A 109,908-nucleotide genomic window follows, 5' to 3' on the forward strand; every position below is an offset into this window, starting at 1 on the left:
GAGCTGTGCGGGCACCTGAATTTCGATCGCGACGTGTTCGAGACTGCGACCTGCATTCCCTGCCGCATGCCCTACATCACCAGCATGTTCATGCCGCGCAACGTGACCGACCGGCCGCTGCCGGTGCCCAGGAATTCGGTCAACCTTGCCTTCGTCAGCCAGTTCGTCGAGATCCCCGACGACGTCGTGTTCACCGTCGAATATTCGGTGCGCGCGGCGCAGATGGCGGTCTATCAGCTCATGAAGATCGAGCGCCCGGTGCCGCCGGTGACCCGCCATGACAAGTCGCTCGCGGTGATCTTCGCGACCCTGGAGAAGGCGTTCGCTTGAGGCTTTCGCCGGGATGACGTCGCCGGCGCACGCGACGGCGCCTATCGCGGCGCTGCCAGCGGCAGGCTGACGTGAAAAACGACGCCCCCTGACGGGACGTTTTCGGCCCAGATGCGGCCGCCATGCGCCTGGACGATGGTATGCGCGATCGAGAGGCCTATGCCCATGCCTTGCGCCTTGGTCGTGAAGAACGGCTTGAAGATCTCGGCGACTTTCTCCGCGAGGATGCCGTCGCCCTTGTCGGCGATGGAGACAAGGGCGAGGTTGCCCTCGGTGAGACTGGTTCGTCCGACGACGCGGCGCCGCTCGTCCGGAAGATGGGCCACAGCCTCCATGCCGTTCACGACGAGATTGAGGATGGCCTGCTGGAGCTGAATCTTGTCGCCTTTCACGCGAATGTCTGCGGACGACGGCTGCATGACGAGTTCAACATCGTGGGTCAGGGCCTGCACGGAGAGGAATCGAAACACCTCGCCGACGGTGGCATTGAGGTCGAGCTCGCGCCGTTCGGCCGGGTCTCGCTTCAGAAACGAGCGCAGCCGGCCGATGACTTCGGCGGCCCGCTGATCGTCACGGCGGATGTGGTCCAGGATGTCCCTGATCTCGCCGAGGTCGGGCGCCGGACTCTGTAATATCTGCTGGGCCGTCTCGGCATTGATCAGAATGGCGGCGAGCGGCTGGTTCAGCTCGTGTGCGAGCGAGACGGACATCTCTCCCGCGGTCGCGCGGCGGTTCATGTGGGCGAGCTCCGACATGCGCTGGCGCGCCTCGACCTCGGCCACGAAGCGCAGACGGCGCTCGCGCAGCAGAATGGTGATCATCAGCGCCTGCACCAGCACCACGCCTGCAATGATCGCGGAGTGCCAGTAATACTGCTCCCAGAAGGTCGGTTGGCGGAAACGCACCTCGCTGCCGGGGGGCAGATTGGCTTCGTCCACATTCCAGCGCTTCAGCTGCCGCCAGTCGAAGATCGGCCTCACGTTGTTTCCGCTGAACGGTGCGATGCTCGAGGGCGCTTCGCCGTCGAGGATCCGCATCGCCACTTCGCCGGCTTCCCGCCCGATGATTTCGGGCAGCAGCAGGAAGCCGCCCACGCCCGACCGTCCGAGGAACGTATCGGACGTTATGATGATCGGGCGGTTCGCACTCTCGGCAACGCGTGCGAGCGCCGAGGCCGGGGCGTAATAGGTGCCTTCGCCGTCGGAATACATCGCCGAGGTCAGGATCGCGGAGCGGTCGGGCAGGGAAGCGACGCGACTGCGGACCTCACGCAGCACCGCGCCGGACAGATCGATGACTTCGAGATCGGGCATTGCGGCCGCGAAGTCCTGCTTCCAATGTCCGTACACCAGCGGATTCTTCCAGGCCTCGCCCACCAGGACGACACGGGTCAGGTCGGGAACGATTGCGCGCGCTGCGGTCAGGAGGTGTGTCGGCCTCACTCTGGCGAAGACGGCCGTCGTATCGGGCAGGAACAGCGCGCGCGTCTCAGGCAGGTCGGGAACGAAGCCGTATACCACGGGCGCGGCGGGCCAGATGTCCTGCTTCCGCTTCTGAAGGAATTTCGCCGATGCGACGCCGATCGAAACGATGACGTCGATCGGCCGCTGCGCATATTTGGTCTTGAGGTGACCGACCAGGCTCAATTCATAGTCCGGTCCCGGGAAGCGGGCGAGATCGAGGCTTTCGCCGTAGATCACCGTGTTGCTCTTCCCGTTCTGCTTCGCGGCGGTGCGGATTCCGGCAAAGATCTCCGAATAAAAGGGCGAGCGAAAATCGGCTTCTTCCAGAACCAGGACCGAACGCTGCTGGGGGCCGTCGGCTGCGACGCATTCACGCGGGAGGCCAGCGAACAAGCAGGCGATCAGGATGCGCGCGAGCCCGCGGATCACACGCATTGCCGGACTCTCGGCCTCGCCTCTGGATGCAATCGGGTCTCCTCAATGAGGATGCACGCGAGAGCATAACCGCCTGACCTGGAGTTTCAACGGAAGGATGCGTGCTCACCCCGGTGACAAGCAGGGCGACACAAGGGGCCGCTACTTGAACGGATCCTGGATCGACGGCGACGATTGCCTGATGCGGCGCACGCTTACCGGCGTGCCGTCGGAGACGAACAGGAGCTCGTACTTCCGGCCCTCGCTGTCGGTTGCGGAGCAGGTGACATCGGTCACCTTCCGGGCGGCGAAATTGCCGGTCTGGCGGCAGATTCCGGTGGAGGTCTGCTCCGCCGGCACCGGCAGGCCGTCGACCTTGGGCCGGTCCTTGGAGTTGAGCAGCATGCGGTCGATCGGCAGCTCGTAGGAGTTGTCGTCGGCCCGCTTGCCGTTCTCGCCGGAGAACGACACGACGTGGTTCGCATCAGTGGGGTCGTCGACAGCGACGGCGAAATTGACCCGGCCCGTGTCGCCATGGGCGTAGGCCACCGTCTTGCAGGCAAGGGTACGCCCCGCGACCTTGAGCGTCTTGCAGTGGCCGGACATCAGCGCCAGCAGATCGATGAAGGCGGTCTGCTGCGCCGGCTGATTGTTGACGGGAATCGGCCTGGAAGACTCAGCAAAACAAGGGCTTGCGAGGACAACGAAGGCTGCTGCGAGGGCCGGTCGGCAGAGGCGCATCGTGAGGCTCATAGGCCAGGGGACCGCGGAAAGGTTCCGCTCAACAACCATCGAACCGCAAATTGGTTGCGATCCCGTTTGTGCCGCCAAGCCCGTCTGGAATACCACCGCGCCACCCATCGGCGATTCGCCCAAAATCGCCCAACCATCCCGGCAGGCACTTGCCGTCAGGCCAGTGTTTTTTTCGTGGCAGGACCGGAGGGTCACGCCGCCTGCTTCATCGTCCTTGCAAAGGCCGGGTAAGTCTCGGCGAGCTCGTCGAAAATCCGGCCGCGCAGCAATGCCAGGGTTGCGGAATCGGGCCGCGCGGTTTCCCGCACGACCTCCGGTTCTTCATAGGTGAAGCCGGTATTTTCCCTGATGTCGGCCGGCGTGAAGGGCGGATGCACCGAGCGCAGGGCGAAGCCGCCTGCCTCGCGGTCGAAGTCGAACAGCGCCATGTTGGTCAGGAGCGCGTATGGCCCGCCGCGGCGAGGGACCTCCGGTGTGGTCGCCCGGGCGCTGACGAAGTTGACCTTCGGCACGAACACGCGCGGGGTGTGCTCCTCGCGAAACAGGATCACGCGCGGAATGAGATGGTAGAGATAGGCCGAGCCGAACGAACCGGGCCAGCGCACATCGGTCTTCGGGTAATCGCCGGTGCCGACGAGGTTGATGTTGCCCGCGCCGTCGATCTGGCCGCCGCCGAGAAAGAACGCATCGACCCTTCCTTGCGCGGCGCAGTCGAACAGCTCGATGCCGCCATTGGTGAAGAAATTGTGCCGCTGCGATCCCAGGATCGAGATGCGCACCGGCGGTTTGCCACAGAGTTCGTTGCGTGCGCGCAGCAGCATCGCACCGGCCGCGGGGATCGGCGACGACGCGCCGACCGCGACGTGACGGATGCCGTCGAGCAGGTCGGCAATGGTGGCGATCAGGATTTCGCGCCGTTCGCGTTCCAATGACATCAGGCCACCTGCTTGCGATGGGACAGGAAGGTCGAGAGATAGGCTCGGAAGCCGTCCTCGCTGCGCGCCATCGCCGCATAGCGCGCGATCTCGGCCTCGTCGGCAGGATATTCGTTCCACAGCGCCAGCGGCCAGGCGCCGCGCTCGGCAACCGCGATGGCGTCGACATAGAGCGAGGGCAGCACGCCAGCGGCGGAATCCTCCGTCTCGAACAGATCGCGGTCGACGATGCGTTCGACGGTGACCAGCGTGCGCTTGGCGGCATAGGCCATGGTGGCGAGCTCGCGGAAGCGGCCGATCCTGATATTGCCGGCACGGTCGGCCTCCGGCGCATGGAACAGCGCAACGTCGGGCTTGATCGCCGGCACCACCACGACCTTGCGCGCCTCGCCGACCGGGCTGTCGATCACCTTCCAGTCCGGCCGCACCTCGAGCAGATCGCTGCCGATGATGCCGGCGATCGGCATGAAGGGCACGCCGTGTTGCGCCGCCATCAGGCCGGCGTGAATCGCGGGGCAGGTGGCATCGCGCAGCGTTACGCTACCCGCCCGCACCGCGGCGCCGAAACGCGGCGCGCCGCCGGCCTCGCCGAGCGAGATGGCGCTGGTCTCGAGCGTCTTGACCGCACCGGCACCGATCAGGAGATCGGCCTGCATGCCGCTGATGGGGACGCAGACCAGATGAAGATTGTCGATGCCGGCTGCGATGATGGCGGCGGTCGCGGCCATCGCGACGCCGGAGCGATCCACGGGGACGGCCAGCGATTGCCCCGATGCAACGCGTGAGGCCAGCGCCTCCAGTGCAACGATCTCGGTCATGGGCGTCCTCCGCTTTGTTTTTCTTATCCTGCCTCAAGCCATCGCCGCCTGCCAGCGCGTATCGCGCAGGGAGGGGCGGCGATGCAGGCGGGCGTCGAGCATGCTGCGTGCGCGCGCCAGCTCGCCGCCGCGCATGAGAGCGACAATAAAGGTGTCCTCGATCAATTCGCGCTGGGCGTGGCTGCCGCCGATGCGGACGACGTCGGCGAGCGCGGGCGCGAGCGTCCGCACGCAGGCCGCATAGTCCTCGTCCGCAAAGGCCGCCAGTGCGCGGCAGATCGCCGGCACCACGGGGCCGGCCGGCAGCTTGCCCTCGGCGACCCGCTGCTCGATCACGGCAAGGCGCGCGGCGAGCGCGTCGCGGTTTTGCGTTGCGGCCGCGAACAGCGCCATGTGGACGTCGGCGAACGGCAGGCTCGATTTCGGAAACAGCTTTTGCGCGGCGGCGTCGGCGTCGAGCCAGAGTTCCTGCGGCACGGCGTGGCCGTAAGCGGACAGGCGCCAGAGCAGCGAGGCGCCGTCGGTGACGACGTTGAGCGGCGGCGCCTGCGTCGCCGAGGGCTGGAGCACATCGGCGTAGATCGCAAGCGCGCGTGCGGCATCGCCATGCTCGAGTGCGCCGAGCGCCTGGTGCCAGCGGATGTGGCCGTGCAGGATTCCGGCGCGGTCGTAAGTGGGAATCCACTCGTCGACGAGCCGGTCGGCCGCCTCGATCGAGCCGTCCTCGAACATCGCATGCAGCACGGCGTGCGCGGCATGGGCATTCTGCCGGCGCAGGGCGAAGCCGCGCTCGGTGATGCCGCGGCCACGGGCAACGTCGCCGTTCTCGGTCATCGCCCAGCCGGACATGGTGAGGAACCACCAGTCTTCGCCATAATGCCGCGCGACGCGCTCGCACAGCTCATGCCGCGCGCGGTCGTGATCGGCCATGCCGGAGAAAGCGAACAGGCCGAACGCGCCGAGCGGCAGCGACAACACCACGGCATCGCGCGGCCATGCCTCGACGTGTTTCAGCGTCGCCGCAATCGCCTCGGGCAGCCGGCCCTCGATCGCCAGCGCCAGGGCCTCGACATGCGAACGCTCGCGCTCCGTGCCGCGCTTTGCAGCGAGCTCACGCGCGCGTGCCGCCTTCTGCCGCGCGAGGTCGCCCTGCTGGTAGAAGGCATGCACGCGGGCGCGGGCGATAAGGGGAAGCGCAAAGTCCGGATCGGCGGCGATGGCGCGCTCCAGCGTCTCCGCCGTGCCGGTCCAGCCCGCCAGCATGAGGTCGACGCCTTCCCGATAGGCGGATGCCGCGGCATCGGATGCGGTGGAAAGCGGCAGGCCGTAGCGGTCTTCATGCGCCATCGTCGCCTCCCGCTGTTATGCCGTCCGCGCGCGGCGGCCTTCGATCGGATAGGCCGGATCGTTGTAGCCCGGTGTCGAGGGATGGCCCGGCGTCACCAGGCGGTCGATCAGGGCCTCGTCCTCGCTGGTGAAACGATAGTCGAGCGCACGGATATAGCCGTCCCACTGCTCCTCGGTGCGCGGGCCCGCCACAATCGAGGAGACGAAAGCGGAGTTCAGCACCCAGGCGACCGCGAACTGGCCGGCGGTGATGCCTTTCGTCTCGGCGTGGCTCTTGATCTCCTGCGCGAGCTGGAGCGACTCCGGCCGCCATTCCGTCTGCATCATGCGGGTGTCGTTGCGTCCCGCACGCGTCTCCTTGTCCGGGGCTGCATCCGGCTTGTACTTGCCGGTGAGCACGCCGCGCGCCAAGGGGCTATAGGGCACGATGCCGAGGCCGTAGTAGGCGCAGGCCGGAAAGTGCTCGACCTCCGGCATGCGGTTCATCGCGTTGTAATAGGGCTGGCTCACCGCGGGCCGGTCGATGCCGAGCCGGTCGCAGATGTTGCAGATTTCGGCGACGCGCCAGGCGCGATAGTTCGAGACGCCGAAATAGCGCACCTTGCCCGCGCGGATCAGATCGCCCATCGCGCGCACCGTCTCCTCCAGCGGCGTCGCATGGTCCTCCTTGTGCAGATAGTAGATGTCGATGTGGTCGGTGCCGAGCCGCTTGAGGCTTTCGTCCGCGGCCTGCAGCACCCAGCGCCGCGACAGCCCACCGCGATTGGGATCATTGCCCATGGGGTTGGCGAGCTTGGTCGCCAGCACCCAGGCATGGCGGTTGTTGCCGATCGCGCGGCCCACGACCTCCTCGGATGCGCCCTTCGAATAGGCATCCGCGGTGTCGATGAAATTGATCCCGGCCTCATGCGCCTTCGCGATGATCCGCGTTGATGCGGCTTCATCGGTCGGTCCGCCGAACATCATGGTGCCCAGACAGATCGGCGAGACTTTCAGGCCAGTGCGGCCGAGCTGGCGGTATTGCATGGGCGGATCCTTGCTGCTTCTTGTCGGAGCAGCATAGCCATCCCGCTCCGTCATTGCGAGCGCAGCGAAGCAATCCAGAGATGCGTCCGCGGAACGCGTCTGGATTGCCTCGCTGCGCTCGCAAAGACGAGGTTGGGGGAGCACGGTTGTTTCCCCATCGTCGTCCTGGACAAGCGAGCGCTTGGCAACGCGTAGCGTTGTCCAATTGCGAGCGCCGATCCAGGACCCATTACCCCAGGAATTGGTTTTGCGAAGATTCGCGGTTACCGGTTCGCGCTACAATTTCTCTCAGGGGTAATGGGTCCTGGCTTTCGCCAGGACGACGGCGGAACGCGCCGCTACGTCGGCCCCTTCAAGATCTTGAACACGCCGTTGGCCATCACCACACAGCGGTTGTCCACGCTGACTTCGGTGCTCATGAAAATCAGACTGCGCGTCGCGCGCACCACGCGCGGGCGGGAGATCAGGATGTCGCCGATCTGGCCGGCCTCGACGAAATGGGTGTCGAGCTGCACTGTCGCCATGAACTCCTTGCCGGAGACGTAGCGGGCGGTCATGCCGCAGGTGCGGTCGGCGAACGTCATCATCACGCCGCCCTGGACCATGCCGCGGCGGTTGTGATGCTTGTCCTCGGTGGCGAGTGCGAATTCGTAGCGACCGTCGACCTTGCGCTGCCACAAGGGGCCGATCAAGTGCAAGAAGCCCGTAGTATCGAGGATGGTCCAGCCCTCCGATTTGAGCCTTGCGGCGGCCTTGTTGGTCATCTCGTCGTCCATTCCTCTGCGGGCCTTGCGATCTCATTTCATCGGGGGCGGACGTGGTGTAGTCAAGCATGATGAGACCGTTCGACGATGCCACACGGCGGAATATCGCGGCCGCCTGCGCGGCCTTCACGCGGCTGCCGGAAGACGGCGCAGCGCCTTCGCTGAAGCGCGCCGCGGTGGCGGTCGCGCTGACCGCGGCGGGCGAGGGGGACGACACCGCGTTCCTGCTCACGCTGCGCGCATCGCACCTGCGCGCTCATCGCGGCCAATGGGCCTTGCCGGGCGGACGCTGCGATGCCGGCGAGACGCCGGTCGAGGCGGCGCTGCGCGAGCTCGACGAGGAGCTCGGCCTTCGCCTCACCAGCGCGGAGGTGCTCGGCACGCTCGACGATTATCCGACCCGCTCCGGCTATCTGATCACGCCGGTGGTGGTCTGGGCCACGGCCGCCGCCGCCATCCGTCCGAACCCGGACGAGGTCGCCTCCGTTCATCGCATCGCGCTCGCGACGATCGAGCGCGACGACGCCTTTGATTTCACCGCGATCCCCGAAAGCAGCCGCCGAGTGATACGCTTTCACCACCAGATGAGCCTGATCCACGCGCCGACGGCGGCGTTGATCTACCAGTTCCGCGAGGTGCTGGCGGGGCGGCAGACCCGCGTGACCGAGCTGGAACAGCCGGTGTTCGCCTGGAAGTGACGATGGTAAACGGCGCGTTAACGTGACGGTTACCGGATGCCTGTTAAGAGAGCGGCATGCATCATTCGATTCGAAAGAGCCTTGCGCTGGTTCCATTCGCGCTCGTCCTGCTCGCGCCCGCCGCGCGTGGCGGCGCGTCCGACGCGCTGCCGCCCGCCGTCCGCGATGCCAAGGCCCAGCTCCTGTCGCAGTTTTTTGCCCAAGGCGGGGCGTCGCCCGTCGTGCTCGAATATCGCCGCAAGCTCGGGGAATATCAGGCCGCGCGCGCGGCCTTCGACGAGGAAGCCGGTGCCTATTGGGGCCAGATCTCCGAGAAGCGAAAGACCCGCAATGCCAAGCGGCGCGGCGGGCAGCAGATCACGCTCGACGATTACGTGCTGGAGCATCCGCCGCTGTATAACGGGCCGAAGCGGCCGGTGAATCCGGAGCCGGAGGAAACGCCGGAGCGCCCGACCAAAAAGCCGATCCCCGTCGTCGCCGATCTGCTGCGTGCGGCGCAGGAGCTCTACCAGTTCACGCCGCAGCGCCCGTCCAGCGAGGTCGAGTTCAAGCGCGCCTATGCGCGCTACGCGCTCGCCTCCGGGCTGACGCGCGAGCAGGCCGTGCGGGTCTATTCGTTCGAGACCGGCGGCACCGGCAGTTACGACGTGCAGGCGGGCATCGAGCATGGCGGCAAGCGCGCGATCTCGACCGCGATGGGCTACAACCAGCTCCTGACCACCAACAGCGTCGAACTGCTGGCCGAGCAGGGCCATGAATTCATTCGCGCGCTCTCCGACAAGGTGGCGCGGACCTCGGGCCCGGCGCGGCAGTCGCTCGAGCACAAGCTCACCGTGCTGAAGAAAATGGTGGCGCATGCGAAGTCGGTGCCGGACACCTGGTCGGAGCACGAGAAGATCGGCAACACCGCGCAGGGCTGGGCGATGCATGCCATGGTGCTCGACGTCGATATCGGACCGATGCTGCAGACCCACAAGCTGCTGACGTCGGTGCTGTTCGCGCGCGCAAAGGGCTACGCGCGTCCGCTCACGGCGGCCGAGCTCGAGATGATGAACCTCACCGGCGACGGCACCGGCCTCGACATGGTGACGATGCCGCAGGCGATGCGCGAGCAGGTGCCGACCTCGAACTTCTTCCAGCGCGGCGGCTACGAGCGCAACCCGGTCGCGATCCGCCACAACACGGTGGCGAAGCTGCTCGCGGTGACGGATACGCGGATGGACAGCAACAGCAACAATGCCGGCGCGCGGGAGCTGGCGGGGGCGTTTTAGGACGCTGCCGTAGGGTGGGCAAAGCGAAGCGTGCCCACCGCTTTCGACCAGAGTGTGCTGACAGGTGGTGGGCACGGCGCTAACGCGCCTTTGCCCACCCTACGGTGCCGTGCCTACTGATCCGGCCCGAACTTGAACTTGCCGTCGCCTTCCAGATACGGGCCGCTGCGCATGTAGAGCTGGCCGTTGTGGCCGATGAAGAACAGCGTGCCCTTCGGCACCTTCTTGGCGCCCTTCAGCAGCTCGCCGGCATTGCTGGTGCCCATCTTGTAGGAATAAGTCTTGCCGTCCCTGTCATAGGCGTAGCCCATGTCGGGCTTGAGCTCCCAGGGCGTCGCCTCGGTCTGCGCCAATGCGGGTGCTGTGAATGCGCCGAGCGCGGCTGCGATTGCAAATGTCTTCGTTGAAAATACCATGATCCTATCCTCCCCATCGTCGGGGTGCCCGGCTTGAACAAATCACGAACGGCATTTTCGGGTCAATTCGCGAAAGCGCCGCGGCGCATCACGTCTTGTCCAGCAGTTTGTGATTTTCCCTTCGTCCCCTCGCGACTATGTTCCGCTTTCCGTCTAGAACGCAATTCGACAAAAATATTGGTGGGGATGATTCGAATGAACCATGTCATTAAAGCCTGCTCGGCTGCCGCGCTGTTGCTTACGGCGCTGGCTCCGGCCGCCCGGGCCGATGATTACCAGCTCAGCCACAACCAGCGGATCTCGTGCAGCCGCGGCCTTGCCCCGGGCAAGCTGAACACGGCGACCTGCAAGTCCTACACCTATCTCTTCAACACCAGGACCTCGGAATATTTCCGTTGCCAGGTATCGCTGGCCCTGACCCGGGACAACAAGGAAGTCATCAACGTCCAGACCGACGGCGGCTGCACCAAGAAGCCGCGCATCTTCGAGACCGACGGACATTACGACTTCGACGCCACCGAGACCGAGCCGCCGAACACCAATTCGTTCTTCGGCCCCGGCGGCTACTCGGTCTGGGCTGCTGACGTCACCGCGCAGAAGGTGCGCGGCTGCATCATCATCTCCTCCGGCCTCGGCTCCGACATCTCCAAGTGCCTGGACATGACGTTCCAGTGAGCAGATTGCGCGCTCGAACACGATGCGTTCGGGCGCGCCGCGATCCGGCTGCGCCACGTCGCCGCACCCGCCGGGTTCCTCAAAAGTCGAGCCGGAACGGCTGTTTACCGCAGTCCTGTTTTGCCTATTGGATGGGTTGACCCGCTCCCCTCATCCGGCCAATTTCCCCGCCGGTTTGGGGAGTACAGAAATCATGAAACGGACGATTTTCGGCGTGGCCGCGGCTCTTGCTCTGGCGGCGTCGGCGCCTTGCGCGCATGCGCAATCCTTCATCAACGTGCTGACCGGAGGCACCTCCGGCGTCTACTACCCGCTCGGGGTCGCGATCGGGAAGATCTACGGCGACAAGATCCCGAACGTGAAGACGCAGGTGCAGGCCACCAAGGCGTCGGTCGAGAACCTGATCCTGCTCCAGCAGGGCCGCGGCGAGCTCGCGTTCACGCTGGGCGACTCGCTCAAGGCGGCCTGGGACGGCGACGAGGAAGCCGGCTTCAAGACCAAGCTCGACAAGCTCAGGACCATCGGCGCGATCTATCCGAACTACATCCAGATCGTCGCGACCACCGAGAGCGGCATCAAGACGCTGGCCGACCTCAAGGCCAAGAGCCTGTCGGTCGGCGCGCCGAAGTCAGGCACCGAGCTGAACTCCCGCGCGATCCTCAGCGCGGCCGGCATGAGCTACAAGGACCTCGGCAAGGTGGAGTATCTGCCGTTCGCCGAATCCGTCGACCTCATGAAGAATCGCCAGTTGGGTGCGACGCTGCAATCGGCCGGGCTCGGTGTGGCCTCGCTGAAGGATCTCTCCACCTCGAGCCCGATCACCGTGGTGTCGGTGCCGAAGGAGACCGTCGACAAGATCGGCCCGCCCTTCATCGCGGCGACCATTCCCGCCAACACCTATACGGGCCAGGACAAGGACGTGCCGACCGCGGCCGTGGTCAACTATCTCGTGACCAGCTCGGCGGTGTCGGACGATCTCGCCTACCAGATGACCAAGCTGGTCTACGAGTCGCTGCCGGAATTGCAGAATGCCCACGCGGCCGGCAAGGAGATCAAGCTCGAGACGGCCGCCACCGGCAGCCCGGTTCCGTTGCACCCCGGCGCGATCCGCTATTACAAGGAAAAGGGGCTGATCAAGTAATTCTCCGCTGTCATTCCGGGGCGGCTCGCAAGAGCCGAACCCGGAATCTCGAGATTCCGGGTTCGATGCGTCGCATCGCCCCGGAATGACGGAGTGAGCGTGGATGCCCGGGTCATCTGCGCGAAGACGCTTCGCGCTTCTGCCCGGGTATGACGTATTCAGGGCGCAGCGCGAATGCTGTAAGAACGCACCTAATCAGGGCGCGGGGAAACATCGATGTTGCAGGCAGAGGGCTCTGAGGCGCCCATCAAGGTCGAATTCGACAATTTCGAGCATGGCTTCCCCGAAGGGTTTGGCCCGGGCTGGTGGGGCCGGCTCGCCTACTGGATCGGCATCGCCTTTACGACCTTCCAGCTCTATGTCGCCGCCTTCAACTATCTGCCGAGCCAGGTGGTGCGCGGCGTCCATGTCGGCTTTCTCGTTCTCCTCACCTTCGGCCTGATCGCGAACTTCACTGCAAGGAGCGATGTCGGCCGCGCGCTCGGCTGGGTGATCGGCGGCGCCGGCTTCTTCTGCGGCCTCTACCAGTGGATTTTCTACGCCGATTTGATCGCGCGCGACGGCGATCCGACCAGGCTCGATCTCGCCGTCGGCACGCTGCTTGCGGTGCTGATCTTCGAGGGCACGCGGCGCCTGATGGGCGCGGCGCTGCCGCTGATGTGCGGCGCGTGCCTGCTCTACTGGTTCTTCGGCCAGTATCTGCCATCGCCGCTCAACCATCGCGGCTATGATTTCGACCAGATCGTCACGCATCTGTCGTTCGGCACCGAAGGCTTTTACGGCGTGCCGATCTACGTGTCGGCGACCTACATCTTCCTGTTCATCCTGTTCGGCTCGTTCCTCGAGCGCGCCGGCATGATCCAGCTCTTCACCGACGTCTCGCTCGGCCTGTTCGGCCGCACCCGCGGCGGACCTGCCAAGGTCGCGGTGTTCGCCTCGGGCATGATGGGCACGATCTCGGGCTCGGGCGTCGCCAACGTCGTCACCGTCGGCCAGTTCACAATTCCCTTGATGATCAAGTTCGGCTATCGCCGCGCCTTTGCAGCCGGTGTCGAGGCCACGGCGTCGATGGGCGGGCAGATCATGCCGCCGGTGATGGGCGCGGTCGCCTTCATCATGGCGGAGACGCTCGGCGTCCAGTATTCCGAGATCGTGAAGGCAGCGGCGATCCCCGCGATCCTCTATTTCGCATCCGCGTTCTGGATGGTGCATCTGGAAGCCGGCAAGCACGGTCTCGTCGGCATGAAGCGCTCGGAGATCCCGAGCGCCTGGAAGGCGCTGGTGACGCGCTGGTACCTCGTGCTGCCGCTCGCCGCGCTGGTCTACATGCTGTTCGAAGGCTTTACGCCGCTCTATGCCGGCAGCATGGGCCTCGCGCTCACGGTGACGCTGATCCTGGGCGCCAGCATCACGGCCGGTGCGTCCTCGATGGTGATCCGCACCATCTTCTGGGTCGGGCTCGCGCTCGTCGTCGCCGCATTGTCGCGCGACGGCCTTCAGATCGTGCCGGTCGCGAGCGTCGTGGCCGGGCTGATCGTGATCACCGCTTTCATCCGCGGCGGGTTCAAGGCCCTGCGCGAGTGCCGCGACGCGCTGGCCGAGAGCGCCAAGTCCGCCATCACCGTCGGCATGGCGTGCGCCATCGTCGGCGTCATCATCGGCATGATGTCGCAGACCGGTGTCGGCACCATCTTCGGCGGCTGGGTGATCGGTCTCGGCGAGAAGAGCCTGTTCCTGGCGCTGATCATGACCATGCTGCTGTCGATCCTGCTCGGCACCGGCATTCCGACCATCCCGACCTACATCATCACCGCCGCGCTCGCGGCGCCCGCGCTGGCGAAACTCGGCGTGCCCCTGATCGCGAGCCACATGTTCGCGTTCTACTACGGCATCATGGCCGACCTCTCGCCGCCGGTCGCGCTCGCCGCGCTCGCGGCCGCGCCGATCGCGAAGGAAAATCCGGACAAGATCGGCTGGGAGGCGATGCGCATCGCGCTCGCCGGCTATGTCATCCCCTTCGTCTTCGTCTATTCGCCGGCGCTGATGCTCCAAGCCGGCGATCCCATGGCGGCCAAGCTCGGCTTCTACGGCGCGGTCGCGCTGGCGACCTTCAAGGCGCTGGTGGCGATCGGCCTGTTCGGCATGGTGGCGATCGGCTTCCTGTTCACGCGGCTGACGCTCGTCGAACGCCTGGTCGCGCTCGGTGCCGCGTTCTGCCTGCTCGGCGACTTCCCGTTCAGCGACACCGCGGGCTTCGTGCTGTCCGCCGCGCTCGTGCTGTGGCAGTGGCGGCAGCGCCCACCGGCAGTGGTCGAGGCGGTGTGAGCCTCTGCTTCGCCACAGCATCGGGCGTGAAGGCGCTGGCGCTGTCCGCCTTCACGCTGGTGTGGACGCATTCGATCGAAAAGGTCGACTGGCAGGAGGACTGGCGCGTCACGCCGGCGGGGCTCGAACTGGTGCAGGCGCGGGTCAAGGGCACCGGCGCCGGCATGGAGCCGCCGCCCGAAGCGCGGCTCGTCGATGGCTGGTTTCAATGGCAGCCGCAGCGTGCGCCGATGCAGGAGGTCGTGCTCGGCAATTCCGGCGCCGCCGGGGAATGGCGGCTCTGCCATGACGGCGCGTGCCGGACATTGTCGGAGATTGTCGGGCATCCCATAGGTGCTAACGTCACGACGATGAAGGTCTGCAACGATCCGTAGCCCGGATTGCACTTCGCTCCATCCGGGCTACAAGAACAACAACAAAGGAGACACGCGATGGATCGGCTCAAGGGCAAGGTTGCGATGGTGGTGGGCGCGGGCTCGATCGGGCCGGGCTGGGGCAACGGCAAGGCGACCGCGGTGACCTTCGCGCGCGAGGGTGCGCAGGTGTTCTGCGTCGACCGCAACGGCACTGCTGCCGAGGAGACCGCGAAGATCATCAATGACGAAGGCGGCAAGGCGACCGCGTTTACCGCCGACGTCTCGCGGTCAGCCGAGATCGAGGCGATGGTCGCGGCGTGCCTGAAGGCCTATGGCCGCATCGACGTGCTCGACAACAATGTCGGCATCGCCGAGATGGGCAGCGTGGTCGAGGTAACCGAGGAGAGTTGGGACCGCGTCTTCAGCGTCAACCTCAAGAGCGCCTATTTCGCCATGAAGCACGTCATCCCCGTGATGGTGAAGCAGGGCGGCGGCTCAATCATCAACATCTCTTCGATCGCCTCGATCCGCCACATGGGCATCTCCTACGTCACCTATGGCACCTCGAAGGCGGCGATGAACCAGATGACGCGCACCACCGCGATCGAGTTCGCGCGGCATCATGTGCGCGTGAATGCGATCCTGCCCGGCCTGATGAAGACCCCGATGGTCGAGCATTCCGCCGGCCTTGCCGCCAGCTACGCCAAGGGCGACGTCGAGGCGATGTGGCGCGCGCGCGATGCCCAGGTGCCGATGGGTCACATGGGCGATGCCTTTGACGTCGCGAATGCCGCGCTGTTCCTGGCGTCGGACGAGTCGAAATATGTGACGGGGATCGAGCTCGTGGTCGACGGCGGGATCACGTGCAAGGCGGGGGCGTAAGCGCTGCCTCACACTCCGCCGTCGTCCTGGACAAGCGAGCGCTGATCCAGGACCCATTACCACAGGGACAGGTTTGGCGAAGGCTGGTAGCTCCAGCCTTCTTCAACAATCGGCATTCGGGGTAATGGGTCCTGGCTTGCGCCAGGACGACATCGGAGAACTACTGCGCCAGCGCCAGAATCCCGCCGGCGAACGCATGCCATGCCGCGCTTTCGCTGATCGGCCAGTTCAGCACCTTCACCGCCAGCATCGCGAGCGTGCCGGTGATGTAGACCGGATGCACGCGGCGCTCGGTGCGCCAGTCGCGCACCATGGCGACGACGAGCAACATCGAGGCGACCACGGCCGGCGCGATGGTCACCGGCACCGGCGGCGGACCGGGCGGTCCGGGAGGGGCGAGGAAGGTCAGAAACCAGCGCGCGATCGCGGCGTCGAGGATCGAGACCGCGGCGAGCAGCATCAGGCGCTTGTGGATCTCGGGCCTGCGGGTGTTCGCGATGCCGAGCACAAACACCACCGCGAAGAACGCGATGCCGCTCATCGGCACGATCGAGAAGGCGATGCCGGCTTCTTTCTGCCCGAGCGCGGCGGAGTGCTGCATCACGTGCACGGAGGCGAGGAAGCCGAAGATCGTCATCGCGGTCGCGAGCGAAACGCCGACGATGCCGATCGCGCGGTGATTGACCACGCGGCCTGAAGCCGCCAGCCAGGTCTGGATCACAAAATAGAGAGACCAGGTGAAGAACAGGAGGCCGTGAAAGTGAATCACGGGGCTTGCGGAGAACGTCCGGTGGGCGAGCGGCACCCAATAGGTCGGCGCGAAGCCGAGAAAAGCGGTCGCCGCGCAGGCCAGGGCCATGTGGAGGTAAAAATATCGTGCAGGCGACGCATCACGCGCGCGAACACGACGGTCGTCGATCAGGGTCGTCATCTGGAGTGTGTCTGAAGAGACGGCGTTTGGTTCAATGCCCCGCTGTCGTCCCGGATCGGCGCTCCGCTCCAGTCAACGCTGCGCGTTGTCTGGAGCTTCGCTCGTCCGGGACGACAGCGGAGTGTGCTGCTCTTGAGGCTTATCCCCCCGCGCTCAATTCTGCGCGATCGAGCTCCTCCTCGAGGCGGTGAAAGGCGTCGTCGCCGATCACCTCGGTGGCGCGCAGGTCGAAGATCGATTTGCGCGCAGCCTCGATGGCGCGGCGGCGCAGCGGATCGGCCGGTAATTCGCCACTGGCAATGCCGCCGTTCGGATCGTCGTCCGCCTGCATCAGGATGGCGCGATATTCGAGCCGCAGGATTTCCGCCTCCTCCGACGGGTCGCTCTCGATCGCATCGAGCGCCGCGCGATAGGCGACCGCGCGTCCGCGCGCGACCTCGATGCCGACGGGATCGTCGTCCTTGAGCCCGAAGGCCAGGATCAGCGGCCGCAGCGTCAGGCCCTGGATGACGAGCGATCCCAGCACGACGGCAAAGGCGATGAAGACGATGAAGTCGCGATAGGGAAAGTTCTCCGGCAGGGCGAAGGCGGTCGCGAGCGTGACGAGGCCGCGCATGCCGCACCAGGAGATGATGAGGCCGCCCTTCGGCGAGGCCACCTGTTTCGGATCCTTGGGATGATAAAGTCCGTGGGCAATCAGCGCGCGCAATGTCGTGCGGTAGAACGTCACCCAGAGCAGCCGCACCAGGACCACCGTGAGCAGGATCCAGGCTGCCGCCACGCAATATTCCCAGCGCACGTCCGCGTCCAATCGCGTCCAGATCGGCCGCATCTGCATGCCGATCAGCATGAAGGCGAGCACGTTGAGCACGAACACCATCGTCTCCCACACCGCATAGGACGGCACCCGCAGCCGCGCCGGCATGTGCGCCCCCGCCGTGCGCGCCATGGTGATGGCGTAGACGACGATGGTGAGGATGCCGGAGAGGCCGAGATGCTCGGCGGCGATCCACACCATGAAGGTGGTGGCGAATTGCAGGATGATCGCGCTCGGCGCTTCCTTCACGCGTTGGAGGAACAGCGGTATGATGCGCCCCGCCAGCAGACCGGCGAGGACGCTGCCGACCAGCGCCAGCGCGATCGTCGGCGCGACCTCGCTCCATTTCAGATGCTGCATGACGACCGCGCCGACGGCGATCCGATAGATCAGCAGCGAGGTCGCGTCGTTGAGCAGGCTCTCACCCTCCAGCACCTTCACCATGCGATGGGGCAGCTTGACCTGGCTCAGGATCGCGACCGCCGCCGCGGCATCCGGCGGCGCCACGATGGCGCCGAGCGCGATCGCGGCGGCCCAGGGCATGTCAGGCATCAGCCGGTGCGCGACGTAGGCAACTCCTACCGTGGTCAGGCCGACCGCGGCCACGACGAGGGTCGAGACCGGAACCCAGTTGTTGCGCAGGTCCCGCAGCGAGGTGTCGAAGGCCGCATCGAGCAGGACCGGTGCGACAAAAAGCGCCAGTGCCAGGTCCGGCTCCAGCGTCCAGGTCGGACTATTCGGAACGAAAGCGATCAGGGCGCCGCCGATGGCGAGAAAGGTCGGGTAGGGGACCTTGATCCGCCGCGCCAGCGCCGATAAGGCAACGGCGCCGAGCAGCAGCGCGATGATCCATTCGAATGTCGACACGATAATCCCCGAAACCGATTTGAGCGGCGCCACAAGCTAGCACCAATCCGGCCGTATGATGGATAGTACGGCCTCAAGGCAAGACCTCCTGACTGCGGCAAGCATGCGTTTTCAAAATCTCATTCAATGGTCCGGTGCCGTACTGCTCTGCGCGCTCCCGCTCGGCGTGGCCCTGGCCGCGACCGGTGGCGAGCCGGCCGCCGTCACGCAGGTCGACATCGCGCCGTGCCTTGCGGCTGCCGCTGGCGACGACATGGACAAGGCCAATTCCGCCTGCGCTGACGTGATCGACAATGAGAAGACGGCGAAGGGGGACCTGATCAAGGCGCTCGTCGCGCGCGGCGCGCTTTACGCGCGGCACGATCAGGTCGACCGCGCGATCGCCGACGACAGCCGTGCTCTCTTGCTCGATCCCACCCTCGCGGATGTCTTCAACGCGCGGGGCGAGCTCTGGTTGAAGAAAGGCGACAAGCCCAAGGCGGTGCAGGATTTCGGCGCCGCGTTGAAGCTCGATCCGAACCACGAGAAGGCCAAGGCCAATCACAAGGCTATGGCGCGCGAGCTCGAGCGGATCGGCGCGCAGATGGCGGTCGCGGGCAAGCCCAGCTTCAATTGCGCCCGCGCGGCCCGCGCCGTGGAGAAGGCGATCTGCGGAAATCGCGAGCTCGCCGATCTCGACCGCGAGATCTACGGATCGCATTTGCGCGTCATCCGCGAAGCCCAGAGCCCGGCGGAGGCGCGCAAGATCCAGCGCGAACAGGACGATTTCATCGCGCGCAGGAATAGCGGGTTTGGCCGACCGGGGTATGATCTGAAGAAGGCGATGCAGGACAGGCTGCAACAGATCAACGGGGTGGACGGGTATTGAGTTCTTCGCCTCTCCCCGCGTGCGGGGAGAGGCCGGAATTTGCGGAGCAAATTCCGGGTGAGGGGGACTTTCCGCGAGTCTCACTGCTGCCGTCCCCGCTGAGGCTCCCCCTCTCCCCGCAAGCGGGGCGAGGGAGTGCAGGTGCCGGTGCGTCGCTTGCTGGGCGCGCTTGAACCCATCGCCAATCCACCGCGACAATGGTGAAAACCTGACGTCACGGAGCCTTCCTCATGTGCGGCACGCGCTCTTCCGCGCAAACATCCAAAACCTCGCTGTGCGCCCTCCTGCTCAGCGCCGCCATGAGCCTTGTCCTCGCCGCGCCTGCCTCGGCCGCCGCCGATTGTATCGCCGGCAGCAAGGCTGCTCCCGCCGAGCTGATCACGTCGTGCAGCGCCATCATCGACCAGGCGGCCAATTCGAGCTCCGATCGCGCTGCGGCGCTGCTGGTCCGTGCTGACGCCAATGCGCGCACCTCGGGTGGTCTCACCCAGGCCCTGCGGGACATCGATCGCGCGATCGCACTCGACGGCAAGAACGCAAAAGCCTGGCGCCTGCGCGGCGATCTCCTGCGCGAGGCCGGCGGCGATCTCAACCGCGCCGCGGCGGACCTCAGCAAGGCGATCGAGCTCGATCCGCAGGATGCGGAGTCCTACGAGCTGCGCGGCGTCGTCTACACCAGTCAGCGCCGGCTCGACCGCGCGCTGGCCGATTACGACCAGGCGATCAAGCTGAAGCCGGATGACGCGCAGGCCTGGTCCGACCGCGGCGTGACCTATTATCTCGGCGGCGACAACGAAAAGGCGATCCGCGATCTCAGCGAGGCGCTGCGGCTCGATCCGAGCCGGCCGCGCACCTACACCAATCGCGGCGCGGCTTACAAGAAGCTCGGCCAGCTCGACAAGTCCGTCGCCGACGACGGCGAGGCGATCAGGCTCGATCCGAAGGTGCCGGAATATTACGACAATCGCGGCCTGTCGCTAGCCGCGATGGGCGAATACGACAAGGCGATCGCCGATTACGACCAGGCGCTGCGGCTGGCGCCGAAGCCGAACTTCTTCACCAACCGCGGCGATTCCTATCAGCTCAAGGGCGAGCTCGGAGCGGCGTTGAACGACTACGAAGCCGCGCTGAAGCTCGACCCGAATTTCGCGCAGACCTACAACAACCGCGCCGTGCTCTACAAGAAGATGGGCGAGCGCAGGAAGGCGCTGGCCGATTACGAGACCGCGCTGAAGCTCGATCCCGGCAATGACAACGCGGCCAACGGCCGCCGCACCATGATCGCGGAGATCGCGAAATTCGGCGATGAGCCGCGGCGTCCGCTCGCGGCGAATTCCGGCAACGGCCCGTCCTTCGAGTGCGCGACCGCGAAGCGCGAGGTCGAGAAGGTGATCTGCGCCGATCCGGAGCTGGGCGTGCTCGACCGCCAGATCGCCGAGACCTACGAGCGCGTGCTGAAATCCGCGAACAAGCGCTCGGCCGGCGACCTGCGCCGTACCCAGCGCGATTTCCTTAGCCTCCGCAACTCAAGCTTTGGCCGGCCCGGCTATGATCTGAGGAAGGTCATGCAGGAGCGGTTGCAGCGGCTGAACGCGATGGAGGGGTAGGCGGGATTCTTCGCCTCTCCCCGCGTGCGGGGAGAGGCCGGAATTTGCGACAGCAAATTCCGGGTGAGGGGGACTCTCCGCGAGTCCAGCTCTCACCGTCCCCGGGGAGACTCCCCCTCACCCCGACCCTCTCCCCGCAAGCGGGGAGAGGGGGAAGGACATCATCCTTTTCAGCTTGAACCGCGGCCCGATCCCGGGAAAATACCTCTCAAACAAGGCCGGCGATTGATCCTGGTCATGGCGGGACGGCTGTCCTGTCGTCAGGTCAAGGCTAGGCAAATAAGGGAAACGGGAGCGCGGGACATGAACATCCAGGGCAAGAGCAGCTATCACGAGGTCCATGCACGCTCGCTGGCTGATCCCCAGGGCTTCTGGGCCGAGGCGGCCAGGGAAATCGACTGGATCGAGCCGCCCAAGACGATCTTCGACGCGTCGCAAGGAACCTACGGCCGCTGGTTCACCGGCGGCGTGGTCAACACCTGCTATAACGCGCTCGACCGCCATGTCGAACGCGGCCGCGCCGACCAGGTCGCGCTGATCCATGATTCGCCGCTGACGAACTCGATCACCAAGCTCACCTATGCCGAGCTGCTGAACGAGGTGCAGGCGCTCGGCGCCGTCATGCAGGATTTCGGCGTCGCCAAGGGCGATCGCGTCATCCTTTACATGCCGATGGTGCCGGAGGCGGTGGTCGCGATGCTCGCCTGCGCGCGCATCGGCGCGGTGCATTCGGTCGTGTTCGGCGGCTTTGCCGCGAAGGAGCTTGCCACCCGCATCGACGATGCACAGCCGAAGCTGATCCTGTCGGCGAGCTGCGGCATCGAGCCCGGCCGCATCGTGCAGTACAAGCCGCTGCTCGACGAGGCGATCAGGCTTGCCGGCAGCAAGCCGAAGGCCTGCATCGTGCTGCAACGTCCGCAGCTCACCTGTGACCTGGCGCCGGGCCGCGATTACGATTGGGCGAGCCTGCGCCGCAAGGCGATGAACGACGGCAAGAAGGCGCCTTGCGTGCCGGTCGCCGCCACCGATCCGCTCTACATCCTCTACACCTCGGGCACCACGGGCATTCCCAAGGGCGTGGTGCGCGACAATGGCGGCCATCTGGTCGCGGTGAAATGGTCGATGTTCAACCTCTATGGCGTCAAGCCGGGCGAGGTCTGGTGGTGCGGCTCCGACATCGGCTGGGTGGTTGGCCACAGCTACATCGTCTACGGCCCGCTGCTGCACGGCGCGACGTCGATCATGTATGAGGGCAAGCCGGTCGGCACGCCCGATGCCGGCGCATTCTGGCGCGTCATCTCCGAGCACAAGGCGGTGGCGCTGTTCACCGCGCCGACCGCGTTCCGCGCGATTCGGAAAGAGGATCCGGAAGGAAAGTTCATCCGGCAATACGACCTGTCGACATTCCGCACGCTGTTCCTCGCCGGCGAGCGCGCCGATCCGCCCACGGTGGAATGGGCGGAGCAGCAGCTGAAGGTGCCTGTGATCGACCATTGGTGGCAGACCGAGACCGGCTGGTGCATCGCCGGTAATCCGGTCGGCCTCGGCATGCTGCCGGTGAAGCACGGCTCGCCGACGGTGCCGATGCCGGGCTACCAGGTCGACGTGGTCGATGAAGCGGCCAAGCCTGTCGGTCCCAACACCATGGGCTCGATCGTCATCAAGCTGCCGATGCCGCCGGGCTGCCTGCCGACGCTGTGGAAGCAGGACGAGCGCTTCAAGGAGGCTTACCTCAGCGAATTCCCCGGCTATTACAAAACCTCGGACGCCGGCTACAAGGATGAGGACGGTTATGTCTGGGTGATGGGCCGTACCGACGACATCATCAACGTCGCCGGGCATCGCCTGTCCACCGGCGGCATGGAGGAAATCCTGGCCTCGCATCCCGACGTCGCCGAATGCGCCGTGCTCGGCGTCAAGGACGCGATCAAGGGCGAGGTGCCCTGCGGCTTCCTGGTGCTCAAGGCCGGCGTGAAGCGCGCACCCGCCGAGATCGAGAAGGAAATCATTGCGCTGGTGCGCGACAAGCTCGGCCCCGTCGCCGCCTTCAAGCTCGCCATCACCGTCGGCCGCCTGCCCAAGACGCGCTCCGGCAAGATTTTGCGCGGCACCATCAAGAAGATTGCCGACGGCGAGTCCTGGACCATGCCCGCGACGATCGAGGACCCCAAGGTGCTGGACGAGATCGGGGCGGCACTGAAGGGGCGGGTGTGAGGTTTCGAACCGTCGTTCCGGTTCGATGCGAAGCATCGAACTATGGTGCGCGATTGCGCACCTGGGAATCTCGAGATTCCGGGTTCGGTCCTGCGGACCGCCCCGGAATGACGGTGTTGCCGACTTACAATCTCCTCATTCCGGGCTAAACAGGGCCCGCCAACAGGGGACCTCGTATGCCACTCGCCACCGCGCCGCGCCTGCTTGCAGCCTTAGCTCTCGCCATTGCGCTCTCCGCCTGCTCGGCGCGCTACCAGACGCCCGTGGCTGTGGGCGGCGACGATGACGACGCGGTGTGCCAAAGCCGCGGTTATACGGCGGGCTCGCCGGAATATGTGGCCTGCCGCAAGGACCGTGACGTCCAGCGCAGCGCCGCCACCGCCCGCGCCGACCGCCGCCAGCGCGATCTCGGCGAGTACATGCTGAACCATCCCGAGCGGCCGTGATATCGGGCGCGGTATAATCCTGCCTGGCCACTTGCTCGCATTCGCGGTCCTCGTGACACATCTGCAACGCCGCGGCACAAATCGTGCCGCGTTTCGCCGGATTTGATCGGCGTCAAATCCTTCACCATCCCCTTTCTGCTCTGACGCTGGTGTCGCGCAACGATGCGCGAGAGACGGCTGAAGGGGATTGAAATGCAGAGAACGACAAGACACTTGGCGCGGATCGCGATGGTCGGTGCGATGCTCGCGGGGACTTTTGCCTCGGCGCAGGCCGCGGACCTGCCGGTCTACAAGAAGGCGCCGCCGCCCGTGGAGGCGTTCAATCCCTGGATGGTGCGCCTGCGCGTGCTCGGTGTGTTGCCCGATGCCGGCGGCTCGACCGTCAACGTCGCGGGCGTGCCGTCGCTGTCGTCGCCGAATTCCGGCCTCTCGATCAGCGACCAGGTCGTGCCCGAGCTCGACATCAGCTATTTCTTCACCAGGAACATCGCGGCCGAGCTGATCCTCGGTGTGACCAGGCATTCGATCAGCGGCACCGGCTCGCTCGCGAATTTGCCGATCGGCAAGACCACGCTGCTGCCGCCGACGCTGACGCTGCAATATCACTTCGACAATTTCGGCGCGTTCAAGCCGTATATCGGTGCGGGCGTGAACTACACCGTGTTCTTCAACAATTCCGCCGCCAATGCGCCGGCCGCCATCGTCGGCCCGCCCGCGATCGTCGCCACCACCACGAGCCTGCACGTCAGCAATGCGTGGGGCGGCGCCGTGCAGTTCGGCTTCGACTACATGCTCGACCGGCATTGGGGTCTCAACGTCGACGTCAAGAAGCTCTGGCTGCGGCCGGACTACAGCGCGACCGTCAGCGGCCTGCCTGTCACCGGCAACGCGCATATCGACCCGTGGCTGGTCGGCGGCGGCGTCACCTACAAGTTCTGATGACGTCTTCGCGGCGCCGGGCGGGGGGCCCGGCGCCGCGTCGATCTGCTCGACCAATCCTGTATCCTGTCAGTCCGAATGCACGGTGCGGGGATGCCGATCGTGCAGGAGCTTCGCGAGCGGGTCGCGATCCTCGGGGTGCCCTTGTACGGCGATCTCGAACAGCGATTCCTGAATGTCCCGGGGCATCTCACCCCAGACCGACAGCGCCGCGTGACCGAGCATCAAGGCAAAGCGTTCTTCGTTGACTTGCATCTCTGATCCTCCGCGCGGGAACAATGCGACATCATACGCATCGTTCCAGATTGCGGCCACGTGCGCCTCGCCGGCTGGCTGCCGAGATCATGCAGCCTCTCGCCCTGGCCTCCGCGAATCTGCCAGGCAGGCATCGACACTCGCCCGCGCGCCCAAATAAAAACGCGGCGGGGGGCCGCCGCGTTCAAATCCAGCTTGATGGTAAATCGGAGGAGGGGGAATTACTCCTCCTCGTCCTGCTTCTTGCCGCCGAGGGTCTTCAGCTTGGCGAACACGGCGTCCACGTTGAGGTCGTCGCTCGATCGCTCGGCCGGCTCGAACTCGTCCTTCTTGGTGGTCTCCGAGGCCGGCAGCAGGGTCGCGCCGCCATAGGCCGCGTCGATCGGCTTTTCCTTGGCCGCGCGGGCCACCTCGAAATCGAGCTCGATCTGCGAGCAGAGGCCGAGGGTGACCGGATCGATCGGGGTCAGCGAGGACGTGTTCCAGTGGGTGCGGTCGCGCACGCTGGCGATCGTGCTCTTGGTAGTGCCGACCAGGCGCATGATCTGGGCGTCCTTGAGCTCCGCATGGTTGCGTAGCAGCCAGAGGATGGCGCTCGGGCGCTCGTGGCGGCGCGAGACCGGGGTGTAGCGTGGGCCCTTGCGCTTGGGCTGCGGCGGCAGCACGACCTTGCTCTCCTGGAGGCGGAGCCGGTAATCCGGGTTCTTCTCGCCCTTCTCGATCTCCTCGCGGGTGAGCTGGCCGTTGGAGAGGGGATCCATGCCCTTGATGCCCTGGGCGGCGTCGCCGTCGGCGATCGCGCGCACCTCGAGGGGATGCATCTTGGTGAAATCGGCGACCTGGTCGAAGGTCAGCGCGGTGTTGTCGAGCAGCCAGACGGCGGTCGCCTTGGGCATCAGAGGTGCGTTGCTCATGGCAAATCTCCTTTGTGCTTCGCCCACCCCTTTGGAGGCGAAGCCGGTGGTCATCAGCGATGACTGGGAATTCGCGCTATATAAGCCCGGAGGGGCTAGCCACGCAATGGTTCTGCTATAGATAGTGCCTTGACAGCGCCCGAAAGGGGGCCCAATTCCCTCTGAAGTCGCTGTAAGCCCGTACCCTAAGCCCTATTCATCCATCGACCGCTTCCCGCCCCATTCGGCGAGGTGATTCGGTCCCGAGATCGCTCAATGTCAGCCAAACCAGACCTGAAGATCGTGCTTTGTTCTCCCCGCGGCTTCTGCGCCGGGGTGGTCCGGGCGATCGACACCGTGGAACGGGCGCTCGATAAATACGGCGCCCCCGTCTATGTTCGCCATGAGATTGTGCACAATAAATACGTCGTCGACGGGTTGAAGAAGAAGGGCGCCATCTTCGTCGAGGAGCTGGCCGAAATCCCGGAAAGTACCACCGCGCCGGTCGTATTCTCGGCCCATGGCGTGCCGAAATCGGTTCCCGCCGACGCCCAGTCCCGTAATTTGTTCTCGCTCGACGCGACCTGCCCGCTGGTGACCAAGGTCCACCGCGAGGCGGCGATCCACTTCAAGCGCGGCCGCGAGATCTTCCTGATCGGCCATTCCCATCACCCCGAGGTGGTCGGCACGCTCGGCCAGCTCCCCGTCGGCGCCGTCACCCTGATCGAGACCGCCGAGGACGCCAAGACCATCACCCCGAAGGACCCCAACAACCTCGCCTTCGTGACCCAGACCACGCTGTCGATCGACGACACCGCAGAGATCGTCGCGCTGCTCAAGGAGCGTTTCCCGAACATCAACGGGCCGCACAAGGAAGACATCTGCTACGCCACCACCAACCGCCAGCTCGCGGTGAAGAAGGTGGCGCCGGTGGTGGACGCCCTGATCGTGGTCGGCGCGCCGAATTCGTCGAACTCACAGCGCCTGCGCGAGGTCGCCGAGCGTGAGGGCTGCCCGATCGCGGTACTGGCGCAACGCGCCGCCGATCTCGACTGGAAGCGGTTCGAAAACATCACCAGCCTCGGCATCACCGCGGGCGCCTCGGCGCCGGAAGTGATCGTCGAGGAGATCATGGACGCGTTCGCCGAGCGCTTCACGCTGCATGTGGAGACGGTCTCGGCCGCGGAAGAGAACGAGTTCTTCCCGCTGCCGCGCCAGGTGCGCCCCGAAGCCGCCGCCGAGTAGACCTCTATGGCGGTCTACACCGACGTCGCCGCCGACGAGCTTGCGGATTTCCTGAGCCAATACGATCTCGGCGAATTGCTCTCCTACAAGGGCATCGCCGAGGGCGTCGAGAACTCCAACTTCCTGCTGCACACCACCAAGGGATCGTTCATCCTCACGCTCTACGAGAAGCGCGTGGCGAAGAACGATCTGCCGTTCTTCCTCGCGCTGATGACGCATCTCGCCGAGCACGGCGTCAATTGTCCGCTGCCGGTGAAGGGAAGAGACGGCGAGGCGCTGCGCGAGCTGTCGGGCCGCCCCGCCGCGATCATCACCTTTCTCGAAGGCGTCTGGCCGCGCAAGCCGAACGCGGCCCATTGCGCCGGCGTCGGCGAGGGCCTGGCCAGGATGCATCTGGCCGGCGCCAATTTCGCGATCAGGCGCGCGAACGCGCTCTCGGTCGCGGGCTGGCGACCGTTGTTCGATGCGGCCGCAAGCCGCGCCGACGAGGTGCAGCCGGGCCTGCGCGCGTTTCTCGCAGCCGAGCTCGACTATCTCGCGAGCGGGGTCTGGCCGACCAATCTGCCCGAGGGCGTGATCCATGCCGACCTCTTCAACGACAACGTCTTCTTCCTCGGCGACAAGCTCTCGGGGATCATCGACTTCACCTTCGCCTGCAATGACATGCTGGCCTACGATGTCGCGATCTGCCTCAACGCGTGGTGCTTCGAGCCGGATCACTCCTTCAACGTCACCAAGGCGCGCGCTTTCCTCAACGCCTATGGCCGCGTGCGCAAGCTCTCGGAGGCGGAAGAGGCCGCGCTGCCGCTGCTGGCGCGTGGCGCGGCGATCCGTTTCCTGCTGACGCGGCTGGTCGACTGGCTCAACGTGCCGCCTGGTGCGCTGGTGAGGCCGAAGGATCCGCTGGAATATGTCCGCAAGCTGCGCTTCCACCAGAGCGTTTCGAGCGTGCGCGACTACGGGCTGATGCCGTCAGGACTGGTCGCGTGAGCGAGCTTCCCGTCGTCACGATCTATACCGACGGCGCGTGCTCGGGAAATCCCGGGCCCGGCGGCTGGGGCGCGATCCTGAAGTTCGGCGACAAGGAGAAGGAGCTGAACGGCGGCGAGCGTCACACCACCAACAACCAGATGGAGTTGATGGCGGCGATCTCGGCGCTCGAAGCGCTGAAGAAGCCGTGCACCGTCGATCTCTACACCGACAGCCAGTATGTCCGGCAGGGCATCACGGGCTGGATCCACGGCTGGAAGCGCAACGGCTGGCGCACCGCCGACAAGAAGCCGGTCAAGAATGTCGAGCTATGGCAGCGTCTCGACGCCGCGCTGAAGGCGCATCAGGTCCGCTGGCACTGGGTCAAGGGCCACGCCGGCCATCCCGAGAACGAGCGCGCGGACCAGCTGGCGCGGGACGGGATCGTGAAGGCGAGGTTGCAGCAGAGGGTGGCGGAGTAGCAGTTTGTTCCGTCATTCCGGGGCGGTGCAAAGCACCGAACCCAGGTGCGCAATTGCGCACCCGAGAATCTCGAGATTCCGGGTTCGCCTCTGCGAGGCGCCCCGGAATGACATCTATCTCAGAGCTGCCCGAGCAGCGTATCGCCGCCTGACACCTCGACCTTGCCGGGCATCGCCTCGAGGTTCAGCTTCTTCACCACGCCGTCCTCGACCAGCATCGAATAGCGCTTGGAGCGGATGCCGAGGCCGTTGGCGGAGGCGTCGAGCTCCATGCCGATCGCCTTGGTGAAGTCGGCATTGCCGTCGGCGAGGAAGACGGCCTCGTCGCGCTGGTCGGTGTCGCGCTTCCAGGCGTTCATGACGAAGGCGTCGTTGACGGATATGATGGCGATGGTGTCGACGCCCTTGTCCTTGATGGCGTAGGCGTTGAGGAAGATGCTCGGCAGATGCATCTTGTGGCAGGTGCCGGTGTAGGCGCCGGGCACCGCGAACAGCGCCACCTTCTTGCCCTTGAAGATATCGTCGGTGGTCTTCACCTGCGGGCCTTCCGCCGTCATCACGCGGAATTTCGCCTCGGGCAGCTTGTCGCCAGTCTGGATCGCCATCGTCAGTCTCCCTGAAAATCGATCCCGCTTTTTAGACTGTGCGGCGGGCCTGCACAATATTGCCGGCAGGGAAAGCGGCGAAGGTTGCCGCCCTTCACCTTGATGTCATCAGCCGGAAAAGCCGCCATTGTCGAGGAAGGCCTGTTCTTCCTCGGTGGTCGGGCGTCCGAGGACGCGGTTGCGGTGGGGGAAGCGGCCGAACCGGCGGATAATGTCGGCGTGCTCCCGCGCGTATTTCAGGTTCTCGGCATTGTCGGCGTCCTGAAACAGCGCAATGCAGTGCAGCTGGTCGGGCAGGTGCTCGGAATGCATGAAGGGCATGTAGAGGAATTCGAGCAGGGCAGGATCGATCCGGCGATCCGCGCCCCGATCGATGGCGCGGCGGGCAATTTCGCGCGCCAGCGCATCGCTGGAGAACGTCCTGGGATCGCCGCGAAACATGTTGCGGGGGAACTGATCGAGCACGATGACGAGCGCGAGTGCGCCGTCGTCGCTTGCCTCCCATGACGCGAGCTCGCCGGCGGCCGCCTGCTGCCAGAGGGCGAGAAAGCGGCGCCTGACCTCCGCGTCGAAAGCCTCGCTGCGCTTGTACCAGCGCTCGCGGCCGGCCTCGCGCCAGAAGGCGAGAATGCCGGCCGGCTTGATGTCGCCGACCTCAGTCATGACTCAAAGGCAGCCTTACGCCGCCTCCGCCTTCTTCTCGTCGCGGAGCTGCCGGCGCAGGATCTTGCCGACGTTGGTCTTCGGCAGGTCGGTGCGGAATTCGATGTGCTTGGGCACCTTGTAGCCGGTGAGCTGCTCGTGACAGAACTTGATCACGGCTTCGGCGGTGAGGTTTTGGTCCTTCTTCACCACGAAGGCCTTCACCGCTTCGCCCGATTTGGAATCGGGGATGCCGATCACGGCGCATTCGAGCACGCCCGGATGGCTCGCGATCACTTCCTCGATCTCGTTCGGGTAGACGTTGAAGCCGGAGACCAGGATCATGTCCTTCTTGCGGTCCACGATCTTGGTGTAGCCCTTCTCGTCCATCACGCCGATGTCGCCGGTGCGGAAATAGCCGTCCGCGGTCATCACCTTGGCGGTCTCTTCCGGCCTGTTCCAGTAACCCGACATCACCTGCGGGCCCTTGGCGCAGATCTCGCCCGCCTGGCCGAGCGGCACTTCATTGCCGTCGTCGTCGCGGATGGAAATATAGGTCGAGGGCACGGGGATGCCGATCGAGCCGGAGAAATCGTTCGTGGTTGCCGGATTGCAGGTCAGCGTCGGCGAGGTTTCCGACAGGCCATAGCCTTCGGCGATGAAGCAGCCGGTCACCGCCTTCCACTGCTCGGCGACGGGGCGCTGCACGGCCATGCCGCCGCCGTTGGAGATCTTCAGCTTGGAGAAGTCGAGCTTCTTGAAGTCCGGATGGTGCATCAGGCCGTTATACAGTGTGTTGACGGCCGGGAAGCTGTTGACCTGGTACTTCGCCAGCTCCTTGACGAAGCCCGCGATGTCGCGCGGGTTGGGGATCAGGAGATTGCAGCCGCCGGCGCGCACCGCGAGCAGGTAGCAGGCCGTCAGCGCGAAGATGTGATAGAGCGGCAGCGCGCAGACGATCATCAACTGGTCGACATGCGGAGGCGCGGCGAGCGCCGGCTGGAGCCAGGCATCGTTCTGCAAGACGTTGGCGACGATGTTGCGGTGGAGCAGGGTCGCGCCCTTGGAGACGCCGGTGGTGCCGCCGGTATATTGCAGGAAGGCGACGTCGCCCGGCGACAGTTTCGGCTTGTTGAATGTCAAGCCGCGGCCGGCCGACAGCGCGTCGTTGAAGGACACCGCGCCCGGCAGCGACCAGGCCGGTACCATTTTCTTGACGCGGCGGACGACGAGGTTGACGATCACGCCCTTGAAGCCGAGCAGATCGCCCATGCTGGCGACGATGACGTGCTTTACCGATGTCTTCGCGATCACCTGCTCGACGGTGTGGGCAAAGTTCTCCAGCACGATGATGGCTTCGGCGCCGGAATCCTTGAGCTGATGCTCGAGCTCGCGCGGCGTGTAGAGCGGATTAACGTTGACCACCGCAAAGCCGGCCCGCAGCACCGCGGCGGTGGCGATCGGGTATTGCAGCACGTTCGGCATCATGATGGCGACGCGAGCACCGCGCTGGAGCCCGCGGCCTTGCAGATAGGCGGCCAGCGCAACCGACATCTGGTCGAGGTCGCGGTAGCTGATCGACTTGTCCATGCAGATGAACGCCTTGCGGTCGGCGAACTTGGCGAAGCTCTCCTCCAGAAGGTCGACCAGCGATGCGTATTGCGTCGGCTCGATATCGGCGGGCACGCCGGGCGGATATTGCTTAAGCCAGATGCGCTCCATGGAAACTCCCCTCTCCTACATCAGAGCCCGTTGTATCTCGGGCTTGCCTCATTACCGCCAGTATCGAGCCTGCCGGAACGGGTGGCAAGCCGTCGAGGCTTAGGGCAAAGGCCGGAGAGTGGCTACTGGAATCGTCGCAAAACCGCGCTGCCGCAGGTGCGAAGCGCCGGCTTCGGTTTAATTCGCAGGGGCGTTAACTGTTGTTGGCCGGCTTGGCGGGAGGCTTGGTCGCGGCCTTGGGCTTGGCGGGTTTTGCCGGCTGATCGCTATTTGCGGCGGGTTTCGCCGCATCGGGCTTCGCCGCGGCATGCTTGGTCCCCGCGGGTTTGGCCGCGGTCTTGGTGTCAGCCTTTGCGTCACTCTTCACATCACCCTTGGCGCCTGGCTTCGCTGCCGCCGTCTTGGTGTCCTTCGGCTTATCTGCCGGCTTGTCGGCTGCATCGGGTTTCTTGGCGACACGCGACTTCTTGCCACGCGCCTTCGGCGTGGCCTGCTGGTCGGCATCGGCTGCGACCGCGGCGATCAGGGCAGTGCCGGTGCGGGTCGGGCCGGTATAGACCAGCACGGGCTCGGCTGCCGCCGGCGCCGAGGCCATCAGCTCGGAGGCCTTCATCAGGGGCGGCTGAAGCCCGGCGGTGAAGAAGGTCACCTGGGCTTCGCCGCCGGTGGCGGAGGCCGATCCGGTCGTGCCGCCATTGGCCGCGATCAGGGCATCGTCGTCGTCGCTCGCCGGCCGCTTGCGATGGCCGCCGCACATGTCGTCGCGCAGGTTCGGCGGCGAGGCGTCGACCGGTACGAGGTTTTCGACGGTGCCGAGCGAGGGACGCAGCCACGACAGATTGTCCTGGCTGAAGCCGCGCTCCAGGAGCTGCGCCGCCTTCACCGCGCGCGCTGTTCCGGAATTGGCGCCGAGCACAACGGCGATCAGCCGGCGGCCGTTGCGTGTGGCCGAGGCGACGAGGTTGTAACCGGAAGCGCAGATGAAGCCGGTCTTGAAACCGTCGGCGCCGGGATAGCGGCCGATCAGCTTGTTGAAATTTCCCGTGACGCGCTTGCCGAAACGGATCGCCGGAATGTGCACGAAGTATTCGTATTCCGGCAGGTCGCGCAGGAACGAGCGTGCGAGAATGCCGAGATCCCGCGCAGACGTGATCTGACCATCGGCGGGCAGGCCGTTCGGATTGACGTAGCTCGTCTGCGTCATGCCGAGCTTCTTGGCGGTATCGTTCATCATGACGGAGAAGCCGTCGATCGATCCGCCGACGCCTTCGGCGAGTACCACGGCCATGTCGTTCGCCGACTTGACCATCATCATCTTCAGCGCGTTGTCGACGGTGAGCTGTGTTCCGGGGCGGAACCCCATTTTCGACGGCGACTGCGAGGCCGCGGTCGGCGACACCGTGAGCAGCGTGTCGAGCGTGAGCCTGCCGTCCTTCACCGCCTTCAACGTGACATAGGCGGTCATGATCTTGGTGACGGATGCCGGGTACCAGGGAATGGTCGCGTTATCCGCCTGCAACACCTTGCCGCTGTCGGCTTCGATCAGCAGCAGCGCTTCGGCGCTCGCCGCGCGCGGCGCGAGCAGCGCGGCGCATGCGAGGGCCGCGGCGAACAGGTTGAACAGGGATTTGCGAAGCAGCGGGCGAAAGGCGTGCACTATCCGATTCCGGTCCTTGGAGATCCGCCGGTTCCGGACGGTTCTCGTGATCTGAGTTTCGGGTTTTGAATTCCGGCGCCGCCGCTTGCGGCGTCGCAAACCTATACCGGCTCCTGCGTCGAGAATAGGGGTTTCGGCGCGGTATTCCGCAATGAAATAGGCCGAATTTCGGCGGTCCTACGGGGACTTGCTAGGGGGATTTGGCCGCAGTCGCGATAGTCTCGGCCGCCGTCACGCTGGCCCGTGTGTTGGCTCGTGACTGTTCCTGCACCATGAACTGGGCCCTGGCGAGCTCGGCAAAATGGCCGCCTTTGGCCACGAGTTCATCGAAAGTTCCGCTTTCGGTCACGCGCCCGTTCTCGAATACCAGGATCCGCGTGGCGTTGCGGATGGTGGCGAGGCGGTGGGCGATCACGAAGGTGGTGCGGCCCCTCATCACTTCGTCGAGAGCGGCGTTCACCTTGACCTCGGTAACGGCGTCGAGCGCACTGGTCGCCTCGTCCAGGATCAGGATCGGCGGGTCCTTCAGCAGCGCACGCGCGATCGACAGCCGCTGCCGCTCGCCGCCGGAGAGCATGCGGCCGCGCTCGCCGGCATTGGTCTCGAACCCGCCGCTGCGCTCGATGAATTCGAGCGCCTGTGCGCGCTCGGCCGCCTTGCGCATCTCGGCTTCGGTCGCATCCGGCTTGCCGACGCGCAAATTCTCCGCGATCGAGCGGTTGAACAAGAGCGCTTCCTGGAATACGACGCCGATGTTCCGCCGCAGCGAGGTCAGTGTAACGCCGCGCACGTCCATGCCGTCGATCCTGATGAAGCCGGATTGCGGATCGAAGGCGCGATGCAACAGCGCAATCGCGGTGGATTTGCCGGCGCCGGTCGGGCCGACCAGCGCGACGGTCTGCCCGGGCAGCGCGGTGAAGGAGAGGTCCTCGACCGCCGGCCGCTTGCCGTCATAGGAGAAGGTGACGTCGTTGAACTCGACGAGGCCGGACAGGCGTCCGGCATCGATCGCGTCGGGACGGTCGTGGACCGCCGGCACGGCATCGAGCACGTTGAAGAATTCGCGCAGGCGCGGCGCTTCCATGAACACGTTGTTGATGAAGCTCACGACCTGCTCGAGCTTCTGGATCAGCAGCGTCGCAAAGCTCACGAACATCACGATCTCGCCGACCGAGGTCAGCCCCTGGTCGTGCAGGGCGATGCCGAGCGTGAAGATCGCGAGCACCGTGATGGTGGTGGAGGCGCGCGTGATGACGGTGACGAGCGCCCACCAGGACAACACCGGCATCTGGGCTTCGAGCAATTGATTGGCGACCGAGCGCAGCCCCTGCACCTCGGATTCGACGCGCACGAAGCTCTGCACCAGCGCGACGTTGCCGAGCGCGTCGGAGGCCCGCGCGGAGAGCTCGCTGTAGTGCTCCTCGACCGCCATCTGCATGCCGAAGGTCCGGCGCACGACGAAAGTCGTCAGCGCCGTGAAGACGATGCAGAGCACGAACAGCAGGATCGCGAGACGCCAGTTCAGATAGAGCGACAGCGGCAGCAGCACCACGACCGAGAGGATTGCGGCAAAGTGCTCGCGGAAGAAGCCGAGCCACAGCCGCCACAACGCGTCGGTGCCGTTGAGCATCACCTTCATCAGCCGGCCCGAATGGGTGCCGGAGTGGAAGGTCAGCGGCAGTTGCAGAATGTGCTCGAAATAGTCGGTCAGCACCGCCTGGCGCTGGCGGTGGGACAGCCGGTCGGCTTGCAGCGCAACGAGCGCGCTGCATGCGATGGTGAACAGCCCGAACGCGACCCAGGCAGCCAGGAAGGGCCATGCCGAGCTCGAACCGGCGACTGACTTGCCCGAGAGCACGTCGACGATGCGGCCGAACAGGACGGGCTCGGCGAATTGCGAGGCGGCGAGCAGGAGATTGGCAAACGCCAGCAGCCAGCCCAGCCGCGCCTCCTTGCCGAGCAGCTCGAGAACGCGGGTGTAAAGGCTGAAAATGGACATGCGGACCGGCAACTCGGGCGGATAACGGGGCCCGTATTCTAAGCAGGGATCGCTCGCGAGATACAGCGGAAGCTAGCGGTTTTGCTCAATTGATCAGCCGCCCTGCGACCGGCGGCAGGAACCGGTCGTCGAAGATGTCGCCCGCGGCCGGCCGCTTGCGGAATTTGAAGTCCTGGGCGATCTGGTCGATCGAGCGGTCCAGCCGCGCCGGGTCGATGCCGCCGAGGCCGTTGCGCTTGACCTCGTCGGTCAGGATGTTGTCGACGAGCACGGTGCGCAGGCGCTCCAGTTCGAGGTCGCGGTCGCCGTCGTCGATACGGCTCGCGGCCTCGTCCGCCGCACGGGCGGGCTCTTTGACGGTCGCGTTGATACCCGCGATCAAGGCGCGGACAAATCCCTTAAGCGCGTCCGGCTTCGCCGCGGCGAAAGCGGGGTTGGCCACCACGGCAAAGCCATAGGCTTCGCAGCCATAGTCGGCGTAGCGCAGCACCACGAGATCGTCGCCGGGCACGCCGCGGTCGCGCAGGTTCACCGCCGAGAGATAGCTGAAGCCGGCGACGGCATCGACTTGCCCCGCGGACAGGATCGGCTCGCGCACCGCCGCGCTCATCTTGTGGAATTTGATGCGCGACACGTTGATGCCGTTCTGCTGCACCAGTGCCGGCCACAGCCGCATCGACAGATCGCTGTCGGCGACTCCGACGGTCTTGCCGTCGAGATCGGGCAACAGGTGGATGCCGCGGCTCCTGCGCGCGACGATCGCGTAGGGCGCGCGGTTGAACAGCACGAACACCGCCTTGAGCGGCGCCGCCTCGTCCTTGTCGCGAAAGCGGATCAGCTCGTTGATGTCGACGAGCGCGAGCTCGCTGTCGCCCTTGGCGACGCGCGCGAGCGTCTCCGGCGACCCGGGCGCGGTGTTGAAGGAGACGTTGAGGCGCTCGGCGCCGAATTTGCCGTCCTTCGCGGCAAGGAAGAACGGCGCCATGCTCGCATCGATCGGGCGGTCGAAGGTGAAGTGGATCGCGACGGAGGGCACGGCGGTCTCGGCCGCGGTGACGTCGCGTGCGGTCAGTGTCGCAAGCGAGATCGAGAGCGCCAGCAGGCAACGAGAAATGATCGTCTTGAATTCTGACATCAGTTGCGCCGGTCCCGCATTGTTGTGGTTTCGTGACGCTCGCAGCGCCGGCCGGCGACGAGCCTGCGCGCGCCAATATGAACGGCGGATGAGCGGTGGTTGCGTCACGATTACGCAACCCCGTTCAGCTTGTGTTGGGGTTCGGGAACCCAGCATGGGACGTGGGTGTTTGAAAGACATGAGCCTGTCTGCGCAGGCACCATTCGAGGTCCCAAGGAGGGTCCAGGACATGTTCGACCGATTTTCGAGACTGGCCGGCCGCAAGGCCGTTCTCGCCACCGCTGCGGTGCTGGCGCTGACTGCGGTCGCTCCGACCGCCTCATACGCCGGCGGCCGTCACTGGCGTGGTGGTGGTGGCGCAGCGGCTGCCGCAGCCTTTGCCGGCATCGTCGGCACCGGCCTTGCCATCGCCGCGACCCGCAATGCCTATGCCTACGACAACGGGCCCTATTATGGCGGTTATGGCGGTCCGGCCTATTACAGCGGCCCTGCCTATTACGGCGACGGCCCCTATTACGGTCCGGGCCCGAACTACCAGTATCAGCGCTACGGCGGCACCGCCCCCTCCGAGCTCTGCGGCCAAGGCTATTACACCAACTGCTACTAGCCTTGACGACGAGCCTTGAAGACCAGCCCTGGCGACCAGACCTTGGCTACCAAGGGTTGACCAAAACAGGCCGTCGCACTTGCCGCGTCGGCCTGTTTTTTGCTTTAATTGCCGGGCGTTAACGCGTTCGCCATTGGTTTAGAGTAGTTTTGAGTACCATGAGTGATTCGCTTGAGCGGCTATATCTGGCTGTGCTCGCGGCCAGAGACCTTGATCCGGCAACATCGCGCACCGCCCGGCTGTTTCAGCGTGGCCCCTCCAAAATGGCGAAGAAACTGGCCGAAGAGGCCATTGAGGTCGTCATCGATGCCGTCAATGGCGACACCGATGCCGTGGTCCGGGAAAGCGCCGACCTGCTCTACAACCTCACCGTGCTCTGGGCCTCGGCCGGCGTGCGCCCCGAGGACGTCTGGCGCGAGATGACGCGGCGGGAAGACATGCTCGGCATCGCCGAGAAGCTGCCGAAGTCGGCGATGAAGCTGCCCAAAGTTGCGTCACCGCGCGTTGCCGCGAGGCGGCCAATTGTCGCGCTCGAGGGCCGTACGGCGCGCAAGCGCCACTAGAACCGTCATAATTCGCCTCAATCTCGGCATGGACAAATCCGTCCCATGGTGCTTCATCGCGGCGCCATGCTGAAACGTATCTACGACTGGTGCATCGACGCCGCCCACAAGCCCTACGCGCTCTGGATCATGGGAGCCGTGGCTTTCGCCGAAAGCTCCTTCTTTCCGGTTCCGCCGGATGTGATGCTGATCCCGATGTCGCTGGCGCGCCCGCAGCGCGCCTGGGTCTACGCGGCGGTCTGCACCGCGACCTCGGTGCTCGGCGGCCTGCTGGGCTACGCCATCGGTGCGCTGCTGTTCGACTCGGTCGGCCACTGGCTGATCCAGGTCTATGGCCTCGGCGACAAGGTCGATGCCTTCCGCGCCTCCTATGCGGAGTGGGGTGCGGTGATCATCCTGCTCAAGGGGTTGACGCCGATCCCCTACAAGCTCGTCACCATCACCTCGGGCTTTGCCGGCTACAACATCGGCCTGTTCGTCCTGTGCTCGATCGTCGCGCGCGGCGGACGCTTCTTCATCGCCGCGATCCTGCTCAACCGCTATGGCGACTGGATCCGGGTTCGGATCGAGAAGCATCTCGGTCTGTGGGTCGCGCTCGGTGCCGCCGTGCTGGTGCTCGGCTTCGTGGTGGCGGTCAAGCTGATCTAGAGAATGATCCGGACCCGAAGGGCCGCGTCAGCGCAAAGCGTGAAGCGGTTTTGCGGATAGATCATGCTCGACGGATAACGCATCCGCAGCGCTTTGCCGCTGCGCCGGCTTCGGCTACGGTTGCCGTCATGATGGTTCGATCCGGCAATCCGGCCGTGCGGCTTGGGACGCTGACGTCAGCAGTGCTGCTGCTCCTGCTGGGTGCGGGCGGGACTGGATGGCCGCAATCCGCGCCGCCGGCGCTCGGCTTGCAGGAGCAGGGGCCGCAGGCTGCGCCGCCGCCATCGGCGCCTGCCCCGCCGGCGGGCGGGGAAAATCCTGGGCTGATCAACGAAATGGGCAAGCTGTTCGACAAGCTGCCCTCGATCCTGCCGCCGATCAAAAGTCCGAGCGAGACCATGAATGACCTGTCGCGGCTGGCCACGCCCTCGACCATGGTCTCGGGGCGCGTGGCCTGTCCGGTCTCGTCGAACGGCGCGCCGGATTGCAAGCAGGCCGCCGACCAGCTCTGCCAGGGCAAGGGCTACAAGCAAGGCAAGAGCCTCAACGCCGACTCCGCCGAGAAATGCTCGGCCAAGGTTCTCATCCCGGGCAGGCAACGCAAACCGGACGACTGCCGCACCGATACTTTCGTGACCAGCGCGCTGTGCCAGAACTGACGTGACGACGCCGCGCGCGAGCAACCAGGAGCGCCCATGAGCCGTACGGAGCAGGATTTCCTCGGACAGCGTGAGATCGCCGACGATATTTACTACGGCGTCCAGACCATCCGCGGGAAGGAGAACTTCCACATCACCGGCATTCCGATGAACCAGGAGCCTTACTTCGTGAAGGCGCTGGGTTACGTGAAGAAGGCCGCGGCGATGGCCAATCGCGATCTCGGCGTGATCGACACCAAGGTGGCCGATGCGATCATCCTCGGCTGCGACCGCGTGATTGCCGGCGACATGATGGATCAATTCGTCACCGACTTCATCCAGGGCGGCGCCGGCACCTCGACCAACATGAACGCCAACGAGGTGATCGCCAACCTCGCGCTGGAATCGCTGGGCTTCAAGAAGGGCGACTATCAGCACGTCAGCCCGAACGATCATGTGAACTACGGCCAGTCGACCAACGACACCTATCCGACCGCCTTCCGCCTCGCGCTGATCCTGCGGCTCGAGAGCTACATGACGGCGCTGCGCCAGCTCCAGGAGGCGTTCTTCGCCAAGGGCCGTGAGTTCGACCGCGTGCTGAAGATGGGCCGTACGCATCTTCAGGACGCCGTGCCGATGTCGCTCGGCGCCGAATTCCGCGGCTGGGGTACCACCATGGGCGAGGAGGTCGATCGTATCTCCGAGGCACGGGCGCTGCTGCGCGAGATCAATCTCGGCGCGACCGCGATCGGCACCTCCGTCACCGCGGCGCACGGCTATCCCAAGCTCGCCGTCCGGCATCTGAGCGCGCTGACCGGCATCGACTTCATTCTCGCCGGCGACCTCGTCGAAGCGACCTCGGACACCGGTGCCTATGTGCAGCTCTCCGGCGTGCTCAAGCGCACGGCGAGCAAGCTGACAAAAATCTGCAACGACATCCGGTTGCTGGCTTCGGGCCCGCGCGCCGGCTTCAACGAGATCAACCTGCCGCAGCTCCAGCCGGGCTCCTCGATCATGCCGGGGAAGGTCAATCCCGTGATCCCCGAGGTCGTCAACCAGACCAGCTTCCTTGTCATCGGCCTCGACACCACGGTGACGCTTGCCGCGTCCGCCGGCCAGCTCCAACTCAATGTGATGGAACCGGTGATCTCGTTCGCGCTGTTCTTCTCGATCCGCACCATGGAGCGCGCGGTCAACAGCCTGCGCGAGAACTGCGTCGTCGGCATCACCGCCAACGCGGAGCACACCCGCAACATGGTGCTGAACTCGCTCGGTATCGTCACGGTGCTGAAGCCGCTGCTCGGCTACAAGCAATGCGCCGAGATCGCGCGCGAAGGTTACAAGAGCGGCAAGTCGCTGCACCAGATCGTGGTGGTCGAGCGCAAGCTGCTGACGCAGGAGAAGTGGGACGAGATGTTCTCGTTCGAGCGGCTGATCAATCCGGACCTGATTGCGTGATGTCTCATGGTCATTCCGGGGCGCGCGAAGCGCGAACCCGGAATCCATTTCGCCCACGCGTGCGGAGGTCAGACGGATACGGGCTCGCGCCTTTCGGCGCGCCCCGGAATGACGGAAGAGGAATTCCGCGGCTTGGAATTGCGGTAACGGCATCTTCCGCGGCGGCAAAACGCAATACTTGACAGTGGAAAGATTGCCTTGTTGGTATGGCTCCCAACTTCGATTTGACCGCCAATAGAGGATCGTTTCGCGATGTCCATGCCTGCCTTGTTCAAAGGGCGCCTGTCGATCCCCGTGATCGGCTCGCCGCTCTTCATCATCTCGGTGCCCGATCTCGTGATCGCGCAGTGCAAGGCGGGTGTCGTCGGCTCGTTTCCGGCGCTGAACGCGCGGCCGCCCGAGCTGCTCGACGAATGGCTGGCGCGGATCACCGAAGAGCTCGCGGCCTATGATCGCGCGCATCCCGACAGGCCGTCGGCGCCGTTCGCGGTCAACCAGATCGTGCACAAGTCGAACAACCGGCTCGATCACGACATGCAGCTCTGCGCCAAGTACAAGGTGCCGATGATCATCTCCTCGCTCGGTGCGCGCGAGGAACTGAACCAGGCCGTGCACGGCTGGGGCGGCATCGTCTTCCACGACGTGATCAACCAGAAATTCGCGCACAAGGCGATCGAGAAGGGCGCCGACGGCCTGATCCTGGTCGCGGCCGGCGCCGGCGGCCACGCCGGCGTGATCTCGCCGCTTGCCTTCGTGGCGGAAACGCGAAAGTGGTTCGACGGCCCGATCGCGCTGTCGGGCGCAATCGGCAACGGCAAGGCGATCCGCGCGGCGCGCATCCTCGGTGCCGACTTCGCCTATATCGGCTCGGCCTTCATCGCGACCAAGGAAGCCAATGCGGTCGAGCGCTACAAGGAGATGATCGCGGGCTCGACGGCGGACGACATCGTCTATTCCAACCTCTTCACCGGCGTGCACGGCAATTATCTGAAGCCCTCGATCCTCGCCGCCGGCATGGATCCGGAGAACCTGCCGACGTCCGATCCGTCCAAGATGAATTTCGGCACCGATGCCTCGGGCGAGCGCGCCAAGCCGAAGGCCTGGAAGGAGATCTGGGGCTCGGGCCAGGGCATCGGCAGCGTCGACCAGGTTCTGCCTGCCGCCGAGCTGATCGCGCGCTTCAAGAAGGAGTACGACGAGGCGATCGATCCGCCGTTGTGAACGGCGGCTATTGCGTATTGCAGCGCGCGTATCTTTCCTCCGTCGTGCTGGACAAGCGCAGCGGAGCGGAGCGCAGATCCAGGACCCATTACCCCAGGGAGTAGTTTGGCGAAGACTCGGAGTTGAGAGTTGCGCGCCACAACTTCTCCCTGGGGTAATGGGTCCTGGCTTTCGCCAGGACGACACTGTCATTGGAACTCCGAGCGTCTCAGCCAACAGAGATCTGCACCATGCCCCCGATCTACCGTGTCGACGGCAACAGTGTCGTCACCAGCCCTGACGCTGCGGGTCCGTGGGACCGGCGCATGCAGCATGGCTCGGCGCCGGCATCGCTGGTGACGTGGGCGGCCGAGCGTATTCCGACGCCTGTTACGATGGACATCGCGCGCGTCACCATCGATCTGATGCGCCCGGTGCCGGTGGCGCCGCTCACGATCAAGACCGAGGTCTTGCGCGAGGGCCGCAAGATCCAGCTCTGCGAAATCAAGCTGCTCGCCGACGGCGTGCAGGTCGTGGGCGCCACAGTGCTGAAGATCAGGCGTCAGGCGCAGGCGCTGCCGGATGACGTCAAGGAAGTCCCGCTCACGCTGCCGTCACCGGAGGATTCGCTGGTCGAGGACGGTCATGCCGCCACCAGCCCGTTCGTGCGCTCGGTCTCGATGCGCGCCGCGCGCGGCCGCTTCGGCCAGGCCGGTGCGGGCGCGATCTGGTTTCGCGTCGACCATCCCCTGATCGAGGGCGAAGCGATCTCGCAGGCCATGCGCGCCGTGGTCGCCGCCGACTTTTCCAACGGCACCGCCTCGACGCTCGACTTCCGCGCCTGGACCTACATCAACGCGGACCTCACCGTGAGCCTTGCGCGCCAACCGGTCGGCGAGTGGATCCTGCTCGACGGCGACTCCTGGATCGGCCCTGATGGCGCAGGACTCGCCATGTCGCGGCTGGCGGATCGGCAGGGCTATTTCGGTCGCGCGGTGCAGAGTTTGGTGATCGAGAAGCGGTGAGCGTGACGGCAAGCGCCGTGATCGCTCCTTGAGCCGAAGGAACGGCAGACTTCCGCCGCCGCGGAAGGGATGCCCTGGTCGCGAGCCTCTTCTCTTGTCCGGAGGTCTCTGTTCGACGCCAGCGTCCTGCCTGTTCAACTGCCGTAGACGATCTTGATCTCCCACAGCAGGACAACAATAGCCGTGATCAACGTGATCGCGGCCAACGCACTTTCCAAGGAAGCGACTCTCATTTGATACTCCGCTTCCCAGCCCCATCAGCGGTCTAGTTGATTCGTTGATTCGCCCGCAATCGCGCGGACGGCGTGCCTGAAAAGTCCCTTCCGCGCTGTTGTTCGCCGGTCACAGCGACACCGTAAAATCCCGGGGGCGGGCGCGGGGGCCTGCACGGTGCCGCCTGCCACAAGTTGCAGATCGAGACGACTACCCCACCATCCGGTCCCGCCCGCTCCAGAATCCCGCGCGCAGCACCTTCTTGTCGACCTTGCCGACGCCGGTCATCGGCAATTGCTTGACGAACTGGATCTGCTTTGGCGCATGCGCCGAACCTTTCCGCGTCTTCACGAAATTGATCAGCTCGTCCGGATCGGGCTTTGCGCCTTCGCGCGGCACCACGATGGCGGTGACGGCTTCGCCCCATTTCTCGTCGGGGATGCCGACGACCGCGACCATCGCGACATCGGCGTGCTGCGACAGCACGTCCTCGACCTCGCGCGGAAAGATGTTGAAGCCGCCGGAGACGATCATGTCCTTCTTGCGGTCGAGGATGAACATATAGCCGCGCTCGTCCTTGCGCGCGATGTCGCCGGTGTGGACCCAGCCGTTGTTCAGCGTCTCGGCGGTGATGTCAGGCCGCTTCCAGTATTCCGCCATGACATGCGGCGCGCGCACGCAGATCTCGCCGGCCTCGCCCGTCTTCACCTCCTGGTCGTTGTCGTCGAGGATCCTGACCTCGCAGGCCGCGATCGGGAAGCCGCAGGACAGGAACAGTTCGGGCGTCCGGGGATCATGGTCCTTCTTGCGCAGCACCGAGATCGGATAGCATTCGGTCTGGCCGTAGAGCTGCGAGAACACCGGCCCGATCCGTTCGATGCCCTCGATCAGCCGGCTCGGCGACATCGCGGACGCGCCGTAGAGCACGAGCTCGAGCGAGGAGAGGTCGGTCCTGCTCAGCGCGGGATGGTCGAGCAGCACATAAATCATGGTCGGCACGAACAGCGTGAAGTTGATGCGCTCGCGCGCGATCGTCGCCAGCACGGCCTCGGGATCGAAACCCTTCAGCATGTGCACGGTGCCGCCGCGCATCAGGGTCGGCAGCACTTTGGTGCCGGCGACATGGCTGATCGGGGCGACCGTGAGATAGCGCGCACCTTCCGGGATTTCGAAGTCGGCGAGGATCGCGGCGGCGGCTCCGGCATTTTCGCGGTGGTAGCGCAGCGCGCCCTTGGATTTGCCGGTCGTGCCGCCGGTGTAGTTCAACGTGGAGAGATCGTCAGGGCCGGCGAAGCAATGCGCGCTGGCATGGCCTTCGATCTCGATCGCCTGCAGCAGGTCGACGCCATAGTCGGCCGGCCCCGTGGTGAAGACCGCCTTGAGCCGGCTCGCACTCGCGGCAAGCTCGCCGCCGCGATCGCGGAACGCGGCCGCATCGACCACCAGCACCTCGGCCTCGGAATCCTCGAGTTGGAACAGCTGGTCTCCCCGCGATCCCAGTGGATGCAGCCAGGTGACGCAAAATCTCGACAATTGCGCTGCGACACCCGCGCACCAGGTGTCGGCGCGGTTCGCAGTGAGGAAGGCGACGCGTGCGCCGGGCTGCAATCCAAGCCGCATGAACACGCCCTGGATGCGCCCGATCAGGTCGATGGTGCCCTGATAACTCAGCGATCCGCCGGGCCAGGCGAACGCGGTGCGGCCGGGATAGCGCGCCAGCGCCCGCAGCGCCTGTGCGCAAGTCGGGGACGATGCGTGGAGCGGATCGGACATATGTTTCCTCGCTGCTTTGTCATCGGCTTCTGGCGTGCCAATGTTTGCCGTAACGCTAGCACAGGGAATGCGGGATGGAACGACACAGCCCGCGCGAGGGAGGCATGCGTGACGTCTGATCGGCTGCAACGTTTCCGCGATCGCCTGGCACTGCCGCTGATCGCCGCGCCGATGTTTCTGGTGTCGGGTGTCGAGCTCATGGTCGCGGCCTGCCGCAACGGCGTGATCGGCAGCTTTCCCAGCGCGAATTGCCGTAGCGCGGAACAGCTCGACGAATGGCTCCGCGAGATCGAAACGGGCCTGCGCCGGCATGAAGATCAAGCCGGCCGCAAGGCGGCGCCGCTCTGCCCAAACCTGATCGTGCACCGCTCCAATGCGCGGCTGGAGCAGGATCTCGCGGTGCTGCTGCGGCACAGGCCGGAGATCGTCATCACCTCGGTCGGCTCGCCGTCGCAGGTAGCGAAGCCGCTGCATGACGCCGGTGCGCTGGTGCTGGCGGATGTCGCCTCGATCCGCCACGCCGAACGTGCGGCGGAAGCAGGTGCCGATGGACTCGTGCTGCTCACGGCGGGCGCGGGCGGGCAGACCGGCTGGCTCAATCCGTTCGCCTTCGTCCGCGCGGTGCGCGCATTCTACGATGGCATCATCGTGCTCGCGGGCGGCATCAGCGATGGCCGCGCGCTGCATGCCGCGGAAGTGCTCGGCTGCGATCTCGGCTACATGGGCACGAAGTTTATCGCGACGCGCGAGAGCATGGCGGATGATCGTTACAAACGGATGCTGGTCGAGAGCAGCGCCGACGACATCCTGCTGACCACCGCGTTCACGGGGCTTCAGACCAGCATGCTGAAGCCGTCGATCGTCGCTGCGGGGCTTGATCCCGACGACCTGCCGGCGCGCGGGGCGATCGACATCGCCAAGGACATCGACGTCAACGCGCGCGAGAACCGGCCAAAGCGCTGGCGCGATATCTGGAGCGGCGGGCACTCGACGTCCGGCGTGACCGATGTGCTCGCGGTTGACGATCTCGTCGCGTCGACGCTCGCGGAATATCGCGCGGCGGGTGGGCGGTAGGCTCCTCTCCCTCTCCCGTATGAACGGGGCGAGGGAGACCAGGCGCCGTCGCATCGATCACAGTTAATCCTGCATGGCTCGATTCCCCCCTCACTTAACGGCAGATTAACCATCGCCCGCCCAGAATCCCCCTCAAGGCCGCCAATCAGGACCGAAAGGGACAGGCGATGGATTTCGATTTTCTCAACTCCAAGACGGCGGCTTCGCTGGACGAAATCCGCGTCCGCGTGGCCCATGCGCTGGCCCGCCATCCGCTGTGCCGCAATGTGCGCTTCGATATCGTCAGCGTCCCGCGCACCCGCCGAGGGGGCAACTGGACGGTGACGCTGCAATCGGTCGAGCCGCGCGCGGTCTGGGAGGCCTCCGAAATCGTCGCGGACATCCAGGATGCCTACGATCTGGCCTCAGCTGCTTGATTTTACTCGGCCTTTTAGTCGTGTCGCCATAGGCGTGGCGATTGTCGCCGCAAAGGCACACTCAAGCCTTAATTCGTTCCTTTTTCCCGGGCACCGTTGACAACATCGTGAACCGCCCCTCCCCCTCGGAGAGACGTTTGTCCAAAGCCATCACCATCGTCGTTCTGACCTGTTTCCTCGTCCTCGGTGCCGCCACCACCGCCATTCTCGGACGCGACAGCGTGCCCAGCGTTAGCGCCGAGATGATCACCCAGGCCCCGCCGAAACCGCTCGCGACCAACCGCGCCGCCAAGGCCGACCGTCTGGTTCCGACCCTGGCGCTGGCCTCGGCCGCGATCGAGCCGGTCCAGGTGCCCGCCGACAAGCTTGCGCAGGCGCCGGTGCTGACCGAGCCGCTGCGCCAGGCCTTTGCCGCCGCCACTCCGTCCGATTTTCCGATGTCCAAGACGGGTTCATCGGCGAGCGTGAACGAGGCGCCCACGGCGGAAGCTCCAGCCGTCGAAGTCCCGGCCAAGCCGAAAGTCGTCGCCAAGCCGCAGCCGCAGAAGTCCTATTCGCTGCTCTCCGACGTTCAGATTTCGGGCATCAAGGATCGTCTGAAGCTGTCGTCGTCGCAGGAATATTACTGGCCTTCGGTCGAGACGGCGCTGCGCAACGTCGTCCGCAGGATCCAGGCGAACAAGCTGTCGAATCCGAACGCGCCGCCCGGCGCGCAGATCGATCCGAACTGCGACGAGGTCCAGCAGTTGAAGTCGGCCGCGATGCCGCTCCTGTTCCAACTGCGTGACGACCAGAAAGAGGAAGTGCGCAAGCTCGCCCGCATCATTGGGCTCGAGAAGGTCGCGCAGCAGATCTGACGCGCGGTTTCCGAAAACATCATGCTCAAACAATGAGCTGAGGCGCGATGGCCAGCCATCGCGCCGAGGGAACCGCCGATATCAGGAACATCCGGCAATCTCCAGGCGTTGCCCGCTCCAAAAGAGGGAGTGGACCAATGCGCGCCTCGACAGCCTATTTCGTCGGTGCCGGAACCATCGTCGCGGCCATCGCTATTGGTCTCGGTGGCGGCATCGTCGCCGGCAACATCATGAATCCGATTGCGCCCAAGCAGGGGCCGGATGCCGGCAAGCTGGCGCAGCGCACGGAAGCGGCTATCGCGCCGGTCCAGAGCAATGCGCCGTCGGAGCGCGTGCAATATCTCACCGGCTCGCAAGCCTTCGGCACGATGATCGCCGCACCCGCGCAGGCGCGGGACGACGCCAAGCCTGAGACAAGGCCCGACACGCAGGTCACTCCGGCGAACGCCGAGCCCCCCGCGCCGCAGCCGTCGCAATCGGCCGCGGTCGAGCCGCCGAAACCGGCATCGCCATCGCCTCCGCAGGCCGCAAAGCCCGTCGAACAGCAGGCTTCGACAGAGCCGTCCTCCTCACCTGACAACGCCTATGCCAAGGCGAGAGATTTTGACGTGAAGCGTGCCGCGTCCGAACGGCGCCGGATGGATCGCCGTGAGCGTTGGTCCGAGCGTCACCGCTATGAGTCCCGCGATCCACGCGGCATGCGCGACCGGACCGATTGGGACGACGTGGCCCGCAACATTCGCCAAGATTCAGACGCGCGCGATTACGCGGGCCGGCCGCGCGGCGGCTTCCCGCAGATCAGGCTGTTCGGCCCCGACGACGACTAGCACCTAACCCAGGGTCGCGGTCGCTGCGCACTCGGCAATCAGGATCGTCGGCGTCTGGATGTTGCCGGAGATCATGATCGGGATCACCGAGCCGTCCGCGATATGCAAGACGTCAATGCCTCGCACCTGCAACCGCTGCGGATCGACGACGGCGAGATCGTCCATGCCCATCCGGCAGCGCCTCGTCATTCCGGGATGCGTGCGCAGCACGCAGGCCCGGAATCCATTTATCCGCGATGACCGCAGCGCGATGGATTCCGGGCTCGCGCCGTCGGCGCGCCCCGGAATGACCGCTAGCTCACCCCCCGTGCGACTCCACCACCTTGCGGCAGCCGTCCGAAAGCTTCGACTTGTTCTCGCGCAGGCAGGCGTTCATCTGCGGCGGCTTGCCGACATGCTCGGCGCAGAATTTGCTGGCGTCGCCGCGGCAGGCCATCTGCTCCTGCAGCGTCGGACCGGATTGTGCCGCGGCGGGCAGGGCGGTGGCGGCAAGCAGCAGCGCGGCAAGAATCGAAATCTTCATAAAGCACCTCTTTGGGCTTGTCGGTGGTCCCGTTCGGGATCAAGCGGGCGGACCATCTCGCGAAGGCCTGGTGCCGGTCCATGCCATGTTCATGGCATCGGATCGCGCTTCTGGCCTGCGTACCCCCATCTTCATGGCATGTATCCGTACGCCGTCTTTTGCCATTCAGACTGCACGTCGGCTGCGAACCCGGTGATTGCACCGGGACGCCGAACGGGAAGCAGGAGAGCAAGATGTCGAAAAGAGCGGGAGTGCTGAGCGCTGGGCTGACGATCATGGCGCTGGCGGGTGCGGCGATGGTGTCGCTGGGCACGAGCCCGGCGCAGGCGGTGGTCTATTGCAAGACGGTCGGCGTGCCCAGGGGCTGCGTGGTGCGGCCGACGGCGGCGGTGGTGGTCGCGCCGGGAGCCCCGGTCGCGGCGGCTGCGGTCGCGACGCCCGGCGTCGGTGCGCCCGGTGTCGGCGTACGTGCCGGCACGCCGATGAATCGCGGCGGCCCGGTCAATCGCGTCGGTGTTCGCTGAGCTTTTCTTCACCTCGCCCCACTTGCGGGGAGAGGTCGAATTCGAGCGTAGCTCGAATTCGGGTGAGGGGGACTCTCCACGAGTCTAACTGTCGCCGTCCTTGCGGAGACTCCCCCTCACCCCGACCCTCTCAGCGCGAGCGAAGCTCGTCGCGGCCCCGCAAGCGGGGAGAGGGAGAGGAAAGACTTCGGGCGACGGGATGACTTGCGGACGAACCCCCCGTCCTCCGCATGAAGATCATCCGGCCCGTTCCCTCTCTCCGTACGTCCCACACGTTCGGGGAGGGGGGCTTTTCAGCCGGCAGCGGCGTCGCTGTCGGGAAAGATTTGCGGCAATTGCAGCCGCACCCGCGTGCCCGCGGCATCCGAGCTCAGATCGAGCACCGCGCCGCAGCGCGCGGCGCGGCTTCTCATGTTGCGCAAGCCCCGCGCGGTCTGGCTCGCGCCCGCGGCCTCGCAATTGCCGGCCAGCGCAAAACCGCGGCCGTCGTCGGTCACGCTGATCACGCCGTACGGCCCCTGGTCCGCGTCGAGCGTCTCGATCGTGACCGCGATATTGCCGGCGTGCGCGTGCTTGACCGCATTGGTCACGGCCTCGTCGAGGATGCGCACGATCTGGATGACGTGCCATGGCCTGAGCTCGGGATGCAGCGGCAGGCCCTGCGGCGTCGCCACGCGCCAGTCGAGCGCGATGTCGTGCGGGCGCAATTGCATCGCCGCGCGCTCGCGCCAGGAGCCGAGCGCGAGCATGAGGTCGCCGCCGATGTCGTCCATGGAGTCGATAACGAGACGGAGATCCTTCAGCGCCGCGCGGGCGGCGTCCGTGATGGTCGCACCCTCATGGCCGCGCTCGGACAGCGCGACGATGCTGACGAGCTGGCCGCCGAGGCCGTCATGCAGGTCGCGCATCAGCCGCGTGCGCTCGTTGGCGAGCGCGGCGGCCCGGGCGCGCGCCTCCTCGCGGGCAAAGCTCGCCTTCAGCCGCTCCTCGGCCTCGCGCACGCGCGTCACGAGCTGGCCGGCAAAGCTGTCGACCTGGTTCAGCGCGCGGGCGAAGCGCCAGGTCAGGCCGGCGCCGATCGCGACCAGCATCGCCGAATAGGACAGGCGCGAGACGAAGATGCGTTCGTTGGTGACGATCTCGGACACCGACAGCATGTCGTGGACCCAGCAGGTCAGCACGATGCTCACCGCGCAGCCGAGCGTGAAGCTCGCGGCATCCTGCCGCCGCACCACCGCGGCCGCGGTGACGCAGGCCATCAGGAACAGGCAGACCCCGACCGTGGGGATGCCAAGCAGGAGAAACAGAATGCGCGGCAGTGGCGGCCCGGCGATCAGCCCGACCACGAACACGACGATGCCCGGCGCGAACAGCAGCGCGCCGTAACGCGGCCAGCGCCAGCCGAAGAACAGCACGCCGAACACGACGATCAGCGCGCTCTCGGTCGGTGCCGATGCCAGCAGCACCGCGGCAAGCCGCGACGTGGTGGCCGGCGGCACCGGCGGCGGTACGAACGCCTGCACCACGCCGAGCACCATCGCCGCCGCCAGCACGCCGTAAACCGGCTCGCGGCGCCGCATCAGCCACATGATCGCAAGGATGACGGCGAGGATGGACTGCCAGGCGGAGAACACCACCGGCAACGTGACGAACAGCAGCGTGCGTGTCTCATAGGCGGGACGCAAGGCTGCATCGGGGCCGACATAGACGGTGTCGAGAAAACCCTTCAAGGGTCCCCATACGAACAGCCGTACCGTGATCTCGTTGCCGCCGTCACGCAGCAACGATGCGGGAATGAGCGCGATGAGCGGCGTGTTACGGTCCGGCCGGTTGGCGTTGAAATCGCGGCGGGAGTCGAGCACGACGACACCGTTGACGGCGACCTCCACCGCATTGCTGAAACGCGGCAGAAACACCGACCATCCCGCCGCCGCATCGCCGCGCCCAACCGTGAAGGCGCCGGTGTAGAGCGGCGGATCAGCCAGAGAGTAACGCGACGAGGTGAAGTGCGGCAGCGTCACGGGACGGCTCGCGCCGTCCTCCCGCAGCGAAAATCCGCTCAAGGCAAAATCGTCGGGGTCGCTCGGCTGGAGCAGCCGCAGCCCGAGGATGGTGGCGATCACGATCAACGCCTGGAGCAGCAGGTAAGGCACGAGGCGCGCGGCCAGCAGCCGGCGCCGCGCGGGTTTGACCGGTGCCTTCGCCGCGATCTCGCTCACAGCTTGATCAGGCCCTGCTGGACGGCCTCGAACACCGCTTCGCTGCGCGTGTGGACCTCGAGCTTGCGATAGATGTTCTTGATGTGCCCGGGCACGGTCTGCCTGGACAGGCCGAGATGGCTTGCGATCTCGGCATAGCTGAAACCTTTGGCGATGCCCCAGAGGATGTCGATCTCGCGCGGGGTCAGTCTTGCGGTGTTGAGTGCGGGGCCCGGCGGCGGCTCCGTCGAATTTTGCGTTCGCCGCACGATGAAACGGGCGATCGAGGCCGAGATCGGGGAATGGCCGGCGACCAGATCGCGCACGGTGGTGGCGATATCGGTGGGGAAGGCGTCCTTGAGCAGGTAGCCGGTGGCGCCGACCGTGATCGCGGAGATCACACTCTCCTCGTCGCCGAGCGCCGAGATCACCATGATCTCGGTGTCGGGAAAGCGCTGCCGGACCTCGCGGATCAGCTCGACGCCATGGCCGTCGGGAAGCCTGAGATCGGTGAGCAGCACGCGCGGTGCCGCCTCGCCCAGCGCCGACCGGGCCTCTCCCAGCGTGCCGGCGCTGCGCACCTCGTAGCCGGCCTTGACCAGCGCATCCTGCAGCCGCCAGCAGGTCGGCGCGTCATCCTCGACGAGGAGGATGGTGATGGCGTCACCCGTCTCGCCCTGTTCGCTCATGTCCATCGTCCCGCACCGCGTGTCCCCCGCGGCGCACGGCAAGTTTACCCGCAGCAGGCACGCCGCGACACCCATAATCATGGGGGCCGCAATGAGGCGGCGTCCCGGACGCCTACTGCTTCGTCGCGGCCGGTTTGTCCGTCGGCATCGGCAGGCTCGGCAGTCGCTGCACGATGATGCGCGCGGTGCCGGCATTGTTCTTGTAGAACTGCTCATAGGGCCCTTGGACCGCGTCGAGCATCGCCGGCCGCAACGCTGCCGGCAGCAGTGCTGGGTAAATCTGCACGGCGTCGTTGACGTAGAAGAACAGATCGCCGGCGTCGGGCGCGACGAATTCGGCCACCAGCCGTCCCGACAGTTTCTGGTCCTCCCAGATCGTGCGCGCCGTGGGATCCTTCGGCACCGGGTCGAAAGGTCCGAGCTTGCTGACAGCGAGCTTGAGCGGATTGTTGTCGGGGAGTGCCTCGAACTCCTTCGTCTTGTCCAGCTGGGTCGGATACCTGCCCTTGCGCTTGTCCGCATCGTCCTCGGCCGGAATGGTCGGATTCATCCGGCGCGGCAATTCCTCGGCCGGCATGACGTTGACGGCCTGCAGCGGAATGTCGCTCATTCCCTTCGTGCCGATGCGCACCACGGGCTGGAACCAGGCGGCGCCGAACTGACGGAGCGTCGGCAGGGCGAGGTAGTGAGGCGTGAAATAGGTCATGAAGCCGTTCGTGCCGCTCATGATGGTGCGGTCGAACCAGGGATCCTCGATCTCGACCCAGACGCGGTATTTGCGGCCCTTCTCGACCGCAAGGCCGCTCCACCAGCAAAACTCCCTCGTCGCGAAGCGGCCGGGCGCATCGACCGGCTCGTCGGGCACCGGCGTCCCGGCCTCCGGCCCGGGCGTCGCGCAGATATTTCCGGTCGCGGTGCGGGCCGTGAAGACGCTGGTCGCTCCGATCAGCAGTGCGGCGTAGAAGATGATGAACAGGAAGATGCCCGGCAGCACGAGCCTGACGAAGAACCAGCGGGCCGGCCCCGCATTCAGCCGCATCCATCGGGCGAAGCGGAGCAGCATGCCGGGCTCGTCGACATGCCGCCGGCTTGCCATGCGGTGCGGCCTGCTCCAGGCCAGCCGCGCGCGTTCCTGGATGGTGTCGCGCAGCACCGTGTTCCTGCGCCAGATCAGGTAGGTGATGGCCAGGACGATCGAGGTGGCGAACGGGTAGTACAGCGTGATGTCGAGCCACGGCGCCGCATAGGATGGCAGAACGTTCCTGACGAGATTGGCGAGCGGACCCAGCACGGCGCCAACGAGCCAATCGATGGTGGCGATGACGTGCAGCACCACGGTGCCTTGCAGACCGTTATCCTTCGACACCCCGATCAGGCTGCGGGCGATCCACGACCAGACCGCGATCACGCCGACCATGAACAGCAGCGAGAAATAGGCGACGCGCCGCCACCACACGGTGTCGCGCGTGAGCCTGGCCATTTCGGCGCTGGGCGTGTTCATGCGCGTGAAGGCTTCGGCCTCGCTTTCGCGCAGCGGGCCCTTGGCTTTCGCCAGATAGGCCTGCTTCATCACCCCGCGGGTACTGTCCGCGATGAGGTTCAGCTTGCTGCCGTCCGGCATCAGCACCAGCGCGTCCGCCGGCAGCATGATCGGAGCGTAGTCGTCGCAGCCGAACAGCATGCGTTCGATGACGGCGAAGTGCACCACCGGCAGCCCGCCATTGACCTCACCGGCGAGGACCGGGCGTGGTCCGTAACGGTAGAGCACGGCGGCGCCGCTGCGCGAATCGTGCTTCGGTCCGATCGCCGATTGGTAGTCCCTGAAGTGCTCGATCTCGCCGTCCTGGAAACGGAGCCGGCCTTCGAGCTGATCGGTCATCCAGACCAGCGGCACGAAGGACAGCGTGGAATCCGGGTAGCCGCCGCCGATGTCGGAATGGACGCCGGTGAACCACACCTCCTTGACCGTCTGGTCGGCCGCCAAATGGCTCTGGTCGATCCGCAGCGGATGGAAGGTGGTGCGCTCGTCGTCCAGCGCCAGCGCATGACAGATGTGCTTCACCTTGCGCGAGGGCCGGTGATTGCGGAATGAGATCGGCCAGATCGCCCAGTCGATCGCGACGCGCAGCTCCTCGATCGGGACGCCGAAGGCCTCGACCGTGTCGAACAGTCCCATGAATTCGATGTCGACGTCCTTGCGACCGTTCATCGCCGCCCGGACATCGGCGTAGGAACGGTGCCCGCAGATCGAATGATAGAGATAGAGCAGGAAATCGCGGATGAAGCGCGCGATCCAGATCGTCGGCAGGCTCTTCTTCCATGGCACGGTGTCGCGGCGGTATTCCCGCCACGCGGCCATGGCGTTGCGCCCCATCTCCTCATGCGACACCGGCGTGCCTTCGATCTCCGCCGGCACCAGGCCCTGGCTCGCGATCATGGACGCCAGCGTGCGCGCGGTGAAGGCGCCGCGGCTGAAGCCGAAGATGTAGATCTCGTCGCCCTCGCGCCAGTTCCAGCACAGGAAGCGGTAGAGCTTGCGGACGTTGGAGGGCACGCCGAAACCGGTTGCGCCGTCGAGCGCGGCGAGCGGCGCCCAGCCGGCGGTGCCGACGCCCTTGATGTAGTGGGTGATCTGGTCCGGCTGGGTGTGGTCGAGCGCCTCGTAGAGACGCCAGACGCTGGATTCCTGGGCTGTGAACGCATTGCCCGTGCCGTCGGCGAACAGCACCAGCTTGCGTTTCGACCGGGCGGCGTCGGCCGTCCCGCCGGCATTCATCCTGCTAAGCGGGTGTTCCGGTTCGGCAGTACCAGCGGTCCGCGCGCCATCCTGATCTGGCATGGGCTGCTCCGGCAATTTCACGAGGAAGCGCTTCAGGCCCGAGCCGGCACTCCTCGGACTCAATCAACGATTGCGTTTATAAAATGGGATGTATTCTGCGCATAGTCCCGCTGAGGTAGCAAGCAGGAACGCGCGGTCTCGCCGCGGTCGGACGTCGCGGAATGACGGTCGCGAAAAGCATTTGGTTTTGCTGGTCGGCGTGCCGGACGGCGAGGGGAGGCGATGTCCGCAGACACCTCTCCCGACGAACGGGAGAGGCGGAGTGTTCAGCCTCTACCTGCCATTGCCGCGGCAGCGGCCACCGGGACCGATATGGTAGCCGCGCGGGCAGGCATGCGCGGCGGGGTTGGCGTAGTTTCGCAGGCAGCCGCCGTAGGGGCCGCGATGCCAGCCGGGGCCGCAGCCGCCGGCGACCGCGATGACGTCGCCATTCGTGCTCGCGCCGAGCGTGGCGAGCGGCATCGCCTGGGCAACGCCCGTGATCGCGCCGAGCGCGACGGCTGCGGCAAACAGGGTGCGCATCATGTCTTGTCCTCCCGAGTGCCGTTGCTTCAATGGCCGGCGGCGAATGCGATGCCGGCGCGCACTTCGGCGATCGCCTGGTCGATCAACCCCATGGCCTTCTCGCGATGGCCGCCTTTGTTCGGCTCGGCCTTGCCGAGCTCGGCGCGCGCCGATTGCAGGATCGCGATGGCCTCGTCCATGTGCGGCTGCGCGCCCAGCGCGTAACCGATGCAGAGGCTGGTCGCGATGACGCCGCCGAGCACGAAGCTGCGGGGTAGAGAGGTTCGCATGTCGTTGTCTCCTCCAGCGGGCGTCAGGCTGGGCCCGCCCGGTTGCCCGGATGCAGCCCCCTGTGTGGCGGATGCCGCAACCGCCGCCTGAATAGAGCCCGCCGATGCGGACCGTCTTGGACTGTCCGGCGCCGGCGACGTCACGGCTTGGACTGACCGGCGCAGCTTGATTCACGTTGGCGTGCTGATAGCCTGCGGGTGGCCGCCTTCAGCACGGGTTCATCTCTTGCCTGCGAGGTTCGGCCGGTTTCACGCACGACGCTTTTTCGAAAAAGTCTTTGTTGGAAGTCCTTTCGATGTCCGTCATCAGGAAAGCGCTCTCCACCGACATGCTCCCGCAGGGCCTGTCCGACCGGCAGCGCTTCATTCGCTTCGCCGAATTGTTCGAGCATTTCTCAAACACCGGCGAGCTGGATCCGGCATCCGACGTGCCGTTTCGCGCCACGATGAACTCGATCCACATCGGCACCACCATGCTCGGGCGCTGCGACGGCAGCTTCGTCACGGTGCGGCGGGAGAAGCGCCAGGTGATCGAGACCGGCGACGACCGTTTTTGCCTCGCGCGCAATACCGGAGATCTTTCTTCGCAGGTGGTCCATCGCGGCCGCGAGTTCACCATGCGGCCGGGATCGATGGTGCTGCTCAAGCTGGACGAGCCGTTTTTCGCTGCTGACGGCGCCAGCCACAAGCGCTTCACCAATGTCCATCTGCCGGTCGATACGCTGCGGGCGATGGTGCCCGATGTCGACGATCTCGTCGGCTGCGAGCTCGAGCCCGGCGGCGCGCTGTCGCTGGCGATGGACTACAGCGATCTCCTCCTGCGCCACCCCGCCGCCGCCGACGAGGCCGGCATGGCGATCGCCGCCCATTTGCTCGATCTCGCCGCGATCGGTCTCGGCGCCCGCAGCGATACCGCAGCCGCCGCCCGCCGCCGGGGCCTGCGCGCCGTGCGGCTCAAGGCCGTGCTGTCGATCCTGGAAATGCGCTTCCACGAACCGGATTTTTCCGCGCAAAAGCTCGCCGCCGCCGCCGGTCTCTCCGAACGCTACGTCAACGAGCTGCTGTTCGAAGCCGGCGCGAGCTTCACCACGCGCCTCAACAACTGCGCCTGCGCAAGGCCGCCGACCTCCTCGCCCACCGCGAGGGCCGCATCAGCGACATCGCGTTTGCCTGCGGCTTCAACGACCTCTCTTATTTCAACCGCTGCTTCCGCAGGCGGTTCGGGCTGACGCCGACGACGGCGAGTGGGAAGTGAGGATCGCTCTTCGTAGGGTGGGGTAGCGTCAGCGTAACCCACCTCTTCTGCTTCGGCGGATAGGGAAGTGGCGGGTTACGGCTTCGCCCAACCCACCCTACAAGCCTACAATGTCTCCACCCGCGGCGGCGGATAGCGCCGCGCCAGTGCCGACAGCGGCAGGTGCCGCTCGCCTTCCGGCAGCTCCAGAAAGGCCAGCACGAGTGGCCGCTTCCAGTCGCCGATGCCGAAATCCATCGCCGTCCATTTCTGCGGCTCGGGGCCTTCGAGGCCCCGGACCCAGACGAAATAGCGGGGGAGGTCGTCGATGTCGGCTTCCGTCGTGCGTCTCCTGGCCATCAAAGCTGCTCGCTGCAACACCACGTTGCTGCAGGATATAGGTATCGACTTGGCGAAGTCGAACGCCTCGACGATCGTTCGTTCCGGCACGCGCGCGGCCTTCTGCAGGCACAGCGCGTTGGGGAGGGCCGACGCTGGTTGCAGGCGGCACTTTCTCGTCACTGCCAGAGCCGACTCTCCGCAACCCGGTTGATGTCGGCGAGCCGCCGGTCGGCGTCGGCATTCAGGTCGATGCTTGCGACCAGCGCCAGCAGGCGGCGATAGGCGCCGTCGGCAATTTCGACCGGCAGCGGGGCCTCGTCAAAGGCCTCGACATAGCTGCCGACGAGACTGCTCAACAGGCGGCACAGGCCGCGCTGGGATGGATGGTCCCGGCCGAGCATCTCGAGCTTCTGCTGAAAGATCCGGAAGGTGCGTAAACCGTGGTGCTGCTGCGAAAGCCACGTGTGCAGGTCGTTCATGTGAGCCTCTTCGAATGACGGAAGAAGCTACCGGTTTATAAAGTGGGGACGGGAGGATGGGAAGGGATTGAGCTACGTTGAGCCAGTCCGTCTTCGCCAAGAGGCTTCGCCGGACACGCTTCGCCCTTCGGTCTCGCATGGCTGCGCCACGCGAAGCCCGAAGGGCGAAGCGTGGTGCCCCTGGCCGGAATCGAACCAGCACTCCTTGCGGAACTCGATTTTGAGTCGAGCGCGTCTACCAGTTCCGCCACAGGGGCCCTCGGTCGGCCCCCAAAGCGAGCGTCGCGAAGCCGGCGGACTATAGCCATGGACAAAGCGGGGTCAACCCGCGCCAAAGTGATCCCGGCTGTTCTCGACAGCCGCTTGGGCCGGGGTTAGAGGCTAAGGAAAGCGACCGACCGGAAGAGGCTGCCGTGACGACCCAGAGTGCCGCAATACCTGCATTCAAGCCGGCGGCCACGAGCCCCGCCCTGATCGCCTCGCTGCTCGTCACGCTGATTGCGGCAGCCACGATCGCGGGCGCCTGGTTCTTCCAGCTCGTGCTGGGGATTGTGCCTTGTCCGCTCTGCCTGGAGCAGCGCTACGCCTATTATCTCGCGATCCCGCTCGGCGCGCTGACCGCGCTTGCGGCGAGGAGCGGCGCGCCGCGACCACTGCTGCTCGCGGGGCTTGCGATCCTCGCGCTGGCGACGCTCGCCAATGCCGGGCTCGGCACCTACCATTCCGGCGTCGAATGGGGGTTTTGGAAGGGGCCGACCGACTGCTCCGGCCCGGTCGTCAATCTCGGCAGCGCCAATGATCTGCTCTCGCGGCTCGACACCGTGAAGGTGGTGCGCTGCGACGAGGTGCAGTGGCGCTTCCTCGGCCTTTCGCTCGCCGGCTACAACGTGCTGATCTCGCTGCTGATGGCCGCCATCGCCGCCTGGGGATTTGCAGCGACGGCGAAGCGTACGTAGCTGCCGTAGGGTGGGCAAAGGCGCGCTCCTTACGCGCCGTGCCCACCATTCATCAACATTGACGCTAGTTGTTGGTGGGCACGCTGCGCTTTGCCCACCCTACGCGAGCTGCGTCCGCTCAATCGTCCACGTCGTCCTGCGTGCGCCCGAACAGGTGCACGATGCCGGGCGTCGCGATCGTCACGAACACGAAGCGCGACAGGTGATGGGCGCCGACGAAGATCGGGTCGATGTGCAGCGTCAGGGCCAGGGCCAGCATGGCGTCCATCGCGCCCGGCGCGAAGGCGACGACGACGTCCGAGAACTTCACCTGCGTGGTGAGGGCGACGATGCCGACGAAGATCGCGGAGACGGCGATTGCCACGGCAAATGATCCCAGCGCTGCGTTGATGTGGCCGGCGAGGGTCTTGATTCGCATCCGCGCGAAACGGCTGCCGATCAGGGCGCCGATGCCGATCAGCGCCACGCCGCGCACCCAGTTCGGCAGGCCGCCCTCGACCCAGCCGGCGCCATGCAGCACGCTGGAGGCGATCATCGCGCCGAACATCCAGCTCGCCGGAAACCTGATCAGCCGCAGGACGAGCGCCGCGGCCAGCGAGGCCGCGACCAGCTCCACGAGATCGAGCGGCGAGGCTATGGCCGTCGTCAGGGACGGCGCAGCGGAAGGCGCCACGCCCGCGAGCGCCAGCACCATCGGCAGCGCCGCGGTGAGGATGATGACGCGCATGGTCTGCACCACCGCGATGCCCGGCAGGTCGGCGCCGCGCTCGACCGCCAAAATCGTGATCTGCGACAGCGCGCCGGGGCTGCCGGCGAGGAAGGCCGAGGTGCGATCCCAGCCATGGACGCGCTGGAGGTAATAGCTCGAACCGAAGGTGGAGCAGAAGGTTGCAAGTGCAAGCAGGCCGATGGTGAGGGGATAGGCGCTGACCTGCTGGATCAGGTGGCGCGAGACGACCGAGCCCAGCGAGATGCCGAGCAGCACCAGCACGGTCTGGGTCAGGATCGGCGGCAGGGTCAGCTGGCGGCCGGCGATCGCGGCGATACCGACCGCGATCATCGAGCCCGAGATCAGCCCGCCGGGGAGATTGGCGACGAGAAACACGAGGCCGCCGGCCGTGCCGATGACGAGTGTCTCCACCGTGCTCAATAACTTGGCACGGCTCGGCCATTCGAACGGCAGGGAGGCGGTGATTTGCTTCACGCCACCTTATCGCAAATCGGCGAGAGGCGCACAATTGCGGCTAGGTCATGCCGCAATGCGCACGCGTCTCGCCGAAGCCGGGGGGTGACTGATTTACTTTTTGTCCGCGGCAGCCGGCGCGGCCGAGCCGGCCTTGGCGGTCTTGATGCATTCGGAGCGGAATTTCTTGCGCTCCTTGCCATGCAGCCCCTTGGCATCCGCCTGCTTGGAGCATTCGAGCGACTCGGCCGAGTGCTCCTTTGGTGCCTTCTTGTCCGTGGGCGCGGCGGTTGTGGTCTTGGTGTCGGTCTTGGCGGCCGGCGCGGCGGTCTGCGCAAAGGCGGTGCCGGTGGCGAGCAGGGAGGCGAGGGCGACGGCGGCGAGGCGAGAGGCGAGGGTCATGGTGTTGCACTCTTCTTGGGAAAATGGCGAAGGGCTGGAACGTCGGCTCGCGTTGCTGAACGCGACATGAATGAGCCGAGTGACGGGATCACTATATTTTGGCGGCGAAAGCCATCGCATCCTTGTCGCAAGCGACCGGCACGCTAGGATAGCAATCCTCGTTTAACTTCCGTCGGGGAAGACCAAGGAGGAGACCTAGGGATGACCATTCAGACAAAATTGTTGTGTGCGATCGTGGCGTCGGGCGTCGCGGCATTGGTGGCCGCCGCGCCGGCACAGGCACTGACCTCACAGGAGTGCAGCGCGAAATATCAGGCGGCCAAGAAGGACGGCTCGCTCGGCACCATGAAGTGGAATGACTTCCGCAAGGCCCAGTGCGGCGCGGACGCGACGCCCGCCGCCGCGCCGACCGCGGCTGCTCCGGCTGCGCCCGCCGCTCCTGCAGAGCCGAAACAGGCGAAGAAGGAGGCTGCCCCCGCTGCGGCTCCGGCGCCGAGCCTGCCTGCCGGTCCCGCGATCTATCCGAACGCGATCGATCCGAAATACGCCAAGGAAACTGCCGGCAAGGCCCGCCTGCACACCTGCGTCGACCAGTACAACGCCAACAAGACCACCAACGGCAATGGCGGCATGAAGTGGATCGAGAAGGGCGGCGGCTATTACAGCGAATGCAACAAGAAGCTGAAGGGCGCCGCCTGAGCTTCGACTGACGCGATGGCTGGAGCAAGGCTCCGGCCATTTCGGCTGAGGCATGATCCGGAAAACTGCACAGCGGTTTTCCGGAAAGATCATGCTCAAACAATGATCTAAAGCGCGATGGCGATTCGTCCTGATCGCATCGCGCTTTAGATCAGCAGCTTCTCGGCTGATTTCGCCACGAGCTGCGATCGCTTGCGCGGACCGCGCTCGACGAACAGCAGGCTCTGGCCGAAGATGAAGCAGTAGAACAGGAAGGCCTGCGCCTCGGCCTCCTCGGCCTCGAGGCCGGTCGCGCGATAGAGCTCGGCGACGTGCTTGAGCCGCGCCGCATCCACGCTCGCCACCGCCGCCGCGGCGTTCTCGTCCGAACGGGCCCATTGCCGGATCGCCAGCTCGATCGCCATGCCTTCCGGGTTGAGCCGCTCGGAGTAGAGCTGGATCACCGCCTTCAGCCGTTCGCGGGGCGCCTGCCCGTCGAGGCTCGTCTGCTGCGCGATCGCCGCCGTGCGCCCCTCGCGCCAGCGCTCCAGCATGGCCGCGAGCAACGCGGCGCGGTCGGCGAAGCGGCGGTAGAAGCCGCCCTTGGTGACGCCGAGGTTCTTGGCGAGCACCTCGACCCGCACCCCCTCGACCCCCGAGCGGGCGAGCTCGGTAAATCCCGCCTCGACCCAGACATCGCCCTTGCCGTCGCTCATGAAGAAAGCCCATCCGGTTCTTGATACGGTACCGTATTGCTAACGCGGCGAGGCCCTGATACGCTACCGTATCAACAATCAAGGGGCAGAAAAGCGCAGGGAGAAATTGCGATGGAGCAGGAGGCAACCTATCGCGGCACGGTCTATCCGTGGCAATGCGATCATGTCGGCCACATGAACATCATGTGGTATGTCGGCAAATTCGACGAGGCCAACTGGAATCTGTTCGCCCGCCTTGGGCTGACGCCGAGCTACTTGCGCAGCTCCGGTCGCGGCATGGCCGCCGTGCAGCAGAACATCACCTACAAGCGTGAGCTGCTGGCCGGCGACATCGTCGAGATCCGCAGCCACCTGCTCGAGGTTCGCGACAAGTCGATCCGCTTCCGGCACGACATGACGAACGCCGAGACCGGCGAGATCGCTGCGTTCTGCGAGATTACGGGCGTGCATATGGACCGTGAGCTGCGAAGGTCCGCGCCGTTCACCGATGCCATCCGCGACGCTGCTTTGAGGCATCTTGCCGAACCGGCCGAGGCTTGAGCCATGACCGCGTTCGAGCCGAAAAACCCGGGCTATCGCGCCGCGGCCATCGCCATGTTCGACGGCCAGCCGGCGATGCGCACGCTCGGCATCACGATCGTCCGCCTTGGGCCGGGCGAGGTCGAGCTGGCGATGCTGCATTCGCCTGAATTCACGCAGCAGAACGGATTTATCCATGCCGGCATCATCACGGCCGGGCTCGACAATGCCTGCGGCGTTGCCGCCTTCACCCTGATGCCGCACAAGGCCGATATCCTCACCGTCGAGTTCAAGACCACGCTGCTCGCACCTGCCCGCGGCACGCGCTTCGTCTTCAGGGCCGAGGTGGTCAAGCCCGGCCGCACGCTGACCTTCTGCGAGGCCAGGGCCTTTGCCGAGCACGAGGGCAAGACCACGCTGATCGCCACCATGACCGGCACCCTGATGGCGATGCTGCCCCGCGTTGCGGCTTCGCCCGAGGTGCGTGCGTCCCGCGCATAGCGGCGATTGACAAGCCTGCCGACGCATCCCTTGATGCGATCGTCATGCTCGCAAGCCTCGGCCTCATCCTGCTCTGCCAGTTGATCGGCGAAGCCGTCGTGCGCGGCCTCGGCCTGCCGCTGCCGGGACCCGTGCTCGGCCTGCTGCTGCTGCTGATCCTGCTGCTCGCGCGCGACCGCCTTGCGCTGCTGGCCCGCGGGCCGTTGCGCAACGGCGGCGTGGAGACCGCCAGCAAGGGATTGCTGGCTCATCTGTCGCTGCTGTTCGTGCCGGCCGGCGTCGGCGTCGTCCAGGAGCTCGATCTGCTCGCATCGCACGGCGTCGCCATCATCCTCGTGCTCGCGCTCTCTGTGGTTGTCACACTGCTTGCGACGGTGCTCGCCTTCCGCCTCGTCAGCCGCCTCCTGAGGCAACAGGACGCCCGATGAAGGACAACCCGTTCTCGCTCTGGGTCTATCTCTCGCAGTCCCCGCTGCTGTGGCTGACCGTGACCCTGCTGGTCTATGCGAGCACGGATGCGGTGTCGCTGGCGAGCCGGCGCCATCCGCTCGCCAATCCCGTGCTGCATGCGATGTGGATCATCGGTGTGTTCCTGCTCGTAACGGGCACCTCCTACACTACCTATTTCGCCGGTGCGCAGTTCGTGCATTTCCTGCTGGGGCCCGCCACCGTCGCGCTCGCCGTGCCGCTCTACGAGAACCGCAAGCGCGTGGTCTCATCCATCGTGCCGATGCTGGTAGCGCTCGTTGCCGGCTCGGTCACGGCGGTGGTGTCGGTGGTGCTGCTGGCCGAGCTCGCCGGGCTGCCGCGCGACGTCGTGCTGTCGCTGGCGCCGAAATCGGTCACGGCCGGCGTTGCCATGGGCATCGCCGAATCCCTGCACGCCGATCCTTCGCTGGCGGCGGTTGCGGTCATCCTCACCGGCATCATGGGCGCGATCATCGTGACGCCGCTGATGAACCGCACCGGCGTCACCGATTTCCGGGCGCGCGGATTTGCCGCCGGCCTTGCCGCGCACGGCATCGGCACCGCGCGCGCGTTCCAGGTCGACGAGATCGCTGGCGTCTTTTCCGGCATCGCCATGAGCCTGAACGCTTTGGTGACCTCGTTCCTGGTCCCGCTGGCGGTCACGCTGCTGGTGCGATGACATCGCCGCCGCAACACTCTATATGACCTGTAACAATTCCCGGTCTCGATCCGTATCGACGGGGATGGGACCGAAATGGGACGAGATATGGCTGGATTCAGGAATAAGGGCCTTGTGCCGACGCGGCGCGCCGCGCTGACGCTGATCGGGGCGGGCGCCCTGGCGGCGGGCAGCATCACCTCGGCGCTGGCAGCCGCCGCCGATGACGAGGTGCTGACCGAAACCAAGGTGCTGCGCGATCCGGACACGCCCGTCGCCGGCAATCCCGAGGGCAATATCACCATCGTCGAATGGTCCGACTACAATTGCCCCTATTGCCGCAAGCTCGAGCCCGAACTGCGCCAGGTCGTCCAGGACGACGGCAAGGTGAGGCTGGTGATGAAGGACTGGCCGATCCTCGGGCCGGTGTCGGTCACGGCGGCGCGGATCGCGCTCGCGGCGAAATTCCAAGACAAGTACCATCAGTCCCATGACGCCATGATGGGCGTCAGCTCGCGACTGACCGAGCCGCGCATCAATGAGCTTCTGGCGGCTGCCGGCGTCGACATGGACCGGCTGAAGCGCGATCTCACCGACCACGCCAAGGACATCGACGCCATCCTCAAGCGCAACAACGAGCAGGCCGAAGCCTTCGGCTTCCGCGGCACCCCGGCCTTCATTGTCGGCAAGTACCGCGTGCCCGGCGTGCTCAGCATAACCGAATTCGAGCAGGTCATCGCCGACGCGCGCAAGGCCAAGATGAACTAAGGCGCTCGCCGCAACTGACACGCCCAATACGAAGGCGCCGCCGCGGACCGCGACGGCGCCTTGTTCATGATAGCCGCGACGTTACTTCGACGAGATGCGGACCCAGTCCTTGTGCGCGCGATCGCGCAGAGCATCCCAGTCGGCCTTTGCGACATCCCAGTTCACGATGGTGCGATTGGTGGTCGCGACCTCGCCATTGGCGACGGATGAGGTCTGCATGGAGTCATAGACATAGACGCCGCCCGCGAGAAGCAGCGCGCCCAAAATCATTCCGAAAAAAGTCTTCATAGCGAACCTCCGGTGTCGCGCCGATAACGTCGGCACGGCGCGATGGTTCCGCGGCCATGCGGCGCATCTAAGGAGAGGTTGTTCATTATCCGTTCAGCCACGCCAGCAGCTCCGCATTGATCTCGCGCGGAAAGGTGTGGCTGAGATCGTCGATCTCGCGATAAACGACGTCGGCGCCGGCGGCGGAGAGCGCCGCTTGCGTCTGTCGCGCGGTCTGCACAGGAAACATCCAGTCGAGCTTGCCGTGGGTGATGAAGATCGGCAGGCGCTGCAGGCGCGCAGCATCCGCCATCTCCGCCATCAGCGGGTGGAAGGTCGCCGACACCGGCGCGAGATGCGTAAAGGGCGATGCGCCATCGAGCCCGCTGACGTAGCAGAAGGTGCCTCCGTCGCTCATGCCGGTCAGCAGCATGCGCGAGCCGTCGATGGACCAGCGGCTGCGCACAGTCTCGAGGATGCGCATGAGGTTGGGCGTATCAGTGTCGTCGCCCATCAGCGCCCAGGTTTGACCGGTCGCAGTCGGCGCCACCAGGATCGCACCCACGCTGCGGGCATCGCGGAGCCAGCTCCACAGGAATCCACGGCCATTGCCGCTGCCGCCATGCAGCGCCATCACCAGCGGCATCGCGCGCTCCGGCGAATAATATTCGGGGACATAGACCGAGAAGCCGCCGCGGCTGCCGGGCTCGTTGTGATCGTGGAAGATGCCGCCGTGCTCGCCCGCGCCAGCCTCGAGCCGTGCCAGCAGAATTTCGTCCTCGCGCCTCGCGGCGTTGAGGAAGAAGCTGCTGACCGGCGGAAATTGCACGGCAAGCGGATAAAGCGCCTCCAGCGCGCGCGGCACGTGGCGCAGTGCGCGGAAGACGGCGACGAGATCGCCGTTGCCGCGCTCGACCTCGCGAATGCCGGCAAAGGCGGCGAGCGTCTCGTTGCAGGCACCATCGAGCCGGTCGCGCAAGCCGGCGAATTGTTCAGGCCAGGTGCCGATCGCCGAATGTGCGGCTTGCAGTGCGTCGTCCGGCGCGCCGATCGCGTTCATCACGGACGCGAAGGCCGGCGGATGCAGGTGACGGGTGAAGAAGCCGAGCGCCTCCAGCGCGTTCAGCAGCGGCGGCAGCACGGCCACGATGTCGTCAACGACGGCCTCGGTCATCGCCGCTTCCTTGCTTCAGTTCGGCCGGTCAGTGCAGCTTCGGCGCCTTCAACAGCTTGAAGCGGTCGGTCGAAGTCACCGTGACGTCGAAGGTGACGCCTTCATGATGCACGGTGAGCGGGACGTCGACGCCGGCGGCGCCGAGCGCCCACATCTTCTTGTAGAAGGCGGTCTGGCTGATGATCTTCTCGCCGTCGACGGCGAGGATGACGTCGCCGGTCTTGAGCTCGGCGCGGGCGGCCGGCCCGTTGGCGGAGATCCCGATCACCACCACGCGGTTGTCGATCTCGGTTGAATAGAGCCCGAGCCAGGGCCGCGACGGCTTGTTGACGCGGCCGAACTTGCGCAGATCCTCCAGGATCGGCTTCAACAGGTCGATCGGCACGATCATGTTGACGTGCTCGGCCTTGCCGTCGCGTTCGCGCTCGAGCTGGAGCGAGCCGATGCCGATCAACTCGCCGCGCTCGTTGAGCAAGCCGGTGCCGCCCCAGTTCGGGTGCGCGGGATGTGTGAAGACGGCCTCGTCCAGCAGATATTCCCAGTAACCGGCGAATTCCTGCTTGGCCACGATCTGGCTCGCAACCGATCGCGTGCGGCCGCCGGCGCCGCCGACCACGACGCGGTCGCCGACCCGGGTCTCCGCCGAGCTGCCGAGCGGCAAGGGTTCGACGTCGAGCTCACCCAGCGCCTGCACGAGGCCGAAGCCGGTGACCGAATCGAAACCGAGGGCATGTCCCTCGACGACGCGCCCGTCGGCGAGGTGCAGCCACACCGATTCCGCCTCGGTGATGAGATAGCCGATGGTCAGCACCAGCCCGTCGTCGATGACGACGCCGTTGCCGGCGCGCTCGGTGCCCAGCGTCTCGGCGCTGAACGCGTCCGGCGGGATGATGGCGTGCAGGCCGACGACGGACGCGAGCGCGCGGTCGAGATCGAAACCGTAATCGCTCGCACGCGGCTGATTGGCCGGCGGCACTCTCCATTCGGTCAGGGCGGGCATGGAGTTCTCCTGGCTGAGTGCATCGCTCCGCCGTGGCTAGCGGAACGACGCGCGAAGCATGGATAATTTAGGCCGGAGAAGGCCGTCTTGAAAGCCTCGTTTCCCAACTATTCCGCAGAACGCCGTGTGAAATCTTCGAAAGGCGCGGGACCGTTTCGCGCGCGGTCGGCGGCCCGGCGGTCCTTCGATCCGGCATCCGCCGCATGGCTGCTGTCCGGCGAGGTGCTAGGCGCCGTGTAATGAAGCTGCTAACCATTGCCGCTTCGTTTGACCAAGAGATCACGGACCGAAACATGGACAACCGCAGCGACATCTGGCGTGGCGTCGACACGATCAAGGCGCGTTTCATCGACCTCAGCGACAAGGTCTGGGGCATGCCGGAGGTTTGTTACACCGAGGCGCGGTCCGCCGCCGAGCATCTCGCCGAACTGCGCCATCAGGGCTTCCGTATCACCGAGAACGTCGCGGGCATCCCGACCGCGCTGATGGGCGAGTGGGGCGAGGGCGGACCGGTCATCGCCTTCATGGGGGAATATGACGCGCTGCCGGGCCTCAGCCAGGAGGCGGGCGTGGCGGAACATCGTCCGGTCGAGACCGGCGGCCATGGCCATGGCTGCGGTCATAATCTGCTCGGTTCTGCGGCACTGCTCGCCGCGACCGCGGTGAAGGACTGGCTCGCCGAGAACAAGGTGCCGGGCCGCGTGCGCTACTATGGCTGCCCGGCTGAAGAAGGCGGCGCGGCAAAGGCGTTCATGGTGCGCTCCGGCGCGTTCGAGGATGCCGACATTGCCATCACCTGGCATCCGCACAGCTTCTGGGAAGTGGCGGTGACGCCGTCGCTCGCGAACACGCGCGCCGACTTCATTTTCACCGGCCGCACCTCGCATGCGGCCGCCTCGCCGCATCTCGGCCGTTCCGCGCTCGATGCGGTGGAGCTGATGAATGTCGGCGTGAATTACATGCGCGAGCACATGCCGAGCGACGCGCGGGTGCATTACGCGCTGCTCGACACCGGCGGCATTGCGCCCAACGTGGTGCAGGCGCATGCGCGCGTGCGCTACTCGATCCGCGCCCGCGATCTGCCCGGCATGAACGAGCTGGTCGGCCGCGTGAGCAAGATCGCGGAGGGCGCGGCGCTGATGACCGAGACCAAGGTCGAGATGAAGATCATCTCCGCGGTCTCCAACATTCTGCCGAATACGCCGCTGGAGCAGGCGCTGCATCGGGTCATGGAAGAGCTCGGACCGCCGCATTTCGACGACGCGGACAAGGGGTTTGCCACCCAGATCCGATCGACGCTGACCGACAAGGACATCGCCTCGGTCTACTACGCGATCGGGATGGAGCCGACCGATCGGCCGCTGGCCGACTTCCTGGTGCCGCTCGATGCCAAGCGCAACCCGCTGGTCGGTTCGACCGACGTTGGTGACGTGAGCTGGGTGGTGCCGACCGTGCAGGTTCACGCACCGACGGTTGCAATCGGCACGCCGTTCCACACCTGGCAGGTGGTGGCGCAGGGCAAGAGCCCGCATGCCCACAAGGCCATGGTGCAGGCGGCCAAGGCGATGGCGGGTACCGGCATCAAGGCGCTCACGGAACCGGAGCTGATCAAGGCCGCGAAAGCCGACCTTGCGAGGCGAACAGCCAAGACACCTTATGTCTGTCCGCTGCCGGACCACGTCGCGCCGCCACTGAATATGTCCGTGGTGTAGAATTTCGTCTCGACACTTCGTCTGATCCGGCGAACAAATTTTCCGCAGTGCAACGTGGATTCCGGCGCGTTTTGACGCCGGATTGCCGAACGCTTGGGCTGCGGAACGCAGTTTTGCCCAACGGACAGCCAGAACACCGTTTGCATACACACAGTCGCAGTTGACGGGCGGCCTATTCGGTGTGCCATCTACGGCCAGACAAAACCCGGCGGTCGCATCGCGGCCGCCTGCATCCATTCGGGAACCAGACGGGGGACAAACCATGCTGGATAAAGAACTGCGTTCGATGATCGGCCAAGTGAAGGACGGACGGATGGATCGCCGTGCCTTCATCCAGCGTCTTGCCGCTGTCGGTCTGACCGCACCGCTGGCCAACCAGATCCTCGCGCTGGGCGGCGTCGCCATGGCGGAAGGCGTTTCGACCTACAAGCCGACCAAGCGCGGCGGCGGCGGTGCGCTGAAGCTGCTGTGGTGGCAGGGGCCGACCCTGCTCAATCCGCATTTCGCCACCGGCACCAAGGACCAGGACGGTTCGCGCCTGTTCTACGAGCCGCTTGCCTGTTGGGATCCGGACGGCAACATGAAGCTGGTTCTGGCCGCCGAAATCCCGTCGATCCAGAACGGCGGCCTCGCCGCCGACGGCAAGTCGGTGACCTGGAAGCTCAAGCCCGGCGTCAAGTGGCACGACGGCAAGCCGTTCACCGCCGACGACGTCGTGTTCAACTGGGAATACGCCAAGGATCCCGCGACCTCCGCGGTCACCATTGCGACCTATCGCGACATCGTCGTCGAGAAGGTGGATGACCTCACCGTCCGCATCGTCTTCAACAAGCCGACGCCGTTCTGGGCCGATGCTTTCGTCGGGGCTCCGAACACCATCATCCCCAAGCATCTGTTCGCGGATTACAAAGGCGCGAAGTCCCGTGAGGCGCCGAACAACCTCTCGCCGGTCGGCACCGGCCCGTACAAATTCCTCGAGTTCAAGCCGGGCGATCTCGTCCGCGGTGAGCTCAATCCCGACTATCACATGCCGAACCGTCCGTATTTCGACACGCTCGAAATGAAGGGCGGCGGCGATGCCGTCTCGGCGGCGCGCGCGGTGATCCAGACCGGCGAATACGATTTCGGCTATAACATCCAGGTCGAAGACGACGTGCTGTTGCGCCTGGAGAAGGGCGGCAAGGGCAAGGCCATCTACGCCGTGGGCGGAGACACCGAGTTCATCGCGCTGAATTTCACCGACCCGAACACCGAGGTCGATGGCGAGCGCTCTTCGATGAAGACGAAGCACCCGCTGTTCTCCGATCCCGCCGTACGCAAGGCGCTGGCGATGCTGGTCGATCGTGAAGCGGTGAAGAAGGTGATCTACGGCCGCGCAGGCCGCACCACGGCGAACTTCCTCAACGGCCCCGAAAAGTTCGTCTCCAAGAACACGAGCTGGGAATTCAGCATCGAGAAGGCGTCGAAGATGCTGGATGACGCCGGCTGGAAACCGGGTGCGGACGGCATCCGCGAGAAGGACGGCAAGAAGCTGAAGCTTCTGTACCAGACCTCGATCAACGGCCCGCGCCAGAAGACCCAGGCCATCGTCAAGCAGGCCTGCCAGAAGGCTGGCATCGACGTCGAGCTGAAGTCGGTCGTCGCCTCGGTGTTCTTCTCCTCCGACGCCGGCAATCCCGACATCTACCCGAAGTTCTATGCCGACATGGAGATGTTCCAGATCCCGATGAGCCAGCCGGATCCGTCCCAGCACATGCGGCGCTATATGTCGGCGAATGTGGCGACCAAGGAGAACAAGTGGCAGGGACAGAATTTCCCGCGCTACGTCAACAAGGAGTATGACGACGCGATCCTGGCCGCGGAAGGCGAGATGGATCCGGTCAAGCGCGCGGCGTTCTACATCAAGGCCAACGATATCCTGATCGGGGACACCGTGTTCATCCCGGTGCAGCATCGCCTCAAGGTGGAGGCCGCTGCCAACAACCTGGTTTGCGTGGTCAGCGGTTGGGCGAACGAGACCGACAACCTGTTCGACTGGTACCGGGAGGTATGATCGCGCAGGCCTAGGCGGGGTCTTTCCCTATGAGTCAATATGTCCTGCGTCGCCTGCTGATCGCCATTCCGAGCCTGCTCGGCATTTCGCTCGTGCTGTTCGTCGTGCTGGCGCTCGCCCCCGGCGATCCGTTTTCGGAACTGGCGACCAATCCGAACGTACCGCCCGAAGTCGCTGCCGCGCTTCGGGCGAAGTTCGGCCTCGACGATCCGATCTATCTGCGCTACCTGCACTGGCTCTCCGCCATGGCGCATGGCGATTGGGGGTTTTCCTTCGTCAGCCGGATGAACGTCGATGCGCTCATCCTCCAGCGCCTGCCGGCGACGCTCTATGTGATCGGCTCGGCGCAGATCCTGGCGCTCCTGATCGCGATTCCGGTCGGCGTCTACGCGGCGACCAAGCCGTATTCACTGTTTGACCAGATCGCCAACGTGCTGGCCTTCGTCGGTTTCTCGCTGCCCACCTTCTTCACCGGCATCCTCTTCATCCTGATCTTCTCGGTCACGCTGGACTGGCTGCCCTTCGTCTATTCCAGCGACATCAAGGCCACCGGCATCCGCTGGGTGCTCGAGATGATCCGGCAGGCGATCATGCCGGTGGCGGTGCTCGGCCTGTTCCAGGCGGCGTCGATGACGCGCTTCGTGCGCTCGGCGATGCTGGACGTGATCCGGCTCGACTACGTCACCACGGCGCGCGCGAAGGGACTCGGGCAGGCCAAGGTCATCGTCAAGCATGTGATGCGCAATGCGATGATCCCGGTCGTCACGCTGATCGCGCTCCAGATGCCGGCGGTGTTCGGCGGCGCCATCGTCACCGAGCAGATCTTCCGCATCCCCGGCATCGGCTCGCTGCTGATCTCCTCCATCCTTTCCAACGACACGCCGGTGGTGATGGCCGTCACCTTCGTCTTCGCGTGCCTTGTGGTCCTGTTCAATCTCATCGCGGACGTCCTGTATGGCTGGCTTGACCCTCGCATCTCCCTCCGCTGAGCGGCGCGTCTACTCGCCCTGGCGCGAGACGTGGCGGCGCTATAGCCGCCACAAGCTTGCCGTGGTCAGTGCGTTCCTGCTCCTCATTCTGGTGCTGGCGGTGGTCGCCGGCCCCTTCGTCTGGCGGGTCAAGATCGACGACATCGACATCGTGGCGGGCATGCAGGGGCCCTCGCTCGCCCATCCCTTCGGCACCGACGATCTCGGGCAGGACATCCTCGCCCGCATGATCTATGGCGGGCGCATCTCGCTCGCGGTCGGCCTTGCCGCGATGCTGGTCTCGGTGTTCGTCGGCACGCTGATCGGCGCGCTTGCCGGCATGTCGCGCGGTGCGGTCGGTCACGGGCTGATGTGGCTCACCGATCTCTTCTTGTCGCTGCCGCAGCTGCCGCTGCTGCTGCTGCTGATCTATCTGTTCCGCGACGGGCTCAAGGCCGCGTTCGGCCCCGAGGGCGGCATCTTCATCCTGATCGTGCTCGTGATCGGGGGCCTGCGCTGGATGCCGGTCGCCCGCCTCGTGCGCGCGCAGTTCCTGTCGATCCGCGAGAAGGAGTTCGTCGAGGCCGCGCGCGCGCTCGGCGCCAGCCCGGTGCGGCAGGTGGTGCGCCACATCCTGCCCAATGCGCTCGGTCCGGTGATCATCGCCGGCACCATCGACGTCGCCGCCGCCATCATCGCGGAATCGACATTGTCCTTCCTCGGCCTCGGCTTTCCGCCGGACACCCCGACCTGGGGGCGGCTGCTGTACGACGCCAAGGACTTCCTCGATATCGGTCCGCACTGGGCGCTGTTTCCGGGCGGCGCGATCTTCATCGCGGTGGTCGCCATCAACTTCATCGGCGACGGCCTGCGTGACGCGCTCGATGCGCGACGGGTGATCTGATGGCGCCGCTGCTCGAGATCAAGGGCCTGAAAACCCATTTCTCCACCGACGACGGCATCCTGCAGGCCGTCGACGGCGTCGACATCTCCATCAACCGCGGCGAGACGCTCTGTGTCGTCGGCGAGTCCGGCTGCGGCAAGACCGTGACGGCGATGTCGATCCTGAAACTGATCGCGATGCCGCCCGGCCGCATCGCCGCCGGCCAGATCATCTTCGAAGGCCGCGATCTCGTGCCGCTGACGAGCAATCAGCTCGACGAGATCCGCGCCAAGGAGATCGGCTTCATCTTTCAGGAGCCGATGACCTCGCTCAACCCGGTGCTCACCGTCGGCGAGCAGATCGCCGAGAGCCTGCGCCGGCATGAAGCGGTGACGAAGAAGCAGGCGCTCGAGCGCACCATCGAGATGCTCAAGCTGGTGCAGATCCCCAACGCCGAAGGCCGCGTGCACAACTACCCGCACCAGTTCTCCGGCGGCATGCGCCAGCGCGTGATGATCGCGATGGCGCTCGCCTGCAAGCCGAAGCTGATCATCGCCGACGAGCCCACCACCGCGCTCGACGTCACCATCCAGGCCCAGATCCTCGACCTCTTGCAGGACATGAAGGAGCGCTTCGGCATGGCGGTGATGCTGATCACCCATGCCATGGGCGTCGTCGCCGAGACCGCGCAGCGCGTCGTCGTGATGTATGCCGGCAAGGTGGTGGAGGAGGCGAGCGTCGACGATCTCTTCGCCGATCCCCGCCATCCCTATACGCAAGGCCTGATCCGCTCGATCCCGCGCATCGACCTCGACAGCGAGCACAAGACGCGGCTGGAGGCGATCGGTGGCTCGGTGCCGATCCTGATCAATCCGCCGGTCGGCTGCCGCTTCGCGCCGCGCTGCAAGTTCGCGATGAACGTCTGCACCGAGAAGGAGCCGCTGCTCCGCGAGGTCTCGCCCGGCCACCGCATGGCCTGTCACCTGGGGGATACGCAGTTGGGAGCCGCGTCATGAGCGAACCCTTGCTCCGCGTCAGCGGTCTGAAGAAACATTTCCCCGTTCTCGGCGGCTTGCTGTCGCGCCAGGTCGGCAGCGTCTATGCGGTCGACGGCGTGTCGTTCTCGGTCAATCGCGGCGAGACGCTCGGTCTCGTCGGTGAATCCGGCTGCGGCAAGTCGACGACGGGGCGCTGCGTGCTGCGCCTGATCGAGCCGACCGACGGCGAGGTCACCTTCGACGGCCAGGACGTGCGCCAGCTCGGCGGCAACGATCTGCGCGCGATGCGGCGGAACATGCAGCTCGTGTTCCAGGATCCGTTTGCCTCGCTCAATCCGCGCATGACGGTGGGTACGATTCTCGGCGAGGCGCTCGTCATCCACAAGCTCGGCTCATCGGCCAAGGAGCGGGAGGAGCGCGTCGCGAGCCTGCTGGTCAAGGTCGGCCTCAAGGCCGAGCACATGCGCCGCTACCCGCATGAGTTCTCCGGCGGCCAGCGCCAGCGCATCGTGATCGCGCGGGCGCTCGCGGTCGAGCCGAAGCTGATCGTCTGCGACGAGCCGGTGTCCGCGCTCGACGTGTCGATCCAGGCGCAGGTCATCAATCTGCTGGAAGACCTCCAGGCCGAGCTGAACCTCACCTATCTCTTCGTCGCGCATGACCTCTCGGTGGTCGAGCACATCTCCGACCGCGTCGCGGTGATGTATCTCGGCCGCATCGTCGAGCTGGCGAAAGCCAGCGACCTCTACCGCAACCCGCAGCACCCCTACACCAGGGCGCTGTTGTCGGCGGTGCCGGTGCCCGATCCCAAGCTCAAGCGTGAGCGCATCCGCCTCAAGGGCGACGTGCCGAGCCCGATGAAGCCGCCGTCAGGCTGCCACTTCCACACCCGCTGTCCGATCGCCCAGCCGCGCTGCGCGGAGAGCGCGCCCGAGCTGAAGGAGGGCGCTGGCGGTCACTTCGTGGCGTGCCATCTCGCCTGAGGCCGATCAAAGCGGAAGGCGTATTCATTCGCCCTGAAGCAGGCCGTGCGCCGAGAGGGCCTGCCTGAAAGCCTCCACCGACGTGTGGTGATGCGCGAACAGGCCCGCCTCGCGCGCGCCGGCAACATTGGCCGGGAGATCGTCGACGAACAGCACGGTCTGCGGCATCACGTCGAGCTCGGCCAGGCAGCGGCGATAGCAGCGCGGGTCCGGCTTTGCCGTCTTGAACTGGGCCGAAGTGTAGATCCGGGAGCCGAACAGCGGCCGCAAGTCCGGCAGCAGCGTGTCGATGTGGTCGGCGACCAGCGTGGTATTGTTGGTCAGGACGGCAATATCGACGGTCTTGCGCAGACGTCGGGCAATCTCCAGCATCGCGTGATCGGGCTGCATCGAGCGGCGCCGCGCCTCCACCCACTCGTCGAGCGACAGCGGATAGCCCATGCGTTCGCCAAAGCCCCGCAGATAGTCAGGGGCGTCGAGAGCGCCGGAATCGCCGAGCAGCTCGAATCCGCTGTCCCAGATTGCCTTGTGGACGAGCTCGCTGGTCGATCCCGCGAGCTCCGCCAGGCATGCCACACGCTGTCCCCTGTCGTAGTTGCACAGGACATTGTCCATGTCGAAGAGGACGAGCTTGATCGCGTCAGTCACGGTAGCACTCTCGGATTGGCTTAAATGTCCGGTCGATTCGTAGTCATATCCCGCTGGAACGTGGACGACAAATCCAGGCCGGGCCGAGCTCCGAGATGAGCGCGACACCTCTACGATCGTGATGCGCGGCGGCGGGCCAGCTGGTGCAACACTGTATCGAAAGCCGGGATCGCTCCGGTCTCGCGGAGCCACGTGTCGGTCAGCTCCCTGAGCTCGCCCGGCGTTAGGCCGAACTTGCGGCGAAACGCCCGGATGAAGGTGGAGTCGCTGCTGAACCGCAAGCCGACAGCGAGGTCGATTAGACGTTTGTCCTGCGCCGCCGGCGACAACAGCCGCTGAAAGGCGAGATTGAGCCGCTGCTCTCTCACGTAATGCGCCAGCCCGCCATCTGCCTCGAACAGCCGGTAAAGCGTCGCGCGCGAAATCTGGAAATGGCGGCAGAGCTCGCCTACGCCGAGCGCGTCGGTCTCGAGATTGTCCGCGATGCGGCGCTTGATCATTGCCAGATAAAGATGTCGCTCGGCCCGCTCGACGCCTTCGGCGATGTCGGCCGTACCGCCCGCAGCCGCGGCAACGATGTCGGCGATGGCCTCGATCGTGGCCTCGACGCTGCCCGCCTCTGGCTCAGGCGGCAGCGCAAGCGCTGCGTAATGGCTTGCGAGCAGGCGCGCGTGAGGGTGGTCTGACGGCAACAGGGTGGCCGTCGCCGAATCCGGATGTGCGAGCCGTGGCGCCAGCATCGACCGTTGCACGATGATTGCCATCAGGTGGGTGCGTCCGCTACCGCCGCGAAACACCGTCCGGTTCGGCTGCGCCATGTCGAGCAGGCAAATGTCACCGGGCCGCAACGTCACCTCGCGGCGACCGGAGCTGAACCGCATCTCGCCTTCGATGCAGAGGGTCATCTGATAGTGGTCGAGGCCGCCGCGTGCGATGTGCGCAGGCGTCCGGTCGTATTCGAGGTCCGTGGCGCGAGAATCGACCAGCAATGCGTTGCCGGCCATCACTGTCGTGGTGGTGATGTGGAAATCGTTCTCGTCGGTGAGCGCAATGACATCGCAGATGTCCACGGTCATCGCGCGCAACTGTCTCAGCGCGCTCGGCCCGTGTTCGGGGTCGTCCGCCAGCATCGTCTTGTTCACCGCCGTCTCGTCCGCATCACGCCTCGACGAGGTCGCGCGCCTTAATGTTCTGAGCCCGGCAGCAGACCAGCATCGCCCCCGCATGTAGCGGTTCGGCAACGAGGACGCAAGCGACGTCGGACGATGAGGGCGTTCGACGAGGCTGCGGGCGCGCGGCCTCGATGTGCCGCACATGCATCACTGTTCACCGAAATCCACGCCTGAGACACCGGGCACATTGTGCAGGTGTCCAGTCTGCTAACGACGCGTCGAGATCACCAGCGTTGCCACGCAGCTTGCGTCCGAGGCTCTTCGTGACGACCAGATTGCGTCCGCCCTCGTGCCTGTCGATCGGGCAGACGAGCCTTCGGCTTGGTGCACGCCGGTGTGCAGCGCTCGCAAGTGTTGCGGTCATGGCATCGTTCTTCGGCCTGTCCGGTGCGGCGCGCGCAGCGACGCTGGTGGTGACCTCTACGGCCGACAGCGGCGCCGGCAGCCTGCGGGGGGAGATCGCCAGCGCCACGAGCGGCGACACCATCCTGTTTCAGGTCAGCGGTACCATCACGCTCCTGAGCGAGCTGCCGATCATCACCAAGAACATCACCATCGACGGCAATGGTAACAACCCGACCATCAGCGGCGCCGGCACCTACCGGCCGTTCTTCATCGGCGATGCCGGGACCACCGGCTCGACCTATTCGGTGACACTGAAGAGCCTGACCATCGCCAATGCGGTGGCGCAGGGCGGAGCCGGTTTGGGCTCCGGTGCCGGCGCCGGACTCGGCGGCGCGGTCTTCGTTTCCAGCAACGGCGCATTGACCTTGTCGAACGTCGCCGTCTCGAACACGCAGGCCAAGGGCGGCGGCGTCGTGGACAACTTCGGAGAGGTGGGCGGCGGGGGCGGCACGGGCGGCAAGTCCTATCCTCTGACTCCGGCTGGAGGCGGTGGACTATTCGTCGGCTCGGACGCCAACAGCTCGGGCACTGCCGGCGGTCCGAGCGGTGGGGTGCATAACGGCGGTAGTGGTCCCCAGACCGGAGGCGCCGGTGGTTTCGCCAGCGGTGGCGGCGGTGGTTCGTCCGGCGGGGGGCCCGTGGCTGGAGGCGCGGGCGGTTTTGGCGGTGGCGGTGGCGGTGCCAATGCGGGCGGAGCAACAACGGGCGGTTCGGGCGGCTACGGCGGCGGAGGTGGCTCGGCAGCCGGATTGTCCACCTCGACCGGCGGTGCCGGCGGCTTCGGGGGAGGCGGCGGCGGCGGGATCACGGCTGCCGGGAGCGGCGGCTTTGGCGCCGGCAATGGCGGCAGTGGTGGGACCGGATCCAACTCCGGTGGTGGTGGCCTCGGTGCCGGCGGTGCCATCTTCGTGCAGAGCGGCGGGACGGTGGCCGTTCAGGGCGATCTTTCGCAAACGACGAGCAGCGTTTCGGGCGGCACGGGCCTCAACGGCGGCGGCAACGGCTCGGCCTTCGGCTCCGGCATCTTCTTCCAGGGCACCGGCGGGACGAGCACCGTGCTCGGCTTTGGCTCTGGCAACCAGTCCATTGCCAATGGCATCACCGACTATATCGGCTCCGGCGGCAGCAATCCCGGCGGCGGGACCAACGCCGCCGACCAGGGCGGCAGTGTCGCGATCACCAAGAGCAATGGCGGCACGCTGACGCTCTCGGGCGCCAATACCTATAGCGGCGGCACCACCATCAACGAGGGCACGACGCTTGTCGTCGGCAATGGCACCGCGCTTGGCAGCGGCGCCTTGACGCTCAATGGCGGCACGACGGGCGTGACCGTGAACTTCAACGGCAGCTTCAGCGTCGGCAACAACATCGTCGCGACAGGTGATCCCACCTACAACGTTCTCACCGGCAACACGGTGAATCTCACGGGTGTTCTGTCCGGCTCCGGCGACGTCGTCGTCAACGAAGCGAACGGTTACGCCGGAACGCTGATCCTGTCCGGGGCCAACACCTATAGCGGGCCGACCATTGTGGACGCGGGCACGCTGCAGGCCGGATCGACCAGCGCTTTCGGCAGCAATTCCGCGGTCACGGTCGCCGGCGGCGCCGTGCTCGATCTCGCCGGCTTCTCGAATGCGATCGGCTCGCTCGCGGGTGCCGGCACGGTCAGCAACAGCGGCGGCGCCGCCACGCTGATCACCGGCGGCGACAACACGTCCAAGATCTTTTCGGGGACGATCCGCGACGGTGCGGGATCGCTCGCGCTGACCAAGGACGGCACCTTCCAGGCGCTGCCGGGCGCGAGCTTCGTCGTCAACGGCGCTGCGCAGGCTCGCGACTCCGCGCTCACCACGGCTTCCGTGGAGATGAGCTGGCTGAGTGGCTGGTCCGCGGCGGCGAGCTTCGAAGGCGAGTTCTCGAACGTCACCCGCAGCTACGCCGGCAAGGGCAGCGTTCGCTACGCCTGGTAGGCCGGCGACTGCGTCACGCGCTCCTCGCGGGCCAGGGCACGACCTGTCCCGACATCACCAGCCGGTCGCGGCCGCTGTCCTTGGCGGCATAGAGCGCGCGGTCGGCGGCCGCCACCAGCGCGCTGGAGTCGGTCGTGGTCTCGGATGGAAACGCCGTCGCGCCGCCCACGCTCGCGGTGACGAGCCGCGAGGGCGGATTCTGTGCATGCAGCATGGCGAGGTCGCGCAACGCACCGCGAATCTCCTCGCCGACCCTGGCGCAGCCGTCGGCGTCGGTGTTCGGCAACAGCACGGCGAACTCCTCGCCGCCGTAGCGAGCCGCGAAGTCGGCCGGCCGCCGGGGATGAGCGGACAGGATCCGCCCCAGCGCACGCAGGCAGCCGTCGCCGGCCAAATGCCCGTAATGGTCGTTGAACGTCTTGAAATGATCGACGTCGATCAGCAGGAGCGAGAGTTGGGTGCCATCGCGGCGGGCGCGGGCCCATTCGTCCGCGAGGCGCTCATCGAATGCGCGCCGGTTGGCGAGCCCGGTGAGGCCGTCGGTCGCCGCGAGCGAGGCGAGCTTGTTCTGCAAGTCCTTCTGCTCGGTCATGTCGCGCACCACCGCGACGACGCCGTCGATCTCGCCGCTGTCGGACGCCCGGGTCACGTGCAGGGCCGACTCGGCCCAGATCTCGCCCTTGTCGCGATGGCGCTGACGGTAGACGAACCTCGCCTCCTCGGCCTCGCCATTCTTCAGCGCGGCAATGGCCTGCTCGACCCGTTCCATGTCCTCCGCGTGAACCCCGGCCACGGCCGACGTCCCCAGGAGTTCGTCGGAAGACCAGCCGATGATGCGCGCGCATGACGGAGAAACGTAGATCAGCCGGTTGTCCAGTCCGATCCGGGTCACCATGTCGCTGGATTGCTCGGCCAGCAGGCGGAAATGGGCTTCCTTGGCGATCAGAGCCTGTGCCATGCGCTGCCGCTGCAAGAGCTGACGGACCAGGTAAAAGCCGATCGCCGCGATCAGCAGGACGAGGCCGACGACAACGGTCATGCGTGCACCCGCCGCGCGGCGCCAAGGGGCCAGCACGTCGTCCTGCGACTTGCTCGCCAGCACCATCAGGGGATAGCGGCTGCTGCGCTGGTAGTAGCTGAGCCGCTGCACGTTATCCAGCGGCGACTTGAAATAGTAGACTGCCGCAGCCGGACGGCTTTTCCATTGCTTGAACAACGGCGCGTTGGACAGGTCGCGTCCGACGAAGGCGCCGCTCTCGTCGTGGCTGCGCGCCAGCATGATGCCGTCGTTGTTCAGCAGCGACGCCGAGCTGTGCGGACCGAGGTCGAAGCGCTCGTAGAACTTGACGAAATAGCTGACGTCGATCGTGAGCAGGGCAACGCCGGCGAAGCTGCCGTCGGGATGGTTGACCCGGCGCGACGCAGTGATGATCCACTGGCCCCCGGCCCGGCTCTTGACGGGGCGTCCGATCAGTGTGCCCGGATCCGGCGAGTCGCGATGACGCTGGAAATATTCGCGGTCGCTGTTGTTGAATTTGGAGAAGTCGACCTGCTCGGTCGTGGCAAGCCAGCGGCCGGTCTCGTCATAGACGAAGATGCCGCGGATGCGGTCCGATGATTTGCGGGTCGGCAGATAGGTCTGGAGCTTTGCGATCGTGTCCGGACCCGTTCCATCGAGCTCGAGCCGATGGACCAGCCCGACGAGGATGGTATCGACGAGCTCGAACGTGTCGTCGGCATGCTGGATCAGCGATTGCGCGAGGTTGGTCACGTCGATTTCGGCGGTCCTGAGTTCGGCATTGCGCGTTTCCCATTCGCGCCAGCCGCTCAGGCCCAGGATGGCGAAGCAAGTCAGCATGACGAAACCCGCCGCCCAGAGCGGAAGACGCGTTTTCCCGAGGTCGCGGCCCGTATTCATCAGGCTTGCTCCATTTCGGTGCAAACCTCTCACTTTCGCCTTAACGGCCTGTTGCGTCATCCGCGCTGATTGTGCCGAATCCCGTATTCGGCCGGAACCGGTCCTCGATGTTTCGATGGATTATCGTCGGCTGATGTTAACCACGCTGACCTCACGCCGGATCCGCCCGGCGTTCCTGCCTCACTCCTCCAGCGTAAACCCGACGCGCAGCGTCACCTGGTAGTGGCGTACGGCGTTGTTCTCGATGTGGCCGCGCGTCTGCACCACCTCGAACCATTTCATCTCGCGGATGGTCTTGGCGGCGCGGCTGACCGCGTTCTTGATCGCATCCTCGATCGAGGTCTCGGACGATCCGACCAGTTCCAGGATCTTGTAGACGTGATCTTTCTCGGCTGTGGGCATGGCGCGTCTTCCCCTGTGCTTTGACGGGCCCGGATACCGCTCCCGCGGTGTATTCGAGAGCGTTGGGCCTCCAGATTGAACGGACGCCCGCGCTTCGGGTTCCGTGCTCCGTGATGGCCCGCATGCGCCAGCCAAGGTGGAGCAGGCCGCGCCCGCGAGTGTTGCCGCGGTGAAGAAGAGATAGCCGATGCCGACCGACAGAAATGCGACCGGCGCCATCAGCAGTCGTGTTGCAGTGGATAGGCCCAGGGCATGAAGCCAGATGCCGCCTCGAACCTGACGGAGCGCCGGGCCGCCCATCGGTGGTTCCCAGTTTGTGCAAGGGCACGAATATTTGGCTCGCGCCTGCGGGCGGTGCCCTCAAATTCGTGCGCCGCCGCATGACCGCTCTTGCTCGCGCCAAGGCGGGCGCGTTAGCCTCGGTCCGTTTCCCTATACCTTCGATGTGCAGCGATGATCGGCCGTTGGACGAAGAGCGCTCTGGTCGCAATCAGTCTGTCCGCCGTGCCTGCGATCGGCGCAGTGCAGGACGATCTCGACGGCGCGCCCGGCACCATGTCGCTGCAAGTGACGACCGATCCGTCCATGATCGAATGCCGCAAGCTCGAAACGGTCAATCCTGCCTCGCTGATGTTCCTGCCGTTGCGGCGGACGTTCAACGAGGATTTCGACGAGCACCCGCTGTCGGGCGGACGCTGGGTGCCGCACTATGCCGGCGGCGCGGCGTGGCCGGAGGCGCGCTACTGGGGCGGCGACGGCTCCGACTTCAAGCGCAAGACCAGCGCCAATGGCGAGCAGCAGATCTATGTCGATCCGCGCTACACGGGGCGCGCATCGGCGCCGCTCGGGCTTGATCCGTTCAAGGTGAAGGACGGCGTGCTCTCGATCGTCGCGAGCCGCACGCCGCAGGAATTGAAGTCCGTTCTGTTCAACAACGAGTACATCTCCGGGATCCTGACCACGCAGGGCAGGTTCGCGCAGAAGCACGGCTATTTCGAAATCCGCGCCAAGGTCCCGGTCGGCCATGCGGTGTGGCCTGCGTTCTGGATGCTGGCGGACGACGGCGGCTGGCCGCCGGAGGTCGATGTGCTGGAAGGCCGCGGCGAGCGGCCTGGCGATCTCGTGATGACGACGCATTGGCGGATTCCGTCGACCCAGAAGATCCAGTCCTGCGGCTTCGACTTCGCGGTCGGCGACGCTTCGAGCACATTCCACAATTACGGTGTGCTGTGGGAGGAGGATCGCCTGGTCTACTTCATCGACCGCAAGCCGGTCTCCGACATCAAGGTGCCGATCGGCTTTGACGATCCCATGTACCTGATCGTCAATCTCGCGATCGGCTCGAAGTTCTTCGTCGGCGTCGGTCCCGTCGATGCGCAATCGCCGCCGAGCGTCGCATTCGAGATCGACCGGATTTCCGCCTATCAGATCGACATGGAGCAGGCGCGGAGATAGATATGTCGGCGGATTTCTCGCGGCGTCGTTTTGCCAAGCTGGCGGGCCTTGCCGCGCTGGGAGCAGCGACGGGCGTCCGCGCTGCGGAGAGCGAAACGCCATCGGCCGGGCGCGGTGCACCCTTCCCGAAGGATTTCCTGTGGGGCACGGCGACCTCTTCCTACCAGATCGAAGGCGCCGTCAACGAGGACGGCCGCGGCAAATCGATCTGGGACATTTTCAGCCACACCCCCGGCAAGATCGAGGACGGCTCCACCGGCGACCGCGCCAACGAGCACTATCACCGCTACAAGGAGGACGTCGCGCTGATCAAGGCGCTCGGCGTCAGGGCCTACCGCTTCTCGATCGCGTGGCCGCGGGTGTTTCCTGATGGGACGGGTCAAGCCAATCCCAAGGGGATCGATTTCTACAACCGCCTCGTCGACGAGTTGCTCGCAAACGGCATCGAGCCTTATGCGACGCTCTATCACTGGGATTTGCCGCAGGCGCTCCAGGCCCGCGTCGGCGGCTGGCAGTCGAGCGACACCTCGAAGGCCTTTGCCGACTACGCTGCGTATGTCGCCGCACGCCTGACCGATCGCGTCAAGAACATCTTCACCGTGAACGAGGTCGGGCGCTTCGTGAATTTCGGCTATGGCTGGGGCATCGACGCGCCCGGCCTCAGGCTGCCGGCCGCGCAGCTGAACCAGGCCCGCCATCACGTCGCGCTGGCGCACGGGCTTGCCGTGCAGGCGATTCGCGCCTCGGGGCGCGCCGGCACAAGGGTCGGCGCAGCCGAGAACATCGCGGCCTGCGTGCCGGCGATCGCAACGGCGGAAAACATCCGTGCCGCCGAGATCGCGACGCGCGAGCTCAATGCCGGCTTCCTCGGCGTGGTGCTGGAGGGCAGATATACCGACGGCTTCCTCGCCTATGCCGGCGCGGACGCGCCGAAATTCACCGCCGAGGAATTGAAGATCATCGGTGCGCCGACCGACTTCGTCGGCCTCAACATCTACGCGCCGCAGTTCTATGTCACCGCCTCCGACCGCGCGCCCGGCTTCCATGTGCTGCCGTTCCCCACCTCGTTCCCGCACATGAATTCGGAATGGCTGCGGGTCGGCCCCGAAGTGATCTACTGGGCGCCGCGCCTTGCCGCGAAGATCTGGAACATCGAGACCCTCTACATCAGCGAGAACGGCACCTCGTCCGAGGATAGGATCGCCGCCGACGGTCAGGTCTACGACCTCGACCGCATCATGTTCCTGCGCAACTATCTGACCCAGATGCAGCGCGCCGTCGCCGAGGGCGTGCCGATCCGCGGTTATTTCCTCTGGAGCCTGATGGACAATTTCGAGTGGATTTTTGGTTACGGCAAACGCTTCGGCCTCTACCGGGTCGACTTCGAGACGCAGGCGAGGGTCGCGAAACTGAGCGCGGCGTTCTATCGCGACGTGGTGGCAAGGAATGCGATCGGGGTGTGAGGTTGCGCGCCGGCCCTACGGATCCAGTTCGGTATCCCAGTAGAGATAGTCCAGCCAGCTGTCGTGCAGGTAATTCGGCGGGAACATGCGGCCGTTGCGGTGGAGCTGATGCACGGTCGGCGCGAAGGCGCTCTGGCGCGGAAACATCTTGGCCTGCGCCGGGGTGAGATTGCCCTTGCGCAGATTACAGGGCGAGCACGCCGCGACCACGTTCTCCCAGGTGGTCTGGCCACCCTTGCTGCGCGGGATGATGTGATCGAAGGTGAGATCTTCGGGCGAGCCGCAATATTGGCAGGCGAAACGATCGCGCAGGAAGACGTTGAACCGGGTGAAGGCGGGGTGGGTGGTCGGCTTGACGAAGGATTTGAGCGAGACCACGCTCGGCAGCTGCATTTCCAGCGTGGGACTTCGGACCGCCTGATCGTAATGCGCGACGATGTTGACGCGGTCGAGGAACACCGCCTTGATCGCGTCCTGCCACGACCACAGAGACAGTGGGTAGTAACTCAGCGGCCGGAAGTCCGCATTCAGCACCAACACCGGCCAACTGCCTTGCGAGACATGTGCGTTCAAGTAACGCTCCCGGCCTCCATGTACGCTGCGAAGCAGCATGTATTGACATACTACATGCAGCGTGACGGGATTGTGAAGCCCGTTGAGCGACTTATTCAGGCGCAGGCAATGCGGCGGCGGGGTGGCAAAAGCGCTCGAAAACGCCGTGATTCGAGGAGGGGCCGGCAACTGGCGCGGAACCGCCTTTGGCGGCGCGTCGTGGCTTGCCGCGGCGGCTACTCCCGTACCCGTTCCAGCTTCTGCAAGCACCGGGTCGCGCGCACCACGGCCGGCATCTCCTGGTCTGGGAAGCTTGTCGTCCAGTTGGTGACACCGACCTCGCCGACGTAGATGTCGCCCTTCGAGTCCAGCGCGATGCCGTGGGGGGCCAGGAATTTGCCGCTGGCCACACCCGGACCTTCCTCGCCGCCGAGCCGCGCGATGCGATTTCCCTTGGCGTCCACGATCGACAGCCGCGGGCCGAGATTGGGCACATTGCGGTTGATATCGAGGCCGGGGCCCAGCTCGCCGATCACGAAGGTCGGGCCCCTGCCGCCGCCGCAGCAGCACAGCGCGCAGGGCCGGTGCAGGTTGTTCCACTGCGTCTCGTATTTACCCTCGCCATTGAATACCTGCACGCGATGATTCTCGCGGTCGGCGACGTAGACCCAGCCGTCGGAATCGGTGGCAATGTTGTGCACGATGTTGAACTGGCCGGGGTCGGTGCCGGGCTCGCCCCAGCTCGTGATCAGCTTGCCGTCCGGCGTGAACTTGTGTACGCGCGCATTGCCATAGCCGTCGGAGACATAGATCTCGCCTTTCGGCGACAATGCGGTGTGGGTGCAGCGGTGGAACGGCTCGCCGCTCATGAACGGCGCCGGCTTTGCGGGGATCCCGATCGTCAGCAGCACCTCGCCGTCGCTGGTGCATTTGCGCACGGTATGGTCGCCGTCGTCGGTGCAGTAGAGATTGTCGTCGGCATCGATGTGCAGGCCGTGCGCGCGCGAGAACAGGCCCTCGCCCCAACTGCGCAGGAAATTGCCCTCGCGGTCGAGCACCACCATCGGATGGGCGCCGCGGTTGAAGACGTAGATTCGGTCCTTGCTGTCGACCGCGACGGCGGCGACGTCGGTGAGCTGCCAGCCGTCCGGAAGTTTCGCGAAGTTTTCGACGACGCGGTAGCGGTGCTCGCCGGTGCCGAGAATGGCTGGCATTGGGTTTCTCCTCTTGTCATTCCGGGGCACGCGTAGCGTGAACCCGGAATCCATCGGGCCGCATATCCCGGGGGTAGATGGATTCCGGGCTCGCGCTACGCGCGCCCCGGAATGACGTGTGTGTTACCTTGTACCCACCTCACGCACCAAAATCCCTTCCTCGATGGACTTGATCTGGAGCGCGAGATATTTCGAGTTGATCCGGCACTGTGCGAGGCTGCCGGCGATGAACCACAGGCCGGGCTGCTTCGTGCGCGCATACATGTTGCGCAGCTCGAAGCCTTCGCCAAATCCCCAGACCGGGCCGACGCGATCGGCTACGCCATCGCCGAACAGCTTTCGCACCAGATATTCCTGCGGTTTGTAGCCGGTCGAGAGCACGATCAGGTCGGCCGGAATGGTCGTGCCGTCCTTCATCCGAACGCCCTCGGCGACGAAGCTTTCGATGTCGGAAAACTGCCTGAGCTTGATCGCCCCCTCGGCGATGAGGTTGGAGCAGCCGACGTTGAAATAATAACCGCCGCCGCGGGTGAGGTATTTGAACTGCCAGCCGGTGCCGGCCTCGCCGAAGTCGAGCTTGAAGCCGACGCGGAAGAGGCCGTCGAGCAGCTCCCTGTCGAGCTCCTTCGACTGCTCCGTCAGCATCACATGGGTCTTCTTCGCCAACGGCGTCGGCATCGAGGTCGCGATCAGATCGTTGTCCTCGAGCGTGCCCTCATTGTAGGTCGCATAGGCCAACTGCGCAGACGGCTCGATATTGGTGACCAGCGTCGGCGAGCGCTGCACCAGGGTCACCTCGGCGCCGCTGGAATAAAGATCCTGCGCGATGTCGTGGCCGCTGTTGCCGGTGCCGATGACGATGGCGCGCTTGCCTGTCCAGTTTTCGCCGTCCTCGTAGCGGCTGGAATGCACCAGCGTACCCCTGAAATTCTCGAGCGTTGGGATGTGAGGAACATTGGCGATGCCGCTGACGCCGGTCGCCATCACCACATGGCGCGGATGCATGGTGCGCTTGCCGCCGTCCGCGCGGCGCAGCGTGACGGTCCATTGGCCTTTCGCCTCGTCGTAAGCGCCGCCCTCGAACTCGGTGCCGGTCCAGAAGTTCAGCTCCATGGCATCGACATAGGCTTCGAACCAGTTGGCGAGCTTGTCCTTGGGGATATAGACCGGCCAGTTCGCAGGGAACGGCATGTAGGGCAGGTGATTGACCTGCACCTGGTTGTGCAGGGTGAGCGCGTGATAGCGCTTGCGCCAATTGTCGCCGATCCGCGCCTCGCGATCGACGATCAAGGTATCGACCTTCAACTGCTTAAGCCGTGCCGCGATGGCGAGCCCGGCCTGGCCGCCGCCGACCACCAGCACGGCCGGGTCGCGATCGGCGTAGTCGCGCGACGTGTTGCGCTGGTCGAGCCAGTTCGGCCCGCGGAAATCGCGCGAATAGGCCTGGCCGCGCGGCCGTGACGTGCCGAGCTGTTCCTCGAAGCCTTTGAGCTCGTCGAGCGCGGTCAGCAGCGTCCACGCCTTCAACCGGTCGCCGTCGGTGCTATCAGGCACGAGCCGCAGGATGCCGCTGCCGCGGCCGAGCGCGGTCTCGAAATTGAAGATGGCTTCGATGTTGCTGGTGCCGGCGCGCGTCACCCAGCGCGGTGGCGCACGGTTCGGTGCGATCTCGAAATGGGTCGGTGCAGCCCCGGACGCGAGCGCGGCCAACGCCTGCGCGATTGCGCTGCGGCCAGCCAGCGTTTGCAAGTTCCAGCTCAGCGCCAGCACATCGCGCCAAAAGCTGTCGGGGAGGAAGAGGAGGTCCAGTGCGGCGGCGGGCTCCGGCTTGCCCAGCGCGTCCCTGAATTCATCGAGCCAGGCCTGCGCGGCGACGGAAATATCCTTCGTCCTGTCCAGCATTCGCGACCTCGTGGCCGTCTTCGCGGCGTTTCCTCTGGAGCATGATTCGGAAAAGCGTGTAGCGGTTTTCCGAAGAGATCATGCTCCAATAATGATAGAAGTCGAACGCTATACTGGATCAGCCGATGTCAAAAGCGCTTTACCCGCGCAGCGAGAGCATGTGGCCCTGCTCGGACGGAATGCGCCCCTTCAACGTGTCGAGATAAATGCGCTGCACCGCCTCCGGCCCGCGGCTCTCGATCACACGCAGGCATTTCTCCAGCAGCGGCGCGAAGCCCGACCATGCCGCGCCAAAGCGCTGCTCGATGCCGCCAGGCCCCCAATCCTTCGTCCGCTTGCGAATATGGTCCGGCGCGAAGAACCAGCGCGGTTTTGCGCCGGGCAGGGCTCCTTCGTCGGCCTCGGTGGCGCGATGTGTCAAACCGACGCGCACCGAGCATTTCATCTGGTCGCCAAAATGCCGGTGCAGTTCGGCGCGCAGGGCGCTGCTGCCGGCCATGTCGACGAAGGCGACCGGCGCATTCGATGGCAAGGACGTCACGCGGTCATAGGTGACGACCTCGTCGTAACATCCGAGCGACGTCACGAAGCCGGTATTGCCGGCTGAGGTCAGGCCGATCACCTTGCGGCCGCGTGTGTGCAACAGATGCGCAAGGCCGAACGCGGTCTTGCTCGAGGCGCTCGACAGCAGCACGGTTCGCGCGCCAAAATCATCGTTCTCGGCGAGGAAGTCGTCGACCAGGAACGACAGCATGAACAGCGGTCGCAGCAGCGCCTGGTAGTCGCCCTGCCGGCCTGCGTAGGCGGGGTCGCCGGTGACGCGTGAGTAGAGATTGTAGACCGGCGCCACGCCTTGCCGATTTGCAGCCCCGTCGCGCAAGCCGCGCTTGCTGACGTCCGTGGCTTCGATGACGAGATGCGTCGCCATCGGAAAATAGCCGAACAACCGCTCGCCGGCGGCGACGCCGGGATGTTTCGAGGCGATCACCTCGCCAAAACCCCATACCGGAATGTTGCCAAAACCCTGCGGCGCCGGAAAGATCTGCCAGTATTTCAGCTCGTCGCCCATCACGGCATAGGTGATGTTGTTGGCGGTGAGCGCGAAGCGCTCGACCTTCACCAGCAGCGCATCCTGCGGCAGCGCGGCTGCATCCGGAATGGCGGTCTCGATCAGCTTGCACTGCTCGAGATCGTTGCGCGCAACGACGAAGTCGGTCGAGGTCATGGCGAAGGTCCCGGCTTTTTTCGTGCCGGCATCTTCTCTTTCACCTGTGAGGGCTTTGCAACAGCAACATTGTTTAAAACGGCGTTCGCCTCGCCCGCGAGCACGCCCTCGCGTTTCTTCACCGCGCGGTAATAGCTCCACCACAGATGCGCCGCCGCGCCGCGCAGCGGACGCCAGGGTTCGGCGAGCGGCACCATCTGCTTCTCCGTCGGCCGTGCCTGAAGGCCGAGGCCGATCTTGATGCCCTCCTGCACCGCGAGGTCGCCGGCCGGCCAGGCATCGCCATGGCCGAGGCAAAACAGGAGATAGACGTCCGCCGTCCACGGTCCGATGCCGGGCAGCGAGATCAGCGTGTGATGCGCGGCGTCGGCATCTTCCTCGGCGAGCACGTCGAGGTTCAGCCGCTCCGCCGTGATCTCGCGCGCAAGATGTTTCAGCGTCTTGATCTTGGCGGCGGACAGGCCAAGCCGTCCCAGCCGGTCGGTGCGCGCGCGGCCCACCGCCTCATGATCGAACGGATCTAACGCGGCCGACAGCCGTCCCCAGATCGCCGCGGCGCTGGCGGTCGAGAGCTGCTGCCCGCAGACGATATGCGCGAGCCCGGGGAAGCCCGGTTCGCGTCGCCGCAAGGCCGGCATGCCCGCAGCCGCAAGCACGGGCTTGAGCCGAGGATCGCGCTTCACCAGCGCGTGGACGGCCTCTTCGAGATCGGACTGGGTTTCGAGGTGGATGGTCATTGTGGCCTAACTCGTCATGCGCGGGCTTGCCGTCTCTGCTAAAGCTGCGCTGGCCCAATACCGAAAAGCCCGTTGATGCCTTCGGCGTAGGCGGGACCCGCGCATCCATCTCCTATCGTAACAGAGTCATGGAAGATGGATGGCCGGGTCAAGCCCGGCCATCACGAGATCCTGTCATATGTCGCCACCCGTTTTCCGATTTGCTCCGAGCCCGAACGGCTTCCTGCATCTCGGCCACGCCTATTCGGCGTTGCTCAACTTCGACCGCGCGCGGGAGGCCGGCGGGCGGCTGTTGCTGCGGATCGAGGACATCGATGCGACGCGCTGCCGGCCTGAGTTCGAGGCGGCGATCTACGAGGATCTCGCCTGGCTCGGCATTGCCTGGGAAACACCGGTGCGCCGGCAGTCGGAGCATCTTTCCGATTACCGCGCCGCGCTGGAAAAGCTCTCTGCGCTCGGCCTCGTCTATCCCGCCTTCGAAAGCCGCGCCGAGATCGCAAGACTTGTGGCCGCGCGCGAGGCCGATGGGCCGTGGCCGCGCGATCCCGACGGCGCGCCGCTGTATCCCGGAGACGCCAAGTCGCTGTCCGCCGGCGAGCAGGCGCGGTTGATCGCATCCGGCGCGCCCTATGCGCTCCGGCTCGACATGGCGGCCGCCTGCCGGCGCGTTGCCAGTCTGGCCTGGAATGAGCTCGGCGAGGGGCCGGAGGGCGAGAGGGGCGTCGTTCCCGCGCGGCCGGAGGCCTGGGGAGACGTGATCCTGGCTCGCAAGGAGACGCCGACCAGCTACCATTTGTCCGTGGTCGTCGACGACGGCCTCCAGGGGATCAGCGAGGTGGTGCGCGGCCAGGACCTGTTTCACGCCACCTCCGTCCACCGCCTGCTGCAAACCCTGCTTGGCCTGCCGGAACCCGCCTACCGCCACCACGCCCTGATTCGGGATGAAGCCGGGCGGAAGCTGTCGAAATCGAGCCGCTCGACCGGCTTGCGGGAGTTACGCGACGCCGGTGCATCGCCCGTCGGCATCCGCGCTCTGGTGGGATTAGGTGAAGTTTCTCTGGGGTTTAGCCAAACACCGCCGTGACTCCAGGGGTTCCGCCGTGCCATGCTCGACTGACGGCCCGGGGGTTCGAAGGGGATACTTCGAAGGGGAATTATGGCGGCGAAAACGCGCCCAGCGCGCACTACGCGGACGTCCAGGCGATTGCCTCGGAAGCGGTCCGGGGCGGCCGGAAAGGTGCGCAAGCGCACCACCAAAGTGGTCGCGCCGGACGTGGTCCAGGCGGCGCTTGCCGCCTTTGCCCATGAGGTCCGCACGCCCCTGACCGGCATTCTCGCGATCAGCGACCTGCTCGCGACCTCGGATCTCGGGGAGCGGGAGCGGCGCTGGGCTGACACCATCAAGGCCGGTGCCGAGCATCTGGCGAGCCTCGCCACCCTGTTCGTGGACGCCGCCCGAACCGGCAAGGGGGCCGGGAAGGGTGGCGGCGCGCTGCGGCAGGATCTGTTCGACCTGCGGGCGCTGGCCCGCAGCGCCGGCGATTCGCTCGCCGGGCGCGCCGCGGCCAAGGGCCTCCAGGCCCAGGTCGAGCTCTCCGAAAAGCTGCCAGGGCTGGTGGTCGGCGATCCCGTCCGCCTGCGCGCTGCACTCGAGAACCTCATCGACAATGCGGTGAAGTTCACCGACCAGGGCGGCGTGGCGCTCGTGGTCGCGCCTTGGCGTCCAGCCAAAGGCAAGAAAAACGACAAGATGAAGGGCAGGGTCGGCGTCGCCTTCGCGGTGTCCGACAGCGGCATCGGCCTGACCATGGCCGAGATCAAGCGGCTGTTCCGCCCGTTCACCCAGGCCAATGTCACCATCGCCTCGCGCTTCGGCGGCGCGGGCTTGGGGCTATCCTCGGTGAAGCAGTTGGCGCGCGGGATGGGTGGCGACATCTCGGTCGCACCGCGGCGCGGCGGCGGCGCCACCTTCACATTGACCGTGACGCTGGACGCGGCGGGACCGGCCAGGTCCCGCAAGGCGAAGGGCGAAGCCGAGGCCGATGCGGCGGCCGCGCTGCGCGTGCTCAGCGTCGAGGACAATCCGTTCGGTCGCGTCGTGCTCAACACCATTTTGACCGAGCTCGGCCATCATGCCGAGTTCATCGGGCGCGGCGAGGACGCGGTGAACCGGCTGGCACAGGGGGCCTTCGACGCGGTGCTGATGGACATGGTGCTGCCGGGCATCGACGGCGTCGAGGCCATCCGGCGGATCCGCACCATGCCGGCGCCGCTCGCTCAAATACCCATCATCGGCGTCTCCGGGCGCGGCGAGGACGAGGCGGCCTCGCGCGAGGCGGGCGCCGACGCCTTCCTGGTCAAGCCCGTGTCTCCGCGTGCTTTAGCGACTGCGCTGCTTGAAGCGACACGCCGTGAGGTAGCCGCGACTTGATGATCGCGGCGTTGAGCTCGCCGCCGTAGACGAAGATCGCGGCGATGAAATACAGAAACACCAGCGCGATGATCACCGAGGCCAGCCCCGCATACATCGTCACGTAATTGTTGGCGAAGCGCGCCAGATATTGCCCGAACACGATGCCCGAGATCAGCGACGCCACCATGGTGAAGACGATGCCGGGCAGGATCTGGAGGAAGCTGCGCCGCCCCGCCGGCACCCACGCATGCAGGATGATCAGCGCCACCACCAGCGCGCCGATGGTGATGCCGTAGCGCAGCCAAGTGAGGATGCTCTCGTTGGACTCGACGAACAGCGGGATGTGGCGTCGCGTCGCCTCGATGATGAGTGGGCCGAGCACGATCAGGAACGCCATGGCAAGCGCGGTGAAGGCCGCAACCAGCGTATAGCCGATCGACTCCAGCCGCAGCCAATACCAGCGCCGCATCTCCACCACCGCATAGGCGCGGTTGAGCGCGACGCGGAGCGCCTCGACTCCGTTCGAGGCGAAATAGACCGACAGCGCCGCGCCGATGGTCAGCACGCCGGTGCGGGTCGTGGTCAGCACGTCGTGGATCTCGCCGGAAAGGCTGTCGGCGACCTGCTTGGGCCAGACCTCGAGCATCAGGCTGGCGGCCTGGTCGGCGAGCTCCTTGGAACCGAAGAAGCCGGCGAGCGAGGTCAGCACGATCAGGAACGGGAACAGCGCCATCAATGTCGACAGCGCGATGTGGCTCGCGATCGCCCAGCCGTCGTCGGCCAGGAACGTGTAGAACGCATCCATCACGACGACGTAGATGTAGCGGATGGCTTTCACGGCTTGCCCCGGCGCATACCATCTCCCCGCTTGCCGGGAGAGGCAAAGAAGACAGGCGACCTATGCAGATCAGAAATCATCCAGCTAGCTTCTGATATTATTGGCTTAAAAGCCAGATCGGCGACCAACCCAGTCGTCATTCCGGGGCGATGTGACGGGACCGCGCAAAGCACGACCCGGAGCATCGAGCCCGGAATCCATTTCGCCGCGCGTGACGCAGCTTGATGGATTCCGGGCTCGCGCCACCGGGCCGCGTTGCGGACCCGTTGGCGCGCCCCGGAATGACGGGTGGGGGGAGATAGCGGACCGGCGCGCACGGTGTTATCTACCCCCGATGGCATTTATCCTGAGTACTTTCATCCTGCCGGCGGCAGCCGGTGCCGTGGCGTTGGTGCTGCTGCTCGGTCTCGTCAACATGATGCGCGGCGGCTCGCCCAACACCTCGCAGAAGCTGATGCGCTGGCGCGTGCTGCTGCAGTTCGTGGCGATTGTCATTGCCATGATCGCGGTCTGGGCGATGGGGCGTTGAACATGGTTGTGCTGAATCGCATCTATACGAAGACTGGTGACGACGGCACGACAGCGCTCGGCTCGGGCGAACGCCGTCCGAAGTATGATTTGCGCATCGAGGCCTATGGCACGGTGGACGAGACCAATGCCGCGATCGGCGTCGTGCGTCTCCATACCCATGATGCGCCCGAGTTCGATGCGATGCTCGGCCGCATCCAGAACGACCTGTTCGATCTCGGTGCCGACCTCGCCGTGCCCGAGCGTGAGGGCAAGGTGGAACGGCTGCGGGTGGTGGCAAGCCAGGTCGAGCGGCTCGAGCACGACATCGACGCGCTCAACGACAAGCTCGCGCCGCTCACTTCCTTCGTGCTGCCGGGGGGAACGCCCGCTGCCGCCTACCTCCATGTCGCACGCACGATATGCCGCAGGGCGGAACGCGTGATGGTGGAACTGGCTGCCCAGCCGGGCGAGCCGGTCGGCGCTGCTGGTATCCAGTATATGAATCGCCTGTCGGACTTCCTGTTCGTGGCCAGCCGCGCCGCCAACCATAACGGCGCCGGCGACGTGCTCTGGGTTCCAGGCCAGAACCGCTGACCCATTGGAGCGGCGCATTTCTAAGGTCTAAAATTTGGCCCCTTCGCGCGTTGACCGGGCCGGGTCAGGCCTTTAGGTTCCGCGCCAGTTGATAACCCCCCTCCCAAATTGAGTGAAAGAGGATCGATGAAGGTCTTAGTGCCGGTAAAGCGGGTGGTCGATTACAACGTCAAGGTCCGCGTCAAGGGCGATGGATCGGGCGTTGAACTCGCCAACGTCAAGATGTCGATGAACCCGTTCGACGAAATCGCGGTCGAGGAAGCGCTGCGCCTGAAGGAAGGTGGCAAGGCCACCGAGGTCGTGGTGGTTTCCATTGGACCGGCGCAGGCGTCGGAGACGATCCGCACCGGTCTTGCCATGGGCGCCGATCGCGGCATCCTGGTGAAGGCCGAGGGCACCGTCGAGCCGCTCGCCGTCGCCAAGATCCTGAAGAAGGTCGCTGAGGAAGAGCAGCCGGGCCTGATCATCCTCGGCAAGCAGGCGATCGACGACGACAGCAACCAGACCGGCCAGATGCTGGCCGCGCTGCTCGGCTGGTCGCAGGCGACGTTCGCCTCGAAGCTCGAGGTCGAAGGAAGCGACTTCAAGGTCACCCGTGAAGTCGACGGCGGTCTGCAAACCGTGAAGCTGAAGGGACCGGCGATCGTCACCACCGACCTGCGTCTCAACGAGCCGCGCTACGCCTCGCTGCCCAACATCATGAAGGCGAAGAAGAAGCCGATCGCGGAGAAGACCGTCGCCGATTACGGCGTCGACGTCACCGCGCGCCTCGAGGTTCTCAAGACGACCGAGCCGGCGGGCCGCAAGGCCGGCGTCAAGGTCAAGGACGTCGCCGAGCTGGTGTCGAAACTCAAGAACGAAGCCGGGGTGCTCTGATGACGACGCTTCTGATTGCCGAACACGACAACGCGTCGTTGAAGGATGCGACCAACAAGGCCCTGACCGCGGCCGCCGCGCTCGGCGCGGACGTCGAGGTGCTGGTGGCCGGCGAGGGTGCCAAGGCCGCGGCGGATGCCGCCGCCAAGCTCGCGGGCGTGAAGAAGGTGCTGCTCGCCGATGGCGCGCTTTACGCGCACGATCTTGCCGAGCCGCTGGCCGCGCTGATCGTCTCGCTGGCCCCGTCCTATGACGCGATCGTCGCGCCCGCGACCTCGCGCTTCAAGAACGTGATGCCGCGCGTCGCAGCCCTGCTCGACGTCATGCAGGTCTCGGAGATCATCAAGGTGGTCGCCCCCGATACCTACGAGCGTCCGATCTATGCCGGCAACGCCATCCAGACGGTGAAGTCGAAGGACGCCAAGAAGGTCATCACGGTGCGGACCTCCACCTTCGCCGCAGCGGGCGAGGGCGGCAGCGCGCCGGTCGAGAGCGTTCAGGCTGCGGCCGATCCGGGCCTGTCGTCGTTCGTTGGCGAGGAGGTCGCCAAGAGCGACCGTCCCGAGCTGACCTCGGCGAAGATCATCGTCTCCGGCGGCCGTGCCATGCAGAGCCGCGAGAATTTCGCCAAATACATCGAGCCCCTCGCCGACAAGCTCGGCGCCGGTGTCGGTGCCTCGCGCGCGGCGGTGGACGCCGGCTATGCGCCGAACGACTGGCAGGTTGGCCAGACCGGCAAGGTCGTGGCCCCCGAGCTCTATGTCGCGGTGGGCATTTCCGGGGCGATCCAGCATCTGGCCGGCATGAAGGACTCCAAGGTGATCGTGGCGATCAACAAGGACGAGGACGCGCCGATCTTCCAGGTCGCCGATTACGGCCTGGTCGCCGACCTCTACCAGGCGGTTCCGGAGCTGACGGCCGAACTCGGCAAGCTCGGCAAGTAAAAGCCGTTCAAAACACCGGCCGGAGGTATACACTCCGGCCGGTGTTTCATTTTTGAGGCGTTTTCTTTGGCGTGGGGCACGCCGGGGGAGCGATCCAATCTAGGTTTCGAGCCAAGGTTCTGATTAAATCAAGGCTCTGATCAATCAGACCTCCCGGCTTGGGGGATAGGCAGGCGCGATATGCGCGCCGTTCCGGTGGATGACATTATGGCGGCAGTGATCAAGAAGGTCGGCGTGATCGGCGCGGGGCAGATGGGCAATGGCATCGCGCATGTTGCGGCGCTGGCTGGCTTCGACGTGGTGCTCAACGACGTTTCGGCCGATCGCCTCAAGTCGGGCATGGCCACCATCAACGGCAATCTGGCCCGCCAGGTCTCCAAGAAGGTCGTCACCGAGGAGGCCAAGACCAAGGCGCTGTCGCGCATCGTGGCCGCCGAGAAGCTCGACGATCTCGCCGACTGCGATCTCGTGATCGAGACCGCGGTCGAGAAGGAAGAGGTCAAGCGCAAGATCTTCCACGAGCTCTGCGCCGTGTTGAAGCCCGAGGCGATCGTCGCCTCGGATACGTCCTCGATCTCGATCACGCGCCTTGCCGCCGCCACCGACCGGCCCGAGCGCTTCATCGGCATCCACTTCATGAATCCGGTGCCGCTGATGGAGCTGGTGGAGCTGATCCGCGGCATCGCCACCGACGATGCGACCTTCGAGGCGTCCAAGGAATTCGTCGCCAAGCTCGGCAAGCAGGTCGCGGTCTCCGAGGATTTCCCGGCCTTCATCGTCAACCGCATCCTGCTGCCGATGATCAACGAGGCGATCTACACGCTGTACGAAGGTGTCGGCAACGTCGAGGCGATCGACGCGGCGATGAAGCTCGGGGCGCACCATCCGATGGGTCCGCTCGAGCTTGCCGATTTCATCGGCCTCGATACCTGCCTGTCGATCATGCAGGTGCTGCACGAGGGCCTCGCCGACTCCAAGTACCGTCCGTGCCCGCTATTGGTGAAATACGTCGAGGCCGGCTGGCTCGGCCGCAAGACCCAGCGCGGCTTCTACGATTATCGCGGCGCCAAGCCGGTTCCGACGCGCTGACGTCGTAGGGTGGGAAAAGGCGCAAAGCGCCGTGCCCACCGTGTCTCCGCAACTAGGATGCTAATTGGTGGGCACGCTTTGCTTTGCCCACCCTACGGCTCCGTGACAATTCATGTCGCGTTAACCCCTCGCGCCTAGGTTACGGCCGGTACGAGGGTTCGCGTAATGGACATGATGGCAATGGTCAGCACCATGCTGGCCGCTCAGCAAGGCGCGTTGCAGTCGAATATCGCGGCGACGCTGACCAAGCAGAACATGGATATGGAGAAATCCACCATCCTGACGCTGATGGGTGCCGGTCAGCCCTCGCTCGCCAATGTCGGCCCCGGCGTCGGCGGCAATCTCAACGTTACGGCCTGAAACCCTTAAAGCGCCGCAGCGGCCTTGCCCGTCGCAGCCCGGATCAGCTTGAGCGCGTCCTCGCTCGCCCATTCCGCCGGTCCCGAGATCGTCGCGATCTCGCAGCCCTGCGGGTCGACCAGCACCGAGGTCGGCATGCCGAGCGCCCGGCCTATGGCCTTAAGATCCTGGAAAACCTTGGCTTTCTGATCGTTGAAATAGCCGAGCCGGGTCAAATTGGCCTCTTTCAGGAAGGTCTTGGGCTTCTCGGGGTCGCGGGTGTCGATATTGATCGCGACCACCTCGAAATTCGGGCCCGAAAGCTTGCCCTGGAGCTCGTCCAGCGCCGGCATTTCCTTCCGACAGGGCACGCACCAGGTGGCCCAGAGGTTCACCAGCAGCGTCTTGCCGCGGAAATCGGACAGCTTTTTCGGCTTGCCGTCGGCGTCCTCGAAAGCGAGGTCGGGCAGCTTCAGGGGCGCGCTCGCCATGGTCAGCGCCGCCACCTCGCCATGGGCGAGCGGGGCGATCTTTTGCGCCGTAGCCACTGCCGCCCGGCAGGCCGGATCGCCGGTAGGCGCCCGGCTCAGGCCCAGCCCGTACAACGCAGCGAAGCCGGCCAGCCCGCCGACCGCCACGGTGGCGATGACGAGAGGGATCCGGCGCGTGGCGGAGGGCTTCGTGTCGAGCATATCGTTTGTCATCCGGTCGCAGATATGGCTATCAGGGGCCTCTTAATACGGCTGGCGGCGGCCAGCAAACGTGACCAGCGACAAGCAAGGCGTGAGCAGGGGATCATGAGCAACAAGATGTGGGGCGGCCGGTTCTCGGAACGTCCCGATGAGATCATGGAAGAGATCAACGTCTCCATCGACGTCGATCGCCACCTCTATGCCCAGGACATTGCCGCGTCCAAGGCCCACGCCGCGATGCTTGCCACGCAGGGCATCATCACGGCCTCTGATGCGAAAAATATCGGCAAGGGTCTAGACACGATTTTGTCAGAGATCGGCAAGGGCGGCTTCACGTTCAAGCGCGCGCTCGAGGACATTCACATGAATGTCGAGAGCCGCCTGTCCGAGCTGATCGGCCCCGCCGCCGGCCGGCTGCACACCGCGCGCTCGCGCAACGACCAGGTCGCCACCGACTTCCGTCTCTATGTCCGCGACGTTCTCGACGAGACCGATACCGCGCTCGCCGCGTTCCAGCAGGCTCTGGTGGAACGCGCGCTGGAGCATGCCGGCACCGTGATGCCCGGCTTCACGCATCTGCAGACCGCGCAGCCTGTGACCTTCGGCCATCATTTGCTCGCCTATGTCGAGATGGCCGCGCGCGACCGCGGCCGTTTCCAGGACGCCCGCAAGCGGCTCAACGAATCGCCGCTCGGCGCCGCCGCGCTTGCCGGCACCTCGTTCCCGATCGACCGCCACGCGACCGCAAAGGCGCTTCTGTTCGACCGGCCGATGGCGAACTCGCTCGACGCGGTCTCCGACCGCGACTTCGTGCTGGAGACGCTGTCGGCGGCTTCCATCTGCGCCGTGCACATGTCGCGCTTTGCCGAGGAGATTGTGATCTGGACCTCGCCGCTGGTCGGCCTCATCCGCCTCAGCGACAAGTTCACCACCGGCTCCTCGATCATGCCGCAGAAGCGCAACCCGGATGCCGCCGAGCTCGTACGCGCCAAGACCGGCCGCGTCATCGGTGCGCTCAACGGTCTCCTGATCGTGATGAAGGGCCTGCCGCTCGCCTACCAAAAGGACATGCAGGAGGACAAGCAGGGTGCGATGGAGGGCTTTGCCGCGCTGTCGCTCGCCATCCGCGCCATGACCGGCATGGTCCGCGACCTCGCGCCCGATGAGGCCAAGATGAAGGCCGCCGCCGGCGAGGGCTATGCCACCGCGACGGATCTGGCCGACTGGCTGGTGCGGACGCTGAAGATGCCGTTCCGCGAGGCCCACCACGTCACCGGCCGCATCGTGGCCAAGGCCGCCGAGGGCGGCGTGGCGCTGCATGAGCTGCCGCTGAAGGAGATGCAGGCGATCGAGCCCAGGATCACCAAGGAGGTGCTCGGCGTGCTCTCGGTCGAATCGTCGGTGAAGAGCCGGACCAGCTTCGGCGGTACCGCGCCGAAGAACGTGGCGTCGCAGGCAAAGAGCTGGGCGAAGCGGCTGGAAAAAGAGCGAAAATTGGGCTGAGGGGCAAAATTTCGCTTATGTTTCATGGTCATCCGGCTCTCGCCAGAGCGCGCCAATCTCTGTATGGTGCGCCCCGCGTAGTGGGGAATTCGTCGTGACGTCAAAGTTTCGCCCGGCCGGCTCGGGGTGGGCCATCATTGTCTTGAGCCTGACGGCGCTCGCGCTTGCCGGCTGCGGCCGCAAGGGTCCCCTCGACCTGCCGCCGACCGCCTCCGGCGCGTCCACGGCCAACGTCGCAGCTCCAACCGACACCGAGACCGCAGCCCAAAAGACGCCGAGCCTGTTCAACCCCAGCTCCGCCTCCGACGCCGCCCCCGCGGCGTCCAAGGGCAAGAAGAAACCGTTTATTCTCGACCCGCTCCTGGACGACCAACCCAGCAAATAGGCTGGGGCAACTGAGCCAACGCCATGAACCATTTCGACTACCGCAACGGCGTGCTGCACGCCGAGGCGGTGAACCTGTCCGAGCTGGCCGCAACCGTCGGCACGCCGTTCTATTGCTATTCGACCGCGACGCTGGAGCGGCATTACCGCGTCTTCGCCGATGCTTTCGCCGGCGAGAAGGTGCTGGTCTGCTACGCCATGAAGGCGAACTCCAACCAGTCGGTGCTGCGCACGCTCGCCAGGCTTGGCGCCGGCGCCGACGTGGTCTCCGGCGGTGAATTGAAGCGTGCTCTGGCCGCGGGTATCCCCGCACGCAAGATCCTGTTCTCCGGCGTCGGCAAGACGGAAGACGAGCTGCGCGCTGCGCTCGCCGCCGACATCCTCTGCCTCAACGTCGAATCCGAGCCTGAGCTCGAGCTGTTGTCGCGCCTTGCGACCGAGATGGGCAAGACCGCGCGGATTTCCGTGCGCGTCAATCCCGATGTCGACGCCGGCACGCATGCCAAGATCTCCACCGGCAAGTCCGAGAACAAGTTCGGCATCCCGATCGCGCATGCCCGCGAGGTCTATGCGCGCGCGGCGAAGCTGCCCGGGATCCAGGTGACCGGCACCGACGTGCATATCGGCAGCCAGATCACCGATCTGTCGAAGATGGAGACGGCGTTTCGCATCCTCTCCGAATTCGTGCAGACGCTGCGTGCCGACGGCCACGACATCTCGCATGTCGATTTCGGCGGCGGCCTCGGCATTCCCTATTACATGGACCGCGAGGCGCCGCCGGCGCCCGATGCCTATGCCGCCATGGTCAAGCGCGTCAGCCATAATCTCGGCTGCACGCTGATGTTCGAGCCGGGCCGCATGATCGTCGGCAATGCCGGCATCCTGGTTGCCAAGGTGATCTATGTGAAGCACGGCGACGGCAAGAATTTCGTCATCATCGACGCTGCGATGAACGATCTGATCCGCCCGACGCTGTATGAAGCCCATCACGATATCCTGCCGGTAACGCAGCCGGCCCGGGACGCGGCCACGATGGTGGCCGATGTCGTCGGGCCGGTCTGCGAGACCGGCGACTATCTCGCGCTCGACCGCACGCTGCCGACGCCGAAGGCGGGCGATCTCCTCGCCATCATGACCGCCGGCGCCTATGGCGCGGTGCAGGCCGGCACCTACAACACGCGGCCGCTGGTGCCCGAGGTGCTGGTGAAGGACGACCAATACGCCGTGGTTCGCCCGCGCATCGATGTCGAGCAACTGATCGCGATGGACACGCCGGCGCCGTGGCTGTGAGGCGTGTCGTGATCTCATCGTGAGACGCGACGTAACCTCGACAATTTCGGTGTCGTCCTGGCGAAAGCCAGGACCCATTACCCCAGGGAGTACTTTGGCGGGAGGCTGGTAACCACGAGTCTTCGCCAAACCTCGCCCTGTGGTAATGGGTCCTGGATCAGCGCTTGCTACGCTCGCTTGTCCAGGACTACCTGGAAAGGGGATGCGCGAGAAAACTACTTCCCCGCCAAACCGCCCGTCTTTCCCCCAACCACAACCCCCGCCTTCTTCTCGATCGGCTTGATCGCCGCGGTGAAATCGGAATCGGCGCCTTCCGCGCTGATCACGGTCTCCCACAGGCGCCCCACGGCGTCCGCGACCTCCATCGACAGGCCGAGCTGCTTCATTTCCTCCAGCGCGAGGCGCACGTCCTTCACCATCAGCCCCGTGGCGAAGCCGAAATCGAACGTGCGCGGCAGCACCGAGCGCGGAAACTTGTCGCGGCTCGCAGTATTCATGCCCGAGCCGGCATTGATGACGTCGATCATCACGGCGGGATCGAGCCCGGCCTTCACACCCATGACGACCGCCTCCGACGTCGCCACGATCGCGGTGGCCGAGAGGAAATTGTTGGCGAGCTTCATGGTCTGCGCGGCACCCGGCTTCTCGCCGATGAAGAACACTTTTCCGATCACATCGAGCGCCGGCTTGAGCAGCTCGAACTCCGCCTTCGGCCCCGACACCATTACCGCCAGCGTGCCCTTCTCGGCGCCGCCGACGCCGCCGGAGACGGGGCAGTCGATCTGTACGATGTCGCGCTTGGCGAGCAGGCCGTGAATCTTCGAAGCCATCGTCGAGCCGACGGTGGACAGATCGATGAAGCGCTTGACGCGGCTCCCCTCGATCACGCCGTTCGTCCCCGTTGCAACTTCGAGCGAAGCCTGCAGCGAGGGCAGGCTCGCCATCACGGTCTCGACCTGATCGGCAACGTCCTTTGGCGACGTCGCCGGCGTCGCACCGCGCGCCACGAGCTTGTCCACGACCTCCTTGCGCGTGTCGAACACGACGAGCCGGTTGCCAGCCTCGATCAGGCGCCGCGCCATCGGAAAACCCATGTTTCCGAGGCCGATGAATCCGATGTCCATGGTGTTTCCTTGTGTTGATTATTCGTTGTTGTCGTGAAAATCCGCGCTCTATCCCCGGTGTCGTCCCGGACAAGCGCGCCTCAAGCGCGCGCAGATCCGGGACCCATAGCCCCAGGGAGGAGTCGCAGCGCGAAAGCGGTCACTCCGAGTCCCGCTAACCACATCCGCCTGCGGTGATGGGTCCCGGATCGGCGCTACGCTCCGCTTCGGCTGTCCGGGACGACAGTGGCGAGAGCTTGCCCCCTCACACCTTCCCATCAATCTCAGCGAACACCTCGCGCGCGATGCGAAAGCTGTCGACTGCGGCCGGCATGCCGCCGTAGATCGCGACCTGCATCAGGATCTCGCGGATCTCGTCGCGGGTGACGCCGTTGGTGAGCGCGCCCTTTAGATGCGCACGGAATTCGTGCTGGCGGTTGAGGATCGCGATCATCGCGATGTTGAGCATGCTGCGGGTCTTGCGCGGCAGCTCCTCGCGGCCCCACACCGTGCCCCAGCAATATTCGTTGAGCATCTCCTGGAACGGACGGTTGAAGTCGTCGACGTTCTTCAGGGCGTTGTTGACATAGGCTTCCCCCAGCACCGCTTTGCGGACTTCCAGGCCCTTGTCGTGCATCTTCTTGTCCATGGCGTTTCCTTCGTTTCCCTTTGCATGTCCCTTGGATGGCGGCGCGGAAATTACGGGGTTGCGGCGGGCCAGTCACGTCCTCGTGTTATGCGGGAAAAGGGGTGTCTCCCGTACAGGAACGGATGCCTCAGTGCTGCCGTTGTGATACGCTCTTCTCCACCGGGCAACCTGGAGAGCTTATTGAACGGCGTCACCCCTGACCCGTCAGACCCGATCCGCGATGGCGACGCTCTGTCGCGGTTGAAGCTGGCGCAGGCCCTCGATCGGGCGAGATATGCCATCGCGTGGGAGCGTGCCTGGCCGAATCTGGCGCGGCTTCTGACCGTCGTCGGCCTGTTCCTGGCGCTGTCCTGGGCCGGTCTCTGGCTGGCGCTGCCGTTCCTTGCCCGCGCCATCGGTCTCGTCGTTTTCGCCGGCATCGCGATTGCCGCCCTGTTCCCGCTGGTTCGCTTCCGCTGGCCGAGCCGCGAGGAGGCTTTGGGCCGGCTCGATCGCGGCTCCGGCATCCGTCACCGCCCGGCCACCACGCTCACGGACACGCTGACCTCGCAGGACCCGGTTGCGAAGGCGCTGTGGCAGGCGCAGCGTGAGCGCACGCTGGCCTCGCTCAAGCGCATCCGCGCCGGTCTGCCGCACCCGCGGCTCGCTCTGCACGATCCCTGGGCGCTGCGTGCGCTGGTCATGGTGATGCTGGTTGCGACCTTCTTCGCCGCCGGCGACGAGCGTGCGATGCGGCTCGGGGCGGCCTTCGACTGGAACGGCGTGCTGGCGCCGACCAATGTTCGCGTCGATGCCTGGGTCACGCCGCCGCTCTACACCGGCAAGCCGCCTGTGATCCTGTCGGCCGCCAACAGGGAGGCCGCGGCGCTGCCCGCCAGCGGTCCGCTCGCCGTTCCCGCCGGCTCGACCCTGATCGTGCGTTCCTCCGGCGGCAGCCTGGATGTCGCCGTCTCCGGCGGCCTCAAGGAGGTAGCCCCCACTGAAGCCACGCCCAAGGGCACCAACGAGAAGCATTTCGCCATCACCGGCGACGGCACCGCGCATGTCCGTGCGCCCTCCGGCCAGCCGCAGTGGGCGTTTGCGGCAACGCCGGACCGCGCGCCGACGATTGCGCTGGCCAAGGATCCGGAGCGCCAGGCGCGCGGCGCGCTTCAGCTCTCCTACAAGATCGAGGACGATTACGGCGTCACCGGCGCCGAGGCGCACATTGGCCTGCGCGCCGCCGATGCCAGGGACGGTGCGAAGGACGGCGCGAAGGAAGCCACCAAGGAAGCCGATACCAAGGCGGCCGCACGGCCGCTGTTCCAGCCGCCGCAATTCCCGCTGGTGCTGCCGAATGCGCGCACCCGCAACGGCGTCGGCCAGACGGTGAAGGACCTCAGCGAGGACCCCTATGCCGGCGCCGACGTCACGCTGACCCTCACCGCCAAGGACGAGGCCGGCAACGAGGCTAGAAGCGAACCCTTCAACATGCGCCTGCCCGAGCGGCTGTTCACGAACTCGCTCGCGCGCGCGCTGATCGAGCAGCGCCGCATCCTCGCGCTCGACGCCAACAAGAATTCCGACGTCTATGCCGCGCTCGACGCGCTGATGATCGCGCCCGAATTGTTCACCCCGGATGCCGGCTGCTATCTCGGTCTCCGCAGCCTCGCGCTCCAGCTCGAGGCGGCCCGCACCGACGACGCGATGCGCGACGTCGTGGCGAGCATGTGGGCGTTCGCAGTCACCATCGAGGACGACGGTGTCGCCGGCAGCGTCAACGCCGCGCTGCGCTCGGCGCAGGACGCGCTCAAGCGGGCGCTGGAGCGCGGTGCCGGCGAGGACGAGATCAGGGTGCTGACGCAAAAGCTCCGCGAGGCCATGGCCGGCAAGGTGCGCGACCTCGCCCGGCGCGCGGAGCAAAATCCGCTGGGACCCCGGCAGCCGTTCCCCGCGGAAGTCCAGCTCATCCTCGACAAGGCCGTCGAGCTGCGACAGAAGACCCAGCACGCGACGCCCGAGCAGCTCGAGGAGCTGGCGCAGCAGCAGGACGCATTGCGTCAGCAACTTCAGGCCTATCGGAAGTCGGCGAGCAACCGGGCCAAGGCGGGGGACGACGGGGCCAATCAGTTTACGCGGGACCGGAAATGCGGAAGCTAGCGCGCGTGCCAGTCTTGAAGGCGATCTCGATCGCCTGCCTCGCCTTCCTGTTGGGAGGCCTTCCGTCCGTCGCTGCCCAGCAGGATCAGGATCCCGATGCGCTGCTCGATGGCGCGGAAAAGGCGATGCAGGATGCCGGCGATAACCTCCGGCAGAAGGAATCCGGGCGCAGCCTGAACAATCAATCCGATGCCATTCAGAAGCTCGAGGAGTACAAGCGCGCGACGGAAAGGAACCAATCCTCCAATCGCGATCGCTCCGTTATCACGCAGCGGGATCTGGAAGATCTTCTGAAGCAGATCGAGAAGGCGGCGCGCGAAGGCAATCGCGAGGCGGCGCAGCGCATGCTCGAGCAGCTGGCGCAGATCATGGAAAATCTCCAGATGGCGCAGCCCGGGCAATCCGGCGACAGCGACATGGAGCAGGCGCTCAACGAGCTCAGCGACATGATCCGCAAGCAGCAGCAATTGCGCGACAAGACCTACAAGCAGGGCCAGGACTCCCGGCGTGACCGCTCGCGCGGCAAGCAGCAGGGCGATCAGTCGATGTCGGACCTCCAGCAGGACCAGCAGGCGCTGCGCGACCGGCTGAAGAAGCTGCAGGACGAGCTCGCCAAGCGCGGCCTCACGCAGAAGGGACAAAAGGGCCAGAAAGGGCAGCAGGGGCAGAAGGGCCAGCAGGGCGACCAGGGACAGCCCGGTCAGGATGGCGATCAGGACGGTGACGATGACGACGGCAGCCTGGACACCGCCGACGGTGCCATGGGCGATGCCGGCTCAAAGCTCGGCGAGGGCAATGCAGACGGCGCCGTGGACTCGCAGGGCAAGGCTCTCGACGCCTTGCGAAAGGGTGCGCAGAAGATGGCCGAGGCGATGCAGCAGGGGGATGGCGAGGGGCAGGGCGATGGTCCCGGCAACCGGGCCGGCCGCCAGCAGAGCGGCGGCAATCAGACCGATCCGCTCGGTCGCCCGCTTCACGGCCGTGAGTTCGGCGACGACTATACGGTCAAGATCCCCGGCGAGATCGACGCCCAGCGCGTCCGCCGCATCCTCGAAGAACTCCGCCGCCGCTTAGGGGATACCTCGCGTCCGCAGATCGAGCTCGATTATATCGAGCGGCTGCTGAAGGATTTTTGAGGCGAGAACCCGGTTATCTCCCCAATGTCGTCCTGGCGAAAGCCAGAACCCATTACCCCAGGGAGTGGTTTGGCGAAGACTCGTCGTCCGGTACGGCTATCGATTCCTAAAAGATAGACCTCGCGGTATGGGTCCTGGCCTTCGCCAGGACGACACCGTGTATGAGGGACGAGGATCGCGTAACAGCAGTGCTACAAGTGCGGCGCGCGCTACCTCTTCTTCGCCGCCAGCGCGTCCGCCACCGCGGTGCGGATGTCGGCGACCGAGAACGGTTTTGTCACGACGTCATGCACCAGCGCGTTGAGGTTCGAGGCGCGCTCGCGCTGGTCGGCAAATCCGGTCATCAGCAAAATCGTCAGGTCGGGGAAATCGCGCGCGGCGGAGAGCGCCAGCGCGATGCCGTCCATGACCGGCATCTGGATGTCGGTGAGCAGCAAATCGAATGCGCCGTCCTCGCGGGTCAGGATCTCCAGCGCCTCGGCGCCGTCCTGCGCGGTCACGGTCTCGTGCCCGTCCATGGCGATGGCGCGCGCCACCAGTTGGCGCATCGAATCCTCGTCGTCGGCGATCAAGATTCTTGGCATGGGACCAACCTTGGGACCAACCTCCCGTGCGGACCTTGCGAGCCTGATTACACGCTGCCGCCGGCAATGTCGCGCCGGTTGAAGAAGCGAACGTCGATATTGCGGCCCTCCGGCGGCGGGGAGGCCAGGCGCGAGCGGAAGAAGGCGCGCTCGCCGGGCCGCAGCACGGTCTGCTCCAGCACCGTATTCCAGGCATAGATCTCCGCGCCCTGCGCGTCGCGCACCGCGAAGCGCAGCCGCGGGATATCGAGCGGCTTCTTGCCCTCGCCGACGATGACGCCCTCGATCACCAGCACCTGCTTACCGTCAACGGTCTCGCTGGAGAGCTTCACGTCCTTGAAGGCCAGCCCGCGCAGGTTAACGTCGAGGCCGACCATCTTGTAGAAGGCCGCGGTCTGCGGCAGCAGCCGAACCATATCGCCGCGCCAGACGATCAGGGCCAGCACCAGCGCGCCCATGGCGGCGCAGGCGGTCGGCAGGCCGAAATGGGACTTTCGCGGCGCCGCCGTGGGGGCCTGACGCCTCACCCGTGCCCCGCGCCGGCTGAACAGGCCGCGGAACCAGGACTGGTGCTGCGCGCCGTCGACCTCGTCCTCGGCGTCCCGGGCCGCCGCCGACCACTCGTCCTCGGTCTCCTTGGCGTCCTCCTCCGGCCAGTCGCTGGCGATGGAGGGGCTGTCGACCACAGGCGTGTCAGTGGCGCCGTCGTCCTTGGCGTAGGAGTTCCACTGCTCGGCGAGGTCGGACTGGTCGTCGGCCTGGCTGGCGGCGGCCATGGCCGGGACGGACGCCTCCTCGATGGCATCCTCGGCATAGGCGACCCAGGTCTGCTTGCACCGGGAGCAGCGGACTGTCCGCCCGTTCGCCCCCAGGCTTGCAAGCTTGATGGCGTAGGATGTCGTACAATGGGGGCAGACGATATGCATGGACGAGCCTTGATGCATGAACGAGTCTTGACGATGCCAAGGTCGCGGAGACCCGGGCGTACTGGATGCTACAGGGCGACCGTTAACGAACCGGAAACCATAACGGTCGCAAAAACCGTTGATCGCGTGTGGCGGAGCGTCGCGTCGCGGCCATCGCCCCCTCTCGAACGGAGCTGAGCTTGGTTCGGTTCGAAAATGTCGGATTGCGTTACGGCCTGGGGCCGGAGATCCTGCGCGACCTCAATTTCCAGATCCCGGCGCACTCCTTCCAGTTCCTCACCGGCCCGTCCGGCGCCGGCAAGACCTCGCTCTTGCGCCTGCTGTTCCTGTCGCACCGGCCGACGCGCGGCCTCGTCAACCTGTTCGGCCACGACATCTCGCAGCTCGGCAAGGACGAGATCGCCGACTTGCGCAAGCGCATCGGCATCGTGCTCCAGGATTTCCGCCTGCTCGACCACATGACGACCTACGAGAACGTCGCGTTGCCGTTTCGCGTCATGGGCCGCAGCGAGTCGAGCTATCGCAAGGAGGTCATCGACCTCTTGCGCTGGGTCGGACTCGGCGAACGCATGGACGCGCTGCCGCCGATCCTGTCCGGCGGCGAGAAGCAGCGTGCGGCGATCGCGCGCGCCGTGATCTCGCGGCCGCAGCTTCTGCTCGCGGACGAGCCGACCGGCAGCGTCGATCCGACGCTCGGCCGCCGCCTGCTGCGCCTTTTCATCGAGCTCAACAAATCGGGCACCGCCGTCATCATTGCGACCCACGACATCGGCCTGATGGATCAGTACGAGGCGCGGCGGCTGGTGCTGCATCAGGGACGGCTGCACGTCTATGAGTAAGCCCGACGAGCGCGGCGTGCTGGTCGACCTCGGACAGGAGCGTCCGCAGCTTCCGGCCAAGGCGCGCAACATGTCGCCGATCGTGCCGCGCGCCTCGATCCACGGCCGTGCGCTGGTTGCCGTCGTCGCCATCATGACCTTCCTCGCTTCGATGACCACGGGCACGGTGCTGCTGGTCAGCGCCTCCGCCGCCGAATGGCAGTCGGACGTCGCGAGCGAAATCACCATCCAGGTTCGTCCGCAGTCCGGGCGTGACCTCGAGCGCGACACCGCCGCGGTGACCGAGGCGATGCGCGCGCAAGCCGGTATCGTCGAGGTCAAGCCGTTCACCAAGGACGAGAGCGGCAAGCTGCTCGAGCCCTGGCTCGGCACCGGACTGTCGATGGACGATCTGCCGGTGCCGCGCATGATCATCGCGCGCGTGCAGCCCGGCACGGCGCTCGATCTTGCCGCCTTGCGCGCCCGCGTGACGCAAGTGGCGCCAAGCGCCAGCGTCGACGATCACCGCGCCTGGATCGAGCGCATGCGCTCGATGACCAACGCAACCGTGCTCGCCGGTCTCGGCATCCTCGCGCTCGTCATCATCGCGACAATCATCTCGGTCTCGTTCGCGACCCGCGGCGCCATGGCGGCGAACCGTCCGATCGTCGAGGTCCTGCATTTCGTCGGCGCCGGCGACCGCTACATCGCCAACCGCTTCCTGCGCCATTTCCTCAGGCTGGGCCTGGAGGGCGGCGTGATCGGCGGCGGCGCCGCCATGCTGGTGTTCGGCTTCTCCGAGTCGATCGCCGGCTGGTTTTCGGGGACGCCCGTCGGCGACCAGTTCGCCGCCCTGCTCGGCACCTTCTCGCTGCGGCCCTCCGGCTATGTCGTGCTCGCGGTGCAGGCGGTGCTGATCGGCGCCATCACCGCCGTCGCCTCGCGCCAGACGCTGTTCGCGACACTGAATGATGTGGATTGAGGTTGTGCTTCTTCCTTCCCCCGTGTGGAGAAGGTGAATAAACCGGACTCCACTTCGCCTCAAAACGTTTTAAAATCATCCGGGGAAGGGATTACCGACATCGCATGACCTCGCCGACCGACGATCGATCGCCGAAATTGCCGCGCGGCTGGCTGCGCGCAGCCGTGGTGTCGACGATCGCGTTCGCCTTCGTCGGCGCGGCGGCGGGCTTCATCGCGTTCCTGTCGCAGTTGCGCGGCGCCGAGATCGCGCCGGACCGCAAGGCGGACGGCATCGTGGTCCTGACCGGCGGCTCCTCGCGGGTGTCGGATGCGATGGAGCTGCTGGCTGCCGGCTACGGCAGGCGGCTCCTGATTTCCGGGGTGCATCCGACCTCGACCGCAAGCGACATCTCGCGGACCCTGCCGGAGAACCAGTCCTTCATGACCTGCTGCGTCGACCTCGACCGCACCGCGCTCTCGACCCGCGGCAACGCCGCGGAGGCGCGGCGCTGGGCGCAGGCGCGCCGGTTCAAATCGCTGATCGTGGTGACCTCGAACTATCACATGCCGCGCGCGCTGGTGGAATTCTCGCACGCGATGCCGGAGACGATTCTGATCCCGTTCGCCGTGGTCGGCGACAAATGGCGCGAGGAGCCGTGGTGGGCCTCGGCGTCCACCTTGCGGCTGCTGCTGTCGGAATATGTCAAATATATCGCGGCCGAAGTCAGGGTGCGGTTGGAGGATTTCGGGATTGACCTTTCGCCCGAAGTATCGGAGCAGCCTCCCGGGATGCAGCCGAAGCGGCCCGCCACTGCACAGGCCAATTGATCGGCAATTGATCGGATCGTCGATGTTCTTGATTTTCCTGCGCTCGCTCGTGTTCAACGTGCTGTTCTACGCCGTGCTGGTGTGTCTCGCGATCGTGGCGCTGCCGACCTTTGCAATGCCTCCGCGCGCCATGCTGACGGTCGCGCAATGGTGGGCGAAGGCGACGCTGGTCCTGATGCGGGTGATCTGCAACATCAAGGTGGAATTCCGCGGGCAGGAGAAGATCCCGCAGGGGCCGCTGGTGATCGTGGCAAAGCATCAGTCGTTCTGGGAAACCTTCGTGCTGCCGGGATTCTTCGACCGCCCAATCTTCATCCTCAAGCGTCAGCTCATGCAGATCCCGGTGTTCGGTCAGTTCCTGGTCAAGACCGGGATGATCGCGATTGACCGCAAGGCCGGCGTGAAGGCGCTGCTGGACATGACGCGGCGGGCGCGCGACGCGGTGCGCAGCGGCCGCCAGCTCGTGATCTTTCCGGAAGGCACGCGCCGCGCGCCGGGCGCGCCCCCCGACT

At 65.6% G+C, this 109,908-nt stretch carries 111 protein-coding genes and 1 tRNA gene (2 of these 112 only partly in view); 62 read left to right on the forward strand and 50 right to left on the reverse strand.

Translation table 11 applies throughout. From position 1 onward, the window contains the following. A protein-coding gene (locus tag ACE10W_RS03205) for an oleate hydratase (RefSeq protein ID WP_304550777.1) crosses the window boundary here: on the forward strand, nt 1–330 show its 3' portion. Its footprint begins 1,230 nt before the window's first position; only the last 330 of its 1,560 coding nucleotides appear in the window; its start codon lies beyond the left edge, outside the window; the stop codon is at nt 328–330. A 41-nt stretch (nt 331–371) separates the two neighbouring features. Here ACE10W_RS03205 and ACE10W_RS03210 read toward each other — a convergent pair whose 3' ends face one another. The 7 genes from ACE10W_RS03210 to ACE10W_RS03240 form a co-directional block, all read right to left on the reverse strand. Then, on the reverse strand, nt 372–2,228 hold the full coding sequence (locus tag ACE10W_RS03210; RefSeq protein ID WP_304550778.1) for an ATP-binding protein: 1,857 nt from the start codon (nt 2,226–2,228) through the stop codon (nt 372–374). 141 nt (nt 2,229–2,369) lie between these two features. Then, complete coding sequence (locus tag ACE10W_RS03215; protein ID WP_028173616.1) at nt 2,370–2,948, reverse strand: hypothetical protein; 579 nt, start codon at nt 2,946–2,948, stop codon at nt 2,370–2,372. Nucleotides 2,949–3,151: 203 nt separating this feature from the next. Beyond that, nucleotides 3,152–3,895: a CoA transferase gene (locus ACE10W_RS03220; RefSeq protein ID WP_304550779.1), complete on the reverse strand. Its 744-nt coding sequence runs from the start codon at nt 3,893–3,895 to the stop codon at nt 3,152–3,154. Further along, nucleotides 3,895–4,713 carry a CoA transferase subunit A gene (locus ACE10W_RS03225; RefSeq protein WP_060909297.1) on the reverse strand — a complete coding sequence of 273 codons (819 nt, stop codon included), beginning with the start codon at nt 4,711–4,713 and terminating at the stop codon, nt 3,895–3,897. The genes ACE10W_RS03220 and ACE10W_RS03225 overlap by 1 nt, the downstream gene beginning before the upstream one ends. Before the next feature lie 33 nt (nt 4,714–4,746). Continuing rightward, nucleotides 4,747–6,060, reverse strand: a complete 1,314-nt coding sequence (locus ACE10W_RS03230) for a tetratricopeptide repeat protein (RefSeq protein WP_304550780.1) — start codon at nt 6,058–6,060, stop codon at nt 4,747–4,749. A gap of 15 nt (nt 6,061–6,075) precedes the next feature. Next, nucleotides 6,076–7,086, reverse strand: a complete 1,011-nt coding sequence (locus ACE10W_RS03235; protein WP_304550781.1) for an aldo/keto reductase — start codon at nt 7,084–7,086, stop codon at nt 6,076–6,078. Between the two features lie 338 nt (nt 7,087–7,424). Then, nucleotides 7,425–7,850: a PaaI family thioesterase gene (locus ACE10W_RS03240; protein WP_304550782.1), complete on the reverse strand. Its 426-nt coding sequence runs from the start codon at nt 7,848–7,850 to the stop codon at nt 7,425–7,427. Between the two features lie 68 nt (nt 7,851–7,918). Between ACE10W_RS03240 and ACE10W_RS03245 the strand changes: the two genes are divergently transcribed. Next, nucleotides 7,919–8,548 carry a CoA pyrophosphatase gene (locus tag ACE10W_RS03245; protein ID WP_161533182.1) on the forward strand — a complete coding sequence of 210 codons (630 nt, stop codon included), beginning with the start codon at nt 7,919–7,921 and terminating at the stop codon, nt 8,546–8,548. Nucleotides 8,549–8,604: 56 nt separating this feature from the next. Then, nucleotides 8,605–9,819 (forward strand): hypothetical protein, encoded by a 1,215-nt coding sequence (locus tag ACE10W_RS03250; RefSeq protein ID WP_304550783.1) that lies wholly within the window; start codon nt 8,605–8,607, stop codon nt 9,817–9,819. Between the two features lie 113 nt (nt 9,820–9,932). On the opposite strand, the gene ACE10W_RS03255 is transcribed toward ACE10W_RS03250, so the two are convergent. Continuing rightward, nucleotides 9,933–10,235 (reverse strand): hypothetical protein, encoded by a 303-nt coding sequence (locus ACE10W_RS03255; protein WP_011084117.1) that lies wholly within the window; start codon nt 10,233–10,235, stop codon nt 9,933–9,935. 195 nt (nt 10,236–10,430) lie between these two features. Between ACE10W_RS03255 and ACE10W_RS03260 the strand changes: the two genes are divergently transcribed. From ACE10W_RS03260 to ACE10W_RS03280, 5 genes are all read left to right on the forward strand, one after another. Then, nucleotides 10,431–10,910: a hypothetical protein gene (locus tag ACE10W_RS03260; protein ID WP_028173607.1), complete on the forward strand. Its 480-nt coding sequence runs from the start codon at nt 10,431–10,433 to the stop codon at nt 10,908–10,910. A 193-nt stretch (nt 10,911–11,103) separates the two neighbouring features. Then, complete coding sequence (locus tag ACE10W_RS03265) at nt 11,104–12,051, forward strand: TAXI family TRAP transporter solute-binding subunit (RefSeq protein WP_028173606.1); 948 nt, start codon at nt 11,104–11,106, stop codon at nt 12,049–12,051. Nucleotides 12,052–12,267: 216 nt separating this feature from the next. Further along, on the forward strand, nt 12,268–14,376 hold the full coding sequence (locus ACE10W_RS03270) for a TRAP transporter permease (protein WP_375762502.1): 2,109 nt from the start codon (nt 12,268–12,270) through the stop codon (nt 14,374–14,376). Next, entirely contained in the window at nt 14,373–14,750 is a 378-nt protein-coding gene (locus ACE10W_RS03275) for a DUF1850 domain-containing protein (RefSeq protein WP_304550784.1), read from the forward strand. The genes ACE10W_RS03270 and ACE10W_RS03275 overlap by 4 nt, the downstream gene beginning before the upstream one ends. A gap of 57 nt (nt 14,751–14,807) precedes the next feature. After that, nucleotides 14,808–15,614 carry an SDR family NAD(P)-dependent oxidoreductase gene (locus ACE10W_RS03280; protein WP_028173603.1) on the forward strand — a complete coding sequence of 269 codons (807 nt, stop codon included), beginning with the start codon at nt 14,808–14,810 and terminating at the stop codon, nt 15,612–15,614. A gap of 160 nt (nt 15,615–15,774) precedes the next feature. On the opposite strand, the gene ACE10W_RS03285 is transcribed toward ACE10W_RS03280, so the two are convergent. Continuing rightward, on the reverse strand, nt 15,775–16,545 hold the full coding sequence (locus ACE10W_RS03285; protein WP_304550785.1) for a hypothetical protein: 771 nt from the start codon (nt 16,543–16,545) through the stop codon (nt 15,775–15,777). Between the two features lie 139 nt (nt 16,546–16,684). Next, on the reverse strand, nt 16,685–18,262 hold the full coding sequence (locus ACE10W_RS03290) for a sodium:proton antiporter (protein ID WP_011084124.1): 1,578 nt from the start codon (nt 18,260–18,262) through the stop codon (nt 16,685–16,687). Nucleotides 18,263–18,332: 70 nt separating this feature from the next. On the opposite strand from ACE10W_RS03290, the gene ACE10W_RS03295 reads away from it, so the two are divergent. The 5 genes from ACE10W_RS03295 to ACE10W_RS03315 all read left to right on the forward strand — a co-directional run bounded on the left by ACE10W_RS03295 (nt 18,333) and on the right by ACE10W_RS03315 (nt 24,303). Then, nucleotides 18,333–19,097: a tetratricopeptide repeat protein gene (locus ACE10W_RS03295; protein WP_028173600.1), complete on the forward strand. Its 765-nt coding sequence runs from the start codon at nt 18,333–18,335 to the stop codon at nt 19,095–19,097. Nucleotides 19,098–19,327: 230 nt separating this feature from the next. Then, a complete protein-coding gene (locus ACE10W_RS03300; protein ID WP_304550786.1) occupies nt 19,328–20,704 on the forward strand; it encodes a tetratricopeptide repeat protein in 1,377 nt (458 codons plus the stop codon). Nucleotides 20,705–21,007: 303 nt separating this feature from the next. Further along, on the forward strand, nt 21,008–22,918 hold the full coding sequence (locus ACE10W_RS03305; RefSeq protein WP_304550787.1) for a propionyl-CoA synthetase: 1,911 nt from the start codon (nt 21,008–21,010) through the stop codon (nt 22,916–22,918). A 176-nt stretch (nt 22,919–23,094) separates the two neighbouring features. Further along, nucleotides 23,095–23,364, forward strand: coding sequence for a hypothetical protein (locus ACE10W_RS03310; protein ID WP_304550788.1), 270 nt, complete (start codon nt 23,095–23,097; stop codon nt 23,362–23,364). A 192-nt stretch (nt 23,365–23,556) separates the two neighbouring features. Further along, the gene (locus ACE10W_RS03315; RefSeq protein WP_028173596.1) at nt 23,557–24,303 is read left to right on the forward strand and encodes an OmpW family protein; all 747 of its coding nucleotides are present in this window, start codon (nt 23,557–23,559) and stop codon (nt 24,301–24,303) included. Nucleotides 24,304–24,372: 69 nt separating this feature from the next. Here the strand turns inward: ACE10W_RS03315 and ACE10W_RS03320 are convergent, their stop codons facing one another. Together ACE10W_RS03320 and ACE10W_RS03325 are read right to left on the reverse strand one after the other, a co-directional pair. Beyond that, on the reverse strand, nt 24,373–24,558 hold the full coding sequence (locus tag ACE10W_RS03320; protein ID WP_027546983.1) for a hypothetical protein: 186 nt from the start codon (nt 24,556–24,558) through the stop codon (nt 24,373–24,375). Between the two features lie 221 nt (nt 24,559–24,779). Then, nucleotides 24,780–25,472: a DUF1013 domain-containing protein gene (locus ACE10W_RS03325; protein ID WP_028173595.1), complete on the reverse strand. Its 693-nt coding sequence runs from the start codon at nt 25,470–25,472 to the stop codon at nt 24,780–24,782. Between the two features lie 255 nt (nt 25,473–25,727). On the opposite strand from ACE10W_RS03325, the gene ispH reads away from it, so the two are divergent. Genes ispH through rnhA form a run of 3 tightly spaced genes read left to right on the forward strand, consistent with a single transcriptional unit; the run spans nt 25,728 to nt 28,147 of the window. Further along, nucleotides 25,728–26,696: a 4-hydroxy-3-methylbut-2-enyl diphosphate reductase gene (ispH, locus tag ACE10W_RS03330; RefSeq protein WP_011084132.1), complete on the forward strand. Its 969-nt coding sequence runs from the start codon at nt 25,728–25,730 to the stop codon at nt 26,694–26,696. Between the two features lie 6 nt (nt 26,697–26,702). After that, nucleotides 26,703–27,686 carry a homoserine kinase gene (locus tag ACE10W_RS03335; RefSeq protein WP_011084133.1) on the forward strand — a complete coding sequence of 328 codons (984 nt, stop codon included), beginning with the start codon at nt 26,703–26,705 and terminating at the stop codon, nt 27,684–27,686. Continuing rightward, the gene (gene rnhA / locus ACE10W_RS03340) at nt 27,683–28,147 is read left to right on the forward strand and encodes a ribonuclease HI (RefSeq protein ID WP_011084134.1); all 465 of its coding nucleotides are present in this window, start codon (nt 27,683–27,685) and stop codon (nt 28,145–28,147) included. Before ACE10W_RS03335 ends, rnhA begins: the two co-directional genes overlap by 4 nt. Nucleotides 28,148–28,266: 119 nt before the next feature. On the opposite strand, the gene ACE10W_RS03345 is transcribed toward rnhA, so the two are convergent. The 6 genes from ACE10W_RS03345 to ACE10W_RS03370 form a co-directional block, all read right to left on the reverse strand. Then, complete coding sequence (locus ACE10W_RS03345; RefSeq protein WP_011084135.1) at nt 28,267–28,752, reverse strand: peroxiredoxin; 486 nt, start codon at nt 28,750–28,752, stop codon at nt 28,267–28,269. Nucleotides 28,753–28,860: 108 nt separating this feature from the next. Continuing rightward, nucleotides 28,861–29,415, reverse strand: a complete 555-nt coding sequence (locus ACE10W_RS03350) for a DUF924 family protein (RefSeq protein WP_011084136.1) — start codon at nt 29,413–29,415, stop codon at nt 28,861–28,863. Nucleotides 29,416–29,430: 15 nt separating this feature from the next. Continuing rightward, nucleotides 29,431–31,116, reverse strand: a complete 1,686-nt coding sequence (locus ACE10W_RS03355; RefSeq protein WP_304550789.1) for a long-chain fatty acid--CoA ligase — start codon at nt 31,114–31,116, stop codon at nt 29,431–29,433. Nucleotides 31,117–31,309: 193 nt separating this feature from the next. Further along, nucleotides 31,310–32,773: a D-alanyl-D-alanine carboxypeptidase family protein gene (locus tag ACE10W_RS03360; RefSeq protein WP_304550790.1), complete on the reverse strand. Its 1,464-nt coding sequence runs from the start codon at nt 32,771–32,773 to the stop codon at nt 31,310–31,312. Between the two features lie 190 nt (nt 32,774–32,963). Then, on the reverse strand, nt 32,964–34,772 hold the full coding sequence (locus ACE10W_RS03365) for a glucan ABC transporter ATP-binding protein/ permease (RefSeq protein ID WP_011084139.1): 1,809 nt from the start codon (nt 34,770–34,772) through the stop codon (nt 32,964–32,966). A gap of 85 nt (nt 34,773–34,857) precedes the next feature. Next, nucleotides 34,858–35,907: an ABC transporter substrate-binding protein gene (locus tag ACE10W_RS03370; RefSeq protein WP_028173591.1), complete on the reverse strand. Its 1,050-nt coding sequence runs from the start codon at nt 35,905–35,907 to the stop codon at nt 34,858–34,860. A 229-nt stretch (nt 35,908–36,136) separates the two neighbouring features. On the opposite strand from ACE10W_RS03370, the gene ACE10W_RS03375 reads away from it, so the two are divergent. From ACE10W_RS03375 to ACE10W_RS03405, 7 genes are all read left to right on the forward strand, one after another. After that, on the forward strand, nt 36,137–36,514 hold the full coding sequence (locus ACE10W_RS03375; RefSeq protein WP_028173590.1) for a hypothetical protein: 378 nt from the start codon (nt 36,137–36,139) through the stop codon (nt 36,512–36,514). Nucleotides 36,515–36,672: 158 nt separating this feature from the next. Continuing rightward, nucleotides 36,673–37,077 (forward strand): phosphoribosyl-ATP diphosphatase, encoded by a 405-nt coding sequence (hisE, locus tag ACE10W_RS03380; RefSeq protein WP_011084141.1) that lies wholly within the window; start codon nt 36,673–36,675, stop codon nt 37,075–37,077. A 45-nt stretch (nt 37,078–37,122) separates the two neighbouring features. Further along, entirely contained in the window at nt 37,123–37,725 is a 603-nt protein-coding gene (locus tag ACE10W_RS03385) for a YqaA family protein (protein ID WP_161533195.1), read from the forward strand. Between the two features lie 128 nt (nt 37,726–37,853). After that, nucleotides 37,854–38,384 (forward strand): hypothetical protein, encoded by a 531-nt coding sequence (locus ACE10W_RS03390; protein ID WP_028173589.1) that lies wholly within the window; start codon nt 37,854–37,856, stop codon nt 38,382–38,384. A 36-nt stretch (nt 38,385–38,420) separates the two neighbouring features. Further along, nucleotides 38,421–39,821 (forward strand): aspartate ammonia-lyase, encoded by a 1,401-nt coding sequence (locus ACE10W_RS03395; RefSeq protein WP_271554512.1) that lies wholly within the window; start codon nt 38,421–38,423, stop codon nt 39,819–39,821. Nucleotides 39,822–40,073: 252 nt separating this feature from the next. After that, entirely contained in the window at nt 40,074–41,042 is a 969-nt protein-coding gene (locus ACE10W_RS03400) for a nitronate monooxygenase family protein (RefSeq protein ID WP_304550791.1), read from the forward strand. 230 nt (nt 41,043–41,272) lie between these two features. Further along, a complete protein-coding gene (locus tag ACE10W_RS03405) occupies nt 41,273–42,046 on the forward strand; it encodes a thioesterase family protein (RefSeq protein WP_304550792.1) in 774 nt (257 codons plus the stop codon). Nucleotides 42,047–42,469: 423 nt separating this feature from the next. On the opposite strand, the gene ACE10W_RS03410 is transcribed toward ACE10W_RS03405, so the two are convergent. Next, nucleotides 42,470–44,032 (reverse strand): AMP-binding protein, encoded by a 1,563-nt coding sequence (locus tag ACE10W_RS03410; protein WP_304550793.1) that lies wholly within the window; start codon nt 44,030–44,032, stop codon nt 42,470–42,472. A 108-nt stretch (nt 44,033–44,140) separates the two neighbouring features. Between ACE10W_RS03410 and ACE10W_RS03415 the strand changes: the two genes are divergently transcribed. From ACE10W_RS03415 to ACE10W_RS03430, 4 genes are all read left to right on the forward strand, one after another. Continuing rightward, nucleotides 44,141–45,106, forward strand: a complete 966-nt coding sequence (locus ACE10W_RS03415) for a nitronate monooxygenase family protein (RefSeq protein WP_304550794.1) — start codon at nt 44,141–44,143, stop codon at nt 45,104–45,106. Nucleotides 45,107–45,273: 167 nt separating this feature from the next. Next, nucleotides 45,274–45,522: a hypothetical protein gene (locus ACE10W_RS03420; RefSeq protein WP_028173584.1), complete on the forward strand. Its 249-nt coding sequence runs from the start codon at nt 45,274–45,276 to the stop codon at nt 45,520–45,522. Nucleotides 45,523–45,659: 137 nt separating this feature from the next. After that, entirely contained in the window at nt 45,660–46,379 is a 720-nt protein-coding gene (locus tag ACE10W_RS03425; RefSeq protein WP_038965342.1) for a hypothetical protein, read from the forward strand. Nucleotides 46,380–46,516: 137 nt separating this feature from the next. After that, nucleotides 46,517–47,206 (forward strand): hypothetical protein, encoded by a 690-nt coding sequence (locus tag ACE10W_RS03430; RefSeq protein ID WP_304550795.1) that lies wholly within the window; start codon nt 46,517–46,519, stop codon nt 47,204–47,206. 3 nt (nt 47,207–47,209) lie between these two features. On the opposite strand, the gene ACE10W_RS03435 is transcribed toward ACE10W_RS03430, so the two are convergent. Together ACE10W_RS03435 and ACE10W_RS03440 are read right to left on the reverse strand one after the other, a co-directional pair. Further along, nucleotides 47,210–47,395 carry a GMC oxidoreductase gene (locus ACE10W_RS03435; RefSeq protein WP_375762503.1) on the reverse strand — a complete coding sequence of 62 codons (186 nt, stop codon included), beginning with the start codon at nt 47,393–47,395 and terminating at the stop codon, nt 47,210–47,212. Between the two features lie 109 nt (nt 47,396–47,504). Next, nucleotides 47,505–47,729: a cysteine rich repeat-containing protein gene (locus tag ACE10W_RS03440; protein ID WP_028173581.1), complete on the reverse strand. Its 225-nt coding sequence runs from the start codon at nt 47,727–47,729 to the stop codon at nt 47,505–47,507. A 233-nt stretch (nt 47,730–47,962) separates the two neighbouring features. On the opposite strand from ACE10W_RS03440, the gene ACE10W_RS03445 reads away from it, so the two are divergent. Next, entirely contained in the window at nt 47,963–48,253 is a 291-nt protein-coding gene (locus tag ACE10W_RS03445) for a hypothetical protein (RefSeq protein ID WP_304550797.1), read from the forward strand. A gap of 293 nt (nt 48,254–48,546) precedes the next feature. Here the strand turns inward: ACE10W_RS03445 and ACE10W_RS03450 are convergent, their stop codons facing one another. The 5 genes from ACE10W_RS03450 to ACE10W_RS03470 form a co-directional block, all read right to left on the reverse strand. Next, nucleotides 48,547–50,472 carry an ATP-binding protein gene (locus ACE10W_RS03450; RefSeq protein WP_304550798.1) on the reverse strand — a complete coding sequence of 642 codons (1,926 nt, stop codon included), beginning with the start codon at nt 50,470–50,472 and terminating at the stop codon, nt 48,547–48,549. Beyond that, nucleotides 50,469–51,140 carry a response regulator transcription factor gene (locus ACE10W_RS03455; protein ID WP_304550799.1) on the reverse strand — a complete coding sequence of 224 codons (672 nt, stop codon included), beginning with the start codon at nt 51,138–51,140 and terminating at the stop codon, nt 50,469–50,471. Before ACE10W_RS03455 ends, ACE10W_RS03450 begins: the two co-directional genes overlap by 4 nt. A gap of 112 nt (nt 51,141–51,252) precedes the next feature. Continuing rightward, on the reverse strand, nt 51,253–53,979 hold the full coding sequence (locus ACE10W_RS03460; RefSeq protein WP_304550800.1) for a DUF2235 domain-containing protein: 2,727 nt from the start codon (nt 53,977–53,979) through the stop codon (nt 51,253–51,255). Nucleotides 53,980–54,252: 273 nt separating this feature from the next. Beyond that, on the reverse strand, nt 54,253–54,504 hold the full coding sequence (locus ACE10W_RS03465; protein WP_370205494.1) for a GCG_CRPN prefix-to-repeats domain-containing protein: 252 nt from the start codon (nt 54,502–54,504) through the stop codon (nt 54,253–54,255). A 26-nt stretch (nt 54,505–54,530) separates the two neighbouring features. Then, on the reverse strand, nt 54,531–54,773 hold the full coding sequence (locus tag ACE10W_RS03470; protein WP_304550801.1) for a hypothetical protein: 243 nt from the start codon (nt 54,771–54,773) through the stop codon (nt 54,531–54,533). A gap of 760 nt (nt 54,774–55,533) precedes the next feature. Here ACE10W_RS03470 and ACE10W_RS03475 point away from each other — a divergent pair. Continuing rightward, a complete protein-coding gene (locus ACE10W_RS03475; RefSeq protein ID WP_304553953.1) occupies nt 55,534–56,028 on the forward strand; it encodes a helix-turn-helix transcriptional regulator in 495 nt (164 codons plus the stop codon). A 105-nt stretch (nt 56,029–56,133) separates the two neighbouring features. Here ACE10W_RS03475 and ACE10W_RS03480 read toward each other — a convergent pair whose 3' ends face one another. The 3 genes from ACE10W_RS03480 to ACE10W_RS03490 all read right to left on the reverse strand — a co-directional run bounded on the left by ACE10W_RS03480 (nt 56,134) and on the right by ACE10W_RS03490 (nt 57,085). Then, nucleotides 56,134–56,367, reverse strand: a complete 234-nt coding sequence (locus ACE10W_RS03480; protein WP_028173576.1) for a hypothetical protein — start codon at nt 56,365–56,367, stop codon at nt 56,134–56,136. Nucleotides 56,368–56,525: 158 nt separating this feature from the next. Beyond that, the gene (locus ACE10W_RS03485; protein ID WP_028173575.1) at nt 56,526–56,828 is read right to left on the reverse strand and encodes a hypothetical protein; all 303 of its coding nucleotides are present in this window, start codon (nt 56,826–56,828) and stop codon (nt 56,526–56,528) included. A 172-nt stretch (nt 56,829–57,000) separates the two neighbouring features. After that, a tRNA-Leu gene (locus ACE10W_RS03490) sits at nt 57,001–57,085 on the reverse strand. Between the two features lie 156 nt (nt 57,086–57,241). Between ACE10W_RS03490 and ACE10W_RS03495 the strand changes: the two genes are divergently transcribed. Further along, nucleotides 57,242–57,784: a disulfide bond formation protein B gene (locus ACE10W_RS03495; protein WP_011084158.1), complete on the forward strand. Its 543-nt coding sequence runs from the start codon at nt 57,242–57,244 to the stop codon at nt 57,782–57,784. A gap of 118 nt (nt 57,785–57,902) precedes the next feature. On the opposite strand, the gene ACE10W_RS03500 is transcribed toward ACE10W_RS03495, so the two are convergent. Both ACE10W_RS03500 and ACE10W_RS03505 read right to left on the reverse strand, forming a co-directional pair. Next, nucleotides 57,903–58,988, reverse strand: a complete 1,086-nt coding sequence (locus ACE10W_RS03500) for an AbrB family transcriptional regulator (protein WP_304550802.1) — start codon at nt 58,986–58,988, stop codon at nt 57,903–57,905. A gap of 93 nt (nt 58,989–59,081) precedes the next feature. Further along, on the reverse strand, nt 59,082–59,369 hold the full coding sequence (locus ACE10W_RS03505; RefSeq protein ID WP_028173573.1) for a PsiF family protein: 288 nt from the start codon (nt 59,367–59,369) through the stop codon (nt 59,082–59,084). A 201-nt stretch (nt 59,370–59,570) separates the two neighbouring features. Between ACE10W_RS03505 and ACE10W_RS03510 the strand changes: the two genes are divergently transcribed. Further along, entirely contained in the window at nt 59,571–60,068 is a 498-nt protein-coding gene (locus tag ACE10W_RS03510) for a hypothetical protein (protein ID WP_028173572.1), read from the forward strand. A 146-nt stretch (nt 60,069–60,214) separates the two neighbouring features. Here the strand turns inward: ACE10W_RS03510 and ACE10W_RS03515 are convergent, their stop codons facing one another. Further along, nucleotides 60,215–60,763, reverse strand: a complete 549-nt coding sequence (locus ACE10W_RS03515) for a TetR/AcrR family transcriptional regulator (protein WP_011084162.1) — start codon at nt 60,761–60,763, stop codon at nt 60,215–60,217. 111 nt (nt 60,764–60,874) lie between these two features. Here ACE10W_RS03515 and ACE10W_RS03520 point away from each other — a divergent pair, with 111 nt between their 5' ends. From ACE10W_RS03520 to ACE10W_RS03540, 5 genes are all read left to right on the forward strand, one after another. Then, nucleotides 60,875–61,303 (forward strand): thioesterase family protein, encoded by a 429-nt coding sequence (locus tag ACE10W_RS03520; RefSeq protein WP_028173570.1) that lies wholly within the window; start codon nt 60,875–60,877, stop codon nt 61,301–61,303. Nucleotides 61,304–61,306: 3 nt separating this feature from the next. Beyond that, nucleotides 61,307–61,783, forward strand: a complete 477-nt coding sequence (locus tag ACE10W_RS03525; RefSeq protein WP_161536659.1) for a PaaI family thioesterase — start codon at nt 61,307–61,309, stop codon at nt 61,781–61,783. Nucleotides 61,784–61,827: 44 nt separating this feature from the next. After that, nucleotides 61,828–62,211 carry a CidA/LrgA family protein gene (locus tag ACE10W_RS03530; RefSeq protein WP_011084165.1) on the forward strand — a complete coding sequence of 128 codons (384 nt, stop codon included), beginning with the start codon at nt 61,828–61,830 and terminating at the stop codon, nt 62,209–62,211. Then, nucleotides 62,208–62,930, forward strand: coding sequence for an LrgB family protein (locus ACE10W_RS03535; protein WP_011084166.1), 723 nt, complete (start codon nt 62,208–62,210; stop codon nt 62,928–62,930). The genes ACE10W_RS03530 and ACE10W_RS03535 overlap by 4 nt, the downstream gene beginning before the upstream one ends. Nucleotides 62,931–63,017: 87 nt before the next feature. Further along, nucleotides 63,018–63,677 carry a DsbA family protein gene (locus ACE10W_RS03540; protein WP_304550803.1) on the forward strand — a complete coding sequence of 220 codons (660 nt, stop codon included), beginning with the start codon at nt 63,018–63,020 and terminating at the stop codon, nt 63,675–63,677. 81 nt (nt 63,678–63,758) lie between these two features. On the opposite strand, the gene ACE10W_RS03545 is transcribed toward ACE10W_RS03540, so the two are convergent. The 3 genes from ACE10W_RS03545 to ACE10W_RS03555 all read right to left on the reverse strand — a co-directional run bounded on the left by ACE10W_RS03545 (nt 63,759) and on the right by ACE10W_RS03555 (nt 66,118). After that, the gene (locus ACE10W_RS03545; RefSeq protein WP_027544339.1) at nt 63,759–63,965 is read right to left on the reverse strand and encodes a hypothetical protein; all 207 of its coding nucleotides are present in this window, start codon (nt 63,963–63,965) and stop codon (nt 63,759–63,761) included. A gap of 85 nt (nt 63,966–64,050) precedes the next feature. Beyond that, nucleotides 64,051–65,118 (reverse strand): dienelactone hydrolase family protein, encoded by a 1,068-nt coding sequence (locus ACE10W_RS03550; protein ID WP_304550804.1) that lies wholly within the window; start codon nt 65,116–65,118, stop codon nt 64,051–64,053. Nucleotides 65,119–65,146: 28 nt separating this feature from the next. After that, nucleotides 65,147–66,118, reverse strand: a complete 972-nt coding sequence (locus ACE10W_RS03555; RefSeq protein WP_028173565.1) for a S1C family serine protease — start codon at nt 66,116–66,118, stop codon at nt 65,147–65,149. Nucleotides 66,119–66,411: 293 nt separating this feature from the next. On the opposite strand from ACE10W_RS03555, the gene ACE10W_RS03560 reads away from it, so the two are divergent. The 6 genes from ACE10W_RS03560 to ACE10W_RS03585 all read left to right on the forward strand — a co-directional run bounded on the left by ACE10W_RS03560 (nt 66,412) and on the right by ACE10W_RS03585 (nt 73,715). After that, nucleotides 66,412–67,830 carry a M20 family metallopeptidase gene (locus ACE10W_RS03560; protein WP_304550805.1) on the forward strand — a complete coding sequence of 473 codons (1,419 nt, stop codon included), beginning with the start codon at nt 66,412–66,414 and terminating at the stop codon, nt 67,828–67,830. A 262-nt stretch (nt 67,831–68,092) separates the two neighbouring features. Then, entirely contained in the window at nt 68,093–69,883 is a 1,791-nt protein-coding gene (locus ACE10W_RS03565) for a peptide ABC transporter substrate-binding protein (protein ID WP_304550806.1), read from the forward strand. Between the two features lie 29 nt (nt 69,884–69,912). Then, entirely contained in the window at nt 69,913–70,872 is a 960-nt protein-coding gene (locus tag ACE10W_RS03570; RefSeq protein WP_011084172.1) for an ABC transporter permease, read from the forward strand. Beyond that, nucleotides 70,838–71,755, forward strand: a complete 918-nt coding sequence (locus ACE10W_RS03575) for an ABC transporter permease (RefSeq protein ID WP_028173562.1) — start codon at nt 70,838–70,840, stop codon at nt 71,753–71,755. The genes ACE10W_RS03570 and ACE10W_RS03575 overlap by 35 nt, the downstream gene beginning before the upstream one ends. Beyond that, the gene (locus ACE10W_RS03580) at nt 71,755–72,750 is read left to right on the forward strand and encodes an ABC transporter ATP-binding protein (protein ID WP_028173561.1); all 996 of its coding nucleotides are present in this window, start codon (nt 71,755–71,757) and stop codon (nt 72,748–72,750) included. Before ACE10W_RS03575 ends, ACE10W_RS03580 begins: the two co-directional genes overlap by 1 nt. Next, nucleotides 72,747–73,715, forward strand: coding sequence for an ABC transporter ATP-binding protein (locus ACE10W_RS03585; protein ID WP_011084175.1), 969 nt, complete (start codon nt 72,747–72,749; stop codon nt 73,713–73,715). The genes ACE10W_RS03580 and ACE10W_RS03585 overlap by 4 nt, the downstream gene beginning before the upstream one ends. A 24-nt stretch (nt 73,716–73,739) precedes the next feature. Here the strand turns inward: ACE10W_RS03585 and ACE10W_RS03590 are convergent, their stop codons facing one another. Together ACE10W_RS03590 and ACE10W_RS03595 are read right to left on the reverse strand one after the other, a co-directional pair. Beyond that, entirely contained in the window at nt 73,740–74,330 is a 591-nt protein-coding gene (locus ACE10W_RS03590) for an HAD family phosphatase (RefSeq protein ID WP_051000242.1), read from the reverse strand. A 143-nt stretch (nt 74,331–74,473) separates the two neighbouring features. After that, nucleotides 74,474–75,505 (reverse strand): helix-turn-helix domain-containing protein, encoded by a 1,032-nt coding sequence (locus ACE10W_RS03595; protein ID WP_304550807.1) that lies wholly within the window; start codon nt 75,503–75,505, stop codon nt 74,474–74,476. A 392-nt stretch (nt 75,506–75,897) separates the two neighbouring features. Here ACE10W_RS03595 and ACE10W_RS03600 point away from each other — a divergent pair, with 392 nt between their 5' ends. After that, complete coding sequence (locus tag ACE10W_RS03600; RefSeq protein ID WP_304550808.1) at nt 75,898–77,910, forward strand: autotransporter-associated beta strand repeat-containing protein; 2,013 nt, start codon at nt 75,898–75,900, stop codon at nt 77,908–77,910. A 13-nt stretch (nt 77,911–77,923) separates the two neighbouring features. Here the strand turns inward: ACE10W_RS03600 and ACE10W_RS03605 are convergent, their stop codons facing one another. Beyond that, nucleotides 77,924–79,828, reverse strand: a complete 1,905-nt coding sequence (locus ACE10W_RS03605; RefSeq protein WP_304550809.1) for a diguanylate cyclase domain-containing protein — start codon at nt 79,826–79,828, stop codon at nt 77,924–77,926. Nucleotides 79,829–80,008: 180 nt separating this feature from the next. Beyond that, entirely contained in the window at nt 80,009–80,230 is a 222-nt protein-coding gene (locus tag ACE10W_RS03610; RefSeq protein WP_011084181.1) for a dodecin, read from the reverse strand. A gap of 453 nt (nt 80,231–80,683) precedes the next feature. Between ACE10W_RS03610 and ACE10W_RS03615 the strand changes: the two genes are divergently transcribed. Together ACE10W_RS03615 and ACE10W_RS03620 are read left to right on the forward strand one after the other, a co-directional pair. Further along, nucleotides 80,684–81,685, forward strand: a complete 1,002-nt coding sequence (locus ACE10W_RS03615; RefSeq protein WP_028173556.1) for a family 16 glycosylhydrolase — start codon at nt 80,684–80,686, stop codon at nt 81,683–81,685. A gap of 2 nt (nt 81,686–81,687) precedes the next feature. Beyond that, entirely contained in the window at nt 81,688–83,148 is a 1,461-nt protein-coding gene (locus ACE10W_RS03620) for a GH1 family beta-glucosidase (protein WP_304550810.1), read from the forward strand. Nucleotides 83,149–83,163: 15 nt separating this feature from the next. On the opposite strand, the gene ACE10W_RS03625 is transcribed toward ACE10W_RS03620, so the two are convergent. The 5 genes from ACE10W_RS03625 to ACE10W_RS03645 form a co-directional block, all read right to left on the reverse strand. Then, nucleotides 83,164–83,721: an HNH endonuclease gene (locus ACE10W_RS03625; protein WP_028173554.1), complete on the reverse strand. Its 558-nt coding sequence runs from the start codon at nt 83,719–83,721 to the stop codon at nt 83,164–83,166. Between the two features lie 215 nt (nt 83,722–83,936). Further along, nucleotides 83,937–84,914, reverse strand: coding sequence for a peptidyl-alpha-hydroxyglycine alpha-amidating lyase family protein (locus ACE10W_RS03630; protein ID WP_304550811.1), 978 nt, complete (start codon nt 84,912–84,914; stop codon nt 83,937–83,939). A 123-nt stretch (nt 84,915–85,037) separates the two neighbouring features. Continuing rightward, nucleotides 85,038–86,816 (reverse strand): NAD(P)/FAD-dependent oxidoreductase, encoded by a 1,779-nt coding sequence (locus ACE10W_RS03635; protein ID WP_304550812.1) that lies wholly within the window; start codon nt 86,814–86,816, stop codon nt 85,038–85,040. Nucleotides 86,817–86,955: 139 nt separating this feature from the next. Beyond that, on the reverse strand, nt 86,956–88,041 hold the full coding sequence (locus ACE10W_RS03640) for a DUF2855 family protein (RefSeq protein WP_304550813.1): 1,086 nt from the start codon (nt 88,039–88,041) through the stop codon (nt 86,956–86,958). After that, nucleotides 88,038–88,778, reverse strand: coding sequence for a DNA-3-methyladenine glycosylase (locus ACE10W_RS03645; protein WP_011084189.1), 741 nt, complete (start codon nt 88,776–88,778; stop codon nt 88,038–88,040). Before ACE10W_RS03645 ends, ACE10W_RS03640 begins: the two co-directional genes overlap by 4 nt. A gap of 178 nt (nt 88,779–88,956) precedes the next feature. Here ACE10W_RS03645 and gluQRS point away from each other — a divergent pair, with 178 nt between their 5' ends. Next, entirely contained in the window at nt 88,957–89,862 is a 906-nt protein-coding gene (gluQRS, locus tag ACE10W_RS03650) for a tRNA glutamyl-Q(34) synthetase GluQRS (protein ID WP_028173550.1), read from the forward strand. Nucleotides 89,863–89,934: 72 nt separating this feature from the next. Then, nucleotides 89,935–91,209: an ATP-binding protein gene (locus ACE10W_RS03655; protein ID WP_028173549.1), complete on the forward strand. Its 1,275-nt coding sequence runs from the start codon at nt 89,935–89,937 to the stop codon at nt 91,207–91,209. Here ACE10W_RS03655 and ACE10W_RS03660 read toward each other — a convergent pair. Beyond that, a complete protein-coding gene (locus ACE10W_RS03660; protein ID WP_011084192.1) occupies nt 91,136–92,029 on the reverse strand; it encodes a YihY/virulence factor BrkB family protein in 894 nt (297 codons plus the stop codon). The genes ACE10W_RS03655 and ACE10W_RS03660 overlap by 74 nt on opposite strands. A 334-nt stretch (nt 92,030–92,363) precedes the next feature. Between ACE10W_RS03660 and ACE10W_RS03665 the strand changes: the two genes are divergently transcribed. The 6 genes from ACE10W_RS03665 (at nt 92,364) to ACE10W_RS03690 (ending at nt 96,402) form a co-directional block, all read left to right on the forward strand. Next, on the forward strand, nt 92,364–92,558 hold the full coding sequence (locus tag ACE10W_RS03665) for a twin transmembrane helix small protein (protein ID WP_028173548.1): 195 nt from the start codon (nt 92,364–92,366) through the stop codon (nt 92,556–92,558). A 2-nt stretch (nt 92,559–92,560) separates the two neighbouring features. Next, on the forward strand, nt 92,561–93,133 hold the full coding sequence (locus ACE10W_RS03670) for a cob(I)yrinic acid a,c-diamide adenosyltransferase (RefSeq protein WP_011084194.1): 573 nt from the start codon (nt 92,561–92,563) through the stop codon (nt 93,131–93,133). A gap of 126 nt (nt 93,134–93,259) precedes the next feature. Then, nucleotides 93,260–94,009, forward strand: coding sequence for an electron transfer flavoprotein subunit beta/FixA family protein (locus ACE10W_RS03675; protein WP_011084195.1), 750 nt, complete (start codon nt 93,260–93,262; stop codon nt 94,007–94,009). Further along, nucleotides 94,009–94,953: an electron transfer flavoprotein subunit alpha/FixB family protein gene (locus ACE10W_RS03680; RefSeq protein WP_011084196.1), complete on the forward strand. Its 945-nt coding sequence runs from the start codon at nt 94,009–94,011 to the stop codon at nt 94,951–94,953. The genes ACE10W_RS03675 and ACE10W_RS03680 overlap by 1 nt, the downstream gene beginning before the upstream one ends. Nucleotides 94,954–95,160: 207 nt before the next feature. Continuing rightward, nucleotides 95,161–96,042 carry a 3-hydroxybutyryl-CoA dehydrogenase gene (locus ACE10W_RS03685; RefSeq protein ID WP_011084197.1) on the forward strand — a complete coding sequence of 294 codons (882 nt, stop codon included), beginning with the start codon at nt 95,161–95,163 and terminating at the stop codon, nt 96,040–96,042. Between the two features lie 165 nt (nt 96,043–96,207). Then, nucleotides 96,208–96,402: a hypothetical protein gene (locus ACE10W_RS03690; RefSeq protein ID WP_038965352.1), complete on the forward strand. Its 195-nt coding sequence runs from the start codon at nt 96,208–96,210 to the stop codon at nt 96,400–96,402. A gap of 5 nt (nt 96,403–96,407) precedes the next feature. Here ACE10W_RS03690 and ACE10W_RS03695 read toward each other — a convergent pair whose 3' ends face one another. Further along, complete coding sequence (locus tag ACE10W_RS03695; RefSeq protein ID WP_060912866.1) at nt 96,408–97,073, reverse strand: TlpA disulfide reductase family protein; 666 nt, start codon at nt 97,071–97,073, stop codon at nt 96,408–96,410. Nucleotides 97,074–97,178: 105 nt separating this feature from the next. Here ACE10W_RS03695 and argH point away from each other — a divergent pair, with 105 nt between their 5' ends. The 3 genes from argH to lysA all read left to right on the forward strand — a co-directional run bounded on the left by argH (nt 97,179) and on the right by lysA (nt 100,250). After that, entirely contained in the window at nt 97,179–98,576 is a 1,398-nt protein-coding gene (gene argH / locus ACE10W_RS03700; RefSeq protein WP_304550814.1) for an argininosuccinate lyase, read from the forward strand. A 94-nt stretch (nt 98,577–98,670) separates the two neighbouring features. Continuing rightward, nucleotides 98,671–98,961, forward strand: coding sequence for a lipoprotein (locus ACE10W_RS03705; protein ID WP_304550815.1), 291 nt, complete (start codon nt 98,671–98,673; stop codon nt 98,959–98,961). Between the two features lie 23 nt (nt 98,962–98,984). Continuing rightward, nucleotides 98,985–100,250, forward strand: a complete 1,266-nt coding sequence (lysA, locus tag ACE10W_RS03710; protein WP_011084201.1) for a diaminopimelate decarboxylase — start codon at nt 98,985–98,987, stop codon at nt 100,248–100,250. 215 nt (nt 100,251–100,465) lie between these two features. Here the strand turns inward: lysA and ACE10W_RS03715 are convergent, their stop codons facing one another. Beyond that, complete coding sequence (locus tag ACE10W_RS03715; RefSeq protein WP_028173543.1) at nt 100,466–101,374, reverse strand: NAD(P)-dependent oxidoreductase; 909 nt, start codon at nt 101,372–101,374, stop codon at nt 100,466–100,468. Nucleotides 101,375–101,618: 244 nt separating this feature from the next. Beyond that, a complete protein-coding gene (locus ACE10W_RS03720) occupies nt 101,619–102,002 on the reverse strand; it encodes a carboxymuconolactone decarboxylase family protein (RefSeq protein ID WP_271599015.1) in 384 nt (127 codons plus the stop codon). 180 nt (nt 102,003–102,182) lie between these two features. On the opposite strand from ACE10W_RS03720, the gene ACE10W_RS03725 reads away from it, so the two are divergent. Then, entirely contained in the window at nt 102,183–104,141 is a 1,959-nt protein-coding gene (locus ACE10W_RS03725) for a TIGR02302 family protein (RefSeq protein WP_304550816.1), read from the forward strand. Next, nucleotides 104,129–105,277: a DUF4175 family protein gene (locus ACE10W_RS03730; protein WP_161536646.1), complete on the forward strand. Its 1,149-nt coding sequence runs from the start codon at nt 104,129–104,131 to the stop codon at nt 105,275–105,277. The genes ACE10W_RS03725 and ACE10W_RS03730 overlap by 13 nt, the downstream gene beginning before the upstream one ends. 209 nt (nt 105,278–105,486) lie before the next feature. Here the strand turns inward: ACE10W_RS03730 and ACE10W_RS03735 are convergent, their stop codons facing one another. Both ACE10W_RS03735 and ACE10W_RS03740 read right to left on the reverse strand, forming a co-directional pair. Continuing rightward, complete coding sequence (locus ACE10W_RS03735) at nt 105,487–105,861, reverse strand: response regulator (protein ID WP_028173540.1); 375 nt, start codon at nt 105,859–105,861, stop codon at nt 105,487–105,489. Nucleotides 105,862–105,908: 47 nt separating this feature from the next. Next, the gene (locus ACE10W_RS03740) at nt 105,909–106,787 is read right to left on the reverse strand and encodes an MJ0042-type zinc finger domain-containing protein (RefSeq protein ID WP_038965355.1); all 879 of its coding nucleotides are present in this window, start codon (nt 106,785–106,787) and stop codon (nt 105,909–105,911) included. A gap of 179 nt (nt 106,788–106,966) precedes the next feature. Between ACE10W_RS03740 and ftsE the strand changes: the two genes are divergently transcribed. From ftsE to ACE10W_RS03760, 4 genes are all read left to right on the forward strand, one after another. Beyond that, a complete protein-coding gene (gene ftsE, locus ACE10W_RS03745) occupies nt 106,967–107,626 on the forward strand; it encodes a cell division ATP-binding protein FtsE (protein ID WP_027544305.1) in 660 nt (219 codons plus the stop codon). Further along, nucleotides 107,619–108,587 carry an ABC transporter permease gene (locus tag ACE10W_RS03750; RefSeq protein WP_011084208.1) on the forward strand — a complete coding sequence of 323 codons (969 nt, stop codon included), beginning with the start codon at nt 107,619–107,621 and terminating at the stop codon, nt 108,585–108,587. Before ftsE ends, ACE10W_RS03750 begins: the two co-directional genes overlap by 8 nt. A gap of 104 nt (nt 108,588–108,691) precedes the next feature. After that, nucleotides 108,692–109,396 carry a YdcF family protein gene (locus ACE10W_RS03755; protein ID WP_011084209.1) on the forward strand — a complete coding sequence of 235 codons (705 nt, stop codon included), beginning with the start codon at nt 108,692–108,694 and terminating at the stop codon, nt 109,394–109,396. 22 nt (nt 109,397–109,418) lie between these two features. Further along, a protein-coding gene (locus tag ACE10W_RS03760) for a 1-acyl-sn-glycerol-3-phosphate acyltransferase (RefSeq protein WP_304550817.1) crosses the window boundary here: on the forward strand, nt 109,419–109,908 show its 5' portion. It continues 284 nt past the right edge of the window; only the first 490 of its 774 coding nucleotides appear in the window; it begins with the start codon at nt 109,419–109,421; the stop codon falls past the right edge of the window.

The organism is Bradyrhizobium sp. B025 (assembly GCF_042257955.1).
In the GTDB taxonomy this organism is placed as follows: Bacteria; Pseudomonadota; Alphaproteobacteria; order Rhizobiales; family Xanthobacteraceae; genus Bradyrhizobium; species Bradyrhizobium diazoefficiens.

What these genes read in the sequence shown, in the direction of transcription:
- ACE10W_RS03730 (WP_161536646.1), top strand. Translation starts at nt 104,129, where the DNA reads ATGCGGAAGCTAGCGCGCGTGCCAGTCTTGAAGGCGATCTCGATCGCC.
- ACE10W_RS03270 (WP_375762502.1), top strand. Translation starts at nt 12,268, where the DNA reads ATGTTGCAGGCAGAGGGCTCTGAGGCGCCCATCAAGGTCGAATTCGAC.
- ACE10W_RS03665 (WP_028173548.1), top strand. Translation starts at nt 92,364, where the DNA reads ATGGCATTTATCCTGAGTACTTTCATCCTGCCGGCGGCAGCCGGTGCC.
- ACE10W_RS03345 (WP_011084135.1), bottom strand. Translation starts at nt 28,752, where the DNA reads ATGGCGATCCAGACTGGCGACAAGCTGCCCGAGGCGAAATTCCGCGTG.
- ACE10W_RS03365 (WP_011084139.1), bottom strand. Translation starts at nt 34,772, where the DNA reads ATGTCCATTTTCAGCCTTTACACCCGCGTTCTCGAGCTGCTCGGCAAG.
- ACE10W_RS03470 (WP_304550801.1), bottom strand. Translation starts at nt 54,773, where the DNA reads ATGCGAACCTCTCTACCCCGCAGCTTCGTGCTCGGCGGCGTCATCGCG.
- ACE10W_RS03720 (WP_271599015.1), bottom strand. Translation starts at nt 102,002, where the DNA reads ATGGACAAGAAGATGCACGACAAGGGCCTGGAAGTCCGCAAAGCGGTG.
- ACE10W_RS03520 (WP_028173570.1), top strand. Translation starts at nt 60,875, where the DNA reads ATGGAGCAGGAGGCAACCTATCGCGGCACGGTCTATCCGTGGCAATGC.
- ACE10W_RS03535 (WP_011084166.1), top strand. Translation starts at nt 62,208, where the DNA reads ATGAAGGACAACCCGTTCTCGCTCTGGGTCTATCTCTCGCAGTCCCCG.
- ACE10W_RS03385 (WP_161533195.1), top strand. Translation starts at nt 37,123, where the DNA reads ATGGTGCTTCATCGCGGCGCCATGCTGAAACGTATCTACGACTGGTGC.
- ACE10W_RS03465 (WP_370205494.1), bottom strand. Translation starts at nt 54,504, where the DNA reads ATGATGCGCACCCTGTTTGCCGCAGCCGTCGCGCTCGGCGCGATCACG.
- ACE10W_RS03540 (WP_304550803.1), top strand. Translation starts at nt 63,018, where the DNA reads ATGGCTGGATTCAGGAATAAGGGCCTTGTGCCGACGCGGCGCGCCGCG.
- ACE10W_RS03695 (WP_060912866.1), bottom strand. Translation starts at nt 97,073, where the DNA reads ATGCTCGACACGAAGCCCTCCGCCACGCGCCGGATCCCTCTCGTCATC.
- ACE10W_RS03280 (WP_028173603.1), top strand. Translation starts at nt 14,808, where the DNA reads ATGGATCGGCTCAAGGGCAAGGTTGCGATGGTGGTGGGCGCGGGCTCG.
- ACE10W_RS03525 (WP_161536659.1), top strand. Translation starts at nt 61,307, where the DNA reads ATGACCGCGTTCGAGCCGAAAAACCCGGGCTATCGCGCCGCGGCCATC.
- ACE10W_RS03400 (WP_304550791.1), top strand. Translation starts at nt 40,074, where the DNA reads ATGTCCATGCCTGCCTTGTTCAAAGGGCGCCTGTCGATCCCCGTGATC.
- ACE10W_RS03655 (WP_028173549.1), top strand. Translation starts at nt 89,935, where the DNA reads ATGGCGGCGAAAACGCGCCCAGCGCGCACTACGCGGACGTCCAGGCGA.
- ACE10W_RS03670 (WP_011084194.1), top strand. Translation starts at nt 92,561, where the DNA reads ATGGTTGTGCTGAATCGCATCTATACGAAGACTGGTGACGACGGCACG.
- ACE10W_RS03645 (WP_011084189.1), bottom strand. Translation starts at nt 88,778, where the DNA reads ATGACCATCCACCTCGAAACCCAGTCCGATCTCGAAGAGGCCGTCCAC.
- ACE10W_RS03210 (WP_304550778.1), bottom strand. Translation starts at nt 2,228, where the DNA reads ATGCGTGTGATCCGCGGGCTCGCGCGCATCCTGATCGCCTGCTTGTTC.
- ACE10W_RS03685 (WP_011084197.1), top strand. Translation starts at nt 95,161, where the DNA reads ATGGCGGCAGTGATCAAGAAGGTCGGCGTGATCGGCGCGGGGCAGATG.
- ACE10W_RS03715 (WP_028173543.1), bottom strand. Translation starts at nt 101,374, where the DNA reads ATGGACATCGGATTCATCGGCCTCGGAAACATGGGTTTTCCGATGGCG.
- ACE10W_RS03480 (WP_028173576.1), bottom strand. Translation starts at nt 56,367, where the DNA reads ATGGCCAGGAGACGCACGACGGAAGCCGACATCGACGACCTCCCCCGC.
- ACE10W_RS03510 (WP_028173572.1), top strand. Translation starts at nt 59,571, where the DNA reads ATGACCATTCAGACAAAATTGTTGTGTGCGATCGTGGCGTCGGGCGTC.
- ACE10W_RS03295 (WP_028173600.1), top strand. Translation starts at nt 18,333, where the DNA reads ATGCGTTTTCAAAATCTCATTCAATGGTCCGGTGCCGTACTGCTCTGC.
- ACE10W_RS03610 (WP_011084181.1), bottom strand. Translation starts at nt 80,230, where the DNA reads ATGCCCACAGCCGAGAAAGATCACGTCTACAAGATCCTGGAACTGGTC.
- ACE10W_RS03325 (WP_028173595.1), bottom strand. Translation starts at nt 25,472, where the DNA reads ATGAGCAACGCACCTCTGATGCCCAAGGCGACCGCCGTCTGGCTGCTC.
- ACE10W_RS03675 (WP_011084195.1), top strand. Translation starts at nt 93,260, where the DNA reads ATGAAGGTCTTAGTGCCGGTAAAGCGGGTGGTCGATTACAACGTCAAG.
- ACE10W_RS03260 (WP_028173607.1), top strand. Translation starts at nt 10,431, where the DNA reads ATGAACCATGTCATTAAAGCCTGCTCGGCTGCCGCGCTGTTGCTTACG.
- ispH (WP_011084132.1), top strand. Translation starts at nt 25,728, where the DNA reads ATGTCAGCCAAACCAGACCTGAAGATCGTGCTTTGTTCTCCCCGCGGC.
- ACE10W_RS03630 (WP_304550811.1), bottom strand. Translation starts at nt 84,914, where the DNA reads ATGCCAGCCATTCTCGGCACCGGCGAGCACCGCTACCGCGTCGTCGAA.
- ACE10W_RS03680 (WP_011084196.1), top strand. Translation starts at nt 94,009, where the DNA reads ATGACGACGCTTCTGATTGCCGAACACGACAACGCGTCGTTGAAGGAT.
- ACE10W_RS03505 (WP_028173573.1), bottom strand. Translation starts at nt 59,369, where the DNA reads ATGACCCTCGCCTCTCGCCTCGCCGCCGTCGCCCTCGCCTCCCTGCTC.
- gluQRS (WP_028173550.1), top strand. Translation starts at nt 88,957, where the DNA reads ATGTCGCCACCCGTTTTCCGATTTGCTCCGAGCCCGAACGGCTTCCTG.
- ACE10W_RS03565 (WP_304550806.1), top strand. Translation starts at nt 68,093, where the DNA reads ATGCTGGATAAAGAACTGCGTTCGATGATCGGCCAAGTGAAGGACGGA.
- ACE10W_RS03750 (WP_011084208.1), top strand. Translation starts at nt 107,619, where the DNA reads ATGAGTAAGCCCGACGAGCGCGGCGTGCTGGTCGACCTCGGACAGGAG.
- ACE10W_RS03585 (WP_011084175.1), top strand. Translation starts at nt 72,747, where the DNA reads ATGAGCGAACCCTTGCTCCGCGTCAGCGGTCTGAAGAAACATTTCCCC.
- ACE10W_RS03600 (WP_304550808.1), top strand. Translation starts at nt 75,898, where the DNA reads ATGGCATCGTTCTTCGGCCTGTCCGGTGCGGCGCGCGCAGCGACGCTG.
- ACE10W_RS03460 (WP_304550800.1), bottom strand. Translation starts at nt 53,979, where the DNA reads ATGCCAGATCAGGATGGCGCGCGGACCGCTGGTACTGCCGAACCGGAA.
- ACE10W_RS03530 (WP_011084165.1), top strand. Translation starts at nt 61,828, where the DNA reads ATGCTCGCAAGCCTCGGCCTCATCCTGCTCTGCCAGTTGATCGGCGAA.
- lysA (WP_011084201.1), top strand. Translation starts at nt 98,985, where the DNA reads ATGAACCATTTCGACTACCGCAACGGCGTGCTGCACGCCGAGGCGGTG.
- hisE (WP_011084141.1), top strand. Translation starts at nt 36,673, where the DNA reads ATGAGTGATTCGCTTGAGCGGCTATATCTGGCTGTGCTCGCGGCCAGA.
- ACE10W_RS03445 (WP_304550797.1), top strand. Translation starts at nt 47,963, where the DNA reads ATGTCGAAAAGAGCGGGAGTGCTGAGCGCTGGGCTGACGATCATGGCG.
- ACE10W_RS03220 (WP_304550779.1), bottom strand. Translation starts at nt 3,895, where the DNA reads ATGTCATTGGAACGCGAACGGCGCGAAATCCTGATCGCCACCATTGCC.
- ACE10W_RS03640 (WP_304550813.1), bottom strand. Translation starts at nt 88,041, where the DNA reads ATGACCTCGACCGACTTCGTCGTTGCGCGCAACGATCTCGAGCAGTGC.
- ACE10W_RS03370 (WP_028173591.1), bottom strand. Translation starts at nt 35,907, where the DNA reads ATGTCAGAATTCAAGACGATCATTTCTCGTTGCCTGCTGGCGCTCTCG.
- ACE10W_RS03240 (WP_304550782.1), bottom strand. Translation starts at nt 7,850, where the DNA reads ATGACCAACAAGGCCGCCGCAAGGCTCAAATCGGAGGGCTGGACCATC.
- ACE10W_RS03440 (WP_028173581.1), bottom strand. Translation starts at nt 47,729, where the DNA reads ATGAAGATTTCGATTCTTGCCGCGCTGCTGCTTGCCGCCACCGCCCTG.
- ACE10W_RS03435 (WP_375762503.1), bottom strand. Translation starts at nt 47,395, where the DNA reads ATGACGAGGCGCTGCCGGATGGGCATGGACGATCTCGCCGTCGTCGAT.
- ACE10W_RS03410 (WP_304550793.1), bottom strand. Translation starts at nt 44,032, where the DNA reads ATGTCCGATCCGCTCCACGCATCGTCCCCGACTTGCGCACAGGCGCTG.
- ACE10W_RS03315 (WP_028173596.1), top strand. Translation starts at nt 23,557, where the DNA reads ATGCAGAGAACGACAAGACACTTGGCGCGGATCGCGATGGTCGGTGCG.
- ACE10W_RS03580 (WP_028173561.1), top strand. Translation starts at nt 71,755, where the DNA reads ATGGCGCCGCTGCTCGAGATCAAGGGCCTGAAAACCCATTTCTCCACC.
- ACE10W_RS03755 (WP_011084209.1), top strand. Translation starts at nt 108,692, where the DNA reads ATGACCTCGCCGACCGACGATCGATCGCCGAAATTGCCGCGCGGCTGG.
- ACE10W_RS03375 (WP_028173590.1), top strand. Translation starts at nt 36,137, where the DNA reads ATGTTCGACCGATTTTCGAGACTGGCCGGCCGCAAGGCCGTTCTCGCC.
- ACE10W_RS03235 (WP_304550781.1), bottom strand. Translation starts at nt 7,086, where the DNA reads ATGCAATACCGCCAGCTCGGCCGCACTGGCCTGAAAGTCTCGCCGATC.
- ACE10W_RS03245 (WP_161533182.1), top strand. Translation starts at nt 7,919, where the DNA reads ATGATGAGACCGTTCGACGATGCCACACGGCGGAATATCGCGGCCGCC.
- ACE10W_RS03265 (WP_028173606.1), top strand. Translation starts at nt 11,104, where the DNA reads ATGAAACGGACGATTTTCGGCGTGGCCGCGGCTCTTGCTCTGGCGGCG.
- ACE10W_RS03555 (WP_028173565.1), bottom strand. Translation starts at nt 66,118, where the DNA reads ATGCCCGCCCTGACCGAATGGAGAGTGCCGCCGGCCAATCAGCCGCGT.
- ACE10W_RS03230 (WP_304550780.1), bottom strand. Translation starts at nt 6,060, where the DNA reads ATGGCGCATGAAGACCGCTACGGCCTGCCGCTTTCCACCGCATCCGAT.
- ACE10W_RS03620 (WP_304550810.1), top strand. Translation starts at nt 81,688, where the DNA reads ATGTCGGCGGATTTCTCGCGGCGTCGTTTTGCCAAGCTGGCGGGCCTT.
- ACE10W_RS03605 (WP_304550809.1), bottom strand. Translation starts at nt 79,828, where the DNA reads ATGAATACGGGCCGCGACCTCGGGAAAACGCGTCTTCCGCTCTGGGCG.
- ACE10W_RS03310 (WP_304550788.1), top strand. Translation starts at nt 23,095, where the DNA reads ATGCCACTCGCCACCGCGCCGCGCCTGCTTGCAGCCTTAGCTCTCGCC.
- ACE10W_RS03455 (WP_304550799.1), bottom strand. Translation starts at nt 51,140, where the DNA reads ATGAGCGAACAGGGCGAGACGGGTGACGCCATCACCATCCTCCTCGTC.
- ACE10W_RS03515 (WP_011084162.1), bottom strand. Translation starts at nt 60,763, where the DNA reads ATGAGCGACGGCAAGGGCGATGTCTGGGTCGAGGCGGGATTTACCGAG.
- ACE10W_RS03350 (WP_011084136.1), bottom strand. Translation starts at nt 29,415, where the DNA reads ATGACTGAGGTCGGCGACATCAAGCCGGCCGGCATTCTCGCCTTCTGG.
- ACE10W_RS03335 (WP_011084133.1), top strand. Translation starts at nt 26,703, where the DNA reads ATGGCGGTCTACACCGACGTCGCCGCCGACGAGCTTGCGGATTTCCTG.
- ACE10W_RS03420 (WP_028173584.1), top strand. Translation starts at nt 45,274, where the DNA reads ATGGATTTCGATTTTCTCAACTCCAAGACGGCGGCTTCGCTGGACGAA.
- ACE10W_RS03320 (WP_027546983.1), bottom strand. Translation starts at nt 24,558, where the DNA reads ATGCAAGTCAACGAAGAACGCTTTGCCTTGATGCTCGGTCACGCGGCG.
- ACE10W_RS03285 (WP_304550785.1), bottom strand. Translation starts at nt 16,545, where the DNA reads ATGACGACCCTGATCGACGACCGTCGTGTTCGCGCGCGTGATGCGTCG.
- ACE10W_RS03305 (WP_304550787.1), top strand. Translation starts at nt 21,008, where the DNA reads ATGAACATCCAGGGCAAGAGCAGCTATCACGAGGTCCATGCACGCTCG.
- ACE10W_RS03735 (WP_028173540.1), bottom strand. Translation starts at nt 105,861, where the DNA reads ATGCCAAGAATCTTGATCGCCGACGACGAGGATTCGATGCGCCAACTG.
- ACE10W_RS03300 (WP_304550786.1), top strand. Translation starts at nt 19,328, where the DNA reads ATGTGCGGCACGCGCTCTTCCGCGCAAACATCCAAAACCTCGCTGTGC.
- ACE10W_RS03560 (WP_304550805.1), top strand. Translation starts at nt 66,412, where the DNA reads ATGGACAACCGCAGCGACATCTGGCGTGGCGTCGACACGATCAAGGCG.
- ACE10W_RS03740 (WP_038965355.1), bottom strand. Translation starts at nt 106,787, where the DNA reads ATGCATATCGTCTGCCCCCATTGTACGACATCCTACGCCATCAAGCTT.
- ACE10W_RS03575 (WP_028173562.1), top strand. Translation starts at nt 70,838, where the DNA reads ATGGCTGGCTTGACCCTCGCATCTCCCTCCGCTGAGCGGCGCGTCTAC.
- ACE10W_RS03615 (WP_028173556.1), top strand. Translation starts at nt 80,684, where the DNA reads ATGATCGGCCGTTGGACGAAGAGCGCTCTGGTCGCAATCAGTCTGTCC.
- ACE10W_RS03545 (WP_027544339.1), bottom strand. Translation starts at nt 63,965, where the DNA reads ATGAAGACTTTTTTCGGAATGATTTTGGGCGCGCTGCTTCTCGCGGGC.
- ACE10W_RS03635 (WP_304550812.1), bottom strand. Translation starts at nt 86,816, where the DNA reads ATGCTGGACAGGACGAAGGATATTTCCGTCGCCGCGCAGGCCTGGCTC.
- ACE10W_RS03355 (WP_304550789.1), bottom strand. Translation starts at nt 31,116, where the DNA reads ATGGAGCGCATCTGGCTTAAGCAATATCCGCCCGGCGTGCCCGCCGAT.
- ACE10W_RS03485 (WP_028173575.1), bottom strand. Translation starts at nt 56,828, where the DNA reads ATGAACGACCTGCACACGTGGCTTTCGCAGCAGCACCACGGTTTACGC.
- ACE10W_RS03395 (WP_271554512.1), top strand. Translation starts at nt 38,421, where the DNA reads ATGAGCCGTACGGAGCAGGATTTCCTCGGACAGCGTGAGATCGCCGAC.
- ACE10W_RS03550 (WP_304550804.1), bottom strand. Translation starts at nt 65,118, where the DNA reads ATGACCGAGGCCGTCGTTGACGACATCGTGGCCGTGCTGCCGCCGCTG.
- ACE10W_RS03570 (WP_011084172.1), top strand. Translation starts at nt 69,913, where the DNA reads ATGAGTCAATATGTCCTGCGTCGCCTGCTGATCGCCATTCCGAGCCTG.
- ACE10W_RS03215 (WP_028173616.1), bottom strand. Translation starts at nt 2,948, where the DNA reads ATGCGCCTCTGCCGACCGGCCCTCGCAGCAGCCTTCGTTGTCCTCGCA.
- ACE10W_RS03430 (WP_304550795.1), top strand. Translation starts at nt 46,517, where the DNA reads ATGCGCGCCTCGACAGCCTATTTCGTCGGTGCCGGAACCATCGTCGCG.
- ACE10W_RS03405 (WP_304550792.1), top strand. Translation starts at nt 41,273, where the DNA reads ATGCCCCCGATCTACCGTGTCGACGGCAACAGTGTCGTCACCAGCCCT.
- ACE10W_RS03590 (WP_051000242.1), bottom strand. Translation starts at nt 74,330, where the DNA reads ATGGACAATGTCCTGTGCAACTACGACAGGGGACAGCGTGTGGCATGC.
- ACE10W_RS03255 (WP_011084117.1), bottom strand. Translation starts at nt 10,235, where the DNA reads ATGGTATTTTCAACGAAGACATTTGCAATCGCAGCCGCGCTCGGCGCA.
- ACE10W_RS03225 (WP_060909297.1), bottom strand. Translation starts at nt 4,713, where the DNA reads ATGACCGAGATCGTTGCACTGGAGGCGCTGGCCTCACGCGTTGCATCG.
- ACE10W_RS03390 (WP_028173589.1), top strand. Translation starts at nt 37,854, where the DNA reads ATGATGGTTCGATCCGGCAATCCGGCCGTGCGGCTTGGGACGCTGACG.
- argH (WP_304550814.1), top strand. Translation starts at nt 97,179, where the DNA reads ATGAGCAACAAGATGTGGGGCGGCCGGTTCTCGGAACGTCCCGATGAG.
- ACE10W_RS03250 (WP_304550783.1), top strand. Translation starts at nt 8,605, where the DNA reads ATGCATCATTCGATTCGAAAGAGCCTTGCGCTGGTTCCATTCGCGCTC.
- ACE10W_RS03690 (WP_038965352.1), top strand. Translation starts at nt 96,208, where the DNA reads ATGGACATGATGGCAATGGTCAGCACCATGCTGGCCGCTCAGCAAGGC.